General features: G+C 46.3%; 94 protein-coding genes, 11 tRNA genes, 2 rRNA genes and 1 riboswitch (1 of these 108 running past the window's edge). Of the genes, 37 read left to right on the forward strand and 70 right to left on the reverse strand.

Annotated elements, in window-relative coordinates; translation table 11 throughout:
• Positions 1-154: the end of an antibiotic biosynthesis monooxygenase family protein gene (locus K6Y21_RS07660; protein ID WP_233071208.1), read on the forward strand. 173 nt of this gene lie to the left of the window's left edge; only the last 154 of its 327 coding nucleotides appear in the window; its start codon lies off the left edge, out of view; the stop codon is at positions 152-154.
• A 45-nt stretch (positions 155-199) separates the two neighbouring features.
• On the opposite strand, the gene K6Y21_RS07665 is transcribed toward K6Y21_RS07660, so the two are convergent.
• A tRNA-Leu gene (locus tag K6Y21_RS07665) sits at positions 200-284 on the reverse strand.
• A gap of 214 nt (positions 285-498) precedes the next feature.
• Here K6Y21_RS07665 and K6Y21_RS07670 point away from each other — a divergent pair.
• Positions 499-1,050, forward strand: a complete 552-nt coding sequence (locus K6Y21_RS07670; RefSeq protein ID WP_233071209.1) for an RDD family protein — start codon at positions 499-501, stop codon at positions 1,048-1,050.
• A 36-nt stretch (positions 1,051-1,086) separates the two neighbouring features.
• Here the strand turns inward: K6Y21_RS07670 and lptG are convergent, their stop codons facing one another.
• Positions 1,087-2,151: an LPS export ABC transporter permease LptG gene (lptG, locus tag K6Y21_RS07675; protein ID WP_233071211.1), complete on the reverse strand. Its 1,065-nt coding sequence runs from the start codon at positions 2,149-2,151 to the stop codon at positions 1,087-1,089.
• Complete coding sequence (gene lptF / locus K6Y21_RS07680) at positions 2,151-3,260, reverse strand: LPS export ABC transporter permease LptF (protein WP_233071213.1); 1,110 nt, start codon at positions 3,258-3,260, stop codon at positions 2,151-2,153. The genes lptG and lptF overlap by 1 nt, the downstream gene beginning before the upstream one ends.
• Positions 3,261-3,559: 299 nt before the next feature.
• Between lptF and pepA the strand changes: the two genes are divergently transcribed.
• From pepA to K6Y21_RS07700, 4 genes are all read left to right on the forward strand, one after another.
• Positions 3,560-5,068, forward strand: a complete 1,509-nt coding sequence (gene pepA, locus K6Y21_RS07685; protein WP_233071215.1) for a leucyl aminopeptidase — start codon at positions 3,560-3,562, stop codon at positions 5,066-5,068.
• An 11-nt stretch (positions 5,069-5,079) separates the two neighbouring features.
• Positions 5,080-5,508 (forward strand): DNA polymerase III subunit chi, encoded by a 429-nt coding sequence (locus tag K6Y21_RS07690; protein ID WP_349629479.1) that lies wholly within the window; start codon positions 5,080-5,082, stop codon positions 5,506-5,508.
• Between the two features lie 138 nt (positions 5,509-5,646).
• Positions 5,647-8,493 carry a valine--tRNA ligase gene (locus K6Y21_RS07695; RefSeq protein ID WP_233071219.1) on the forward strand — a complete coding sequence of 949 codons (2,847 nt, stop codon included), beginning with the start codon at positions 5,647-5,649 and terminating at the stop codon, positions 8,491-8,493.
• 81 nt (positions 8,494-8,574) lie between these two features.
• Positions 8,575-8,982 carry a hypothetical protein gene (locus K6Y21_RS07700; protein ID WP_233071220.1) on the forward strand — a complete coding sequence of 136 codons (408 nt, stop codon included), beginning with the start codon at positions 8,575-8,577 and terminating at the stop codon, positions 8,980-8,982.
• Positions 8,983-9,215: 233 nt separating this feature from the next.
• On the opposite strand, the gene K6Y21_RS07705 is transcribed toward K6Y21_RS07700, so the two are convergent.
• Positions 9,216-9,848, reverse strand: coding sequence for a hypothetical protein (locus K6Y21_RS07705; RefSeq protein ID WP_233071221.1), 633 nt, complete (start codon positions 9,846-9,848; stop codon positions 9,216-9,218).
• 237 nt (positions 9,849-10,085) lie between these two features.
• On the opposite strand from K6Y21_RS07705, the gene K6Y21_RS07710 reads away from it, so the two are divergent.
• The 9 genes from K6Y21_RS07710 (at position 10,086) to K6Y21_RS07755 (ending at position 20,172) form a co-directional block, all read left to right on the forward strand.
• Positions 10,086-10,604, forward strand: a complete 519-nt coding sequence (locus K6Y21_RS07710) for a 2TM domain-containing protein (RefSeq protein ID WP_233071222.1) — start codon at positions 10,086-10,088, stop codon at positions 10,602-10,604.
• Positions 10,605-11,243: 639 nt separating this feature from the next.
• Positions 11,244-12,947, forward strand: a complete 1,704-nt coding sequence (locus K6Y21_RS07720) for an ABC transporter substrate-binding protein (protein ID WP_233071224.1) — start codon at positions 11,244-11,246, stop codon at positions 12,945-12,947.
• 12 nt (positions 12,948-12,959) lie between these two features.
• Positions 12,960-13,754 carry a vWA domain-containing protein gene (locus K6Y21_RS07725; RefSeq protein WP_233071226.1) on the forward strand — a complete coding sequence of 265 codons (795 nt, stop codon included), beginning with the start codon at positions 12,960-12,962 and terminating at the stop codon, positions 13,752-13,754.
• Positions 13,755-13,781: 27 nt separating this feature from the next.
• Positions 13,782-15,308, forward strand: a complete 1,527-nt coding sequence (locus K6Y21_RS07730; RefSeq protein ID WP_233071227.1) for a phosphate ABC transporter substrate-binding/OmpA family protein — start codon at positions 13,782-13,784, stop codon at positions 15,306-15,308.
• 4 nt (positions 15,309-15,312) lie between these two features.
• Positions 15,313-16,107 carry a hypothetical protein gene (locus K6Y21_RS07735; RefSeq protein WP_233071229.1) on the forward strand — a complete coding sequence of 265 codons (795 nt, stop codon included), beginning with the start codon at positions 15,313-15,315 and terminating at the stop codon, positions 16,105-16,107.
• Between the two features lie 11 nt (positions 16,108-16,118).
• Positions 16,119-17,309, forward strand: coding sequence for a toxic anion resistance protein (locus tag K6Y21_RS07740; RefSeq protein WP_233071230.1), 1,191 nt, complete (start codon positions 16,119-16,121; stop codon positions 17,307-17,309).
• An 80-nt stretch (positions 17,310-17,389) separates the two neighbouring features.
• Complete coding sequence (locus tag K6Y21_RS07745; protein WP_233071231.1) at positions 17,390-18,418, forward strand: putative urea ABC transporter substrate-binding protein; 1,029 nt, start codon at positions 17,390-17,392, stop codon at positions 18,416-18,418.
• Between the two features lie 46 nt (positions 18,419-18,464).
• Positions 18,465-19,295, forward strand: a complete 831-nt coding sequence (locus K6Y21_RS07750; RefSeq protein ID WP_233071232.1) for an ABC transporter permease — start codon at positions 18,465-18,467, stop codon at positions 19,293-19,295.
• Between the two features lies 1 nt (position 19,296).
• Complete coding sequence (locus tag K6Y21_RS07755; RefSeq protein WP_233071233.1) at positions 19,297-20,172, forward strand: ABC transporter ATP-binding protein; 876 nt, start codon at positions 19,297-19,299, stop codon at positions 20,170-20,172.
• 27 nt (positions 20,173-20,199) lie between these two features.
• Here K6Y21_RS07755 and yaaA read toward each other — a convergent pair whose 3' ends face one another.
• The 3 genes from yaaA to K6Y21_RS07770 all read right to left on the reverse strand — a co-directional run bounded on the left by yaaA (position 20,200) and on the right by K6Y21_RS07770 (position 23,290).
• Complete coding sequence (yaaA, locus tag K6Y21_RS07760) at positions 20,200-20,976, reverse strand: peroxide stress protein YaaA (RefSeq protein ID WP_233071234.1); 777 nt, start codon at positions 20,974-20,976, stop codon at positions 20,200-20,202.
• A 101-nt stretch (positions 20,977-21,077) separates the two neighbouring features.
• Entirely contained in the window at positions 21,078-22,187 is a 1,110-nt protein-coding gene (locus K6Y21_RS07765; RefSeq protein WP_233071236.1) for a PilT/PilU family type 4a pilus ATPase, read from the reverse strand.
• A 68-nt stretch (positions 22,188-22,255) separates the two neighbouring features.
• A complete protein-coding gene (locus K6Y21_RS07770; RefSeq protein ID WP_233071238.1) occupies positions 22,256-23,290 on the reverse strand; it encodes a type IV pilus twitching motility protein PilT in 1,035 nt (344 codons plus the stop codon).
• A gap of 27 nt (positions 23,291-23,317) precedes the next feature.
• On the opposite strand from K6Y21_RS07770, the gene K6Y21_RS07775 reads away from it, so the two are divergent.
• Genes K6Y21_RS07775 through hemW form a run of 7 tightly spaced genes read left to right on the forward strand, consistent with a single transcriptional unit; the run spans position 23,318 to position 28,045 of the window.
• On the forward strand, positions 23,318-24,025 hold the full coding sequence (locus K6Y21_RS07775; RefSeq protein WP_233071239.1) for a YggS family pyridoxal phosphate-dependent enzyme: 708 nt from the start codon (positions 23,318-23,320) through the stop codon (positions 24,023-24,025).
• A gap of 28 nt (positions 24,026-24,053) precedes the next feature.
• A complete protein-coding gene (gene proC / locus K6Y21_RS07780) occupies positions 24,054-24,875 on the forward strand; it encodes a pyrroline-5-carboxylate reductase (protein ID WP_233071249.1) in 822 nt (273 codons plus the stop codon).
• 8 nt (positions 24,876-24,883) lie between these two features.
• Positions 24,884-25,450: a YggT family protein gene (locus K6Y21_RS07785; RefSeq protein ID WP_233071251.1), complete on the forward strand. Its 567-nt coding sequence runs from the start codon at positions 24,884-24,886 to the stop codon at positions 25,448-25,450.
• 7 nt (positions 25,451-25,457) lie between these two features.
• Positions 25,458-25,805: a DUF167 family protein YggU gene (yggU, locus tag K6Y21_RS07790; RefSeq protein ID WP_233071254.1), complete on the forward strand. Its 348-nt coding sequence runs from the start codon at positions 25,458-25,460 to the stop codon at positions 25,803-25,805.
• Positions 25,806-25,840: 35 nt separating this feature from the next.
• Positions 25,841-26,290, forward strand: a complete 450-nt coding sequence (locus K6Y21_RS07795; protein ID WP_233071256.1) for a DUF4426 domain-containing protein — start codon at positions 25,841-25,843, stop codon at positions 26,288-26,290.
• Position 26,291: 1 nt separating this feature from the next.
• Entirely contained in the window at positions 26,292-26,897 is a 606-nt protein-coding gene (locus K6Y21_RS07800) for an XTP/dITP diphosphatase (RefSeq protein WP_233071258.1), read from the forward strand.
• Positions 26,897-28,045 carry a radical SAM family heme chaperone HemW gene (gene hemW / locus K6Y21_RS07805; protein ID WP_233071259.1) on the forward strand — a complete coding sequence of 383 codons (1,149 nt, stop codon included), beginning with the start codon at positions 26,897-26,899 and terminating at the stop codon, positions 28,043-28,045. The genes K6Y21_RS07800 and hemW overlap by 1 nt, the downstream gene beginning before the upstream one ends.
• 126 nt (positions 28,046-28,171) lie before the next feature.
• Here the strand turns inward: hemW and K6Y21_RS07810 are convergent, their stop codons facing one another.
• A complete protein-coding gene (locus K6Y21_RS07810; protein ID WP_233071261.1) occupies positions 28,172-29,968 on the reverse strand; it encodes a TonB-dependent receptor domain-containing protein in 1,797 nt (598 codons plus the stop codon).
• A 35-nt stretch (positions 29,969-30,003) separates the two neighbouring features.
• Positions 30,004-30,203, reverse strand: a riboswitch (cobalamin riboswitch).
• Positions 30,204-30,752: 549 nt separating this feature from the next.
• Between K6Y21_RS07810 and K6Y21_RS07815 the strand changes: the two genes are divergently transcribed.
• From K6Y21_RS07815 to K6Y21_RS07840, 5 genes are all read left to right on the forward strand, one after another.
• Complete coding sequence (locus tag K6Y21_RS07815; RefSeq protein WP_233071262.1) at positions 30,753-31,079, forward strand: DUF3302 domain-containing protein; 327 nt, start codon at positions 30,753-30,755, stop codon at positions 31,077-31,079.
• Complete coding sequence (locus tag K6Y21_RS07820) at positions 31,079-32,041, forward strand: HlyD family secretion protein (RefSeq protein WP_233071264.1); 963 nt, start codon at positions 31,079-31,081, stop codon at positions 32,039-32,041. The genes K6Y21_RS07815 and K6Y21_RS07820 overlap by 1 nt, the downstream gene beginning before the upstream one ends.
• Before the next feature lie 59 nt (positions 32,042-32,100).
• Positions 32,101-32,694: a DNA-J related domain-containing protein gene (locus K6Y21_RS07825; protein WP_233071265.1), complete on the forward strand. Its 594-nt coding sequence runs from the start codon at positions 32,101-32,103 to the stop codon at positions 32,692-32,694.
• A 151-nt stretch (positions 32,695-32,845) separates the two neighbouring features.
• A complete protein-coding gene (locus K6Y21_RS21400; RefSeq protein WP_233071266.1) occupies positions 32,846-34,483 on the forward strand; it encodes a methyl-accepting chemotaxis protein in 1,638 nt (545 codons plus the stop codon).
• 405 nt (positions 34,484-34,888) lie between these two features.
• Complete coding sequence (locus tag K6Y21_RS07840; protein ID WP_233071267.1) at positions 34,889-36,526, forward strand: methyl-accepting chemotaxis protein; 1,638 nt, start codon at positions 34,889-34,891, stop codon at positions 36,524-36,526.
• A 105-nt stretch (positions 36,527-36,631) separates the two neighbouring features.
• Here K6Y21_RS07840 and K6Y21_RS07845 read toward each other — a convergent pair.
• The 8 genes from K6Y21_RS07845 to mutY form a co-directional block, all read right to left on the reverse strand.
• Positions 36,632-36,707, reverse strand: a tRNA-Phe gene (locus tag K6Y21_RS07845).
• Positions 36,708-36,715: 8 nt separating this feature from the next.
• A tRNA-Thr gene (locus tag K6Y21_RS07850) sits at positions 36,716-36,791 on the reverse strand.
• 36 nt (positions 36,792-36,827) lie between these two features.
• Positions 36,828-36,903: transfer RNA gene (locus tag K6Y21_RS07855), tRNA-Phe, on the reverse strand.
• Positions 36,904-36,911: 8 nt separating this feature from the next.
• Positions 36,912-36,987: transfer RNA gene (locus tag K6Y21_RS07860), tRNA-Thr, on the reverse strand.
• A 35-nt stretch (positions 36,988-37,022) separates the two neighbouring features.
• Positions 37,023-37,098, reverse strand: a tRNA-Phe gene (locus K6Y21_RS07865).
• A 135-nt stretch (positions 37,099-37,233) separates the two neighbouring features.
• On the reverse strand, positions 37,234-38,388 hold the full coding sequence (gene mltC, locus K6Y21_RS07870) for a membrane-bound lytic murein transglycosylase MltC (RefSeq protein WP_233071269.1): 1,155 nt from the start codon (positions 38,386-38,388) through the stop codon (positions 37,234-37,236).
• Between the two features lie 5 nt (positions 38,389-38,393).
• Positions 38,394-38,666 carry an oxidative damage protection protein gene (locus K6Y21_RS07875; RefSeq protein WP_233071271.1) on the reverse strand — a complete coding sequence of 91 codons (273 nt, stop codon included), beginning with the start codon at positions 38,664-38,666 and terminating at the stop codon, positions 38,394-38,396.
• On the reverse strand, positions 38,659-39,738 hold the full coding sequence (gene mutY, locus K6Y21_RS07880; RefSeq protein ID WP_233071273.1) for an A/G-specific adenine glycosylase: 1,080 nt from the start codon (positions 39,736-39,738) through the stop codon (positions 38,659-38,661). Before mutY ends, K6Y21_RS07875 begins: the two co-directional genes overlap by 8 nt.
• A 299-nt stretch (positions 39,739-40,037) precedes the next feature.
• On the opposite strand from mutY, the gene trmB reads away from it, so the two are divergent.
• Entirely contained in the window at positions 40,038-40,754 is a 717-nt protein-coding gene (gene trmB, locus K6Y21_RS07885; protein ID WP_233071274.1) for a tRNA (guanosine(46)-N7)-methyltransferase TrmB, read from the forward strand.
• A gap of 89 nt (positions 40,755-40,843) precedes the next feature.
• Here the strand turns inward: trmB and K6Y21_RS07890 are convergent, their stop codons facing one another.
• Complete coding sequence (locus tag K6Y21_RS07890; RefSeq protein WP_233071276.1) at positions 40,844-41,290, reverse strand: hypothetical protein; 447 nt, start codon at positions 41,288-41,290, stop codon at positions 40,844-40,846.
• A 123-nt stretch (positions 41,291-41,413) separates the two neighbouring features.
• Positions 41,414-43,057: a methyl-accepting chemotaxis protein gene (locus tag K6Y21_RS07895; RefSeq protein ID WP_233071278.1), complete on the reverse strand. Its 1,644-nt coding sequence runs from the start codon at positions 43,055-43,057 to the stop codon at positions 41,414-41,416.
• A 405-nt stretch (positions 43,058-43,462) separates the two neighbouring features.
• Between K6Y21_RS07895 and K6Y21_RS07900 the strand changes: the two genes are divergently transcribed.
• The gene (locus K6Y21_RS07900; RefSeq protein WP_233071279.1) at positions 43,463-44,314 is read left to right on the forward strand and encodes a thymidylate synthase; all 852 of its coding nucleotides are present in this window, start codon (positions 43,463-43,465) and stop codon (positions 44,312-44,314) included.
• 66 nt (positions 44,315-44,380) lie between these two features.
• Here the strand turns inward: K6Y21_RS07900 and lgt are convergent, their stop codons facing one another.
• The 3 genes from lgt to rppH all read right to left on the reverse strand — a co-directional run bounded on the left by lgt (position 44,381) and on the right by rppH (position 48,109).
• Positions 44,381-45,187: a prolipoprotein diacylglyceryl transferase gene (gene lgt, locus K6Y21_RS07905; protein WP_233071281.1), complete on the reverse strand. Its 807-nt coding sequence runs from the start codon at positions 45,185-45,187 to the stop codon at positions 44,381-44,383.
• 81 nt (positions 45,188-45,268) lie between these two features.
• Positions 45,269-47,536: a phosphoenolpyruvate--protein phosphotransferase gene (gene ptsP, locus K6Y21_RS07910; RefSeq protein ID WP_233071283.1), complete on the reverse strand. Its 2,268-nt coding sequence runs from the start codon at positions 47,534-47,536 to the stop codon at positions 45,269-45,271.
• 18 nt (positions 47,537-47,554) lie between these two features.
• The gene (rppH, locus tag K6Y21_RS07915; RefSeq protein ID WP_233071285.1) at positions 47,555-48,109 is read right to left on the reverse strand and encodes an RNA pyrophosphohydrolase; all 555 of its coding nucleotides are present in this window, start codon (positions 48,107-48,109) and stop codon (positions 47,555-47,557) included.
• An 880-nt stretch (positions 48,110-48,989) separates the two neighbouring features.
• Here rppH and mutH point away from each other — a divergent pair.
• Complete coding sequence (gene mutH / locus K6Y21_RS07920; protein ID WP_233071287.1) at positions 48,990-49,658, forward strand: DNA mismatch repair endonuclease MutH; 669 nt, start codon at positions 48,990-48,992, stop codon at positions 49,656-49,658.
• Between the two features lie 88 nt (positions 49,659-49,746).
• Positions 49,747-50,073 (forward strand): isoamylase early set domain-containing protein, encoded by a 327-nt coding sequence (locus K6Y21_RS07925; protein WP_233071289.1) that lies wholly within the window; start codon positions 49,747-49,749, stop codon positions 50,071-50,073.
• Positions 50,074-50,140: 67 nt separating this feature from the next.
• Here the strand turns inward: K6Y21_RS07925 and rplS are convergent, their stop codons facing one another.
• The 5 genes from rplS to ffh form a co-directional block, all read right to left on the reverse strand.
• On the reverse strand, positions 50,141-50,494 hold the full coding sequence (gene rplS, locus K6Y21_RS07930) for a 50S ribosomal protein L19 (RefSeq protein ID WP_233071291.1): 354 nt from the start codon (positions 50,492-50,494) through the stop codon (positions 50,141-50,143).
• A 39-nt stretch (positions 50,495-50,533) separates the two neighbouring features.
• A complete protein-coding gene (gene trmD / locus K6Y21_RS07935) occupies positions 50,534-51,280 on the reverse strand; it encodes a tRNA (guanosine(37)-N1)-methyltransferase TrmD (RefSeq protein ID WP_233071292.1) in 747 nt (248 codons plus the stop codon).
• A gap of 21 nt (positions 51,281-51,301) precedes the next feature.
• Positions 51,302-51,829: a ribosome maturation factor RimM gene (gene rimM, locus K6Y21_RS07940; RefSeq protein WP_233071294.1), complete on the reverse strand. Its 528-nt coding sequence runs from the start codon at positions 51,827-51,829 to the stop codon at positions 51,302-51,304.
• Between the two features lie 23 nt (positions 51,830-51,852).
• Complete coding sequence (rpsP, locus tag K6Y21_RS07945; protein ID WP_233071296.1) at positions 51,853-52,101, reverse strand: 30S ribosomal protein S16; 249 nt, start codon at positions 52,099-52,101, stop codon at positions 51,853-51,855.
• A 219-nt stretch (positions 52,102-52,320) separates the two neighbouring features.
• Positions 52,321-53,697 (reverse strand): signal recognition particle protein, encoded by a 1,377-nt coding sequence (gene ffh / locus K6Y21_RS07950; RefSeq protein WP_233071298.1) that lies wholly within the window; start codon positions 53,695-53,697, stop codon positions 52,321-52,323.
• A 227-nt stretch (positions 53,698-53,924) separates the two neighbouring features.
• Here ffh and K6Y21_RS07955 point away from each other — a divergent pair, with 227 nt between their 5' ends.
• Positions 53,925-54,707, forward strand: coding sequence for a cytochrome C assembly family protein (locus tag K6Y21_RS07955; protein WP_233071300.1), 783 nt, complete (start codon positions 53,925-53,927; stop codon positions 54,705-54,707).
• A 42-nt stretch (positions 54,708-54,749) separates the two neighbouring features.
• Complete coding sequence (locus tag K6Y21_RS07960) at positions 54,750-56,024, forward strand: HlyC/CorC family transporter (protein WP_233071302.1); 1,275 nt, start codon at positions 54,750-54,752, stop codon at positions 56,022-56,024.
• Between the two features lie 334 nt (positions 56,025-56,358).
• Here K6Y21_RS07960 and luxS read toward each other — a convergent pair whose 3' ends face one another.
• From luxS to recA, 17 genes are all read right to left on the reverse strand, one after another.
• Positions 56,359-56,868 carry an S-ribosylhomocysteine lyase gene (gene luxS / locus K6Y21_RS07970; protein WP_233071305.1) on the reverse strand — a complete coding sequence of 170 codons (510 nt, stop codon included), beginning with the start codon at positions 56,866-56,868 and terminating at the stop codon, positions 56,359-56,361.
• 95 nt (positions 56,869-56,963) lie between these two features.
• Positions 56,964-57,587 carry a transglycosylase SLT domain-containing protein gene (locus K6Y21_RS07975; protein WP_233071307.1) on the reverse strand — a complete coding sequence of 208 codons (624 nt, stop codon included), beginning with the start codon at positions 57,585-57,587 and terminating at the stop codon, positions 56,964-56,966.
• An 88-nt stretch (positions 57,588-57,675) separates the two neighbouring features.
• A complete protein-coding gene (gene gshA / locus K6Y21_RS07980) occupies positions 57,676-59,247 on the reverse strand; it encodes a glutamate--cysteine ligase (protein WP_233071313.1) in 1,572 nt (523 codons plus the stop codon).
• A gap of 240 nt (positions 59,248-59,487) precedes the next feature.
• The gene (locus K6Y21_RS07985; RefSeq protein ID WP_233071314.1) at positions 59,488-59,880 is read right to left on the reverse strand and encodes a YqaA family protein; all 393 of its coding nucleotides are present in this window, start codon (positions 59,878-59,880) and stop codon (positions 59,488-59,490) included.
• Positions 59,881-60,375: 495 nt separating this feature from the next.
• The gene (locus K6Y21_RS07990) at positions 60,376-61,506 is read right to left on the reverse strand and encodes a sodium ion-translocating decarboxylase subunit beta (protein ID WP_233071315.1); all 1,131 of its coding nucleotides are present in this window, start codon (positions 61,504-61,506) and stop codon (positions 60,376-60,378) included.
• Between the two features lie 9 nt (positions 61,507-61,515).
• Entirely contained in the window at positions 61,516-63,306 is a 1,791-nt protein-coding gene (gene oadA, locus K6Y21_RS07995) for a sodium-extruding oxaloacetate decarboxylase subunit alpha (protein WP_233071316.1), read from the reverse strand.
• A gap of 38 nt (positions 63,307-63,344) precedes the next feature.
• The gene (locus K6Y21_RS08000) at positions 63,345-63,581 is read right to left on the reverse strand and encodes an oxaloacetate decarboxylase subunit gamma (protein WP_233071317.1); all 237 of its coding nucleotides are present in this window, start codon (positions 63,579-63,581) and stop codon (positions 63,345-63,347) included.
• A 643-nt stretch (positions 63,582-64,224) separates the two neighbouring features.
• Positions 64,225-64,301 (reverse strand) — tRNA-Arg (locus K6Y21_RS08005).
• Between the two features lie 58 nt (positions 64,302-64,359).
• Positions 64,360-64,436 (reverse strand) — tRNA-Arg (locus tag K6Y21_RS08010).
• A 58-nt stretch (positions 64,437-64,494) separates the two neighbouring features.
• Positions 64,495-64,571: transfer RNA gene (locus K6Y21_RS08015), tRNA-Arg, on the reverse strand.
• A gap of 59 nt (positions 64,572-64,630) precedes the next feature.
• Positions 64,631-64,707 (reverse strand) — tRNA-Arg (locus K6Y21_RS08020).
• 18 nt (positions 64,708-64,725) lie between these two features.
• A tRNA-Ser gene (locus K6Y21_RS08025) sits at positions 64,726-64,818 on the reverse strand.
• Between the two features lie 180 nt (positions 64,819-64,998).
• The gene (gene csrA / locus K6Y21_RS08030; protein WP_233071318.1) at positions 64,999-65,181 is read right to left on the reverse strand and encodes a carbon storage regulator CsrA; all 183 of its coding nucleotides are present in this window, start codon (positions 65,179-65,181) and stop codon (positions 64,999-65,001) included.
• Positions 65,182-65,283: 102 nt separating this feature from the next.
• Positions 65,284-66,516: an aspartate kinase gene (locus K6Y21_RS08035; protein ID WP_233071319.1), complete on the reverse strand. Its 1,233-nt coding sequence runs from the start codon at positions 66,514-66,516 to the stop codon at positions 65,284-65,286.
• 13 nt (positions 66,517-66,529) lie between these two features.
• Positions 66,530-69,130, reverse strand: a complete 2,601-nt coding sequence (gene alaS, locus K6Y21_RS08040) for an alanine--tRNA ligase (RefSeq protein WP_233071320.1) — start codon at positions 69,128-69,130, stop codon at positions 66,530-66,532.
• Between the two features lie 319 nt (positions 69,131-69,449).
• Positions 69,450-69,923: a regulatory protein RecX gene (locus K6Y21_RS08045; protein WP_233071321.1), complete on the reverse strand. Its 474-nt coding sequence runs from the start codon at positions 69,921-69,923 to the stop codon at positions 69,450-69,452.
• Positions 69,904-70,962 carry a recombinase RecA gene (gene recA / locus K6Y21_RS08050; protein ID WP_233071322.1) on the reverse strand — a complete coding sequence of 353 codons (1,059 nt, stop codon included), beginning with the start codon at positions 70,960-70,962 and terminating at the stop codon, positions 69,904-69,906. Before recA ends, K6Y21_RS08045 begins: the two co-directional genes overlap by 20 nt.
• 194 nt (positions 70,963-71,156) lie before the next feature.
• On the opposite strand from recA, the gene mutS reads away from it, so the two are divergent.
• Positions 71,157-73,733, forward strand: coding sequence for a DNA mismatch repair protein MutS (gene mutS / locus K6Y21_RS08055; RefSeq protein WP_233071323.1), 2,577 nt, complete (start codon positions 71,157-71,159; stop codon positions 73,731-73,733).
• Between the two features lie 93 nt (positions 73,734-73,826).
• On the opposite strand, the gene rpoS is transcribed toward mutS, so the two are convergent.
• The 13 genes from rpoS to rlmD all read right to left on the reverse strand — a co-directional run bounded on the left by rpoS (position 73,827) and on the right by rlmD (position 87,424).
• On the reverse strand, positions 73,827-74,789 hold the full coding sequence (gene rpoS, locus K6Y21_RS08060) for an RNA polymerase sigma factor RpoS (protein WP_233071324.1): 963 nt from the start codon (positions 74,787-74,789) through the stop codon (positions 73,827-73,829).
• 44 nt (positions 74,790-74,833) lie between these two features.
• On the reverse strand, positions 74,834-75,691 hold the full coding sequence (locus K6Y21_RS08065; RefSeq protein WP_233071325.1) for a peptidoglycan DD-metalloendopeptidase family protein: 858 nt from the start codon (positions 75,689-75,691) through the stop codon (positions 74,834-74,836).
• A gap of 4 nt (positions 75,692-75,695) precedes the next feature.
• On the reverse strand, positions 75,696-76,328 hold the full coding sequence (locus K6Y21_RS08070; RefSeq protein WP_233071326.1) for a protein-L-isoaspartate(D-aspartate) O-methyltransferase: 633 nt from the start codon (positions 76,326-76,328) through the stop codon (positions 75,696-75,698).
• On the reverse strand, positions 76,328-77,068 hold the full coding sequence (surE, locus tag K6Y21_RS08075) for a 5'/3'-nucleotidase SurE (protein ID WP_233071327.1): 741 nt from the start codon (positions 77,066-77,068) through the stop codon (positions 76,328-76,330). The genes K6Y21_RS08070 and surE overlap by 1 nt, the downstream gene beginning before the upstream one ends.
• A complete protein-coding gene (gene truD / locus K6Y21_RS08080) occupies positions 77,049-78,086 on the reverse strand; it encodes a tRNA pseudouridine(13) synthase TruD (protein ID WP_233071328.1) in 1,038 nt (345 codons plus the stop codon). The genes surE and truD overlap by 20 nt, the downstream gene beginning before the upstream one ends.
• Positions 78,083-78,562 (reverse strand): 2-C-methyl-D-erythritol 2,4-cyclodiphosphate synthase, encoded by a 480-nt coding sequence (ispF, locus tag K6Y21_RS08085; protein WP_233071329.1) that lies wholly within the window; start codon positions 78,560-78,562, stop codon positions 78,083-78,085. The genes truD and ispF overlap by 4 nt, the downstream gene beginning before the upstream one ends.
• Positions 78,559-79,260: a 2-C-methyl-D-erythritol 4-phosphate cytidylyltransferase gene (gene ispD, locus K6Y21_RS08090; protein ID WP_233071330.1), complete on the reverse strand. Its 702-nt coding sequence runs from the start codon at positions 79,258-79,260 to the stop codon at positions 78,559-78,561. The genes ispF and ispD overlap by 4 nt, the downstream gene beginning before the upstream one ends.
• Entirely contained in the window at positions 79,253-79,543 is a 291-nt protein-coding gene (gene ftsB, locus K6Y21_RS08095) for a cell division protein FtsB (protein WP_233071331.1), read from the reverse strand. The genes ispD and ftsB overlap by 8 nt, the downstream gene beginning before the upstream one ends.
• A gap of 260 nt (positions 79,544-79,803) precedes the next feature.
• Positions 79,804-81,102: a phosphopyruvate hydratase gene (gene eno / locus K6Y21_RS08100; protein WP_233071332.1), complete on the reverse strand. Its 1,299-nt coding sequence runs from the start codon at positions 81,100-81,102 to the stop codon at positions 79,804-79,806.
• Positions 81,103-81,188: 86 nt separating this feature from the next.
• Positions 81,189-82,826: a CTP synthase gene (gene pyrG / locus K6Y21_RS08105; RefSeq protein ID WP_233071333.1), complete on the reverse strand. Its 1,638-nt coding sequence runs from the start codon at positions 82,824-82,826 to the stop codon at positions 81,189-81,191.
• A 133-nt stretch (positions 82,827-82,959) separates the two neighbouring features.
• Complete coding sequence (gene mazG / locus K6Y21_RS08110) at positions 82,960-83,790, reverse strand: nucleoside triphosphate pyrophosphohydrolase (RefSeq protein ID WP_233071334.1); 831 nt, start codon at positions 83,788-83,790, stop codon at positions 82,960-82,962.
• 3 nt (positions 83,791-83,793) lie between these two features.
• Positions 83,794-86,004: a GTP diphosphokinase gene (gene relA, locus K6Y21_RS08115; RefSeq protein ID WP_233071335.1), complete on the reverse strand. Its 2,211-nt coding sequence runs from the start codon at positions 86,002-86,004 to the stop codon at positions 83,794-83,796.
• Between the two features lie 55 nt (positions 86,005-86,059).
• Complete coding sequence (rlmD, locus tag K6Y21_RS08120; RefSeq protein WP_233071336.1) at positions 86,060-87,424, reverse strand: 23S rRNA (uracil(1939)-C(5))-methyltransferase RlmD; 1,365 nt, start codon at positions 87,422-87,424, stop codon at positions 86,060-86,062.
• 165 nt (positions 87,425-87,589) lie between these two features.
• Between rlmD and barA the strand changes: the two genes are divergently transcribed.
• Positions 87,590-90,337 (forward strand): two-component sensor histidine kinase BarA, encoded by a 2,748-nt coding sequence (barA, locus tag K6Y21_RS08125; protein ID WP_233071337.1) that lies wholly within the window; start codon positions 87,590-87,592, stop codon positions 90,335-90,337.
• A 13-nt stretch (positions 90,338-90,350) separates the two neighbouring features.
• Here the strand turns inward: barA and acpS are convergent, their stop codons facing one another.
• The 10 genes from acpS to rpoE form a co-directional block, all read right to left on the reverse strand.
• Positions 90,351-90,731 (reverse strand): holo-ACP synthase, encoded by a 381-nt coding sequence (acpS, locus tag K6Y21_RS08130; protein WP_233071338.1) that lies wholly within the window; start codon positions 90,729-90,731, stop codon positions 90,351-90,353.
• 7 nt (positions 90,732-90,738) lie between these two features.
• Positions 90,739-91,434, reverse strand: a complete 696-nt coding sequence (gene recO, locus K6Y21_RS08135) for a DNA repair protein RecO (protein WP_233071339.1) — start codon at positions 91,432-91,434, stop codon at positions 90,739-90,741.
• 23 nt (positions 91,435-91,457) lie between these two features.
• Entirely contained in the window at positions 91,458-92,369 is a 912-nt protein-coding gene (era, locus tag K6Y21_RS08140) for a GTPase Era (RefSeq protein ID WP_233071340.1), read from the reverse strand.
• Entirely contained in the window at positions 92,366-93,037 is a 672-nt protein-coding gene (gene rnc / locus K6Y21_RS08145; protein ID WP_233071341.1) for a ribonuclease III, read from the reverse strand. The genes era and rnc overlap by 4 nt, the downstream gene beginning before the upstream one ends.
• Positions 93,034-93,948 carry a signal peptidase I gene (gene lepB, locus K6Y21_RS08150; protein WP_233071342.1) on the reverse strand — a complete coding sequence of 305 codons (915 nt, stop codon included), beginning with the start codon at positions 93,946-93,948 and terminating at the stop codon, positions 93,034-93,036. Before lepB ends, rnc begins: the two co-directional genes overlap by 4 nt.
• Entirely contained in the window at positions 93,948-95,744 is a 1,797-nt protein-coding gene (gene lepA / locus K6Y21_RS08155; RefSeq protein ID WP_233071343.1) for a translation elongation factor 4, read from the reverse strand. Before lepA ends, lepB begins: the two co-directional genes overlap by 1 nt.
• A 148-nt stretch (positions 95,745-95,892) precedes the next feature.
• The gene (locus tag K6Y21_RS08160; RefSeq protein ID WP_233071344.1) at positions 95,893-96,348 is read right to left on the reverse strand and encodes a SoxR reducing system RseC family protein; all 456 of its coding nucleotides are present in this window, start codon (positions 96,346-96,348) and stop codon (positions 95,893-95,895) included.
• Complete coding sequence (locus K6Y21_RS08165; RefSeq protein WP_233071345.1) at positions 96,341-97,411, reverse strand: MucB/RseB C-terminal domain-containing protein; 1,071 nt, start codon at positions 97,409-97,411, stop codon at positions 96,341-96,343. The genes K6Y21_RS08160 and K6Y21_RS08165 overlap by 8 nt, the downstream gene beginning before the upstream one ends.
• Positions 97,359-97,907 (reverse strand): sigma-E factor negative regulatory protein, encoded by a 549-nt coding sequence (locus tag K6Y21_RS08170; protein ID WP_233071346.1) that lies wholly within the window; start codon positions 97,905-97,907, stop codon positions 97,359-97,361. Before K6Y21_RS08170 ends, K6Y21_RS08165 begins: the two co-directional genes overlap by 53 nt.
• 12 nt (positions 97,908-97,919) lie before the next feature.
• Positions 97,920-98,498 carry an RNA polymerase sigma factor RpoE gene (gene rpoE, locus K6Y21_RS08175; protein WP_233071347.1) on the reverse strand — a complete coding sequence of 193 codons (579 nt, stop codon included), beginning with the start codon at positions 98,496-98,498 and terminating at the stop codon, positions 97,920-97,922.
• A 194-nt stretch (positions 98,499-98,692) separates the two neighbouring features.
• Here rpoE and nadB point away from each other — a divergent pair, with 194 nt between their 5' ends.
• Positions 98,693-100,306, forward strand: coding sequence for an L-aspartate oxidase (gene nadB / locus K6Y21_RS08180; RefSeq protein WP_233071348.1), 1,614 nt, complete (start codon positions 98,693-98,695; stop codon positions 100,304-100,306).
• Between the two features lie 39 nt (positions 100,307-100,345).
• Here nadB and K6Y21_RS08185 read toward each other — a convergent pair whose 3' ends face one another.
• Complete coding sequence (locus K6Y21_RS08185; protein WP_233071349.1) at positions 100,346-100,750, reverse strand: protein YgfX; 405 nt, start codon at positions 100,748-100,750, stop codon at positions 100,346-100,348.
• Positions 100,737-100,988, reverse strand: coding sequence for an FAD assembly factor SdhE (locus K6Y21_RS08190; protein WP_233071350.1), 252 nt, complete (start codon positions 100,986-100,988; stop codon positions 100,737-100,739). The genes K6Y21_RS08185 and K6Y21_RS08190 overlap by 14 nt, the downstream gene beginning before the upstream one ends.
• Before the next feature lie 143 nt (positions 100,989-101,131).
• On the opposite strand from K6Y21_RS08190, the gene ygfZ reads away from it, so the two are divergent.
• Complete coding sequence (ygfZ, locus tag K6Y21_RS08195; RefSeq protein WP_233071351.1) at positions 101,132-102,109, forward strand: tRNA-modifying protein YgfZ; 978 nt, start codon at positions 101,132-101,134, stop codon at positions 102,107-102,109.
• Between the two features lie 87 nt (positions 102,110-102,196).
• On the opposite strand, the gene rrf (K6Y21_RS08200) is transcribed toward ygfZ, so the two are convergent.
• Both rrf (K6Y21_RS08200) and rrf (K6Y21_RS08205) read right to left on the reverse strand, forming a co-directional pair.
• Positions 102,197-102,312, reverse strand: a 5S ribosomal RNA gene (rrf, locus tag K6Y21_RS08200).
• A gap of 66 nt (positions 102,313-102,378) precedes the next feature.
• Positions 102,379-102,494 (reverse strand): 5S ribosomal RNA (gene rrf / locus K6Y21_RS08205).
• Between the last annotated feature and the right edge of the window lie 5 nt (positions 102,495-102,499).

Raw genomic sequence — 102,499 nt, forward strand, 5'->3', positions numbered from 1 at the left:
CTGTTGGGAAAGGGCTTTTAATATGGATGACTCGCATCAAGAAGCACGTAAAAAAATGCTGTCAGCCATTTTGCGAACCGAGCCACCTATCGCCATGATCCCCGTACTTGATCACCTTGTTAGCGATGAAATGTTAACCCAACCCTACCCGTGAGCCAGCCAAAAAAAAGCCCCAACCTAGGTTGGGGCTTTTCAGAATTGGTGCCCGAGGGCGGACTTGAACCGCCACTTCCGAAGAAACCTGATTTTGAATCAGGCGTGTCTACCAATTTCACCACTCGGGCTAAATTTTCATTACAGCGTCAGCTGAAGAACTGTTGCCGATTATACTTAAGGCATGCACCTTGGCAAGGGGTTTTATTAAGATATCCGCTCAATCTAAACCAAGTGCTCACTAATTCATCAATTTCATAAATTTATGCGCTATTGCACTGCGAATAATGCCATTTTTGGTACAATCCGAGCATCCCTTAACCTGTTACACCCAGAATAATAAAGATGAAGAAAAATAAGAAACGTAAAACGACTGCAGCCGAACCGACGCCAGCCAACCCTTTTGTCCATTTGCCCGCTGCGGGCTTAGCAAGACGTTTAGGTGCCCTCATCTATGACAGCTTAGTGGTAGCCGCAGTGATGATGTTTACCGCTGGTATCGGCGCGGGCGTTGCTTTGGTGTTAGAGGCAATGGGCTTTCTATCCACTCAAGGTTATGTCGATATGGCTGATTATTTGAGTAAAAACCTGGTTTACCAACTTTGGATTTGGTTTATTTTTGTTGGTTTCTATGTGTTCTTTTGGACACGAGGCGGTCAAACCATCGGCATGCGCGCTTGGCGGCTACGCATTCAAAATGAGGACGGCACGGCCATTAACAAGACCCAAGCTGTTATTCGCCTTGCCACTGCTTGTTGCGGTTTAGGCAACCTATTTGTTCCCTTTAACAAACCAAAACATCGCAGTTTTCAAGACCACTGGGCCGATTGTGAAATGGTTGTACTCACCAAAGAGCTCAACAACCGAGTCACTTTAAAAGGGGTCAAGTGGTATTAAGGTAGGTTGTAACAGGGCGAATGCCCTGTTACTTACTTAGCTTTGCCGTTTCAGTAAGAATGCAGACAACCCTACAAAGCATAAACTGGGTGTCACGGCCCCGACTAAAGGAGGAAAGTTAAATACCAGACTCACCGGGCCAAACATTTCATTGGAAACATAAAAAGTAAACCCGACCACTATCCCCATCATTAGCCTTGCGCCCATGGTCACCGTCCGCAAAGGGCCAAAGATAAATGAAATGGCCAGTAACATGGTGACCAAAACGGTAAAGGGCACCATGACCGCGCGCCAAAAAGCCAGCTGATAACGCGCCGCATCTTGCTTATTCGCTTGCAGGTAATCAATATAATCCCACAAATTTCGCATCGACATATCTTCAGGCTTGATGGTCACCACACTAAGTTTGTCCGGAGTCAGGCCAGATTCAAAGGCTTGCTGTGGGAACTGTTCCGTGCTCACCTGCTTGTGACTAAAAGTGGTTTTCGTAATATCATAGGCTTGCCACACCTTATCAGTATATTCAGCACGCTCAGCATGAAGGGCTTGGGTTAATTCCAACTCATCATTAAATATAAACACGCTGACATCATACAACTGAGTTTTGTTACGTACTTCCCCTATGCTGACAAAATTTTCGCCATCTTTCGCCCATACGCCATATTGAGAGCTAATCACATCGCCGCCTTTGGTGGCACCGCGCCTTAACTCTTTTGCCGCCTGTTCCGAAATGGGCGACACAAACTCTCCCATCACCATCACCAACACCATAATCGGGATGGCGGTTTTCAAAACCGCAAAGGCAATGCGCAACTTAGAGATGCCCGCGGCTTGCATAACCACAAGCTCACTGCTGCTAGCCAGTGAGCCGAGGCCGATAAGGGAACCAATGAGCGCCGCCATCGGAAAGAATAACTCGATTTCTTTGGGCATTTTTAACAGCACATACAGTGCCGCCATCATCAGGTCGTATTCACCTTGGCCCACTTTTCCAAGTTGCTCTACAAACTTAATGATGGCACTTAAGCCCACTAGCGTAAGCAGACAAAGCAAGGTTGCTGCAATAATGGTACGGCCAATATAACGATCTAGAATTCCCATTACTCACTACCCTTTGCATTATTTGTGACAGCAGAACGCTTAAATACTCGTGAAAAATCAATCCGCTCATGCAGGTTTAAATATATCCCTACCAACAAGAAAGTGATTTGCACCAACCACATACTCATTAGCGGTAACGAGCCTTCTTCTATGCCACTGCGACTGGCACTCAAAAGCAAAAAGTAAGATAAGTAAATCAGTAATGCCGGTAATAGTTTTGCGTAACGTCCCTGACGTGGATTAACCGCCGCCATCGGCACCACAATAAAGGTTAAAATCAAGATAGAAATGGGCAATGCAATGCGCCACTGCAGCTCGACTTGATGGGCCAATTCAGTAGAGCCTAGTAATTCAGCCGTTGGAATAGTATCTACCTTACGCCGCTTATCCTTAACCTCTTGACTCTCCAATACCATGGAAAAACTGTCAAAATGCGTTATTTGGTAATCGTTAGCGCCTTGCGTGCCCTCGAAACGCTGCCCATCATATAAGGTTAAAATTTCAGCGCCATCTTGTTCTGTTACTTTGCCCGATTTTGCCGTGATCACCGAAGGACGAACACCTTCTTCTTTGGGCCAATGAGCCGCAAAAATTTTGTTCAGCTGAAACCCTTTCTCGTAATTTTCGACATACACGACCCCTGCATCACCGGGCACCGAGTGAAAGCGCCCCTCGATTAGCGTGGCCAGGCCTGCATCAGCCTGTGCAGACTCTATCACTTCCCGCTCCCTCTCATTGGCACTGGGCGCAAGATAGAAGGTAATCAAGGCCGCGGCGGAAGCCGTGAAAATGGCCAAAATCATCGTCGATTTTAAAACGTTGCGCGGGCTATAACCACACGCCGTCATCACCACCATTTCACTTTCAGCGTACAGGCGGCCATGGGCTAATAACACGGCGATGAACAAGCTGATGGGGATCATCAAAGAGCCCAGCGAGGGTAAATTCAACCATAAGATAGTCATGACGAGATCAGCTGGAATATTACCATTAACCGCATCCGCCAATACCCGAACGAACTTTTGGCTAATAAAAATCAGCAGTAAGATAAATAACACCGCAAACTGTGTTTTAACGGTTTCTTTTAACAAATATCGAAACAGGATCACTGTCGTTTCCTAACGTTCATGAGCGCTTTATTGGTTTCACTCACAGTAAAAACATCATCGCGTAACTGGCTAAGGCAACTCAATCGGCCTAATTCACGCGGCTTGGGAGTCTCAGCCCCCGCATTTTGAACTCGCTTGGGTATGGTAAACTTGTGTTTTTGCTGGCGTGAGCCAGTATTTTAGGTAAACTTATTATTTTTAGCACTTACCAAATTAAGCACAAAGCTAACACACGCATTATCAACCACATCCAGTATGCGAAAAATAGCAGCTTTTGACCTTATTATGAAGGAGAGTCCATGGAGTTTAGTGTAAAAAGTGGCAGCCCAGAAAAACAACGCAGCGCCTGTATTGTGGTGGGTGTGTTTGAGCCTCGGCGCTTAACTCCGGTGGCCGAGCAACTTGATAAGGTGAGCGACGGTTACTTAAGCGCATTATTGCGCCGCGGCGACTTAGAAGGCAAAGCCGGTCAAATGCTGCTGTTGCATCATGTGCCTAACATGCTGAGCGAGCGTGTACTACTGGTCGGTTGCGGTAAAGAGCGAGAGCTAGACGAGCGCCAATACAAGCAAATTATCCGTAAAACCATCAGCACCTTAAACGAAACCGGCTCCATGGAAGCGGTTTGTTTTTTAACTGAATTACACGTTAAGGGCCGCGATACTTACTGGAAAGTGCGCCAAGCCGTTGAAGCAGCAGACGATAGCCTTTACACCTTTAACCAGCTAAAAAGCAATCCGGGCGAAACCCGCCGTCCACTGCGCAAACTCGTATTTAATGTACCAACTCGAAAAGAGCTCAGCCTAAGTGAAGCCGCCATTAACCATGGTTTAGCTGTCGCTAAAGGGGTGAAGCAGTGTAAAGACTTGGGCAACTTACCGCCCAATATCTGTAACCCTAACTACCTTGCCGAACAAGCGCTGCAACTGGCCGAAAAATACGACACCATCACCACCACCGTCATTGGTGAAAAAGAAATGGCTGAGTTGGGCATGAACTCCTACCTTGCGGTGGGTCGCGGTTCACACAATGAATCTAAGATGTCCATCATTGAATATAAGCAAGGTGATAGCCAGGCTAAGCCTATAGTGCTGGTTGGCAAAGGCCTCACCTTTGATGCAGGCGGTATTTCATTAAAGCCCGGCGCAGGCATGGACGAAATGAAATACGACATGGGCGGCGCGGCCAGTGTATTTGGCACCATGGTTGCCCTCGCTAAATTAAATATACCCTTGCATGTGATTGGCGTACTTGCCGCGGCCGAAAACATGCCCGATGCCAACGCCTATCGCCCCGGTGATATCTTAACTACCATGTCAGGACAAACCGTCGAGGTACTTAATACCGATGCCGAAGGCCGCTTGGTTCTTTGCGATGCCCTGACCTATGTTGAGCGTTTTGAGCCTGAGCTCGTGGTAGACGTGGCCACCCTGACTGGCGCTTGTATTGTCGCATTAGGCCATCATATTTCAGGTTTGATGAGTAATCACAATCCCCTTGCCCATGAGCTTATTAATGCTTCTGAGCAAGCCGGCGATCGCGCTTGGCGCTTACCTATGGGCGATGAATATCAAGAGCAGCTAGAAAGCCCGTTTGCCGATATGGCCAACATAGGCGGTAAATCTGCTGGCACCATTACCGCGGCTTGCTTTTTATCGCGCTTTACCAAGAAGTACAATTGGGCGCATCTCGATATCGCCGGCACAGCTTGGCGCAGCGGCGGTAAAGATAAGGGCTCAACGGGACGACCCGTGCCCATGTTGACGCAATTTTTAATTAACAAGAGCGGCGTCAACGTCGAAGAATAATGACTCAAGGGATGTTCTACCTAATGAGTCAAGCCAATGAGCCGCAAGTTAACCTTCCGGCTCATTTTGCTTTTGCTTGCCAGTTGGCGGCACATCATTATCAACAAGGGCAAAAGGTGTTTATCGCCACCGATAATCAAGCCGATGCCTTTTTGGTGGATGAATACCTGTGGCAATTTAGCGACGATAGTTTTGTTCCCCATCAACTCACGGGTGAACCGCCCTTTTATGGCGCGCCGGTAGAAATTGGTTGGCAAAGAGCAAAACAAAGACGACAAGTGCTGATTAACTTGCGTACAATAGCACCAGAGTTTGCAACCGAGTTTGCACAAGTGGTAGATTTCGTTCCCATAGACGAACTGCTAAAGCAGCAAGCGCGAAAACGCTATGCCACCTACAAACAATGGGGCATTACGCTTGCGACGACACAACTGGAATAGCCGCTGGGTACCATTAGGTAACCACAGAGCCACCAGTAACCAACACCGCTGACAGAGGCCAACCTCTGACTGAGATTTAACCCGCAATTTTAGCCGTTGACTTAAATTGCACTAATTTGACAGAAGCTGACACTGAATATGGAAAAAACCTATAATCCTCAATCAATTGAGCAAAAACATTACCAAAACTGGGAAGAGCAAGGCTACTTCAAACCCCATGGTGATACCACCCAAGACAGCTACTGTATTATGATCCCGCCGCCAAACGTCACCGGCAGCTTACACATGGGTCACGCCTTCCAAGACACCATTATGGATACCCTAGTTCGCTACCAGCGCATGAAAGGTAAAAACACCCTATGGCAAGTGGGCACAGACCACGCCGGTATTGCAACGCAAATGGTGGTTGAGCGTAAAATTGCCGCCGAAGAAGGCAAAACCAAAAATGATTATGGCCGTGAAGCCTTTATCGACAAGATCTGGGACTGGAAGGCTGAATCGGGTGGCACCATTACCAAGCAGCTACGTCGCCTTGGCGCCTCGGTAGACTGGGATCGTGAGCGCTTTACCATGGATCCCGGCATGTCAAAAGCGGTGCAAGAAGTATTCGTTAAGTTGTTCCAAGAGGATTTGATCTATCGCGGTAAGCGTCTAGTAAACTGGGATCCTAAACTGCACACGGCTATCTCTGATTTAGAAGTAGAAAACAAAGACGTAAAAGGCAATATGTGGCATTTTCGCTACCCATTAGCCGATGGCGTTAAAACACCTGATGGTAAAGATTACATCGTTGTTGCAACAACTCGCCCTGAAACCATGTTAGGCGATACCGGTGTGGCGGTTAACCCAGAAGACCCACGCTACCAAAACCTAATTGGTAAATTTATTGAATTACCGCTAGTAGGCCGCCGCATCCCTATTGTTGGTGATGAGCATGCCGATATGGAAAAAGGCACGGGCTGTGTAAAAATCACCCCAGCACACGACTTTAACGACTACGAAGTGGGTAAACGTCATCAACTGCCGATGATCAACATCCTTACCTTCAACGCAGACATTCGTGATAGCGCCGAAGTCTTTAACAGCAACGGTGAACAATCCGATGCCTACAGCACTGAGCTGCCAGCGCAATTCCAAGGCTTAGAGCGCTTTGCTGCGCGTAAAGCCATCGTTGCCGCATTTGAAGAGCTTGGCCTACTTGAAGAAATCAAAGATCACGATTTGACCGTGCCTTACGGTGACCGTGGCGGCGTGGTTATCGAGCCTATGCTAACGGACCAATGGTACGTGCGCGTGGCACCGCTAGCAAAAACTGCGACCGAAGCGGTAGAAAATGGCGACATTCAATTTGTGCCGAAACAATACGAAAACATGTACTTCTCTTGGATGCGTGACGTGCAAGACTGGTGTATTTCTCGCCAGCTTTGGTGGGGTCATCGCATCCCGGCTTGGTACGACGACCAAGGCAATGTTTATGTGGGTCATGATGAAGCGCAAGTACGTAGCGACAACAATATCGCCGCCGATGTTGCGCTACGTCAAGACGATGACGTACTCGATACCTGGTTCTCATCTGCCCTTTGGACTTTCTCAACCTTAGGTTGGCCGGACGACACCGAAGCCCTTAAAACCTTCCACCCGACCGACGTGCTGGTGACGGGTTTTGACATTATTTTCTTCTGGGTAGCGCGCATGATCATGATGACCATGCACTTTATCAAAGACGAAGACGGCAAACCGCAAGTGCCCTTTAAAACCGTTTACGTGACCGGTCTTATTCGCGATGAAAATGGCGACAAGATGTCTAAGTCTAAAGGTAACGTACTTGACCCATTAGACATGATTGACGGCATTGACCTTGAAGCGCTAGTTGATAAGCGTTGTGGCAACATGATGCAGCCGCAACTTGCCGCTAAGATAGAAAAGAACACCCGCAAGGCCTTCCCAGAAGGCATTGAAGCCCACGGCACCGACGCCCTGCGTTTCACCCTAGCCGCCCTCGCATCAACGGGTCGCGACATTAACTGGGACATGAAGCGTCTGGAAGGTTACCGTAACTTCTGTAACAAGCTTTGGAACGCCAGCAACTATGTGTTTATGCACACCGAAGACAAAGACTTAACCGGCGCAGCCGAGTTCAGTCTGGCGGATCGCTGGATCCAAGGCCAGTTGCAGCAAACCATCAAAACCTACCGCGATCACCTAGACGCTTACCGTTTTGACCTAGCGGCCAACACCTTATACGACTTTACTTGGAACGAGTTCTGTTCATGGTACCTAGAGCTCACTAAACCTGTACTGTTTAAAGGCACGCCGGAACAGCAACGCGGCACGCGCCAAACCTTGGTTGACGTACTTGAAACACTACTACGTTTAGCACACCCTATGCTGCCTTACATCACCGAAGAAATTTGGCAACGCGTTAAACCCCTAGCAGGTAAAACCGGCGACACCATCATGCTAGAAGCCTTCCCTGAAGTGGATGAAAGTAAGCTAGACAACGCCGCGATTGCTGACCTTGAGTGGGTTAAACAAGTGATCTTAGCGGTGCGTAACATTCGCGGTGAAATGGATATCAGTCCAAATCTCCCCCTTAATGCCCTGCTTAAAAATGCGTCGGCAGAAGATCAACGTCGCTTTAACGAAAACCAAAGCTTCTTGAACTCGCTAGCGAAACTTGAAACCGTCACCGTACTTAAAGAAGGCGATACCGCACCTGCTTCGGTCACAAACCTAGTAGGTAAAATGGAGCTGCTTATCCCGATGGCAGGCCTAGTGGATAAAGAAGCCGAATTGGCGCGTTTAGCCAAACAAGAAGAGAAAGTAGCGAAAGATCTCGACAAGGTAACCGCTAAGCTAGGCAATGAAAAATTTGTCGGCAAAGCGCCCGAAGCCGTTATCGCCAAAGAGCGGGCCAAACAGCAAGAGCTGCAAGAAGCCCTAGATAAAATTAAAGCGCAGCAAGCAACGATTGCCGCGTTATAATTTCCCCCCTCCTTATTTAGGCTACCTTAGGGTAGCCTTGTTTTTTTAACGTTAATAAAGTATTAAAGTAAAAGGATTTTTATGCGATTATCGCTAAAGATAGCCGTAATGGGTGCTATCGCGTTACTTCAGGGCTGCCAAACAACCCCATACGATAAAGATTACCAATACGTTCCAACAACACTGCCTAGCGAGCTTGTAAAGGAACTTTCTAACACACCCTTTCTAAATAGTAACGGCATTAAAGATGACATCGAATATCGCTTTGTACCAGACCAATCTTATGTCGAAATCATTCATATAGCAGGGCCAGACCATATTTATAGGCAGATAAGCGAAGGCCGCCTTCTCAAATGGTTCTGTGAAGGCGACAACCCTGGACTGAAAAACCTACGAGACAATGGAGTCGGTGTAAAACTGGTTTTTCAGAACATAGGCTCACGATTAACAGCTGGACCTTGGAATAAGGATGCCTGTCCTTCTACTTAGGTTCGATTTGAGTGAGGGCGAGTGAGTGAATAGTAATGTAAGCAACCTAACAGCCACATTGCTATTCACTATGCGAAACAAGGTTAAACCGCCCTTAAAAAACTGATTCATGATTTAATCGCAACACCCTTGCCAGCTCTTCACCGAAGAAAAACCCGCTTATCCCCATTAGAAATCATCTGTTATCCTTATTATTCTCTTCAAATACAGTAACATAGCTAAATTTGAATAAATCAATTAGAGCAAGCTCGCTCTTTAGCCATATAGGATGCAAGTAAAGCTGGTTTCTCTGGCTCGGGTAAACGCGCATTTTTAGCTTTAGCCGCTTGTGGTATCCATTGTGCTGATAATGCCCCGATCTGTGTAAGAGTTGAGTCAGATAGCCCATCAAGATACTCTCGCATACAAGAGCAATAATTATTACTGTTCTTCTTGGTTGTAGCAAAGCGGAGCTCACAAGCTTCGTTATAACTATACTTTGCCTGCGTAGCTGCGCATTTATCCACTAGATGAGTTTTATGCTTAGCCAAAAACTCTGCTGGCGCTAATACCGTATTTAACTCTTGTTGATTAAGGCCCGAGCTAATGCGCTCAATTTCATTGGGTAAACACTCACAAAGATTAACTATAGCGCCTTGTATTGCAAGCACTTCAGCCTCACTTCTAAGCTTCTCGGGAGAAAGCATTGCTTGTAAACGAGCACATTGGGAGGAGCTCGACTGCTTAAGCGTAATCAAAATTGATTCAACTGATGCTTTATCGTTAGCATTCACTCCAAAAGTCAAAACCAACAAAATAAACAGAGCCACCTTGGCGAACATAGCACATCCTTTTTCAAAATAATGATTGGCACTCACTGCTGTCAATCATTCCACCATAATCTAAAAAAGCCAATTGAAAACATGTGAAAAAGTGTGACTGATTCCAACCCACATCTCAAAATGAATGTTTGACTCAATATTTCACCTAGCTAACACCGACAGTCTTATCAACAAACCGCATATAACTATTTGATATTTAACAACTGTCACCTAAGTGGCGGTTGCATGTCGTGGTCAAAAGGGTATGCTTTGGTAATCTTAGTGGCATGAAAGGAACACAGGATGTCGAAGCCCAATATGATTAAAAGTTACCGCTTAGAAAAAGCATGGTCGCAAGAGCAGTTATCGCAATTTAGTGGCGTGAGTGTACGCACCATACAGCGATTAGAAAAAGGTGGCCAAGGTGCATTAGAAACCCTAAAGGCCATTGCGGCTACCTTGGAAGTCGACGTTCAAAAGATACAGCCATCTGCCACTCAAGAGGACGATCCAATGACAAGTAATACAGCCCATGACCAACACACTACGCCACTTGACCCCGAAGCGGAAAAGTTAGCCGAAGTACAAAAGGAAGTAAAAGAGCTAAGAGGCTTTTATTCCCACCTTACCAGTTATGTGCTGGTCATGGTGTTATTAACCATCATTAACATCATCTTCAGCCCAGATTATTTTTGGGTTATTTGGCCCATGTTGGGCTGGGGAATCGGCATCGTCAATCATGCTCTAAGCGTGTTTAATATCTTGCCCAGATTTGGCAAAGATTGGGAGCAAAAGCAAATTGAAAAACGAATGAAAAAATAACATATACCTAGGGCCTGTTGACCTTTGGAGCTTGTTTTTGCAGCGATTTGTTGGGTATTTATACAAAACAATCGTTGTGGGCAGCATCTTTGTGGCATAGTCACCTACGCGAAAAGGCGCTAACGCAGTAGAAATGACCAACAAACGCTGTCCTTTGGATTCGGCTAAAAGCGTTTTGCGCGTCGTTGAGCGGTATTTACTTAGAATGCTAAGCTACACACCGCTCGCCTTGCTCAAAACGCTTTTAGACAGGGTGTCTCCCACTCCAACAAAAATTAACCACGAAAGATCAACAGGCCCTAGGCCTTTACTGTGTCCCAGCAGTAAAGGCGGCTGTTCGGCAGAACCTTGTTTTATCACTCAATAAAAATCAATTTATCTCTCTTTGTCACAATTCACACTTTAAACAGCCTTTGTTGAACAAGAGTGTTACCTTCTGATTATTGATAAAACAAACATATAAAATACCCAAATTAGCAAGGCCTTTAGAAAATCCCTCTACCAGTAACAAAAAAGCCAACAAAACAACATAAATACAAACACTTAACAAAAACACCTCAAATAAAACAGATGATTGATGATGTTTTTTTGATCTGATAACCTCTGCCGAAATAACTTTTTAATCGAAATGGAATAAAGATGAAGTTACTAATGGCATTAAGCAGTTGCCTATTACTGATGCAAATGAGCACAGCAATGGCAGCCCCGCAGTATATCCAACCTAAAGCGCTGGAACAGATTGTTAAGACATCAGCCAAGCCGGTGCAAGATCAAAACTTATCGCTTCCTATCATTACTTGGGGTGGAGATATCACGACCATTTATGCCAACGGCAGTGATAAACAAACTCAAACGGGCTCTTTATTTCATTCTTACGGACTTGATTTTCAACTGACGCGCAATGACGACTTTACTAAGCAGCTCGAGTTATACCTAAGCGGTAAAACACCTTACCTAAGGGGCACCTTAGGTATGATCAATGCCGCTACCGACCTGTTAAACAAACAGCCCAATACCGCGCCAGTCATTATCCACCAGCTGACTTGGTCGTCAGGTGGTGACGCGTTAGTGGTTAAACAAGGCATCAATACGGTCGCTGACTTAAAAGGCAAAACCATCGCACTCCAAGCCTATGGCCCCCATGTTGATTACATGATGACCCTACTAAGTGATGCGAAACTCAAACCAAGCGATGTAAAAATTAAGTGGCTACCTGATTTAACGGGTACAGATAACAGCCCGATGGCCGCCTTATATGAAAGCGATATTGATGCCGCTTTTGTGATCATTCCCGATGCGTTGGCCCTCACTTCGGGCGGCAATGTCGGCACAGGTGCCGAAGACTCAATAAAAAATGCCCGTATCTTGATGTCGACCAAAACCGCAAACCGCGTGATCACCGATGTTTATGCTGTGCGTAGCGATTACTATCAACAACATCGCAATAAAGTTGAGTCCTTCGTTAAGGCTTTATATAGCGCTTCTAGTGAGGTGAAAAAACTATTTAACCACCCCGGCTCCGACCAAGCCCGTTATAACCAACTACTGCGCACCTCGGCACAGCTTTTATTAGATTCTGCCGATGCCGTTGCCGATACCCAAGGCTTATATCTTGATGCAGAGCACCTCGACATCAACAGTAATATGCAGTTTTTTACCGATCAGGCTTACCCGCGAAATGCCAATAAAATGAATCATCAAATCCAGCCCATGCTCAAGCATCTCGCTTTAAGCAAAGGCAGCAAGATGCCAACGCTTGCCGATTGGGATTTTGTGGCCTTAGGTGGCGATGTTTCATTTTCACAAAAGTCACGCTTCAACAGCGCTAAAGTGGCTAACGTCGTGGCGAAAAAACAACAACAAAGTGCCTTATCTGATGGTGAGCTATTCTCATTTGAAGTGGCCTTTACGCCCAACCAAAACGCCTTCGACGGCGCTTTGTATGCCGCAGAGTTTAACCGAGTCATTGAATTAGCGTCCACTTATGGCGGCGCCGTCATTACCGTTGAAGGGCACAGTGATCCCCTGAAATACTTGCGTTCTAAAAAACAAGGGGAGTCAGGCGCCGTCCTCGCCCGCCTTAAACAATCCAATAAAAATATCAGTCTTTCGAGAGCGCAAAGTGTACAAGAAGGGTTAATTGAGTTTGCGCAGCAGCAAGGCATCACTTTAGACAGTAATCAGTTTGCGCTCGTAGGTCATGGCTTTAGCCAACCGCAAACGGGCATGTGTGGTAGCGATCCTTGTGCTCCTAAAACCGAAGCTGAATGGCGCTCAAATATGCGAGTCGTGTTTCGCATTATTCAGCTAGAAGCTGAAGCCGACGTCTTCCAGCCGCTGTAATGGAGCATTAACATGAAGCCTATATTAAGTGTTTTATTCATTGCTTTGGCATGCCTTTTTATCTGGCAAGCCAATTCATTACCCCCCTCAGAAACACTGCCAACATCGAAATCTGTAAAGGATAACATCAGCGATTTTCTGTCTTCGTCTGGTGAAGGTTATGGCCTGCAAGCCACCAAAAATGATTGGCCCACTCTCCCTCAGGAGCAAGGCGTTGCCTCAAGTTTATTGGCGCAAAACTACTTTATCGTGTTTGATGGCAGCGGCTCCATGGCCGAGATCCAATGTAATGGTGATCAAACGAAATTAGTCGCCGCGAAACGTGCGGTAAAGCAGTTTATCAATGAAGTTCCTGCCAATGCCAATGTTGGCCTATTGGTTTTCGATTACTTTGGCACGCAAGTAAAAGCTGAGCTCGCTTCCGCTAATCGAGATGCCATTAAGCAAGCCATAGATGACGTACAGTCGGGCGGTGGCACCCCGTTAAAAACCTCATTGGCCAAGGGCTTTCATGAGATAGAAAAACAAGCTCAGCAGCAGCTGGGCTATGGTGAATACAATATCGTGGTGGTCACCGATGGCGATGCCAGCGTGAGAGAAGATCCTAGCGGTGTGGTGGATCTTATCTATCAATCCTCACCGGTCAGTATTCATACCATAGGTTTTTGCTTGGGGAGTGATCATGCTCTTAACCAGCAAGGCATTACCTTCTATAAATCAGCCGGTGACTCACAAAGCTTAAAGGAAGGGCTGTCCAGCGTACTCGCCGAATCTGACAACTTCACCGATATCGCCCAATTTAATTAAGTCTAGCGAGGATGTAGGAACATAAACATGCAAGGACATACCAAAATCGCCCTTGGCCTTTTAGTGCTTGGTGTTTCCGCTGTGGCCGGATACAAATTACTGCAACCCATGTTGACTGAGCAGCGTTCTATTGCTCAATCCGATGCTCGTAGCACTAAAGGTAAGATCACGATCGGGGTGGATAATTGGGTTGGCTATTACCCCCTTTGTTCAAAAGAGATGAAGCGATCACTGCGACAGCAAGGCTATTTGCTTGAGTGCGTTGATGATCAAGCTAACTATCAGCAGCGTTTAAAAGCCATGAGTCACGGCGAACTTGATTTAGCCGTGGCCTCGGTCGACGCTTGGTTAACCAGCGGTAAGGCTTTTAATTACCCAGGTGCTATCGTTGCCGTGATTGATGAGTCCAAAGGGGGCGATGCGATCATTGCCAACATAGATAGCGTGAACTCCCTTGATGACCTAAAGACCCCAAAACAGCTCACGATTGGCTTCACCCCCGCCTCACCAAGTGAGCACTTACTGCGTGCAGTCGCCTCCCACTTTGATATTAAAACCATTAAGGAAAAACAATTTAACCTAATCGAAACCCAAGGCTCCCATGATGCATTAACTCAGCTCCAAAGTGGTCAGCTTGATGTTGCTGTCTTATGGGAGCCGGACGTCTCTTTGGCACTGGAAAGTAAACAGTTTAAACGCATCCTAGGCACAGAAAATACCCAGTCCTTGATCGTCGATGTGCTGCTGGCTAATCATGATTTCGCTAGAGACCAAAGTGATACCTTAGAGCTGGTTCTCACTAGCTATTTTAAGGTGCTAAAATTCTATCGCGACCACCCGCAAGAGTTGATCAAAGAGCTCAGTGATACCACAGAGTTAAATCAAGCTCAGGTGCAACAACTGCTCAACGGCGTACAATGGGCCAGCTTAAATCACAATACCCAGAAATGGTTTAAGCAACACGGGGCATTAGTGCAAACCATAGAAAGCAGCCTAAATATTTTTGCTGACTTTGCCGACATTCCTTCTGATCTCATTCCAAATGGCGATCCCTATCGGCTCATTAACTCTGCGCCGATTACGGCTGTGCAACAACGTCTACAAACGAGTGCTATCGACCAACCAAGCGAGCCCCCCACCATTCATGTGTTTGATGAGTTAACCGAGCAACAATGGGCCAACATGGTCGAAGTCGGCACCTTGAAAACACGCGCTATTGTCTTTAGCAGTGGCAGTAATGAATTAACCGAGCCAGGCGCACAACAACTGGCCCAAATCGCCGAAAACTTAAACCACTACCCTAATTTTCGTATTCGTATTCAGGGCCACACCAATAACAAAGGTGATGCCAGTGAAAACCTCAAGCTATCAAAAGCAAGAGCGGAGGCGATCAAAGAGTGGCTAATCGCTCAAGGTGGGTTTGACCGCTATCGAATTCAAGCCCAAGGTCTAGGCGGGACGGAGCCGTTACCAAGACAAGCCAATGAAAGCCGGCGCAGTTACCAAAGCCGCCTTAAACGAGTCGAAGTTCGTTTACTCACAGCGGCATACTGATGTTATGAAGTTAAGTAATCTAAATCCCAGTCAAATTAAGCAAACCGTACTTGCGCATACATTACAAAGTCCGCTCGTTCTTTATCCAACCACCTTAGGGTTGGTTGGCATGGCCTACGCTGGACTTATCGAGTCAAGTTTACTGGCATGGTCGTTAAGTGGCGTCGGGCTGACCCTAGGTGGCATCAGCTGGTTAGTAAGCTACTTTATTAAGGGCGATCAATTTGCCAAAAATGCCATTGATCGTTACCACCAACAATTAGTCGCTCAGCGCCAGCAGGCCATGGGGCAATTGCAACAGCAGCTCAAACAGTTCAAGCAGAAAGAAGGGCTATACCAAGTTGAGCAGCTCAACAACAAATTCAGCGCCTTTCAAACCGTGCTCAACAATAAACTCGATCAAAGTGAAATCACTTATGTGCGCTATCTCAGTATGGCCGAACAAGTCTTTCTTTCGGCATTAGATAACCTAAGCGATGCGGTTTCTAGCCTTCAAGGCATTGCCGCCATCGATAGCCAACACATTAAACGCCAGCTTAGCCAATTGGATGACAGCGAACTAGGCCAAGCCAAGAGCAAAGCATTACAAGAGCGCTTAGATTTATTTCATGATACCCATGCACGGGTGGCTAAATTATTTACCGAAAATGAGCAAGCCATGACCGAATTAGATCGAGTATCAAGCCAACTTGCGCAAATTTCTACTCAGTCAGGCCATGCCGAACTGGATATAGAACAAGCCATGACCGAGCTTAGGCTAATGGCCGAGCGCGTCAATCGTTACAGCCAAATCCAATAAGGACGACCTCAATGAATGCAAGTACCTCTACGCTCACATTAGCCACCTCTGACACGGTGAAAGGCGAGTTAAACCTCAATACAACGGAAATGTTATTTCAGCAACAACCCAGTCGCACCATGCTCGACAAAGTGGAGCAAACCGTTGGCCAATTAATGGCGATTGGTGAGCGAGATTTAACCGCACAAAGAGACATGGCGCAAAGTATCACCAGCTTAGCCGAACGCCCTTGTAAAGAATTGGCCCAGCGCAGTCAAATGCTGAAAACGCCACTTCATACCTTAGTCAATGACGCAGAAAGTGGTGGTCAAACGGCCAACACCCTATTAGCACTGCAAGAGCAGGTCAGCGCAGTCAATCCAAACCGAATGGACTTTACCATGAGCACGGTTCGTCGATTATTGAGCTTTCTGCCCTTTGTCGGAACCCCCATCGCCAAATGGTTTGCTCGCTATCAAACCGCAGAAGGCGTGATCAACGATATCGTCAACACCTTGCGTGATGGTGAAGCCCAGTTAAAACGTGATAATCTGACGCTGGAAGAGGATCAGATCCGCTATCGTGAATTAACCTTCACCCTCGAAGACTATATCAAATTCGGCCATTTACTGGATCAGCGTGTTGAGCAAGCCATTGCGGATCAAGACACCCAAGCAGCCAAACAAAAATACCTGCAAGAGCATATTCTGTTCCCACTGCGCCAGCGCATTATGGACTTACAGCAAACCTTAGCCGTCAACCAACAAGCGGTGATCACCGCCGAAGTCATCATTCAAAACAATAAAGAGTTAATCCGCGGGGTGAATCGGGCCATCAATGTCACCGTCACCGCATTAGAAACTGCTTCAGTGATGTCCATTGCATTACAGCACCAGAAAAAACTATTAGATGCCACCCAAGCCGTCAATAACACCACCAATGAATTAATCGTGCAAACCAGCGAACAGTTAAAAACCCAAGGGGTAGCAATTCAAAAGCAAGCTTCTGAATCTCAATTGGATATTCAGAAACTAAAGCAAGCCTTTAATAACATTGAATCGGCGCTGCAAGACATCAGCCAGTATCGCCAAAAGGCGTTGCCGCAAATGGCCCACTCGATTTTAGAAATGGACCAACTGACGAGCAAAATGGAACAAAGCATCCAAGACATGGAGCAAGGTAAATCGGCTCAAGCCAACTTTGCAAACACTATCGAACTGTAACAACCAAAACCTAAGACCTAGCTTGGTCCTCACCAAGCTATTCGAATCAATTTAGTGATAACACCTTAAAAGGATAAACCATGTTAAAGCAAACCCTTGCGGCCCTAACCTTATCTCTGGCCAGCTTATCGGCCCACGCCGCAGATGAATTCAAAGTGTGCTGGAGTCATTACACCGGGTGGGAGCCTTGGAGCTATGCCCAAGACAGTGGCATCCTAGATAAATGGGCAAAAAAATACGATATCACGATCCAACTAGACCTTATCAATGACTATATCGAATCCATCAATTTATATACCTCAGGTCTTTACGATGCCTGCACCATGACCCAAATGGATGCGCTGACCATACCTGCCGTGGGCGGCGTTGATAGCACCGCACTGATTTTAGGTGATTACAGTAACGGTAACGACGGTATCGTGATTAAGCAAGGCAGCTCGGTTGCAGATTTAAAAGGCAGAGAAGTGATGCTGGTTGAGCTCTCTGTGTCTCATTACTTGCTTGCCCGCGCCTTAGATAAAAACGGCTTAAGCGAGCAAGACGTTAAGGTTGTGAACACCTCTGATGCCGATATAGCTTCACTGTTTCAAGCGGCGCCCGATGCCAATGTCGTGACATGGAATCCACCTTTACAGCAAGTCACCAATACCCCAAATGCTAAATTAGTGTTTGATTCATCGATGATACCGGGCGAGATCCTAGACTTAATGGTCGTGAAAACCCAAGCCGATGAACGTTTGAAAAAAGCCCTAACCGGCGCTTGGTATGAAGTTATGCAACAAATGGCCAAGGGTGATGACAAAGCTCTCAACGCAATGGCCAGCAGCGCGGGTGGCAGCTTGGCTGAGTTTAACGCCCAACTTACAACCACGAATATGTTTTACCAAGCCGAGCAAGCGGTTGCTCAAATGCAAGATAAGCAATTGATCAAGACCATGGAGTATGTACGCAGCTTCAGCTTTGATCACGGTTTATATGGCAATGGCGCGCCGTCAAAAGACTTGGTTGGCATCAGCTTTCCAGATGGCTCTGTGCTAGGCGATAACAACAACATTAAACTGAGATTTGACGCCAGCTACATGCAGTTAGCTGCCGAAAATAAGCTTTAATATCAATAAATCAATGGGGCCAACGGCCCCATTTGGAGCCCGCTCAATGCACGCCCCCAAACTTTTAGGCCTTCATGCCAGTCCCAATCGAGGATTACGCATTATGCTAGGCTTACTCCCTTTTATCTTAGTGATTGGCTTATATCTCTGGGCATCGGATTTACGCCTTGCTGATAACCCCAAGGATAAATTACTGCCCAGCCCGAGCCAAATGGTCGACAATATTCAACGCCTTGCTACCGAGCCGGATAAGCGCAGCGGGAAAATCCTATTATGGTCTGACACCTTAGCCAGCCTTTCTCGGATTGCCATGGGTGCGGGTGCAGCCGCCATTATCGGTATTCTACTGGGGCTGAACATGGGCATGTTTAAAGGCTTTTCAGTCTTATTCTCCCCTGTCATCAACTTTATTTCGATGATCCCGCCACTGGCCATCTTGCCCATCTTATTTATTAGTTTTGGCATCGGTGAGTTAGGCAAGGTCATGTTGATTTTTATTGGCTGCTGTCCGTTTATTATTCGTGACATGTATTTGGCGACCTTAGCGATTCCACGCCAGCAAGTGGTGAAGGCGTTAACCTTAGGCGCCAGCCCATTAGCCATAGTGTATCGTGTCGTGCTACCGCAATTAATGCCCCGCGCTATCGACTCATTAAGGCTTACCTTGGGGGCCGCTTGGCTATTTTTAATTGCCGCCGAGGCTATCGCATCAACCGAAGGCCTAGGCTATCGCATTTTCTTGGTACGTCGTTATATGGATATGGCCACCATTTTACCTTATGTGGCGTGGGTAACCTTACTTGGTTTTAGCATAGATTGGCTGCTACGCACCCTGAGACTAAAACTTTATCCATGGTATCAATCAGGAGATCACTAACATGACTCATACCCCCAAATTGCAGTTAAGTCAGGTGATCAAAAGCTATGGCGACAAACGCATTCTGGATGAAATAAACCTCACGGTCGCACCCGGTGAATTCTGTACCTTAGTTGGACCTAGTGGGTGTGGTAAATCTACCTTGTTAAGAATGATACTCGGCCAAGAATTTCCAGACTCAGGCAGCTTACAGCTCGATGGCCAGCCAGCTCATTTTCCCGACCCCAGTCGAGGTATCGTCTTTCAACGCTACTCCTTGTTTCCCCATTTAACCGTGCTGGATAACTTACTATTAGGCCACCGCCTTAGCCATCAAAACTGGTGGTTGCCTTGGCGAGCGAACAGCGCTGCCACAGATAAAGCAATGGATTTTTTACGCCGAGTGCGTATGGATAATGCTGCTCTAAAGTACCCTCATGAATTATCAGGGGGCATGCAACAGCGTGCCGCTATCGCGCAATCTTTGCTAATGAAGCCGCCAGTATTATTGATGGATGAGCCCTTTGGTGCCTTAGATCCCGATACTCGGGAAGAACTGCAAATCTTTATTTTGGAATTATGGCAACAAGAACAACTCACTATCTTCTTTGTCACCCATGATCTGGAAGAATCCCTTTATTTAGGATCAAGGTTATTGGTGCTCTCTCAATATTACCGGGATGACAGGATCAACACAGAACTCAATCAAAAAGGGGCCAAAATTGTGGCCGATCACGCCATTGATTTTGGCTCTTTGTCTACGTCAGTGAAAGATTCGCGCGAATTTAAAGACTTGATCCATTCGGTTCGCCAAGAGGGGTTTAACCCGCGGGTTATGCAACATGTTAATGAATTCAATTTGCTGCATCCCGACGCGTTTCATTACCCAGCGGCTTAGCAAACATCCACAAGACTAAGTCATGACTTAGTCTTGGCTGTCGCGCTTAAACACCAACTCATAGGGCTTAGAGTCTATTGCTGAAAAGAAATAGCCCTCTAAGTCAAACTGCTTGAGTTGCTCAATATCCGTTAATTGATTTTGAATAATGTAACGCGCCATTAGGCCGCGTGCTTTTTTGGCGTAAAAGCTAATGATCTTGTATTGACCATTTTTGTTGTCTTTAAACACGGGGGTCACGAGCTTGCCGTTTAGCTTTTTGCGGTTCACCGCTTTAAAATATTCATTGGAAGCCAGGTTCACCACCAGCTCATCATTTTGCTCGGCTAAGGTTTGATTGATTTTATCTGTGATCAAATCGCCCCAAAACTCATACAAATTTTTGCCGCGTGCGTTGTCTAGCTTAGTGCCCATCTCAAGACGATAAGGCTGCATTAAATCCAGCGGCTTAAGTAACCCATACAAGCCAGACAGCATACGTAAATGGGTTTGGGCAAAGTCAAAATCTTGCTCGCTAAAGCTCGCTGCATCTAACCCCGTATACACATCGCCCTTAAAGGCCAAAATAGCTTGGCGGGCATTATCAAAACTAAATTCAGGCTGCCAATCAGCAAAACGCGCCGCATTTAGCCCAGCTAGCTTGTCGCTGATTTTCATTAATTGCGAGATTTGCAATGGCGTTAGCTCACGACAACGCTGGATCAACTGCGCACTGTGCTCAATAAACTCAGGCTGAGTGTGACGCTCGGTCGCCAAAGGCGATTCATAATCTAATGTTTTAGCTGGAGAAACGAGTACTAACATAACAATTCTCTTGATGTTAAAAGCAAAAAGCTCAGCCTTTATGTGCTGAGCTTTACATCTTACCTATGGTAAATGATTTGTCTATGTCGACAAGCTGACCACTACATATCTATGGTCACATCATCCATCAAACCTGAGCCTAAGCTGTCGCTGCCCTTAAGCTTGATCATTAAGCGTAGATCGTTTGGTGAATCGGCATGCGCCAAGGCTTCCGCGTAACCAATCAAGCCTTGCTGATACAAGTTAAATAGCGCTTGGTCAAAGGTATTCATGCCTAGCTCATTGGATTTCGCCATGATGTCTTTCAATTCATGCAATTCACCTTTACGGATAATATCCGATACTAAAGGCGTGTTGAGCAGAATTTCAAAGGCGCCGCGACGAGAGTTACCATCTTGGGTTTTGATCAATTGCTGGGCCACGATACAACGCAAGTTAACCGACAGGTCAAACAAGAACTGACGCTGCATGTCTTCGGGGACTAAGTGCAAAATACGATCGAGCGCTTGGTTAGCGTTGTTGGCGTGCAAGGTCGCCATACAAAGGTGACCGGTTTCAGCAAACGAAATCGCAAACTCCATGGTTTCACGGGTTCGGATCTCACCAAGCAAGATCACATCTGGGGCCTGACGCAGTGAGTTTTTCAGGGCCATTTCAAATGAGTCGGTATCGAGCCCCACTTCACGCTGAGTGATAATCGACTTGCCATGCTGATGCACAAATTCAATCGGATCTTCCACCGTAATAATATGACCACTGGCGTGCATATTACGATAACCTATCATCGCCGCTTGCGAGGTTGATTTACCCGAGCCCGTCGCACCAACAAATAAGATCAAGCCACGTTTGGCCATACATACTTCTTTAAGGACTTGCGGTAAATGCAACTCCTCAAATGTAGGAATGCGCATTTCAATGCGGCGAATCACCATGCCGGGCATGTCTTTTTGAAAGAAAGCGCTGATCCTAAAACGCCCAACCTTGTCGACATTAAAGGCAAAGTTAGATTCGCGACTTTGCTTAAACTCCGCCATCTGCGCTTCGCTCATGGCGTGACTGGCTAAAGCGTACACATCCGCTTCCGTCATGGCCTCTTTACCGGCAGATTGTAATTGACCATTGACCTTAATAGCAGGTGGCATGCCTACCGATATATATACGTCGGAGCCCTTTAGCTTATGCATTGCCGTTAATAACTGGTCCAGTGTCATCCTTGTATCCTTAACTCCTAAGAGGATAAATGCGCCCTAAACCTTGGTTTTAGCACGCGTTATGTAAATTAAAAGGTGTTAGCATCGGCCGCTTTCGCTGCCGCATCGGCTTGTGCCACTTGTCCAGTATTAACCAATTGACGTAAACACTGGTCAAGGGTTTGCATGCCGTGGGTCATACCGGTTTGGATCACCGAGTACATTTGCGCAATCTTGTCTTCGCGGATCAGGTTACGAATAGCCGGAATACCTATCATGATTTCATGGGCAGCAACACGCCCACCGCCATTTTTCTTCAACAGGGTTTGCGAAATAACCGCGCGCAGTGATTCCGACAACATAGAACGCACCATGTCTTTCTCTGCCCCAGGGAATACGTCGACGATACGGTCAATGGTTTTAGCCGCAGAGGTGGTATGCAAGGTACCAAATACTAAGTGACCCGTTTCCGCTGCGGTGAGAGCCAGACGTATGGTTTCAAGGTCACGCATCTCACCCACGAGAATAACATCGGGGTCTTCACGTAAGGCACTGCGTAGCGCCGCATCAAAACCATGGGTATCTTTGTGTACTTCACGTTGGTTGACCAAACACTTTTTGTTTTGGTGCACAAATTCGATCGGGTCTTCAATGGTTAAGATGTGTTTATAGTCATTATCATTGATGTAGTCGATCATTGCCGCCAAGGTGGTTGATTTACCCGAGCCCGTCGGACCCGTTACCAATACAAGGCCACGCGGTGTTTTCGAAATTTTCTTGAAAATCTCTGGTGCGTTAAGATCATCTAAGGTTAACACTTCGCTGGGGATGGTACGAAATACCGCACCCGCACCGCGGTTTTGGTTAAATGCGTTCACACGAAAACGCGCGAGTTCAGGCACTTCAAATGAAAAGTCGGTTTCTAACTTTTCTTCAAAGTCTTTACGCTGCTTATCGTTCATGATGTCATAAATCAAGCTATGCACTTGTTTATGATCTAATGCCGGTAAGTTGATTTTTCGAACTTCACCGTCAACCCGTATCATTGGCGGAACACCAGCAGAAAGGTGTAGATCCGACGCTTTATGTTTTACACTAAACGCCAATAATTCTGTAATATCCATAACCTAAAGATTCCTGTAGTCACGATTATGAGCACTTTAACTAAGCAACTCACTAAGGTGTTATCTCAGATTGAGCAAGCTGCTGCGGCGGCTAATCGAGATAAGCATGAAATAAACCTGCTGGCAGTCAGTAAAACCAAGCCCGCAGAGCAAATTAAGTTGGCGTATGCTGCCGGCCAACGTCGGTTTGGCGAGAACTATGTGCAAGAAGGCATCGAAAAAATCCAAGCCCTGCGCCAAGATGCAGATATCACCCAGCCCATTGAATGGCATTTTATTGGCCCACTGCAATCTAACAAAAGCAAGTTAGTGGCAGAGCACTTTGATTGGGTACAAAGCATCGACCGTTTAAAAATAGCACAACGCTTAAGCAATCAGCGTCCTGCTGAGCTGGGGCCACTCAATATCTGCTTACAGGTCAATATTAGCGGAGAAGCCAGTAAGTCGGGAACCACTTTATCTCAAGTTATTGAACTTGCATCACAAGTAAGTGAATTACCCCAATTGAAATTACGTGGGATCATGGCTATTCCTGCACCAACAGATGACGTTAACGCGTTAAACAACAGCTTTGCACAACTACATAGGTTATATTTGCAATTACAGCAAAACTACCCCGACATAGACACCCTATCTATGGGCATGAGCGGTGACATGAGTGTGGCGATTGCCAATGGCAGCACCATGGTTAGGGTTGGCACCGCCATTTTTGGCGCGCGCAACTATCAAAATTAAGCGACTTAATCATTACAAAGAGATGCAAATGGAACAGAAAAAAATCACCTTTATCGGCGCAGGCAACATGGCCAGCAGTTTAATCGGCGGCCTAGTACAAGATGGTTATGATAAAAGCCTGCTTTCGGCCAGTGATCCCAGCGCCGAAAATCGCACCAAGATGGAACAACAATTTGCTGTCACCACCTTCACCGATAACGCTCAAGCGGTTGCTAATGCCGATGTAGTGGTCCTCGCTGTTAAGCCACAAATCATGGCCGATGTCTGTCAACACTTAGTTGATCAAGGCGTAGACCTCGCTAACAAGCTGTTTATTTCGATTGCCGCCGGCATTTCCGTTGCCCGATTACAAGGTATTTTTGGCCAAGTGCCTGTGGTGCGCACCATGCCAAATACCCCTGCGTTACTACAACAAGGCATGACAGGGTTATTTGCTTCAGAGCAAGTAAGCGACAGTGATAAAGCTTTTGCTGGCGATCTGATGACCGCTGTAGGCAAAATTGTTTGGGTGGAAAGCGAAGCGCAAATTAACGGCATCATTGCCGCCTCTGGCAGCGCGCCGGCTTACTTTTTCCTGTTTATGGAAGCCATGCAGCAAACTGCGATTGACATGGGTTTTAGCCCAGAGCAGGCGCGTTTACTGGTACAGCAGTCTGCCTTAGGCAGTGCCCAAATGGTCATCGAAAACCCTGAGCTTGATTTAGCCACCCTGCGCACCAATGTTACTTCTAAGGGCGGCACCACGGCCGAAGCCATTCGCACCTTTAACGAACAAGGTCTGGCAGAGACGGTGAAACAAGCCATGCAGGCTGCAGCAGCGCGTGGCGCTGAAATGGAACAACTCTTTTAGGAGGCAAGATGGGCACCAACCCGTTTGATTTTTTAATTAACACCCTGTTTGATTTATATATTTCAGTGGTGATATTACGCTTGTGGCTGCAATTGGTGCGGGCAGATTTTTATAATCCGTTTTGCCAATTTGTGGTCAAAGCCACCAATCCATTGCTCAAACCCTTGCGCCGCGTGATCCCAGGGTTTGGCGGTTTTGATGTCGCCAGCGTGGTATTGCTGTTATTAGTGGTACTGGCTAAGTTGTTGCTTTTGCAATACCTGAACTTTCTGCCTTATGCCATGAATAGTGTTGGCGGGTTATTACTCGTTACCGCTCTCGTCGCGTTAAAGAAAATCGGCTACTTGTTATTCTGGGTGTTAATCATTCGGGCAATTTTAAGCTGGGTTAGCCAAGGCCGCAGCCCCATCGAGTATGTGATGTATCAGCTTACTGAGCCCTTAATGGCACCTGTGCGTAGAATATTGCCAGCAATGGGCGGGCTCGATTTGTCCATTTTGGTGATTTTCATTGCGCTGCAATTTATCAACTACGGCTTCTACAGCGTACTTGGTCAGTTGTGGGCAGTGATCTAACATCAAAATGTCATCTCAAACCAATGTCTTTCAAGGTGGTCAAGCTTGCCTTGCCACCTTGGATAAAAATACACATGCTCCTAGCTCACTTTTGTTACATATTTACCTGCAGCCCAAAGCCGCAAAAGATGCCATTGTCGGCCTGCACGATGGCGAGCTTAAAATCACTATCACGGCGCCGCCTGTTGATGGTCAAGCCAATCGCCATCTTGTTAAATTTTTGAGCAAGCAATGCAAAACGGCTAAAAGCCAGATAAGCATAGAAAAAGGCGAGCTTAGCCGTCATAAACAAGTCAGAATTGACCAACCTAAAGTGATCCCTGAGGTGATTTTGTCGCTAATGGATCATAATTAACCTCACTTAAGCATCCTAAGAGTAAGGAGTACCGTATGCTTAACTTTAAAGCGCTGGCCTTGAGCCTATTCGCCACCCTTATGTTGCTCATAAGCACGCCAAGCTGGGCCGAGCAAAAACAAACCTTTGCCAATTTAGACGTGCATTATATTGCGTTTAACTCCACCTTTTTGACGCCCAAAATAGCCCGCGCCTATAAGATAAAACGCAGCGGTTACAATGCATTACTTAACATCAGCGTGCTTGATACGCAGCAGCTAGGCAATCCGAGTGTGCCCGCCACTTTAACTGGCACGGCAAAAAACTTACTCGGCAACGTCACCGAGCTTAACTTTCGTGAGGTAAAAGAAGGTGATGCCATCTATTACCTGGCCGAACTGCCGTTTCGCCATGAAGAAACCTTTACTTTTGATATTAAGGTAACCAGCCAAGGCAAAAATAACCGTTTAAAGTTCGTGCAAAAATTTTACGTTGAAGAAGACTAATATGACCAAGCAACTTGTACTTGCCACAGGTAATCTAGGCAAGGTAAAAGAGCTAGCCGATATGCTAGCGCCTTATGATCTCGAAGTGCTGCCTCAAAGCCACTTTAAGGTTTCCGAGGTGGAAGAAACCGGCACAACTTTTGTCGAAAACGCCATTATTAAGGCGCGCCACGCCGCCTACGTCACCGGCTTGCCCGCCATTGCCGATGATTCCGGCCTCGAGGTGGACTTTCTTAAAGGTGCGCCAGGCATCTATTCCGCCCGCTTTGCTGGCCCTCATGCCAATGATCAAGCCAATATCGACAAGCTGCTACACGAGCTAGACGGCGTACCTGAATCACAGCGCACGGCGCGTTTTCATTGTGTGCTGGTACTCATGGCACACGCTGATGATCCAACACCCGTGATTTGTCACGGTACTTGGGAAGGCTTTATTACCACCAAACCCCATGGCGAAAACGGCTTTGGCTATGATCCGGTATTCTTTGTCCCAAGCGAAGGCAAAGTCAGCGCCGAGCTTAGCAAGGAGCGCAAAAACCAGCTCAGCCATCGCGGCAAAGCCTTGCAGCTGCTCAGTACCAAAATCAACAAAAAGCTAGGACAATAATGCTCACTCTGCCCCCTCTTAGCTTATACATACACATACCTTGGTGCGTGCAAAAGTGCCCCTATTGCGATTTTAATTCCCACGGTTTAAAAGGCGAAATTCCTGAAACCGAATATATCACCGCCTTGTTGGATGACCTTAAGCTGGAAGCCCATTACGTGCAAGGTCGTCCATTAACCAGTATTTTTATTGGTGGCGGCACACCTAGCTTGCTAAGTGCAGAGGCGATGGCCCGTTTGCTGGCGGGGGTAGAACAACAAATCCCCTTTGCCAAGAACATCGAAATCACCATGGAGGCCAATCCCGGCACGGTAGAAACGGCGCGCTTTGCAGGGTTTATCGATGCTGGTGTGAACCGAATTTCTATCGGCGTGCAAAGCTTTCAGCAGCCTAAGCTGAATTTACTTGGCCGGATCCACGGCCAAGATGAAGCCGTTAATGCAGCCAAACTTGCTAAGGCCAGTGCTTTAAACAGCTTTAATTTAGATTTAATGCACGGCTTGCCAGATCAAAACCTCAGCGATGCCTTGTTTGATCTTTCCACCGCCATCGAGCTCGCACCGCCCCATTTGTCTTGGTATCAGCTGACCATAGAGCCCAATACACAATTTGCCTCCAAGCCACCAACCCTGCCCGATGACGATATTTTGTGGGATATTTATGAGCAAGGCCACCAGCGGCTCACCGAGGCAGGCTATGTGCAATACGAAATCTCTGGCTATGCTAAGCCCGGTAAACAATGCCAGCATAATTTAAATTATTGGCGCTTTGGTGATTATCTTGGGATAGGCTGCGGTGCCCATGGCAAAATTACCTTAGCCGATGAAAATAAGATTATTCGCACCACTAAGGTCAAACACCCCAGTGGCTATCTGGATCCCAATAGGGCTTATTTAGATCAACTCGTCACCGTCGCACCACAAGAGTTGCCATTTGAGTACATGATGAATCGTTTGCGTTTATTTGAAGCCTTTGACAAGAATGAGTTTAGCGAGCGCACCGGCCAGCCATTGAGCTTAATGCAAGGCACGATAGATGACGCTATCGCCAAAGGTTTACTGCTTGATCTGGGTCAGCAGTGGCAGGTTAGCCCGCAAGGCCACCGCTACCTTAACGAACTGCTGGCTTTATTTATGGATGACGAATAGAAAAAGGGCCCTAAACAGTTAGGGCCCTTTTTAATTGTTAACTATTTTAGCTAAGTTAATCGCTGCATGACTGCAGCTCCCACAAAACTGCAGCTCCCAGAGTTAACCAGAACTGAAGTTATTTAACTAAAAGCGGTAAGTCGCGGTGGCATACACACTGCGCTCAGCCGTGTTGTAATTTTGCTTCACTTCATATTTCTTATCAAAAATGTTGGCAACCCGACCACGTAAGATCAAGCCGTTATTGAAGTAATAACTGGCCGCAATATCCGCCAAATAATAGCCCTTCACCTTATTCGTATTGGCGCTATCGTCATAGGAATCGCCGTGGTATAGGTTGTCTAAATCCAACTGTAAACCTTGGAAGCGGTAGTTGATATTCCATTTAACCATGTGCATCGCACGGCGCGGCAAGTACTTATTGGTCGCCTTATCTCTGGCATCGACATAGTCATAAGACAAGAAATGATTCACCTCACCGGTTGCGAAATCCGCTTGGAACTCCACCCCTTTAATGGATGCGGTGTCCACGTTCTCTGGTGTGTAGTAAGTGGGGGCTGGCCAGATAATTAAATCATCAATGCGAGATTCGTACGTGCCCAAGCGTAGATCGGCATACTCATAAGCCCATTCTATCGCAAGATCATAACCCACCGACTCCTCGGGCTTAAGATCAGGGTTGCCCTTGTTCCATGCCGTTTCAGGGTAATATAAGTCATTAAAGCTTGGCGCTTTAAATGCGGTACCGACAGAGCCGACTAAACGCACCTGGGGGTGCACTTGGATCCCTGTCGCCATTTGCCATGTGGTATGGCTGCCATAGCTTTGGTTGTCATCAACACGGGCACTGCCTTCAAAGCTTACCGGCGCCAACTGGTAATGCACATTGACATAAGCGGCCTTATTATCGCGCTCTGTCTTCGCATAAGGCGAGCCCGACGTCGCCACCTTATCCTGAACCCACTCTAAACCGCCCGTTAGGGTCGCCTGTGGCGCAATCGGCGCACTCACTAACCAGTTAGCCAATTGCCGCTGAGTTTTAAACTCATTGTTAGATGTGGCTGATTTGTTCTCACTTTTGTCTTGGTTCGCCGCTAAGGTTAGCTCAGAGAACAGCTGCTTTCCTTGATAGCTTAACTTACCCGCCACATTGTAATTATCGGTTTCACTGTATGGATTTTGATACCAGCTACTGTCGTATTCAGCTTTACCTTGTTGCAAGTAACCTTGCAAGCTGGCTTGCCATTGTTCATTGATATGCGCACCTAGCTCAGCCACAACACTGGTGTTACGAAAGCCATCGTCATCTTGATCTTGGGGTAACTTCTGAGAAGAAAAGCCATCACTGTTGTCGTGTTTGGCGGCTAACTTTGCCCAAAAGGTGTCGGTGAGCGCATGTGAAATAGACGTTTCAATGCTGGCGTACTCATAAGAGCCCACGCTACCACTTAATGCCACTTCGTCTTTACCTTGGTAGCTGGTGATCACATTGATCACGCCACCGATGGCATCTGAGCCATAAATAGTGGCTCTTGGCCCGCGGATAAACTCAATTCGTTCGATCCCCGTTAATGGAATTTGGCCAAAATCAGCCGCCCCGGTTGTCGCGCTGCCAATACGAACGCCATTAATCAGCAATAGCACATGTTTACTCGAAGCACCGCGCACAAAAATATCCGTTTGCTGGCCCATGCCACCTTCATTAACCTGGATCCCCGGCAAACGGCGCAACACTTGCGCAAAGGATTTAGCTTGAGAAGCTTCTATTTCTTCTTTTTCAACCACCACCACAGGCGCAAGAGCACTGGTTAACGGTTGATTGGTGCGGTTGGCGGTGATGATCATGGTGTCATCGGCAGATTCTGCAAGTGCAAAAGGCATGCACAGCGGCGTCAATGCCACTGCGAGAAGTGTTTTTTTCATTGTCTATAAACCTTAGTCGCGTTAAAACCTAAGCGTCCATCGCTTAGTTGCTGGTCGGTATTCGGACTTAAGAGTTGCCCGCTAAGGGCGCGCATGACGACTTCCCAAAGGATGACCTTCAGTGTCTGAGTTTTACTCTGTCATGATGCTTGCTCTATTACCGCTGCGCGTCAGTCAGGGATTTTCACCCTGTTCCCACCCCAAATGGGCTTAAACCAGCGTCGGCGCGCATGCTAAGGACAGCAGGGCCAAAAGTCCAGCATTGTTTTGTCCAATATTCTACTTATGGCAATATTAAGTTCGGCTATGGCCGCTCAATTTGGCGATAACGTATCACTTGTTAACAAAATCCAGCCATTTCCCTAAGAAAACGGTAAATCATTAGGGCCTGTTGACCTTTTGAGCTTGTTTTTGCAGCGATTTGTTGGATATTTATACAAAACAATCGTTGTGGGCAGCACCTTTGTAGCATAGCCATCTATGCAAAAAGGCGCTAACGTAGTAGAAATGACCAACAAACGCTGTCCTACGGATTCGGCTAAAGCCCTTCGGGCGTAAGCATTCTGTGCGTCGTTGAGCAGTATTTACTTAGAAGGCTAAGCTACACACTGCTCGCCTTGCTCAAAACGCTTTTAGACAGGGTGTCCCCTCTCGAACAAAAATTAACCGCGAAAGGTCAACAAGCCCTAACATACCTCTATTTCTCCTCCACAAAAACTTAACTTCTGTCACGCATTGGGCATATACTAGCTTTCTCAATTAAACACAAAAAAAGGATCAAACCGTGCTTGATTACTTTGCCTTAGGCTTGTTGGTGTTTGTCGCCATCACCTTTTTCTACGGCATTATCGCCATCCATGATATTCCTTACGAAATATCCAAACATCGCAATCATCCTCATCAGGATGCGATTCATGTCGCAGGTTGGGTGAGCTTGTTTACCCTGCATGTGTTGTGGCCGTTTCTGTGGATTTGGGCCACCTTGTATCGTGAAGATAGAGGTTGGGGATTTGGCACTAGCGGTCGTGATACCAAAATGGAAGAGCTTTACCTCAAAATTGACGAGTTAGAAAGCCGTCTTAACCAGCTTGAAAGTCAAGGAGACAAATAATGGATTTACTGCTCATACTGACTTACACCGCCATTTGTGTCGCCGTCTTTAAGATCTTCAAAATCCCTCTTAATAAGTGGACGGTGCCCACCGCCGTGCTAGGGGGCATCGTATTAATCGGCACCTTGATCTTTTTAATGAACTACAACCACCCTTACTCGGAAATGACCCGTGAATACTATGTCACCACCCCTGTTGTGCCCGCGGTGACAGGGCAAGTAACCGAAGTATTGGTCAAACCTAATACCCCAGTGGCGAAAGGCGATACCTTATTCAAGCTAGATGCAACGCCATTTCAAAGTAAAGTGGACTCCCTCAAAGCGAGGCTAAAAAGTGCTAAAGATGATTTAAGCCGGGCCCTAGAGCTAAAAAAGCGTGGCGTGGGTAAACAGCGTGACATAGATGTCGCACGCGCCAATGTGGATGATATTAAAGCGCAACTGGTACACGCCGAATTTGAATTATCACAAACCGAAGTCAAAGCCATGAACGATGGCTATGTGGTGCAGCAAGCCCTTTATCCGGGCATGTTAGCGGTCGCGATGCCGCTGCGACCTGTCATGATTTTCGTTAACCGCGAAGGACAAAACCAATACACGGCGTGGTTTAGACAAAACAGCTTATTACGTTTAAAACCCGGTTATGACGCCGAAATTGCGTTCGATGGCATCCCGGGGCGCGTCTTTAAAGCCAAGGTCGAGCGGGTATCACCGGCTATGGTGGAAGGCCAAGTCCAACCTTCGGGCACCATTATCTCACCTGCTACGGCACCGATGCCGGGCCGGGTTGCCGTGGTCTTAACCATTACCGACCCTGACTTTGATGAGTTTAGTGCGGACATTCCGGGCGGTGCCTTTGGCCAAGCAGCGGTCTATTCCGACCACTTCCATCACGTCGCTGTGATGCGTAAAATTTTACTGCGCATGTCGTCTTGGATGAGTTACTTCTTCCCTTTCCATTAATCATTACAGGGCCGCGCGAATGCGGCCCTGAAATCCCCCCCATTAGCGAAAGGCGAGCCATGGACAATCCATTAATCGACCCCCTATTTGAGCTATTAATTAGTGAGCCAGGCCCCTTCAAAATCCATCAACTCGCACAGCTCATCAAACCACTACGGCAAACTCAGCTCGACGCTGATGCTAACTTGCATTTGTACAAGCTAAACTTCTTGATCATGAATGCCCTGTTTCAGCTAAAACAAGAATTAGCCGATGACTATGAGCTACTGATTAGCAGCTTGCATATCGAGCTAGTGGCGAGATCACCGAAGCAACTTCTTGCCCAACAAGGGGAGCCAAGCTTGCAAACAGGCTTACAAGCTTTTTATCTAGACTGGCAGAACTACCAGGCAACAAAAGCCGAAGTGGATGCGTTACTTAACCAATTTTGGCAAGCGTTACAAGCCCCACGAGCAACGGCTGAATGCTCTCGCCAACAAGCGCTCGCTATTTTCGAATTACCCCCAAACGCATCGGCTTTGCAAATAAAGCGCCGCTGGCGCCAACTTGCCCTGCGTCATCACCCCGATCGTAGCCAAGAGCCCGCAGCCAACTTCCAACGCTATTTGGCAGCTTGGCAAGTATTAAAATGCAATCACGATTGTATTTCGTGATAGAACTAGATGTTTTTGGCTAAAAGCCAATGATTTAATCAAGATTCTCGTTATCATTCCGATAATGTTTATAAACTCAACTTTTTATATCCGTGGATAAAAGTTGTTTATCTCTGTGTGTTTACACACCTAACCATCGAAGAGGTGCGCCGTGTTAAATAATCTTAATTTTAGAGTGAAGCTTGCCATTCCCGTGGTGCTAGTGACATTCATTTTCGCTGTCATATTTATCTACACCATCATGGCCTTTAATCAACAAGTTGAGTTCAATACCCAGTACACCCAAGAAGTGCAACCGGTGATGATGGATCTTGATGATGGTTACCGCGATGTGTATCAAGCCACTGCAGCGCTACAAGGGCTGGTTATTGCCAATGGCAACCAGACCTTGATTGAAAAACAAGTGTTTGAATACAACGACAACGCCCCAAAAGCGCGAAAGCGTTTATTAGCGGCGCAGCGGTTGATCGAAATCGGCTTTATTGACCGTTCTCATCAAAGTCATTTAGACGAGCTGGCAAAAAACTTTGATGCGTGGCTTGCCATGACGAAACCATACATCAACAAGCCAGAGCAAGCCCCCGCGCTGTTTGAACAACAAGGCGTTGAATTAGAACAAGCCTTTGACAAGATGCGTGCTTCCTTAAAGCAAGTGCAGGATGATTTGATTGAGCGCATCAACGTGGTTGAACAAGAGAAACTCAATGCCATCGCAAGTGCCAAAACCATGATGGAAATCGGCGCTATCGGCGGCTTAGTCGCGGCGATATTACTCACTTGGTTTCTCGGTAAAATCCTTATCGCCCCTGTTCTGCGTTTAACCCAAGCGATGAAAAACATCGCCTCGGGTGAAGGCGACCTCACCGCTCGCGTGCCCGTTGAAACCCAAGATGAAGTGGGTCAGTTAGCCGAATCCTTCAATACCTTTGTTGAAAAAATTCAGCAAACCATTACCGAAGTGATCGTGTCATCCAATGCGGTACGCGCGGAAATGACCAATATTCAGTCGATCACTCAAGGTGTGGCCCAAGGCGCAAGTAATCAACAACTTGAAAGCGATGCCGTGGCGACCGCGGTACATGAATTAAGCGCCACCAGCGAAACCGTCAGTCAAAACGCCGAGGACGCAGCCAACGCCAGTCAAGATGCCGATAATGAAGCAACCAGTGCTAAACGCATTATTTCAACCACTGTGGTGTCCATTCAGTCGCTATCTAAAGAGCTAGAGCAGGCGGCCAACGTGATTAATACCTTAGAGCATGATGTCGGCAACATAGCGTCGATTTTAGACGTGATCCGAGGCATTGCCGACCAGACTAACCTGCTGGCATTAAATGCGGCAATAGAAGCGGCCAGAGCCGGCGAACAAGGGCGAGGGTTTGCGGTGGTGGCCGATGAGGTACGCTCACTGGCCAGTAAGACCCAAGCCAGTACGGGTGAAATCCAAAACATGATTGAAAAGCTGCAAAACGGTGCCAAACAAGCGGTGAGCGTGATGACTTCCAGCCAAGACAGCGGCCAACAAACCGCAACGCAAGCAGGTGAAGCAGGTGCATCCTTAGACACCATAGTCAATGCCATCGCCATGATTAATGACATTAACATTCAGATCGCCACCGCCGCTAAAGAGCAAAACCAAGTCAGCGAAGAGGTCAGCAGCAACGTACAGCGCATTGCCGATAACAGCCATCAAGTGGTTGAAATGGTGTCCAGTGCCGAAAATGCCTGTGATTCATTAGCTCAGCAATGTGAAAACCTAGATAAGCTCGTCGCTCAATTTAAGGTGTAGCACCATTTAGGGCCTGTTGACCTTTCGCGGTTAATTTTTGTTCGAGATAAAAGCGTTTTGGGCAAGGCGAGCAGTGTGTAGCTTAGCTTTCTAAGTAAATATTGCTCAACGACGAACAAAACGCTTTTAGCCGAATCCAGAGGACAGCGTTTGTTGGTCATTTCTACTGCGTTAGCGCCTTTTTGCGTAGCTGACTATGCGGCAAAGTCGCTGCCTTGTATAAATACCCAACAAATCGCTGCAAAAACAAGCTTAAAAGGTCAACAGGCCCTAGTTACCTGCCAAAAAAGCGCTTCGGCGCTTTTTTTATTTGTTGCAACCCCTATTGAAAGCCAGGATTTCCATGCAGTGAGAAATGTTCTTTCTATACTTGAAAGAACTCACCGCCAGTCAATGGAAGCCGATATGCTAAATAACCTCAGCTTTAGGGCTAAATTTGCCTTACCTGTTGTGCTCGTCTCGCTTATTTTTATTCTGATCATGGCGTTCGTGATCGCGAATTTTAATCAACAAGCCGCCTCGAGTTTGCGTTACAGCCAAGAGATCCAGCCCGTTGTCGCCGCTCTAGATGATGGTTACCGCGACGCATACCAAGTCACAAGCGCCATTAAAAGCTTGGTTATCGCCAACGGCGACCCTAAATTAATCGCAAAATACATTAGCGAGTATAATGATGATGCCCCGAAATCCAGGGCGAGGATCATGTCATCGCAAAAGTTAGTCGATAACGGCTTTTTAAGCCAAACGCATCAGGCACATCTTGATGAAATGGCAAGCACCTTTGATATCTGGTTTAACCTAACCAAGCCTTATGTTGCCAATCCGCAACAAGCCGCGAGTTTGTTTGCCAGTCAAGGCGATGAACTAGAACAAGCATTTGACACCATGCGAGCCGCTTTAAAGCGTGTACAAAGCGACCTGCTGGCCAATACCGACGCATTTAAGCAGCAACAACTCAGCGCCATTGAACAGACCAAACTGATGATGGCAATTGCGGGAGTCATCGCCCTCATCATCGCAGCCGCATTAACTTGGTGGTTAGCTAACATCATCATGGCACCAGTGAAGCGATTAACCGCAGCGATGGAAAACATCGCCTCGGGTGAAGGTGATCTCACCGCCCGCGTGCCCGTTGAAACCCAAGATGAAGTGGGCTTGCTTGCCGGATCCTTTAATACCTTTGTTGAAAAGATTCAACAAACCATTACCGAAGTCATCATTTCATCCAATGCCGTGCGCGCGGAAATGACCAATATTCAGTCGATCACTCAAGGTGTGGCACAAGGCGCAAGTAATCAACAACTTGAAAGCGATGCCGTGGCCACAGCAGTCCACGAGTTGAGTGCGACTAGCGAGACCGTTAGCCAAAATGCAGAAGATGCAGCCAATGCTAGCCAAGACGCCGATAACGAAGCGACCACTGCGAAGCGCATCATTTCAACCACAGTGGTGTCCATTCAGTCGCTATCTAAAGAGCTAGAGCAGGCGGCCAACGTAATTAATACCTTAGAGCATGATGTCGGCGACATAGCGTCGATTTTAGACGTGATCCGAGGCATTGCCGACCAAACTAACCTGCTGGCATTAAATGCGGCGATAGAGGCGGCTAGAGCCGGCGAACAAGGGCGAGGCTTCGCGGTGGTGGCCGATGAGGTGCGCTCACTGGCCAGCAAAACCCAAGCCAGCACGGGTGAAATCCAAAACATGATTGAAAAGCTGCAAAACGGTGCCAAACAAGCTGTAAGTGTGATGACTTCAAGCCAAGATAGCGGCCAACAAACCGCAACGCAAGCAGGCGAAGCAGGCGCATCCTTAGACACCATAGTCAATGCCATCACCATGATAAATGACATTAACATTCAAATCGCCACCGCCGCTAAAGAACAAAATCAAGTCAGCGAAGAGGTCAGTAGCAACGTACAACGCATTGCCGATAACAGCCATCAAGTGGTTGAAATGGTGTCCAGTGCCGAAAACGCCTGCGAATCCCTCGCCCAGCAGTGTGAAAACTTAGATCTACTGGTGGCGCAGTTTAAGGTGTAAAGACGACGTGACTCTATTGTGCTAGCTAAGCGCTTCGGCGCTGTTTCTGTCAAGACGGAAAATTAAAATGAAAAAAAAGGCCTCGCAGATGCGAGGCCTTTTATATGGTGCCCAGACGCGGAATTGAACCACGGACACGGGGATTTTCAATCCCCTGCTCTACCGACTGAGCTATCTGGGCGAAATAAATGGTGCCGACTACCGGAATCGAACTGGTGACCTACTGATTACAAGTCAGTTGCTCTACCTACTGAGCTAAGTCGGCACGTTAAACTTAACGTTATTAACCTTAAGTTTAATATGGTGCCCAGACGCGGAATTGAACCACGGACACGGGGATTTTCAATCCCCTGCTCTACCGACTGAGCTATCTGGGCGAAACAAATGGTGCCGACTACCGGAATCGAACTGGTGACCTACTGATTACAAGTCAGTTGCTCTACCTACTGAGCTAAGTCGGCACGTACTTAACGTGCAGCACCTTAAGTTTTAAAAATGGTGCCCAGACGCGGAATTGAACCACGGACACGGGGATTTTCAATCCCCTGCTCTACCGACTGAGCTATCTGGGCGACGGAGCGCTATTAAATAGATTTTGGTTGCAACCGTCAACTGTTTTTTTAAAAATTCCTGCTCTCGCTAACTGTTTGCACAAGCTTTCACCAGTTCGCGGTAAAAAGCAGCAGTTTCATGCCAAAAACCCGAAATTAGCCCTGACTGCGGTTTTGGTAAAACAGTTGCTGCGCTTTATTCACCTTATAAAGATAGCGCCGAGATTCTGCCGACGGATGTTGTTGCGTGAGCATTTGATACACCTGTTGGCTAGAATGTTGATTTATTACGTTGGGCGCATGTTTTCGATCACTGTGAAACGTTTTTAATACATTTCCCGCGCCGCCGTTGTATGCCGAAATAATCGCGTAGCGCAACGATTCAGGATCTTGAATATCCTTGAGATAGCGGTTTTTCAAAATATGCAGATAAGCCGTACCAACATCAATATTGTTTTCCGGATCAAACAAGTATTGCCGCGATGGCTCACCGCCGCGTTGTTTGATTTTTTCAAACACATCCCGCCCAGCCGTCGCCGGAACGACCTGCATCAAACCATAGGCGTTGGCATGAGATACTGCGTAAGGGTTAAAGCTACTTTCGGTTTTCATCACCGCATAGATCAGGCTTTCATCGATGTCGTATTTTTGGCTATATTTCCTGACCAAATGCGCATACTTGTATTCGCGTTGGTTTTGATGATCTTTGACCAGATTGAAGCTCACCGACCACACTTCACCGATTTGGCGATATTCACGCACTAACTGCGTTGCTAATAAGTGCTCTGCAAAGCGGTTCGCACGCCAGCCCCATTTTATGGGTTGCCCTTCCTGATCTTCTACTTGCCCAAGTAAGAAGGGGTCACCCGCACTGGGATCGATTTCTTGAGCCGAAAATAAGTCAACTGAACTAGGATCGCTGGGGGTCAACAAGGTGGCCACAATAGCATGGTGTAAATGCTGCTCGGGTTGCTCTGTTGCGATGGTTTCTATGGTAATCACGCCGTTGTCAAAATCAATTTGCGCACGACTTTGGTAATTATCTGTGTACTTAACATAATGCTTACTGCTAGCAAACACACTGTCATTTTGCCCCCAAGTCACATATACCCGATCGGCAAAGTGGTTGATCAAGCTTTCGAAGCCTTCGGTATCCTTGGTGGTATCGTTTGGATTGCTGTCGTAATAGTCTTGGCGCTGCGCCAAAAATTGATCAACCTCATCGGTTGTTGAAATGGGTGCCTCATTACTTGCACACGCCGCTAATAGCAGCGTGGGCACAAGGCATAAGCTTGAATAAGTGAACTTCATAGGCATTAAGCTGAAGGAGGTGTATAGCCCTCGATATCGACCTCTTGCCCTTCAAAAAGGTACTTCACCATTTCTGTTTCAAGCAGTTTACGATCATCGGCGTTCATCAAATTTAATTTTTTTTCGTTGATTAGCATGGTTTGTTTTTTTTGCCAATCCGTCCAGGCTTCCTTGGAAATATTATCAAAAACACGCTTCCCCAATTCCCCTGGAATTAATTGAAAATCAAGGCCAGGTAGTTCTTTTTTCAGGCGGGCACACATTACGGTTCTAGCCATGGTTATCCTCTACTGTTGCAACAAGTTGTAAAGCTGGGCTGTCGAGCAATTTTTGCGTGGCAGCCGCTAAGCCAATCGTTTGTGGTTGGGCTAAGTTATACCAGAGAGCCGCATCCGCTTCCATTACCTGACGCGTATTCCACAACGAAACATCCACCAGCACCGGCTGAATATCAAAATGATAATGGCTAAAGGTGTGGCGAAACGCGTCTAGATGTTGGATGTGATACTGCTCGACGCCAAGGCGCGCTAGGACAGCCTCTTGCTCGCGATCATCCTCAGCTTGAGGAAAACACCATAAACCACCCCAAATGCCTGTGGGAGGCCGCTGCTCTAGCCATACCTTTTGCCCATCACGCACAATAATCAAACGTCCACGCTTCACGGGCTGCGTTTTTTTCGGTTTCGAATGAGGATACGCGGTAGGGGTTTCCTGTGCCAGCGCCATACAATCACTTGCAATGGGGCAAATATCACATTTAGGTTTGCTGCGCGTACAAATGGTGGCCCCCATGTCCATCATCGCTTGGTTAAACTGGGTTACACCTTGGCGCGGGGTACAAAGCTCACTTAATTGCCACAATTGCTGCTCTACGGCTTTTTGCCCCGGCCAGCCTGCAATAGCCTGATGTCTAGCCAACACCCGCTTCACATTGCCATCTAAGATGGGGTGATATTGACCAAGGGAAAGAGACAGCACCGCCCCTGCGGTGGAACGCCCTATGCCCGGCAAAGCCAGTACCTCATCAAAATCTTCAGGAAATCGCCCGTTATAGTTATCGCGGATCATTTGAGCGGCTTTATGTAAATTACGCGCTCGGGCGTAGTAGCCTAATCCACTCCAGTGATGCAAAACTTCGTCTTGATTAGCATTGGCCAAGGCGATCACATCGGGGAAGGATTGCATAAACTGATTGAAATAAGGGATCACGGTAGCAACTTGAGTTTGTTGCAACATGATTTCTGACACCCATACTGAATAGGGGGTTTTAGCTAACTGCCAAGGCAAGGTTTTACGACCATGTTGGTCATACCAAGCTAAAATACGGTTAGCAAATGCGACATTGTCCAAAACGGCTTCTCTTTTCTAATATTTTTAGGGTACTTGCTAAAGCGCTACAGATCCTTAACAGGAAGATGCCATCTTGGCATTTATACCCAATCAACCTAGATATGCTTATTCAAGTTGATTGGGTATAGCGCTTTACTAGGCGACAAGCATAAACAACTGCGACGAGCGACACCAGAGAAACAGACCCGCAACAACCTTGCTTATCGCAGAGAAGTTTGGATAATGCACGCCATTAAACCAAATCCACCCGAGTTTCGTTTTAAGCTTGACGCGAAACACGATCAAAAAAGGTATTTGCCATGAGCGATGACGTTAACAATCCTGAAGCACAACCTAAATCCATGCGCAAAATTCGCAGTTTTGTTAAACGTGAAGGCCGCATGACACAGCGTCAAAGTAACGCTAAGGAACAATATTTTCCAACCATGGGCTTAACCTATGAAAAGAAATTATTAGACCTTGAAGCGGTATTTGGCCGCCAAGCGCCTTTGGTCATTGAAGTCGGCTTTGGCATGGGTAAGTCCTTGGTGGAAATGGCGAAGAACAACCCTGATTATAATTACATCGGCATTGAAGTGCACGGCCCAGGTGTGGGTGCCTGTCTGGCGGACGCTGCCGAAGCGGGGATCACTAACCTGCGCGTATTTGAGCACGATGCGGTGGAAGTATTAGCCGATATGATCCCAGATGGTGCCATGTCGACCTTCCAGCTTTATTTCCCAGATCCATGGCACAAAGCGCGCCACCACAAGCGCCGTATTGTCCAACCTGAGTTTTTGGCTTGTATTCATCAAAAAATGCGTGAAGGCGGTATTATCCACATGGCAACCGACTGGGAAAACTACGCCGAGCACATGCTGGCCGAGTTGACCGAAGCGCCGGGATTTGAAAATACATCACCAACTCAAGATTACGTACCGCGCCCTGATTGGCGCCCGCTAACTAAATTTGAAAGTCGCGGTCACCGCTTAGGTCATGGCGTATGGGATCTTATCTTTAAACGCGTCGCGCTATAAGCCGCCTTTCGCACCATATAATAGAGCTGGACTATAGGGTCCAGCTTATTTAATTTGATTAGCTAACCAATAGACTCCGCCTTGCTTTGTTAACTTTGCCGCCATTGCCAAAACATTTTCCCAAATAAATACATTACCCCTAGAATGCCAAACACGGGCATGACCACAAAGGCACCATTGATACGGTAGTAGTTCGGCTTCACTTCATCGTTGACCACAGAATAACCGGACCAATGGATATAGTCATCAGCGTAATAGGTTAAGTGCCATTGGCCATCACCGCCTTGCTCTAACTCGAAGCCCTCATTATTTTCTAGCCGCCCCCTTAAATCACGCCCGACCACAAGCTGCAATGACGTGTTTGGATCGCGCTGAAACAGCACTTGATAGCCCGTTTCGCTTTGATACAAAACAGGAAAAGCCAGGCTTGGTTGTTGCTCAGAGGGAAGACTTCTCGGACCGACTATATAAGGTGCAATCAAGAAAGAGAGGTAGAACAAAGAGCAAAAAGTCACTAAGCCCAACAACAATCTCAAACATCCACGCAGTAATCTCATTAAATATATAAATCTCAAGAAATAAAAAAGAGGCTAACATCTAGTTAGCCCCTTGCGCCACAGCAAGTTACAGATCAATCAATAAACATTTTACTGAGTCATTTAGGCCACCGAGTGGCTTAGTTCCCGACATTGAAATTGTGCTAACTGTTGATCTAGCTCCTCGGCTTGATGTTTAAGAGAAGAGCTGCCAGCCGCGAGCTCGGTTAGCTCTGAATTGGTTTGCCCTAATTCCATGTGTAAATCATTGACGTTTTGGCTCATGGTTTGCGCCACCGTCGCTTGCTGCTCGGCTGCAGCCGCAATTAAGGTATTGCGATCATTGAGTCTGCCTATCTCTTCGGTGATCGCTTTAAATTCATCGCCCACTTTATTGGCTTCAGTTAAGCCGCGTTGCGCCGTATTCACGCTTAAATCCACCAAAGACACCGCCCCCTGCGCTTGCTGTTTCAGCTTATCTATCATTTCGGCGATTTCCCCAGTGGCGCCTTGAGTACGAAATGCAAGTTGGCGCACCTCATCGGCCACCACAGCAAAACCACGACCATGCTCCCCAGCACGGGCAGACTCAATGGCCGCATTCAACGCAAGCAAATTCGTTTGCTCAGAGATACTGTTTATGGTGTCAACCACAGAATGGATCGCGATCACCCCGTTCGATACATCTTGCACAGCCATAGAGCATTGTTTCAATTTATCGCAGACATCATTAATCGCGGCAATTGAATGGGCTAAACTCGATTCCCCTTGATGGGATTTATCGTCGATGGAATGGGAGTCAGTGGAGGCTTGCATGGCATTTTCTGCCACCTCACTGATGCTGCAAACCATCTCTTCCATGGCACTAGCAAGCTGGTCTAACTTATTCAGCTGACTTTGTATCAGTTGATTGGTGTGGCCCAAATTAGTGTCCATTTGCACCGCCGTGGTGGCCACATTCGCCCCATTTTGGGTTTGCTGCTGCAAAATAGCACTGAGCTTTTGCTGACTGAGGTTAAGGGCCTTAGCCAAAAAGGACATCTCATCTCGCCCCTTCAAATCAACTTGCTCACGTAAATCACCTTGGGAGAGCTTTTGCATGGCGCCAATGAGATAATTAACTCTTACATTTAAGTGCTTAGTAACGATAAACATCATTAAGATAACAAACAGGGTGACTCCCACAAAGGGCACAAAAATTTTGGTATAAATGGCGGCGAGAATACTTTGTGAGCTGTCGAGGTAAATCCCAGCTCCTAGCACATCTCCCCCTTGTTCTAGGGGGTATAAGTAAGTGGCTTTACTGATTTGTTCATTGCCGCCGGGTTTAGTATGCGGGTAATGCACCATCATCGGAATGCCGGTTTGACTGGTTTGCACAATCGCTTGAGCTAAAGTACCGCCTTCATCTAATTGAATTTCTATGAGGGGCTGACCTTCTTTACTCGGGTTAGGTGGGTAGACCACATAAGAGCCATCTTTGCCACTTAATAGAAAAGCATAACCAGAATTGTCGTCTCGCCAGCGGGCTGCGTATAACTGCTGCTTTAGGCTGGCACTATCTTGTGATTGGAGGCGCAACATTTTGGCCAAGGACGTGACATGATGTTGCAAGGTATGATGCTCAAGGTTCACCACCCCTTCCTTAACGCTAGAAGTGGAAGACAATGTACTCATTAGCATGGCTATCACCACAACTAAGGACATCAACATCATTAAGGTAGATAATTTAAATCGGCCGAAAATCTGGGAAGCAATATTTAACATGGTCAGTTACTCCGCACTCAATTCGGTGGAATTCGATTAAATAGTACGCGGTTCAGTCCTACTCACATCACATGAAACGGTTAAATGATCTTTTTCCGCCTAGTAAACAAAATATTTCCGCTTAATTCGACTACCCATAATTAAGTAGCCTTGCTAATTAAGCATAGGTAGTTTGGATGAAAGCGCCACGGACCTGAGTCTTCGGTCGTAGCAAAATTGACCACTTCTGACAAAATAAACAATAAAATCAATAGCGTTATCCACTAAAAAATAATTAATCATTTTCCAATGCCTAAGCTGGAACCGATATCATAAAGTGAATCACCCAAGTTTGAGCACAGAGAGGTTACATCAATAAAGGCAACTGCTAAAATGCCAGACCACTTTAGCTGACTGAATAATGCAATGAGACAATATCTAGATTTATGCCAACGTATCGTTGATGAAGGGGTTTGGGTTGACAACAAACGCACCGGCAAACGCTGTTTAACCGTGATCAACGCAGATTTAACTTATGATGTCGCTAAGGGCGAATTTCCCCTGGTCACCACCCGTAAGAGCTTTTGGAAGTCAGCCATCGCTGAGTTATTGGGCTATATTCGCGGCTATGATAATGCTGGCGACTTTCGCGCCATTGGCACCAAAACTTGGGATGCCAATGCCAATGATAACCCAGATTGGTTAGCTAACCCTTACCGTAAAGGCACCGATGACTGTGGTTTTATTTACGGTAAAGTGGGACGAAACTTTCCTAAGCCTGACGGTGGCAGCATTGATTTATTGCGTCAAATCGTCGATGACCTAACACAAGGCATAGATAACCGAGGTGAAATTTACACCTTTTACCACCCTGGCGTGTTTCACATGGGCTGTTTGCGTCCTTGTATGTACAGCCATCACTTTTCACTGCTCGGTGATACCTTGTACCTAAATAGCACTCAGCGCTCGTGTGACGTGCCCTTAGGCCTAAATTTTAACATGGTGCAGGTTTACTTCTTTTTGGCCATCATGGCGCAAATTACAGGTAAAAAAGCCGGTCAGGCCTACCATAAGATAGTCAACGCCCACATCTATGAAGATCAACTGGAATTAATGCGTGATGTGCAGTTAAAACGTGAGCCCTACCCGGCCCCCAAACTCATCATCAACCCTAAGATCAAGACCTTAGAAGACTTAGAAACATGGGTAACCTTAGATGATTTTGAAGTGGTTGATTATCAACACCACGAAGCGATTAAATACCCCTTCTCCGTATAACCGAGCCAAAAATAAAGGGAGCTAAGCTCCCTTTAACTGACTTGTTCCAAACGTTAAACGTAAATATTAAGCCTTAGCGGATACCGCTGGCTGTTTATATGCCCACACCATGAAGATCAATCCCGCTATCATCATAGGTAGCGACAATAACTGCCCCATACTTAGACCTAAGGTCAGTAAGCCTAAATGAGCATCGGGCTCACGGGCGAACTCGATGGTAAATCTAAACGTGCCATAGCCTAACAGGAATAGGCCTGAAATAGCGCCTAAAGGGCGTGGCTTGTTGGAGTAGAAGTACAACATAATAAAGAGTACAACGCCTTCAAGGGCAAATTCGTAAAGCTGAGAAGGATGACGCGGGTCTGGGCCCGCCCCCGGAAAGACCATACCCCAAGGTCCATCGGTGACACGTCCCCATAACTCACCATTGATAAAATTACCAAAGCGACCAGCACCTAAGCCAACTGGTATTAACGGCGCAATAAAATCAGCGACAGCAAAAAATCGGCGGTTTGTCTTCTTGGCAAACCACAGCATAGCCACTATCACGCCAAGTAACCCACCATGGAAAGACATGCCTCCTTCCCATATTTTTAGCAAATATAACGGGTTATCTAAAAACTGACTGGTTTGATAAAAAATCACGTAACCCATACGGCCACCGATAATCACTCCCAGAAAGCCATAAAACAATACGTCACTGACTTCATCCTTGGTCCAGCCTGAGCCCGGTTTCATGGCGCGACGATTGGCCATCCACATAGCAAATACAAAGCCAACCAGATACATCACCCCGTACCAGCGAACAGCTAGGGGACCTACGCTAAATATGACAGGATCGATTTGGGGAAAAGACCAGAACGTTTCAGACATGTGTGTCAACCTTGCAAAAATAAAGAAGCCATTTTGCAATCAAACCAGCTCAATAACAAGGGCATAGCTTGAGGTAGTTGATTACTTTCCTGCTCGAACCAAGCCGCCTAAGCCTTTTTGTTCGAGATATTGGGCAAACAGCTGGCGCACCGCTTTGCCCGAGTCTAATTCATAGGCCTGAGCTAAAATGGCCTGCAACTCAGCAATCGCAACATGACGGATCACAAACTTAATACGCGCTATATTGTAAGTATTCATACTGAGCTTGGTGTATCCCATTGCCATGAGGATCACAGCTCCTAAGGGATCCCCCGCTAACTCACCACATAAACTGACCGATACCTGATGTTGCTTAGCTTGGGTAATAATGTGCTGCAGCGCTTGTAAAACCGCTGGATGAAAACTGTCGAAGATATCCGCTACTTGAGGGTTATTACGATCAACAGCCAGTAAGTACTGGGTTAAGTCATTGCTGCCTACCGACCAAAAATCAACCCGCTTTGCCAGTTGGGGTAAAATATAAAGTGCAGAAGGGACTTCGAGCATCACCCCTAGCTTAGGCTTGCGCAAGTGCTGGCCTTGCATTCGAGCTTGCTCGTTAATTTCGCTCCATGCTTGATGAATCAGTCTCACCGCATCATCTACCTCAGTAATACCACTGATCATCGGCAGCATGATTTGCAAATTATTAAGGCCGATGCTGGCACGCAACATGGCTTTAATCTGCACCAAGAAAATTTCAGGATGGTCTAAGGTTAAACGAATGCCACGCCAGCCCAAAAAGGGGTTTTCTTCAATAATGGGAAAGTAAGGTAATTGCTTATCTCCGCCCACATCTAAGGTACGCATGGTGACCGGTTTAGCAGCATAAGTTTGCAAAATGCCACGATAACGTTCGCTTTGCTCTAACTCAGTGGGAAAGCTCTCGGTTAACATAAACGGGACTTCCGTTCGATACAAACCGACCCCATCAGCAAATTCATTGATAGCAATTTCGGTATCGGCACTTAAGCCCGCATTTAATAGCATTTCTATCTTTACACCATCTTTGGTGACCGCTGGCGCCTCAAGGCAATCACGCATGATGCTGTCTAATTGTTTCTCTTCTGCTAATAGGCCTTGGTACTCAAGTAACACCGCTTGCTCAGGTGAAACATAGAGTTCACCGCTGTAGCCGTCGAGGATCAATAAACTATGGCTTAGTTTTTCAATCGGTAATGCCATCCCCATCAGGGCCGGGATCCCCAATGCACGAGCTAAGATAGCCGCATGGGAGTTAGCAGAGCCTTTAACTGAAACAATGCCCTTTAGTTTTTCTTTTGGCACATTGGCTAACATGGTTGCAGTCACTTCTTCAGCAACCAAGATAAGTTCATCAGCGAGGAGTGAAGGTGGCTCTAAACCAATCAAATGATTAATGAGTCGCTGGCATACATCCTTAGTGTCAGTCGCACGCTCACGCAAATAGGGATCCGACATGGCCGAAAATTGAGCAACATAACGCTCGGCAACCAGTTTTACCGCCGTGGTCGCTCGATAACCTTGCTTTATCTGCGCCTTGATTTCTCCCGATAAACTGGCTTCGGCCAGCATGTGCAAATAAACATCAAAAATGGCCAAGGCTTCACTAGGCAACTGCCCTTTTAAACGGATAGCTAAGGCTTTGATCTCATCGGTGCTCTTCGCCAATGCAGATTTAAAGCGGCTCAGCTCAGCAGTCACATCTTCGGTATGTTCTGTTTGTATCATCTCCAGTGTCACTTGCGGCGTGATCACTTGAGCCTTTGCAATCGCAATCCCTGAGCTACCAGCGATCCCTTTGATGGAGCGGATATTTTTTTTATTTCGATTGGGAGCGGCAAGAAAGCCTTTAGACTGGGAATGAGCGATGACATTTGCCAACTGGGCTGCAAGGGTGACCAAAAATGATTCTTCATTTTTGTCAAATTCACGAGCACAGCGCTGCTGCACGACTAATACCCCAAGCACTTTGCGTTGATGAATGATCGGCGCACCAAGAAACGCACGATAATCATCTTCTTGAACCTCGGCTAAATATTTAAACCTTGGATGAACTTGGGCATCTGCAAGGTTGATCGGCTCTTCTTTTTGCCCAACTAAGCCCACCACCCCTTCATTAAATTCGATATGAATATTGCCAACCGCCCCCTGGGCCAAGCCATCCGTTGCGGCTAATGTAAAATAGTTCAGTGCATCATGCACTAAATACACCGAGCAACAGTCAACCTGCATCACGTCTCTGATTTGGACGACAAGAACGGCCATTGCTGCCTCTAATGAGTCCGCTTGGTTCACCTTCTCTACGATTTCTCTCAGTTGCGTTAACACGGGCTCCCCTTGGCGGCGTTATTTTACGCTTCGGCGCTGTTTCTTATTAAATCGTTTACGTTTATCTTTTCGTTTTTTGGTCTCATTCTCAGGCCGTTGAAAAGGCAATGCAGCAGGACAAAACTCCTTCATCACTCGACGATATACATCGCGCTTGAATGAAACAACCTGCCTCACGGGATACCAATAGCTCACCCAACGCCAATCATCAAACTCCGGATGCCCACAGGCACTTAAATTGACCTTAGACTCCTTGGTTTGCAATGAGAGTAAAAACCACTTTTGCTTTTGACCAATGCAAACGGGCTTAGAATCCCATCGGACTAACCGTTTCGGCAACTTATATTTGAGCCAAGATCGGCTTACCGCTAAAATTTTAACTTCATGCTTTTGTAACCCTACCTCTTCGTAGAGCTCACGGAACATCGCCTGTTCCGCGCTTTCACCTTCATTGACTCCGCCTTGCGGAAATTGCCAAGAATGCTGTCCATAACGTTTTGCCCACATTACCTGACCTTTCGGGTTACAGATAATGATGCCTACATTTGGACGATAACCATCGGCATCAATCACTTATGCACCTATCGGGCTTAATCTATCATCACATGATTCTTTCACATTACCGCGAACGCAGCAATCACGTTACTCATAATGCACCAGCAAACGGGCAATCGCTCACACTTTATGGATAACTTCAATCAAAAACAAAAGTTATGCACACAGAAAAATTCAGCTACGCGATTGTCATCCTCTTTTCTACACTTTTTCTGTGAATAACTCTGTGAAAATTATGGTATCCAGATCACTGCCCTTCAACGTCCAAGTAGAACAGAAGAAAGGGGTCGCATTAACCACAAAAGAAACACACCTATAAATAATAACTTAAAAACAAAAGACAAGAAAAAACACCATAACATGTATATTTAAACAGGTGTTAACAACACACTGACTTTGTGAATAAAACTGACCGAACACTTTTTAACCAAGGACAAAGTTATTCACAAAAACCTGAGCAAAAGCGCCTAAAATTAGCACTACCTTAGCGTTAGATCTCATTTTACGGCAAAAAACAAGAGGAAATTTGCCCTATCAAAGGCCGTCAAAACAAGTTATCCAACATTTCTGTGGATAAAGTTGTGCACGGTAGCTGACTTTTCCACTGATTACTGGAAAAAAACCTATTCAAGCTATAAGTCAAGCATAAAAAAACAAGATAAACCACTTAAAAACAATAACTTACAAAATAGCGCCAGATTTTTATTACAAGGTTTTTTTTTGTTTGTTTTTTAATCAACAAAGCGTATCCACGTTCGAAACGGAAAACTCAGTTTGCAATCTCGCTTTCATCTGTTCATGTCCAATCAACTTAAAGATCCCTATTTCAAGTACATCCTGGTTGATTGGGTATAAAATAAGCGTAAAGTGTAACCCTAACTCATGTACAAACACTAAGATGATGACGCCACCAACCTCAGTTGAACAACTCATGTCCAAGGCCTACGCCATCGCAGGATTATCCCTCGCCGAACTTGCTGAAATCGCAAATTGGCCTATGCCAAAAGATCTCCGTCGTGACAAAGGCTGGGTAGGCCAACTGATCGAGTACCACCTTGGCGCCGAGGCAGGCTCAAAGCCGGAACAAGATTTTCCACATCTAGGCATAGAGCTCAAAACCATCCCTATCAATGAGCAAGGTAAGCCATTAGAAACAACCTTTGTTTGCGTCGCCCCTTTACTCGATATAGCTGGTTTAAGCTGGCAAAACAGTAACGTGAAAAATAAACTTAGTTGCGTACTCTGGTTACCCGTTGAAGGCAGTCGAGAGATACCGCTACCCGTTCGCCGCGTTGGCTCCCCCTTATTATGGCAACCAAGTCCAGCGGAGGAAGCCTTACTGCAACAGGACTGGGAAGAGTTAATGGAGCGTATTGCCTTAGGTGATATCGAGCATGTCACCGCACGCCATGGTCAAGCACTGCAATTAAGACCAAAAGCGGCCAATGGTAAGGCCCTAACGGACGCCATCGGCCCTGATGGGCAAAGGATCCGCACGCGACCACGTGGCTTTTATTTGAAGAAAGAATTTACCGGTAATATCTTGGAAAGTTATTATTTAGTTTAATAATTACTTCACTAATGATTCCAATCCTCATTATGATAGGATATTGTTATTTTTATTATTAGTGATTGATATGCCTGAGGAGGTATAAATGCCATTAAAGAAACGCTTTCTTAAATCAAAGCCCCAAGTGAAAGTCACATTTGAACTGGAAAAAGACGCCGCAGGCCAAGCCGAAAAGATCTTTCTACTCGGTGAGTTCAATGACTGGTCACCGATCGAGCTGCAAAAGTTCAAAAACGGTAAATTCAAGGCCACTCTCGATTTACCTACCGATGCCCAGTCCGAGTTTGAATTTAAATATAAGCTGATCACCGCTGACGGTAACGAAGCATTTGAGAATGAAGTAGAAGCCGATGGCTATCGGATGAATGAATTTGGCACTGAGAACTCACTACTGAGTGTGCAGCCCTGCTAACAGCAGCAATAGGCATAATGCCATAAGCTGGAAAGAAAAAAGGCTCGCAATGCGAGCCTTTTCTGTCTTACTTTTTACCAAGCTTCTCTTTGATACGAGCTGCTTTACCAGTACGACCACGCATGTAGTAAAGCTTAGCTTGACGTACATCACCACGGCGTTTAACTGTAATGCTATCTACAATTGGGCTATGAGTTTGGAATACACGCTCAACGCCTTCACCGCTAGAAATTTTACGAACAGTGAAAGATGAGTGTAAACCACGGTTACGCTTAGCTAGTACGAAACCTTCGAAAGCCTGAAGACGTTCTTTGTTGCCTTCTTTAACTTTTACTTGAACTACTACTGTGTCACCTGGGGCGAAATCAGGTAGATCTTTTTTTAACTGCTCGTCTTCGAGCTGTTTGATGATGTTGCTCATTTTATAAACCTCTGCCTAGGTAAACTGATGCGATTGCTGTTACTCAGAGTCACTAAGATATTCAGCTAACAAGCGTGCTTGTTCGTCAGTCAGAGCTAGGTTGTTAATTAGTTCTGGTCTACGTTCCCAGGTACGGCCCAACGACTGTTTTAAACGCCATTGTCGGATCTTTTCGTGGTTGCCGCTCAGCAATACTGGCGGAACCGCTAAATCTCCCAGCACTTCAGGACGCGTGTAATGGGGGCAATCCAACAGGCCATCGGAAAACGAGTCCTGTTCGGCTGAAGCTGCGCGACCTAACACACCGGGTACAAAACGCACCACAGCGTCAATCAGTGTCATCGCGGGCAACTCACCACCCGTTAACACATAATCACCAATCGACCACTCTTGGTCTATTTCGGTTTGAATTATGCGTTCATCTATTCCTTCGTAACGTCCTGCCACTAAAATCAATGCTTGATTCTGTGCCAGTTCTTGCACGCCACCTTGGTCTAGTTTGCGTCCTTGAGGCGATAAGTAGATCACTTTAGCCTCTTCACCCGCTTCAATTGCCGCTGCTTTTGCATCATGAATGGCCTGGCGTAAAGGCTCAACCATCATTAGCATGCCAGGGCCGCCACCATAAGGCCTGTCATCAACAGTCTTATGTTTGTCGGTAGCGTAATCCCTTGGATTCCAGCAGTGGAATTCAAGCAGTTGCTGTTTTACAGCCCTACCTGTTACTCCGTGTTCTGTGATGGCCCGAAACATATCCGGGAAGAGGCTAATGACCCCTAACCACATAGAATGACTCCTCGGAGTAACTTAGAATCCTGGATCCCAGTCAACTTCAATAAATTTGTTGGCAATATCCACTTGGATAATTACCTTCTCTTCAAGATACGGAATTAACCGCTCTTTTTTGCCAAAGGCATCTGTTGGGTTGGATTTTACAACAAGGACATCATTTGACCCTGTTTCCATCATGTCAGCCACCACACCGAGGTCATAACCTGCGGTTGTTTTGACCTGACACCCCATCAAATCACGCCAATACACTTGATCGTCAAGCTCAGGAAGTTGATCATCGCTGACCAAAATCTCCAAACCCACTAAGGCTTGGGCGTCTTCTCTGACATCAAACCCCTCTACTTTTGCTATCCAAGTTTTATTGTGACGTCGATACTCAGTGACCAGCACTTCGCGTTGTCGTCCTTGGTAGTCAATCAGCCAAGGTTTGTAATCAAAAACACCTTCGGGATCGTCAGTATAGGAATGGATTTTTAGCCAGCCTTTAATACCGTAAACGGCACCAAACTTTCCAACAACAATCTGGTCTGCTTGTGTACTCACTAAATGCCCCTATACCTAATTGATTAAGCAGCTTTTTGGCTGTCTTTAACCAGCTTAGCAACACGTGCGCTAAGCGTAGCGCCTTGAGACACCCAGTGCTCAATGCGTTCATTGTTTAGACGAACACCTTCTTCGCCACCGCGAGCTGTAGGGTTAAAGAAACCTACTTTCTCGATGTAACGACCAGTTGCTGCATTACGGCTGTCAGCTACTACAACCTGATAAAATGGACGCTTTTTTGCGCCGCCACGAGCTAAACGAATGGTAACCATATCGTCCTCATATTTTGTTAAGAACTATTGAGCCTGAAATAGCTTCAGACTCCCCACTTTGTAGAAAGCCGCAAAATTGTACTCTTATTCTCGCCAAAAGCAACTTATTCGTGAACTTTTCACGCGGCTGTCATTGCAATCTATATATAAAAAAGGGAACTCAGTTGCGTGAACTCAGTTCCCTTTAAAATGAATAATGCTAACTTGGCAAGGTCGTGACTAGAAAGGCCCTTTGCCCTTCATCATCCCTGGTGGCATCATGCCTTGCATACGCCCCATCATTTTACGCATGCCGCCCTTACCACTCATTTTTTTCATCATTTTTTGCATCTGAGTAAACTGCTTAAGCAGCTTATTCACTTCTTGGATGCTGGTACCTGAGCCCGCGGCAATACGACGTTTGCGTGAGCCTTTAATGATTTCTGGACGCGCTCGCTCGCCTGGGGTCATGGAGTTAATGATGGCTTCCATTTGAATCGTCAATTTGTCGTTGACTTGATCTTTCACCGCATCGGGCAATTGGCCCATACCAGGCAGCTTATCCATCATGCTCATCATGCCGCCCATGCTTTTCATTTGCACCAGCTGTTCACGGAAGTCTTCAAGATCAAATCCTTTGCCTTTTTGTACTTTTTTGGCCAGCTTAGCGGCCTTGTCTTTATCGACTTTTTGCTCAATCTCTTCGATTAAAGAAAGCACATCGCCCATGCCTAAAATGCGCGAAGCAATACGATCAGGATAAAACGGCTCTAGGGCATCGGTTTTTTCACCCATCCCCATGAACTTAATCGGCTTACCCGTAATTTGACGAATCGATAACGCTGCACCACCACGAGCATCACCATCAGCCTTGGTTAAGATAACACCGGTCAAAGGCAATGAGTCGTTAAAAGCACGCGCGGTATTAGCCGCATCTTGACCTGTCATGGCATCAACCACAAATAGGGTTTCCACAGGCTTAATCGCTTGGTGCAAGTCGATGATTTCCGTCATCATGTCTTCATCAACATGTAAACGACCCGCGGTATCGACAATCACCACGTCAATAAATTGTTTGCGAGCATGTTCGATGGCTGCATTGGCAATATCAATCGGCTTTTGTGAGATGTCACTCGGGAAGAATTCCACCTTGACTTCATTAGCTAGGGTTTCTAGCTGCTTGATTGCCGCAGGACGGTATACGTCGGCACTGACCACCAGCACAGATTTCTTTTCACGCTCTTTTAGGAACTTGGCCAGTTTACCCACCGAGGTGGTTTTACCCGCACCTTGTAAACCCGCCATTAATAAGATAGCTGGAGGCTGAGCTGCAAGGTCGAGCTTTTCGTTAGCCTCACCCATTGCCGCTTCAAGTTCACTTTGCACAATTTTGATGAATACTTGGCCAGGGCTTAGGCTTTTCGTGACTTCCTGACCAACCGCTCTTTCTTTGACCTTAGCAACAAATTCACGCACCACAGGCAGAGCAACATCCGCCTCAAGTAGCGCCATTCTTACTTCACGTAAGGTTTCTTTTATATTGTCTTCGGTTAATCGGCCACGGCCACTGATGTTTTTCAGCGTTCGTGACAATCTATCGGTCAGATTTTCAAACATGGGTTTCTCAGCAAGCTTACTTGTAAATGAAGGGGATTATACCCATAAGTCGCGCAATGCAACACTCTATATCCAAGCTTAGTGCAATCTTTGCCTAAATTATGGTCACAAAAATTCAGAGAATTTGACCTAACAATGCTGGAATCAGGGTTGTTTTCTTGGCGCCCTTAGTCGTGCAGGTTATACTAGCGTCCTCAACTTAAGGGTAACGTATATTAATGGAACTGATGTCGATTTTGGCTTTAACGCTTTATGCAGTCGCAACTATCGCCTGTTTAAGCCGGTTACTACATCATCAAGGGCCTAACAAAACACTCGTGTTAGGCGCGGCAATGACGGCTGTGGCCTGCCACAGTGCTTGGTTGTATCAAGATATCTTTGTTGCATCTGGACAAAACTTATCCCTGATGAATGTGGCCGCATTAGTCAGCTTAATCATCGCCTTGGTTTTGTCTCTGGCAGCATTCAAATTACGCGTCTGGGTTATTTTACCCGTCGCCTACGGTTTTGCCATGGTGAATCTGGCGGGCGCAACCTTACTGCCAACCCATTACATCACCCATTTGGAAACGCACCCCGAGATTGTCCTTCATATCAGCATTGCGTTACTTTCTTACTCAACACTGATGATTGCTGGTTTATTTGCCACTTTATTAGGGTTTCTCGACTATCAGCTCAAACAAAAACGTAAGCCACTATTTCACCCTGCATTGCCACCGCTTATGACCATTGAGAAACAGCTGTTTCAGCTTATCTTCATCGGCACCCTACTACTGAGCTTATCTTTAGCCAGTGGGTTTCTCTTCCTCAATGACATGTTTGCCCAAGGCAAAGCCCATAAAGCCTTGTTATCTATCATCGCTTGGTTTTTATATGTCACACTTTTGTGGGGGCACTATATCAAAGGCTGGCGCGGTAAACCTGTCATTTACGCTACCGTCATCGGGGCTTTTGTTCTAACCTTAGCCTATTTTGGCAGCCGCTTTGTCAAAGAAATCATTCTGACTTAACTTAAATCGTTAACCATTTTTTAAACCAAAAGAGGATCCACCTTGGATACCATATCTACCGAAGTATTGTTTGCCATTTTAGGTATTCTTATCTGTATGTCGGCTTACTTCTCTAGTTCTGAAACGGGCATGATGGCCATCAACCGTTATCGACTACGCCATCTCGCTAAACAAAAGAATAAAAGCGCCATTCGCGTTGAGAAATTGTTACAGCGCCCCGATAAGCTCATTGGCTTAATTCTCATTGGTAACAACTTAGTCAATATTTTGGCCTCTGCCATTGCCACCATTATTGGTCAGCGTCTGTTTGGCGATGCGGGTATTGCGATTGCCACCGGCGGCTTAACCTTAGCCTTACTGATTTTTGCTGAGGTCACCCCCAAAACCTTAGCGGCCCTCTACCCAGAGCGCATTGCCTTTCCTAGTTCGTTATTACTGAGCCCATTACAAAAACTGTTTACACCTTTAGTCTGGTTTGTGAACTTTCTTTCTAATGGTTTGCTCAAACTATTGCGCATTAACAGCCAAAACTCGGGTGATGAGCACCTTTCTCCCGACGAGCTTCGCACTATTGTGCATGAAGCGGGCGGCATGATCCCTAAACGTCACCAAGAAATGTTACTCAGTATCTTAGATTTAGAGCAAGTCGCTGTTGAAGATATCATGATCCCCCGTAACGAAATCGCCGGTATTGATATCAACGATGAATGGGAAATCATCCTTAAGCAGCTAACCCAATCACCTCATACACGCGTGTTACTTTATCGAGATAACATAGACGATGCGGTCGGGTTTATTCATGCAAGAGATACCTTGCGCATGCTGTTAAAAGAACAGCTAGACAAAACCACGCTGCTTCGCAGTGTAAAAGAGCTCTACTTTATACCCGAAGGGACACCATTAAATACTCAACTGCTTAAGTTTCAGCGCCGCAAAGAGCGTATTGGATTAGTGATAGACGAGTACGGTGACATTCAAGGCTTAGTGACGTTAGAAGATCTATTAGAGGAAATTGTCGGCGACTTTACCACCAGCATGGCCCCAGAAGTGTCTGATGAAATACACAAGCAAGAAGACGGTAGCTTTTTAGTCGAAGGAAGCATCAGCATTCGTGACCTGAATAAAGAAATGAATTGGCATTTTCCTACCGACGGCCCCAAAACCCTAAACGGCTTGATCCTAGAGTACCTCGAGGAGATCCCAGCACCCAACATCAGCGTACGCTTGTTTGGCTACCCTATTGAAGTGGTTGAAGTCGATAATAATATGGTCAAGATTGTACGTATCATTCCCGAGCTTTATCAGCAAAAAGAGTAGGGCCTGTTGACCTTAGGTGGTTAATTTTTGTTCGAGATAAAAGCGTTTTGGGCAAGGCGAGCAGTTTGTAGCTTAGCATTCTAAGTAAATACTGCTCAACGACGAACAAAACGCTTTTAGCCGAATCCAGAGGACAGCGTTTGTTGGTCATTTCTACTGCGTTAGCACCTTTTCGCGTAGGTGACTATGCCACAAAGTTGCTGCCCACAACGATTGTTTTGTATAAATACCCAACAAATCGCTGCAAAAACAAGCACAAAAGATAAACAGGCCCTAAGCCCCCTCAATAAAAAAACGGGCTTAAGTTAGCCCGTTTTTTTATATTGAGAGAAGATTAAAGTGTGTCGAGTATTTCTTTTGGTAGTGCCAATGAATCATTTTGGTTGACACCAATACCACGCTCAATCACGTCCTTCGCAATCCCTTTGGCTTCATCCAACGAATGCATTACGTAGGTGCCACATTGGTATTCATTAAGCTCAGGAATCTCATCTTGGCTTTGCACCGTTAATACGTCTTGCATCGCGGCTAACCAACTATTGGCCACCGTTTGTTCTGATGGCTGGCCAATCAAGCTCATATAAAAACCGGTGCGACAGCCCATGGGTGATACATCAATAATTTCTACTGTATCGCTGTTTAAGTGGTTACGAATAAACCCAGCGAACAAATGCTCAAGGGTGTGGATCCCTTTCTCTGAAAGTAGCTCTTCATTAGGCACACAAAAGCGCAAATCAAATACCGTGATCGTATCTTTGCCCGGTGTTGTCATGGTTTTTGCAACCCTGACCGCTGGAGCGTTCATCTTGGTATGGTCTACGGTAAAACTGTCTAATAATGGCATTGCTCTCTCCTGTTATCCCTTTTCTAGCAAGCTTCTAAGCTAGAAAAGTATGATTAGTCTTCTTAATTCGCACTAGTGTAATTGATTTAATACCCCTAGCCAAAAAAAGTACGCCAAAACCAGCTTGAATCTAAGTCTTCTTGGCATTGTTTTAGCTGTGAGGCATATCGTTTAGAACGACTATCAACCTTTTTGGCAACCTTAACCAACCACGCTTTTTTGTTGTAGCTGCCCTTTTTATATCCACCCCAGCCTTCATGATAGTTAAGGTATTGACGATACGCATCCCATTTAGACACGCCATTGATTTTGTGCGTCTTACTGGTAAACCACCCCATGAAATCGATGGCATCGGCAAAATTTTCACGACTTGCCCAGCTGTTACCGGTTTCACGGGTGTAATCTTGCCAGGTTAAGGTTTTCGCCTGACTATAACCGTACGCACTACTGGCGCGACCTATGGGAATAAATAAGAAGTATTCCATCGGCGGGGCGGCATCATGCTTAAAGCTACTCTCTTGATACATCATGGCCATTGGCACATGAATGGGCGTACCCCACTTTTCTTCCATGTCTTTTGCTGCGGTGTACCAACTGCGCTTTTCTTGAAAAATGTCACAGATATTTTCGGGGTTTCTTGGGGGCGAAGTGCTGCAGCCTGATGTGATGACGGCTAAAGTGAGCAACAAAAAAATTTTTGTGTTTTTCTGCAATTGCATTGAACTCTTTTCCTTTTAAGTTGCCTCACTAGTGCAAGAATTGTTTTTTTCATTGTTTTCAGGAGCCATATGGCTCCTGTTTTTTTTGTTACGCTTCGACTAAGTCAGATGAGAAATATTGCGCTAAAAACGCATCGAAACTCATTGTGTCAGCGGCTTCTATCGCGGCTTGATCTCGTTCTGAAGCTAACTTGGCATCAATAAAATCTTGCTCTGTCCAATACTGATAATCACCCGCCAATAACGTTTGCTGGTATTGCTTGGCCAACTCCATCGCGAAGGCCCCATTATCGATATTTCTTTGTTGCAGCTGTTGTAATAATTGACCAGAAAGAGTGAGGTTAGGATCGGCAAAGCAAGGGGCTAGCTCGTTTAACGCCTGACTAAATGCTTGGCTTTGATTATCTCTATCTAACATAGCCGCGACTTGTTGCCATTCCTCAAGCAGTTTCTCTCCCCACTCGGGGATTGTCATTTCCTCTCGGCTGATTTCCAATTTGAGCCCCGGCTTTCTGCCTTCTAGTACGACCTTGGTAAAGTTACCCTTGTATTCATTGCAACGGCTTGGAACAAATTCAGCAGAAGGCTTAAGTGCACACCAAGTTAAAAACACATCCAAAAATTGCGACTGTAACGGGGTGATGCCCAAGGGTGAAAATGGGTTAACGTCTAACGAGCGTACTTCAATGTACTCAATTCCACGCGCACCCAACGCATGACGTGGCTTCTCGCCGGTTTGTGTCACTCGCTTAGGGCGAATAGGCGCATAAAGTTCATTTTCTATCTGAAGCGTATTGGCATTGAGCTGCTTGTATTCACCGTTTTGTTTCACGCCAATACGAGCAAAACTTTCCGAGTAAGCGTTCACCGCTTGCTCAACCGAAGCCAGGTACTTATCTAGGGAGTTATAGCTGACGCACAAATCGGCTTGACTGCTATTGGTATAACCTAAATCGCTCAGACGCAACGACGTAGCGTAAGGTAAATACACCGTGCCTTGCCCTAACGCCTGAAAATCCAGGCTGCTGTTTTTCCCTTGTAAGAACGAGCTACACAAAGCAGGTGAAGCGCCGAATAAATAGGGAATGACCCAGCCATAACGATAAAAGTTACGCACTAACGCCATATAACCCGCTGAGGCTTTATCCTGCTCTGACAGCGCTGGAGCGGACTTTAATTTCCAAAACTGCGGCGGCAAGGAAAAATTATAATGCACACCAGAAATTATCTGCATCATGCTACCATAACGGTTTTTCAAGCCTTCACGGTACACCGTCTTCATTCTTCCGGTGTTTGAGCGACCATATTGGGCCAACTGAATATCGGCCTCATCGGCACAATAACACGGCATACTCATGGGCCATAATTGTTGCTGCGGTAAGTTTTTGACCGTGTAATGGTGAATATCCCTGAGCTGATCGAATAGCACGGTAGTGGAAGTCGACACTGGGGTAATAAACTCAAGTAAACTTTCAGCGAAATCTGTGGTGATGGTTGGATGCGTAAGGGCTTTACCTAACGCCTCTGGGTGCGCGGTTTGCGCTAACTGACCATCTGATTGCACCCTGAGGCTTTCTCGTTCAACACCGCGTTTTATGCCCGTCAAGGCACCCGGGGTTGTTTTCAATAGTTCAATTTGTTCGTCAAAATTTGAATTCAAGTTAAAACCTTAGTTTATGCTATGTGGTAAGCGCCATGTTCTCGCTTTCACCCATAAACAAACAGAAACGTCACATCGCGACACACCGCGCCTACCATAGTAACCGCTTGACTTATCATTGGTATGACCCAACAAAGGCAAATACACTTTGTTATTACACCAACTTATACGGCGATCATATTGGGGCAAAAAGTCGATATTACAAGTATTTTTTCTAATTGATTGAGCTTACACTCAGCACTAACCCCATACCCCCTGAGCGAGTAATATCACGACCCCGTAGCGCATTAACTTACCTAATAATAGCAAGGTACTCGACCAAAATACGTTCAGCTTTAGCCAGCCCGCCGCAAAACAGAGTAGATCCCCGACGATGGGCAACCAACTAAATAGCAAACAGATGACGCCATACTTGCGCACTCGCTCAATCCCTGCCGTTTGCTTAGGCAGCAAATCTTTCTTAACATTTCGGGCTAAGTGGCCCATCGCAAAGGTGACTAAACCACCAAGGGTGTTGCCAAGTGTGGCCGCCATGATTAATGCAAAGAAAGAATAACGCTGCTCAATTACCATCACACTGAGTAAGGCTTCTGAGCCTGCCGGCAGTAAGGTAGCCGCGACAAAACTTGTCACAAATAATCCCCATAACGAGGTGCCATAATAAAAAATACTCTCGAACATCGTCTGATTATTGTCTCGATATCGCTTTACTTAATACGGTTTCTTCCTAGCAATCGTAAAGCCCATAAGTCCATTTGCGAAAGCAGGCCGTATCATTAGAAATAGTTGGCGCGAGTGTAGCAAATTTGTAAGATAGTCGGCAGTAGTCACTTATACCTATCCAACTTAAAAGGAGATAGTAAATGGCGAGGATGTTCTTAATACCTTTGATATTGTCTTTACTCTGGTGGGTATTTTTGCAAGTGAATGGCCTTACTATTCGTCAAGGGGCCAAGGGGTTTTATTTGATTATAGGCTTATCCACTTTCTTCATCGGATTTTTCAGTCTGATGATTTACCTCACTCGATAGGTCTCATCCACTTAAACCTTTCTCTTCGTTATGCCAAAACGATCAAAAAAGGTGGCCATAGCCACCTTTTTCATACCACTAAAGCAATTAGCCGCGATTAACCAACAAGTGCAAGTAACACACCCGCTGCAACAGCACTGCCTAGTACACCCGCTACGTTCGGCCCCATGGCATGCATTAACAGGAAGTTTTGTGGGTTCGCCTCTAACCCTACCTTGTTAACGACTCGCGCAGCCATAGGTACAGCAGACACACCTGCAGCACCCAGTAATGGATTGATTTTACCACCGGACATGCGGCTCATAATTTTAGCCATGATCACACCAGAACCTGTACCTATGGCAAATGCCACTGCACCTAACACTAAGATACCTAAGGTTTCCAGTGTCAAGAAGTACTCCGCAGACAATTTAGAGCCCACGGCTAGGCCTAGGAAAATGGTAACAGCGTTGATGATCTCGCTTTGCGCTGCATGACTTAAGCGATCAACCACACCGGACTCACGCATTAAGTTACCTAAACAGAACATGCCCACTAATGGTGTTGCGGCTGGCAGCAACATGATACAGGCACCCAATACTAATAATGGGAACAAGATCTTCTCACGTTTACTAACCGGTCGAAGTTGCTCCATTTTAATGGCGCGCTCTTCTTTAGTGGTCAACGCTTTCATAATTGGCGGCTGGATCAACGGCACCAATGCCATATATGAATAAGCGGCAACGGCAATCGCACCTAACAAATGCGGCGCCAGTTTAGAGGCGAGGAAGATGGCTGTTGGCCCATCCGCTCCTCCAATAATGGCAATCGCAGACGCATCTTGTAGGGTAAATTCAAAGCCTGGGATGACATTCAATGCAATGGCACCGAATAAGGTTGCAAAAATACCAAACTGAGCTGCTGCGCCTAAAAACAGCATTTTAGGGTTAGCGATTAAGGCACCAAAGTCGGTCATGGCACCCACACCCATAAAGATCAAGAGTGGGAAAACCCCTGAATCAATACCAATGTGGTAAACATAGTACAGCAAACCACCTTCATCATTTAAGCCCGCATTAGGAATATTGGCCAAGATGGCACCAAAACCGATAGGCAATAATAATAACGGCTCAAATTTACGTACAATCGCAAGATAAAGTAAGACGGCACCCACCGCCATCATCACCAGCTGTTTCCACTCGAAATGATAGATACCTGTGTCATGCCAAAGGGTTAATAAACCTTCCACTGGAACTCCTTATGCCAGCGCAAGCAGGGCATCGCCAACTGCAACTGAATCACCTTCACTAACGTATATTGTTTGAACCACACCTGACTTAGCCGCGCGAACTTCTGTTTCCATTTTCATCGCTTCCATGATCAGTAATACGTCACCTTCATTCACTTGACTGCCTTGCTGTGCCACCAATTTAAAAATGGTGCCCGATAAAGGCGAAGTCACATCCTCAGCAGGGCCTGCTGCCGGTGCTGCAGCTGGAGCTGGAGCACTCGAATTAACATTCACTGGCGCACCGCCCACTGGCGTAATAGTTTCGATGCTTCCCGCGGGACCCACTTCAACATTAAAGACTTGACCGTCCACTTTAACCGCGTAGGTCTCTGGCTCCGTTTTTGCCGCAGCTGCAGGCTTAACGTCATCAGCACTTGGTACAGGCTCAAATGCGTCTGGATTGTCGCGGTTTTCAAGAAATTTAAGGCCCACTTGTGGGAATAGCGCGTAAATCAATGCATCATCGATTTCGTTCTCTGCGACTTTGATACCTTTCTCTTGGGCCTTGGCTTTAAATTCAGCCGTTAGCGCATCCAACTCAGGTTGCAGTAAATCAGCAGGACGACAAGTGATCACGTCAGCACCATCAAGCACTTGCTGTTGTAACTCAGCATTCACAGGGGCAGGTGTCGCACCGTACTCGCCTTTTAATACGCCTGCGGTTTCCTTAGTGATGTTCTTGTAACGCTCACCCATCAGCACGTTAATAACCGCCTGAGTACCAACGATTTGTGAAGTAGGTGTCACTAGCGGAATAAAACCGAGGTCTTCGCGAACGCGCGGGATCTCTTTTAATACATCGTCTAAGCGATCACCCGCGCCTTGTTCTTTAAGCTGGTTTTCCATGTTGGTTAACATGCCACCCGGCACTTGAGCGATAAGAATGCGCGAATCCACGCCTTTTAACGCCCCCTCAAACTTGGCATATTTCTTACGGACTTCACGGAAATAAGAAGCGATGTCTTCCAGTGCACTCAGATCAAGGCCAGTATCACGCTCGGTGCCTTCAACAATGGAAACAATGGTTTCCGTTGGCGAATGGCCATACGTCATACTCATCGAAGAAATGGCGGTATCTAGAATATCAATACCCGCATCAATGGCTTTTTGTTGGGTCGCGATGCTCAGACCTGTTGTTGCATGACAGTGCAGTGCTAAAGGTAGATCAACGCTTTCTTTGATACGCGTCACTAGCTCTTCTGCCACATACGGCTTTAGCAAACCCGCCATATCTTTAATACAGATTGAATGTGCGCCCATATCTTGTAAGCGCTTAGCCATATCAACCCAAGCGTCAACCGTATGGACTGCACTGGTAGTGTAAGAAATCGTACCTTGAGCATGAGCCCCTACGTTGACGGCGGCTTTGACTGCCGTTTGGAAATTACGCACGTCGTTCATGGCATCAAAAATACGGAACACATCGACACCATTGGTGTGAGCGCGTTCTACAAATTTTTCTACCACGTCATCGGCATAGTGACGGTAGCCAAGTAGGTTTTGGCCACGTAATAACATTTGATGCTTAGTATTTGGCATCGCTTGTTTAAGCTTGCGAATACGCTCCCATGGATCTTCACCCAAGTAACGAATACATGAATCAAATGTGGCGCCGCCCCAGGTCTCTAAAGACCAAAAGCCCATTTTGTCGAGTTTCTCTGCGATTGGCAGCATATCTTCAATACGCATGCGGGTCGCAAACAGCGACTGGTGCGCATCGCGCAAGACCACTTCAGTAATAGCGAGAGGCTTAGACATGACGTTGTGCTCCTTTTTTAAAGTCTTTTAGAACCTAGTTACTTATTGTCACGGTATTGTTGTACCGCGCTGGTAATGGCTGCTATCAATTTGGGATTGAGTGTATTGTTCGTAGGCTGTGCAGCCGGCTTTTTCGCCGCAGCAGGAATGTCTGCAGGGCAATATTTCGCCATGGTTTGAACAACAATAACCAATAAGCCAAGAAACAAGAAGACGGAGATCATGCCAACCAGCATTAAGTTCCCTGCTTCTAATAACAATGCAGTAATATCCATAATTTATTACGTCCATCCGAGCTAAAGTAATAATCCGCTAGCATTATTACCTAGGCCTTTAAAAAGTCAAACCCACATTGAATAAATATTCACTGACAGGTCATTTTTATATATTTATTATATTTGAGGGACAAAGCCTCTTCATTCATATAAATGAAATAAAATTCATCACTTCATGTTGGCCCTGATACCTAGGTACGACTGATAGCCGTCAATATCAGGTGTTTTTTTACCCAATGAAGGGAGTGAATTAGTTTATACAAAAGCCCCTTAGTCTACTGATTTTGCTTAATTATAAAACCCCTTCCTGCTCAAATTACGAGTAATACAACATATAACCTCAAACAAACAAGAAAACACAGACATAAAAACCATAAAAACAATAAAATACAGACAACTAATTTGATATGAATCGATATTCAAATTGTTATTTTATTACCGCGTAGCATAGGGGGGAATAAAAGGGGGGACACACGAGAGGCAGGCTTGGCTAAAGTGAATAGTTATTAATTATCACTCATCCAATAACAATGACTAATATTTGATTTAACATGATTTTAAATATAGCTACAGAATAGATATGCAAATAACAAAAAGATAACAAGTGAATAGCTAAGATGAAAATGGGGCATATAAAGAAAGGTGGCGCGCATGGAAGGAGTCGAACCTCCGACCGCCTGGTTCGTAGCCAGGTACTCTATCCAGCTGAGCTACATGCGCGTCGTAAATGTTTTATCTGATTTCGCAGAGCTTGCACTTACTAGGTAAGCAGAAGAAGTGGCGCGCATGGAAGGAGTCGAACCTCCGACCGCCTGGTTCGTAGCCAGGTACTCTATCCAGCTGAGCTACATGCGCGTCGTAAATGTTTTATCTGATTTCGCAGATCTTGCACTTACTAGGTAAGCAGAAGAAGTGGCGCGCATGGAAGGAGTCGAACCTCCGACCGCCTGGTTCGTAGCCAGGTACTCTATCCAGCTGAGCTACATGCGCGTCATAAACGTTTTATCTGATTTCGCAGATCTTGCACTTACTCGTGTAAGTAGAAGAAGTGGCGCGCATGGAAGGAGTCGAACCTCCGACCGCCTGGTTCGTAGCCAGGTACTCTATCCAGCTGAGCTACATGCGCGTCATTCCAGAACATAAATGGCGGTGAAGGAGGGATTTGAACCCTCGATGGGGCTACAAACCCCATACTCCCTTAGCAGGGGAGCGCCTTCGGCCACTCGGCCACCTCACCGTTCTGGTGGCGCACATATTACCTTCAGCCGGAAATATGTCAAACAATTTTTAACAAAAGCGTACCGTTCGAACAGTTCTTAAGCAGGCCCTGTTAAGTATGAGAGTTTTAAGACAATATCTTGATAATGAGCACGCCAATACAAAAAAAGGAGCCATTGGCTCCTTTATCGAATCAGGGTTAGAAGGAATCAGAGCCCTTTTCTGCTTGAATTCGCATGTAGATCTCTTCACGGTGTACAGACACCTCTTTTGGTGCATTCACACCAATTCGAACTTGGTTGCCTTTCACTCCTAGAACAGTCACTGTTACTTCGTCACCGATCATTAACGTTTCACCTACACGACGAGTCAAAATTAGCATATACAGCTCCTTGTTTCCATTTTCTGTTTTGTTAGATTCTATTATCCATATATCAACCAAAAAGGTAATACCTAATATCCGATAGCATATTAGGGTTTTCGCCTACTTACCTGCTTCAGGCTCCGCATCTAAGCCAAATGCAGTGTGCAATGAACGCACCGCAAGCTCAAGGTACTTTTCATCAATTAAAACAGAAACCTTAATTTCAGAGGTAGAAATCTGATGCATATTGATATTTTCATGGCCAAGCACTTCAAACATGGTTTTGGCAACGCCTGGATGATTCCACATACCCACGCCCACAATAGACACTTTAGCTATATGTTCATCACCTTGCACTTTTTGAGCGCCCACTTCGGTTGCCACTTGATTCAACAAATCCGTTGCTCGGCGATAATCATCACGATGTACAGTGAAGGTAAAATCCGCTTTGCCGTCGCCTAAGGTATTTTGCACGATCATATCAATGTCAATACCTGCGTCACCAATCGGAGATAGAACACGTGCTGCCATAGCGGGTTCATCAGGCACACCACAAATAGTTAAACGTGCTTCATCACGGTTAAAAGCAATACCTGATACAACAGGAGATTCCATGTTTACTTCCTCATAACTGATTAACGTGCCTGAGCCTTCTTTAAAACTTGATAGTACACGTAGTGGTACACTGTATTTACCTGCAAATTCTACCGAACGAATTTGTAGAACCTTCGCCCCTAAACTTGCCATTTCTAACATTTCTTCAAACGTGATGGTGTCTAAGCGTCTTGCTTGCGGAACCATCCGCGGGTCAGTGGTGTACACACCATCCACATCGGTATAGATTTGACATTCATCCGCTTTTAACGCCGCAGCTACGGCAACTGCAGAGGTATCCGAGCCACCGCGACCTAAGGTGGTAATGTTGTTAAATTCATCACGTCCTTGGAAACCGGCAACCACAACCACTTTACCTGCAGCCAAATGTTGGTCTAAGTTTTTCGTTTCAACGTCCAGAATGCGCGCTTTACTATGACTCGAATCCGTCTTCATACGCATTTGATCGCCTGTCATGGAAACCGCATCAACACCAATTTTTTGTAGCGCAATAGCGAGCAAAGCTATCGTCACTTGTTCGCCGGTTGAAACCAACACATCCATCTCTCGGCGACTCGCATCTAAGTCTAACTCTTTTGCCATGCCAATAAGACGGTTCGTCTCCCCCGACATCGCCGAGACAACAACAACGACATCATGGCCTTCGGCCTTAGTCCGCTTTACTCGCTCAGCCACAGCTTCAATACGCTCTAACGTACCAACAGAGGTACCACCATATTTTTGAACAATTACACCCACGTGCGTTTCCTTTTTACAGACGTTGCTCTAACCAAGGTTGAACAGATTTCAATGCATCAGGTAAAGCCGCTACATCCGAGCCGCCAGCTTGGGCCATATCCGGACGGCCGCCGCCTTTACCACCAACTTGTTGTGCCACCATATTCACTAATTCACCGGCTTTCACTTTACCAATGAGATCTTTAGTTACACCCGCAATCAAACTTACCTTACCTTCGCCGGATGTGGCTAGCAAAACAATACCCGATTGCATTTTATTCTTAAGCTCGTCCACCGAAGTGCGTAGCGCTTTCGCTTCAATTCCTTCAAGGTGAGCAACAACCACATCCACACCATTAATCTTGGTTGCTTGACCTATCAAGTTAGACCCAGCCTGACTGGCCATTTTCGCTTTGAGTTGCTCTAGTTCTTTTTCTAGGGACTTCGAACGCTCCAACACTTGGCGAACCTTAGCACCAATAGTGAATTGGTCCCCCTTCACTAGCTCAAGGGTTTGTTGAATTTGCTCACCTAAGCTGTGAATAAAATCAATCGCAGCAGGGCCGGATACCGCTTCTATACGGCGAACACCTGCCGCGATACCGCCTTCTGAAATGACTTTAAAAAAGCCAATATCACCGGTGCGCTTAGCGTGGGTACCGCCACAAAGTTCGGTTGAGAAGTCACCCATTTGCACAACTCTCACCATTTCGTCGTACTTCTCACCAAATAGCGCCATGGCGCCAGACGCCTTAGCTTCTTCGATATTCATCACCTTAGTGATAACTTCAAAATTGTTACGAATCGCTTTGTTTACTAGATATTCAACTTGGCGGATTGATTCAATCGTCATTGACTCAAAGTGTGAAAAGTCAAAGCGAAGCTTTTCCGCATCAACCAAGGAGCCTTTTTGTGAAATATGCTCACCTAAAGTATGGCGTAAAGCAGCGTGCAGTAAGTGGGTCACTGAGTGATTTAATGCGATGGCTTGACGCTTTTCTGCATCAACGACGGCAGTCACTTCGGTGTCAAGGGTCAACTCTTTTCCACATAAATAACCATGGTGTAACACGGCATTACCCGACTTCTGGGTGTCGGTAACCACAAACGCGCCATGGGGGAACTGAATTTCACCCGTGTCACCAACCTGACCACCTGATTCAGCATAGAATGGCGTCTCACCTAAAATGATGATGCCTTCCTCATCTTGAGTCAGAGAGGATACCGATTCGCCTTGTTTGAACATCTCAACAATCTTAGCTTTGCTATCGGTCACGTTATAGCCAAGGAAACGTGTTTGATGATCGACCTTAATGGCATCGTTGTAATCGGTCCCGAAACTATTCGCCTTTTGCGCTCTTTCACGCTGCGCTTGCATTGCCGCTTCAAAGCCTTCTTGGTCAATCACCAAATCCCGCTCACGCGCAATATCTGCGGTTAAATCAGCAGGGAAGCCATAGGTATCGTATAGCTTAAATACTAACTCACCCGGAATAGTTGAGCCTTCTAGCTGAGCAAGTTCATCATCTAAAATAGCTAAGCCGCGATCTAAGGTCTTGGCAAATTGTTCTTCTTCCAGCTTAAGCATTTTTTCAACAATAGCTTGTTGCTTCGTGAGTTCAGGGTAAGCCTCACCCATCTGGTTAACTAACTCTTGTACTAGCTTGTAAAAGAAGGTTTCGGTTGCCCCCAGTTTATGACCATGACGCACTGCGCGACGAATAATACGGCGCAATACATAACCCCGGCCTTCATTAGATGGCATGACGCCGTCGGCAATCAAGAAGCTACATGAACGAATATGGTCGGCAACCACACGCAAGGATTTATCTTCTAGGTCTTTCGCCCCAGTTATCTCTGCGGTTTTTTTAATCAAGGCTTGGAAAATGTCGATCTCATAGTTTGAGTGCACGCCTTGCAAGATAGCAGCAATACGCTCAAGCCCCATGCCGGTATCCACCGAAGGTTTAGGCAGTGGCTCCATGGTGCCGTCAGCGTGGCGATTGAATTGCATGAAGACCAAGTTCCAGATCTCGATGTAACGATCGCCATCTTCTTCTGGTGTGCCTGGAGGACCGCCCCAAATATGCTCGCCATGATCGTAGAAAATTTCGGTACACGGACCACATGGGCCGGTATCCCCCATAGACCAAAAGTTATCTTTTGCACCTATACGGGATAAACGATCGGCTGGCACGCCGATTTCTTTTAGCCAAATCTCAGCAGCTTCATCGTCTTCTTCAAAAACCGTCACCCAAAGTTTTTCTTTTGGCAATTTGACGACTTCGGTTAAAAACTCCCACGCAAAGCTGATGGCTTCACGTTTAAAATAATCGCCAAAGCTAAAGTTACCTAGCATTTCAAAGAAGGTATGATGGCGTGCTGTGTAACCCACATTTTCTAAATCGTTATGCTTACCACCGGCTCTCACACAACGTTGACTTGAGGTTGCGCGCGTATAAGGACGTTGCTCCATTCCCAAAAACACGTCTTTAAACTGAACCATGCCAGCATTGGTAAACAGCAAGGTGGGATCATTACCAGGAACAAGTGGACTACTAGCGACACCTTGGTGCCCTTTACTTTCAAAGTATCCAAGAAACGCGTTGCGGATCTCAGCGGTGGATTGGCTCATGAATTACGGTTCCGAGTTAAGCTAAATTAAACCATTAATGCTCAGCCATGCTGGCAGCATTAATCGACAAGATTAAATCGGCACAATATATCACGGGGAAACACGAGGGAAAAGTAAACAGCGTGAATTCAAAACAGTACTGGCTAAGGCTAGCGCTTCACCTTAGCAATATGATGTTAAAACTGGCCAAACCAGCATATTTGCACAGTTAAATCCATAAGCACGTTATGAGACAACAAGCATGACACTCAGTTTGCGATATAGGGCAGCAACGCTATTTGGTTCACCACCCGATTTGGGCTACTTGAAAGAGCAAACACTAGTTAGCTTCTTCGATAGCAAACCTGACTTGCTCGCTATCAAAACCACGAGAAAACAGGTAACGCTGGCGTTTCTGACGTTCTTTAAAATCGCAGATCGCGACACTGGCGTATTTTTTGCGATAACATTGCAAAGCGAGCTGAAACCAATCCAATTCAAGCTCTTCTATGCTTTGTTGGATCCGTTCCGCATCGATCCCTTTTTGCTTTAATTCCATTTTGATCCGCGTTAATCCAAACCCTTTGTTGGATTTAATGCGAATAAAACTACTGCAATAACGGGTGTCGTTAATATAGTCACTCTCACAACAAGATGAGATGGCCTGTTCGACAAGCTGAGGAGGATATGCTTTTTGTAGTAATTTCTGTTTAACTTCAAGACGAGAATGCTCCCGTCTTGAAACCAAGTTTATCACAGCCTGATAAACTTGGTTAAAGCTAGCATCGCTGCGATCAATCTTGTTGTGATTCATCAAGCTCATTGGCTAACTCAGTTTCAGTGTTCACCTTCTCACCTGGTTTGGGCAGCAATGCCTCTCGCAACAAGCCTTCAATTTCTTGTGCGACATGCGGATGTTCCGTTAGGTAGCGACAGGCATTGGCTTTACCTTGACCAATTTTGTCACCCTTGTAAGAAAACCAAGCGCCCGCTTTTTCGACTAACTTTTCTTTTACGCCAAGGTCAATAATCTCAGCCAAACGGTTGATACCACCGCCATAAAGAATTTGGAATTCAGCTTGTTTAAACGGAGGGGATACCTTGTTTTTAACAACCTTAACCCGCGTTTCATTACCGACCACTTCATCGCCTTCTTTGACCGCACCGATTCGACGGATATCAAGGCGTACCGAAGCATAGAACTTCAAGGCATTACCGCCAGTGGTGGTTTCAGGCGAACCAAACATGACGCCGATCTTCATCCGGATTTGGTTGATGAAAATACATAAACAGTTAGTTTGTTTGATATTACCCGTTAACTTACGTAGCGCTTGTGACATCAAGCGAGCCTGTAAGCCCACGTGTGAGTCACCCATGTCACCTTCAATTTCAGCCTTTGGCGTCAACGCAGCGACCGAGTCAATCACGACAAGGTTCACAGCGCCAGAGCGCACAAGCATGTCACAAATCTCTAATGCTTGTTCGCCCGTATCGGGTTGAGAGATCAGTAGCTCATCAACATTCACGCCTAATTTGCGTGCATAAATAGGATCGAGCGCGTGCTCCGCATCGATAAAGGCACAAGTTTTACCTTGTCTTTGCGCTTCTGCAATCGCTTGCAGTGTTAATGTGGTTTTACCAGAACTTTCAGGTCCGTAAATTTCAACAATACGGCCATAAGGCAGACCGCCTATCCCCAGTGCCACATCAAGCCCTAGGGAACCGGTCGAAACAGATTCAATATCTAACATAGCGGCTGCGCCATCGCCTAAACGCATAATCGAACCTTTACCAAACTGCTTTTCAATTTGGCCTAGTGCTGCAGCTAACGCTTTTTCTTTATTGGGATCCATTTACGACTCCAGTAGGGTAAAATAAGTTTTAAGTAATTGGCTTTAGTATACTGTGGTTTCGTACAGTATCAAGTAAAAAGTACACTGTATATAAAATCAGTTCTTTATTGGCTAATTCATTGCAATTACATTCTAACCAAGTTTAATGATAGTCACACTATCCAATCCGAGATTCAAACGGCAGAGATTCCTTGATGAGTAAAAACAATGTTTCGCAACACACCCCTATGATGCAACAGTATTTAGCATTAAAGGCTGAGGCACCTGATATTCTGCTGTTTTACCGCATGGGCGATTTTTATGAGTTATTTTTTGAAGATGCTAAAAAAGCGTCTCGCTTACTCGGCATTTCCTTAACCAAGCGAGGCCAAACCGCAGGTCAACCCATTCCGATGGCCGGTGTGCCCCATCACGCAGTTGAAGGCTATTTAGTCAAACTGGTGCAGCTCGGTGAATCAGCAGCGATTTGTGAACAAGTGGGCGATCCGGCCACCAGCAAAGGTCCTGTGGAACGCAAAATAGTTCGCATCATTACCCCCGGTACCGTCAGTGATGAAGCCTTATTGGACGATAACCGAGACAATTTAATCTCTTGTGTTTACTACCAGCAATCTCATTTTGGTTTAGCTACCTTAGACATTACCAGCGGTCGTTTCGTCATTAACCAATTTCCAGAACAAGAAACCTTGCAAGCAGAGCTGCAACGATTAGATCCAGCGGAATTACTCTACCCTGAAGATTTCCCGTATATCCAATTGTTCGAACAGCGACGCGGGATCCGCCGCCGTCCTGAATGGGAGTTTGAATTAACCACAGCAACGCGGATTCTCACGCAGCAATTCGAAACGCGCGATTTAGTGGGCTTTGGTGTCGCCAACGCAACGGTAGCCCTTTGCGCAGCAGGTTGCCTGTTACAATACATAAAGGATACACAAAGAACAGCCTTGCCCCATATAAACGGCATTAGTTTAGAGCAAAATCAAAGTGTTGTAATTTTAGATGCCGCGACAAGACGCAATTTGGAGCTCACGCAGAACCTGGCGGGCGGTAATGAAAACACCTTAGCAGAGGTCCTTGATAATACCGCTACCGCGATGGGCAGCCGGTTATTGAAACGCTGGCTCCACCAACCAAGTCGAGATCTCGCGTTACTGCAACAGAGACAGACTCAAATCGCCACCCTGATCGATCACAATCTCTACACCGATTGCAGTGAGCAGCTTAAAAATATCGGCGACATCGAGCGAGTCATTGCCCGCTTAGCGTTAAAGAGTGCCAGACCAAGGGACTTAGTAAAACTGAAAAACGCCTTTGCCAGCTTGCCGGATTTACATGAATTATTACTTGAAAGTGATAACCCACTGCTACAACAATTGTGCCAGCGCATTGGCCTATATCCAGATTTAGCGAAGCTGCTAGAAGAAGCCATTATTGACAACCCCCCGGTGCTGATCCGAGATGGTGGCGTTATTGCGCCCGGGTATCATGCTGAACTTGACGAATGGCGCAGCCTATCCAAAGGTGCAACGGATTACCTCGCTGAACTAGAAGAGCGTGAAAAGCATGCCACTGGGATAGCCAGCTTGAAAGTGAGCTATAACAAGGTACACGGTTATTACATTGAAGTGAGCCGTAGCCAAAGTGACCAAGTGCCTGCACATTATGTACGACGCCAAACCTTGAAAAACACCGAGCGCTACTTGATCCCTGAGTTAAAAACCCATGAAGACAAAGTGTTAATGAGTCAGGGCAAAGCTCTTGCCTTAGAGAAAAAGCTCTACGAAGAATTACTGGATACGTTACAGCCCTATCTGAGTCAGCTGCAACAAACCGCCGTCGCCTTATCTGAGTTAGATGTGTTAGCTAACTTTGCTGAGCGTGCAGAAACCTTGCAATACGTTAGACCAACACTTAAAGCTGATTCAGGGATAAAAATCAGCGCAGGTCGTCATCCGGTGGTCGAGCAAGTCAGTCACGACCCCTTTATTGCCAATCCGGTCGCGCTAAACCCCGATCGTCGCATGCTCATTGTGACCGGTCCCAACATGGGTGGTAAATCGACTTATATGCGACAAATTGCGCTTATTGTACTGATGGCGCATACGGGCTGTTATGTCCCCGCAGATGACGCTGTCATAGGGGATGTCGATAGGATCTTCACTCGTATTGGGGCCAGTGATGATCTCGCCAGTGGCCGTTCTACGTTTATGGTTGAAATGACTGAAACCGCTAATATCCTGCATAACGCGACCGCCTCTAGCTTGGTCTTGATGGATGAGATCGGCCGCGGTACCAGTACCTACGATGGCATGTCTCTCGCTTGGGCTTGTGCGGAGCATTTAGCACAATCGACTCAAGCGTTAACCTTGTTTGCAACCCATTATTTTGAGTTAACGCAACTGCCCGAATTGCTCCAAGGCCTTGCTAATGTGCATCTGGATGCCATAGAACATCAAGATAGCATCGCCTTTATGCATTCGGTGCAAGAAGGCGCGGCAAGTAAAAGCTTTGGCCTACAGGTGGCCGCTTTAGCTGGCGTCCCCAAACAGGTCATTCAACAAGCAAAACGTAAATTGCACCAATTAGAAAACCAAGGGCAGCAGCAATTAACCGTGGATCCACAAGCGCAGCAGACCGAGCCCCCTAGTCAGCCGAGTTTGCCTTTTGAACTTCCCCACCCTGTGATTGAGGAATTAGCTCAGATTAATCCCGATGAGCTGACCCCCAAACAAGCACTAGAGCTGTTGTATCAACTAAAACAGAGCCTATAGCCTTACTCCCTAAGGAAAATTTTGCCTTAAGCCTCAGATCAAAAAAGCCGCATTCACTGCGGCTTTTTACATAACAAATCACATTAGCAAAGATTATTCACGAAACAAGGCTTCAATGTTGAGACCCTGCTGGGTTAACACATCACGTAATCGACGTAGGGCTTCTACCTGAATTTGTCTCACTCGCTCACGGGTTAAACCTATCTCACGGCCTACATCTTCTAGCGTCGACGCTTCATATCCTAATAAACCAAAACGTCTTGCCAGCACTTCACGTTGCTTTGGATTAAGCTCTTCTAGCCAATGCACTAAGCTTGAGCTGATATCATCATCTTGAGTTGAGCCTTCTGGACCACCTGACTTCTCATCGGCAATCACATCTAATAATGCTTTATCTGTGTCTCCACCGATGGGGGTGTCAACAGAGCTGATCCGCTCGTTTAGGCGCAGCATCTTATTCACGTCTTCCACAGGGCGGTCCAACTTTTCAGCGATTTCTTCTGCGGTTGGCTCATGATCTAAGGATTGTGCCAGCTCGCGAGCCGTTCGTAGGTAAACATTAAGCTCTTTCACAACATGAATCGGTAAGCGTATGGTGCGGGTTTGGTTCATGATCGCCCGCTCGATGGTTTGGCGGATCCACCAAGTGGCATAAGTTGAGAATCTAAAGCCTCGCTCTGGGTCAAACTTTTCAACAGCGCGGATTAAGCCTAAGTTCCCCTCTTCAATTAGGTCAAGCAGGGCTAAGCCTCGGTTGTTGTATCGGCGTGCAATTTTGACTACCAGGCGCAAGTTACTCTCAATCATGCGTTTACGAGCGACTTCGTCACCACGGAGTGCACGTCTAGCGTAATAAACTTCTTCTTCAGCGGTCAGTAGGGGGGAAAAACCAATCTCCCCGAGGTAGAGCTGAGTTGCGTCTAGATTCTTGACTTCGGAAGCAACCATTAACTCTTCGTCAATGTCGTCTTCGATGCTCGCTAGTTCAATGTCTTGATCATCGATTAAATCTGAGTCTTTAGGCGAAGCTTTGGTGTTTTGTGTAGTGAGATTCATACAGTGTTCTCCCTAACAGTTGCAGTACAAATGTACTGCTACGGTTATTTTTTTGGTAAAAACCGTAATGGATCTACGGATTTACCGCGGTACCTAATTTCGAAATGAAGCCGGACATCGGTTGTGCCTGTACTTCCCATTTCAGCTATGAGCTGGCCCACTTTAACCGTTTGCTGCTCTTTAACGAGCAACTTATCATTATGAGCATAAGCGCTAAGGTAGTCATCATTGTGTTTGATGATGATTAACTTGCCATATCCCCTTAAGGCACTTCCGGCATATACAACTTTGCCATCGGCCGATGCTTTAACAGGCTGATTTCGCTTGCCGGCAATATCTATGCCCTTGTTACCCAATTCTGCGGTGGAAAAGCGAGCAACGATTTTTCCATCGGTTGGCCATCGCCATTGAGTAATCTTATTTGCAGCTACGTCAGTTGTTGCATTTTTGTTGTTGTTTTTTTCAGCGTATTCCTTTCTTTTTGGCTGTTCAAGTTTTTTTTGTTGAATTTTTGAATTTTTATGATCTGCTGTATTTTTTACTTGCTTGGCTTGCTTTTTGCTTTCAACCTGGTTTTTAACACTAGTGGAACCGGTTCCAGAAGCATTATATTTTGCAGGCGGAATTTTTAGTTTTTGTCCGACGAAGATGGTATATGGGGGCTTGATTCGGTTGTATGCGGCGATATCCTTATAATCTCTGCCCGCTCGCCAAGCAATGGCAAACAAGGTATCCCCCTTTTTTACTTGATAAACACTTTGTGACAGTTGGCCGTAGGTTTGCTTTTGATATTTACCCACTGTTTTTACGGGAGCAGGCGTATGGTTAGCACTGCACGCCGACAGAAGTAAAATAAGCAGGATAAACGGAGCACGAGGCCAGCGTAAACTAAGTGTCACCATATACTCAAGCCAATTCCCCGTTAATAAGCGGTACAAAGCGAACCATTTCGATTGTTTGACTCACTAAACGATGCTCCTCTCGTGTGATCACCTTAAGCAGTTGCTCTTGCTCGCCGACTGGGATCACTAATCGCCCACCCACTTTGAGTTGCGTAAGCAGGGCATCAGGAACAGAACTGGCTGCCGCGGTCACTATGATGGCATCAAATGGCCCCTTACTTGGCCACCCTTGCCAGCCATCACCGTGTTTTGTCACGACATTGTGGCAGTCGAGTCGATTAAATTTGCGCCGCGCTTGAAACTTAAGGCTCTTAATTCTCTCTATGGTGCAGACCGATGGAACCAATTGTGATAACACCGTAGTTTGATAACCCGACCCCGTGCCCACTTCTAAAACATGCTGTGGTTCAACCTCAAGTAGCAGCTCAGTCATTCTTGCCACGATATAAGGTTGAGAGATGGTTTGCCCTTGACCAATGGGCAGCGCAGTATTTTCCCACGCTTGGTGAGAAAACGCCTCATCAACAAATAAATGCCTAGGTGTTTGTGCTATCACAGTTAACACCTTTTCATTACCTATGCCCATATCGCGTAGAGTATTGGCAAGGGCCATGCCTGCGGGAGTCGTCATTAGCATTAACTTAACTCCCAGCCTTGGTTCATATTGGCCAGCGCATCTTGATGGGTTAAATCTATGGTTAACGGCGTCACAGAAACATAGCCATTGGCAATAGCGTAAAAGTCCGTATCTGGCCCAGCATCTTGGGTCTTACCCGGCGGCCCAATCCAGAAGATAGACTTCCCTCGGGGATCAATTTGCTTAACAATGGGCTCGGCACGATGGCGGCTTCCTAAACGCGTTAGCTTAATACCTTTTATCTCGTTCAGTGGCAAATCAGGCACATTCACATTCAAGACTTGCGCTCCACTCAGGCCGAATTGTTGTAATTTGCTTAAAACGACTTTAGCGTAATGCGCCGCACTGTCGTAGTGCTTATCACCCACTAACGAAATGGCCATCGCCGGAAGACCAAGAAAGCGTCCCTCCGTTGCCGCAGCCACGGTACCAGAATAAATCACATCATCCCCTAAGTTGGCACCTTCATTGATCCCCGCTATCACGATATCAGGCTCTTGTTCAAACAATTCATTAATCGCTAAATGCACACTATCTGTTGGCGTACCATTCACGCTGTAAAAGCCGTTATCCAACTGGCGTAATCGCAATGGCGACTCTAAGGTTAAGGAATTACTTGCCCCGCTATGGTTTCGTTCCGGGGCTACGGTGACGACATGGGCAATGTCAGCTAACGCGTTGGATAATGCTGCAATCCCAGGAGCAAAAACCCCATCATCATTACTCACTAGTATTTGCATAACTCTCCTGCTCTTCGATAAGTTCTCGAATGACACTGGTTGCATAACAACCCGATGGCAAGTAAAAGCTGATCACCGCATCATTGCCTTCAACCGCCACTTGCAATTGATCGGGTAACATAAACAGGGCTCGGCGCTCTTGGCGCAAGCCATTGTCTTCAAGGCCTTGTTTTAACTCTTGTTCATTCTCAAGTACAGCCTGCTCAAAGGCTTCAGCTTCAAGATTCGCGGCTAATTCCCCCTTACCCCAAAGCGGTCCGGTTAATTGAATATTGTGCTCTGCGAGTCGTTGACTCAAGCTGGGATCGGCTTGCTCGGTCGTGAAGTAGGAACGGCTACCCACTAAACCACAACAATCACCCGGTAACACGGTAAACGCTAAGTTTTGCTCAATACGCGCACTGATGACACGATTAAACAAATAACTACGCGCTGCAGATAAATACATGCTGCGCTTAAATCTATCTTTAATTTTACGCCCTGCAAACATGCTTTTAGCAGCGCTGATGTTGCCACCAGAAAAACCAAAGCGTTGTTGACCAAAATAGTTTGGCACACCTTGTTTTATCTGCTCAACTCTTTGCAATAGCTGAGCCATATCAGACACATCTCTCAGACGAATAGAAAACGCGTTCCCCGCTAAAGCGCCGGTTTTTAATTTTCTATTATGGCGAGTAATATCTAAGATGGTGACATTGTCATTGTTTAAAGCACTAAAGTCGGGGGTGATTAAACCGGGAATATGTACCGAAAAGGTTTGTTCTGTGATCCCTCTGCGGTCTTTTAAGCCTGCATAAGTCACCATCTTGGCAGGTAAGCCTGCAATCTTAGCGATTTCTTTGGCGATATATTGCGTGTTTTCATCGCGTTTTTGCAGCCGAATAAACACATGCTCGCCTTCACCCGTTGGTTGAAAACCCAGGTTTTCAACCACCACAAAATCTTCAACTTCGGATTTAAACTGAGCCGTGATAGTGGGGGCGCCATAAAGATAGGCCCAGTTCATTTCAATGCTCATGAGTTGGCCACCAATAACACCACACTATGACAGGCAATGCCTTCTTTACGCCCGGTAAAGCCAAGTTTCTCCGATGTCGTTGCTTTAACATTAACTTGAGAAATATCCGCGTCTAAATCTGCTGCTAAACAAGCACGCATCGCATCAATATGAGGGGCCATTTTCGGTGCTTGGGCTATGATGGTGACATCTAAGTTACCTAAACGAAATCCCATCTCTTTTGCTTTAGCAAACACATCTCTTAATAAAATTCGACTGTCGATGCCCGCATAGCTGGCATCCGTATCGGGAAAGTGGCGACCAATATCACCTAACGCTAACGCACCTAGGATAGCATCTGTGACGGCATGTAATGCCACATCGCCGTCAGAATGGGCAACTAAACCTTTTTCATAAGGTACGGCAACGCCACCAATAATAACCGGGCCTTCGCCACCAAATTTATGTACATCAAAACCGTGCCCAATTCTAATCATGCTAAGCCTTCATTTTTTAATTGCTTAATAAATAACTCGGCCATCGCCATGTCCTCTGGTCGAGTCACTTTAATATTGTCGCCTCGTCCCGCTATCACCGCACAGGGCTGACCTGCTAATTCCATCGCCGATGCTTCATCGGTAATTAAGCGCCCTTGCGTTATACCTTGTTGTAAACTTTGCATCAGTTCTTTACGGGGAAATCCTTGGGGTGTTAACGCATGCCACAAGTGCTCACGAGCGACCGTCTTAATGATTTGCCCCGATTCATCACAACGCTTCATGGTATCGCGCACCTGAGTTGCAAGAATAGCCCCAGATTGCTGCTCACGGGCATGAGCGATGAGTAAATCAATATCCAGTTTAGTTAAACATGGTCGCGCCGCATCATGCACTAGCACCCAATCGGCTTGCGCAACCGAGTGCAAGCCGCTCAATACCGAGTCGGCTCGCTCTGCCCCGCCTTTAGCCGTGGTCAATTTTGGATGAGAAGCACAGCTTAATACGTTAAACCATTGATCGTTTTCCGCTAATACCACCACCACTTGCTCAATCTCAGGGTGATTAAGCAAAGGGGCTAGGCTTAATTCAATCACCGTTGCTCCCGCCAAGGGCAAATACTGCTTAGGCAACTCAGCTTGCATCCTCGCGCCTATTCCTGCGGCAGGCACAACAGCGGCATACGTTTGCTTATTCATTACGTTTATTTTCTTTGGGTAAAATACGGAAGAAGGTTTCGCCTTGCTTGATTAAACCAAGTTCATTTCTAGCCCGCTCTTCAACAGATTCCGTGCCCTGTTTTAAATCGGCGATATCAGCAAACATGCGCTGGTTTCGCTCACGTAAGACGGCATTATCTTGCTCTTGTTGGTTCACTTCCTCGGCTAGGCGAGTGTAGTCAGCCAAACCATTTTTACCACGCCATAAGTGGTATTGCAGTAATGCCAATATTAGACATAAAAGGAGAGTGAAAAAACGCATAATTGTATTAGCAAGCCATCAGTCAGGTTAGTTAAGCAAAGCGTTATATCTTTAATGCCAGCTAGTTTCCCATATAAAAGCATGCAAATCAGCAACTCAAACGGAAATTGTTAAGGGATTTAGCATAGTTTTCACTATTACTTTTGCAATTAGGGGGCAAAACCACGGTAGTAAAACGCAAAAATCCCCGCCGAGGCAGGGATTTAAATCTATGTATCTAACCATCAATTACCATGGAGGTAACTGAATGGACGGCTAGATTACTGACCTTTAACTTCTTTAAGGCCGTTGTAAGGCGCTTTTTCACCTAGCGCTTCTTCGATACGGATTAGTTGGTTGTACTTAGCAACACGGTCGCTGCGGCTCATAGAACCAGTCTTGATTTGACCTGCAGCTGTACCTACCGCTAGGTCAGCGATAGTTGCATCTTCAGTTTCGCCAGAACGGTGAGAGATTACTGCTGTGTAACCTGCGTCTTTAGCCATCTTGATTGCAGCTAGCGTCTCAGTTAGAGAACCGATTTGGTTGAACTTGATAAGGATAGAGTTAGCTACGCCTTTCTCGATACCTTCAGCAAGGATCTTAGTGTTAGTAACGAATAGATCGTCACCTACTAGTTGAAGCTTGTCACCTAGTAGTTCAGTTTGGTGCTTGAAGCCAGCCCAATCAGACTCGTCTAGACCGTCTTCGATAGAAACGATTGGGAACTTGTTCGCTAGCTCAGCTAGGTAGTGGTTGAACTCTTCAGAAGAGAAAGTCTTACCTTCGCCCTTCATGTTGTAGATGCCCGCTTCTTTGTCGAAGAACTCAGATGCAGCACAGTCCATAGCTAGAGTCACGTCTTTACCTAGTTCGTAACCAGCAGCAGCAACCGCTTCAGCGATAACTTCTAGCGCTTCAGCGTTAGACTTAAGGTTAGGAGCGAAACCACCTTCGTCACCTACAGCAGTGCTGTAGCCTTTAGACTTAAGGACTTTAGCTAGGTTGTGGAATACTTCTGCACCGATACGTAGACCTTCTTTAAGGGTCTTCGCGCCAACTGGCTGGATCATGAACTCTTGGATGTCAACGTTGTTGTCAGCGTGCTCACCACCGTTGATGATGTTCATCATAGGTAGAGGCATAGAGAATTGGCCTGGAGTACCGTTTAGGTCAGCAATGTGCTCGTATAGAGGCTTACCTTTAGACGCAGCAGCAGCTTTAGCGTTAGCTAGAGACACAGCTAGGATAGCGTTAGCACCGAACTGAGATTTGTTCTCAGTGCCGTCTAGGTCGATCATGATTTGGTCGATTTCAGCTTGTGCGCCTGCATCTTTACCTACTAGCGCTTCTGCGATAGGACCATTTACAGCAGCAACCGCTTTAAGAACGCCTTTACCTAGGAAACGCGCTTTGTCGCCGTCACGTAGCTCAAGTGCTTCGCGAGAACCAGTAGATGCACCAGATGGCGCAGCAGCTAGACCAACGAAACCACCTTCTAGGTGTACTTCAGCTTCAACAGTTGGGTTACCACGTGAGTCGATGATTTCACGACCTAGAACTTTAACGATCTTAGACATTAAGATTTCCTCTACATTTATGTAATTTTACAACATTTTAAATTATGAATTTTTTAACAAATCTTCGCTATCGGGTCAATGAGAAACTACTTATCTTCCCGATTTTGGTACTCGCGAGCCGCTTTAATAAAGCCTTCAAACAAAGGATGGCCATCACGCGGCGTCGACGTAAACTCAGGGTGGAACTGCGCAGCCACAAACCATGGGTGCTCAGGGTTTTCGATAATTTCCACCAATTTCTTGTCTGCTGACAAACCCGTTACCTTCAAACCTGCTTTTTCGATTTGCGGTAATAGGTGATTGTTCACTTCATAACGATGACGGTGACGCTCATAAATGGTGTCGCTGCCATACATTTCGTGTACTTTAGAGCCCTTCACTAGGTGACAAAGCTGTGAACCTACGCGCATGGTGCCGCCTAGGTCTGAATCCTCGCTACGGGTTTCTACGTTACCGCTCTCATCGATCCACTCGGTAATAAGGCCAACCACAGGATTAGGTGTGTTTGGGTTAAACTCGGTCGAGTGCGCAGCTTCCATCTCGGCCACATTGCGCGCATATTCGATTAACGCCACTTGCATCCCTAAACAAATACCTAAATAAGGTACCTTGTTTTCACGGGCATATTGCGCCGTCAAAATCTTACCTTCAACCCCACGCTCACCAAAACCGCCAGGCACTAAGATAGCGTCAACGCCTTTAAGAATATCGGTGCCTTTAGCTTCAACGTCTTGAGAATCGATGTATTTAATGCTCACGCTCGCTTGGTTTTTCAAGCCACCGTGTTTCAATGCTTCGTTAACTGACTTATAAGCATCAGGTAGCTCAACGTACTTACCCACCATAGCGATAGTCAGTTCGGTGGTCGTGTTAGCCTCTTCATAGATAACGCGTTCCCACTCGCTTAAATCCGCCTCTGGGCAAGTTAGGCCAAAACGACGCACACAGTATTCATCTAAGTTTTGCGCTTTTAGTAAGGCAGGGATCTTATAAATACTGTCGACATCCTTTAATGAGATAACGGCTTTTTCTTCTACGTTACAGAATAACGAAATCTTAGCGCGCTCATTGGCTGGAATAGTGCGGTCACTACGACAAACCAAAATATCAGGCTGAATACCGATACTGCGTAGCTCTTTCACCGAATGCTGAGTCGGCTTAGTTTTCACTTCACCCGCCGCGCCTAAGAATGGAACTAGGGTTAAATGCATAAAGATAGCATGGTCACGACCTACTTCTGTGCCTAACTGGCGAATCGCTTCTAAGAAAGGTTGTGATTCGATATCACCTACGGTGCCACCGATTTCAACAATCGCGATATCAACGCCTTCACCACCAGCAATCACACGCTCTTTAATACCATTGGTGATGTGCGGAATAACCTGAATGGTTGCACCTAAATAGTCACCACGACGCTCTTTGGCTAACACATCAGAGTAAACACGACCGGTCGTGAAGTTATTACGCTTGGTCATCTTAGTGCGAATAAAACGCTCATAGTGACCTAAATCAAGATCAGTTTCAGCGCCGTCATCGGTAACAAATACCTCACCGTGCTGAATAGGACTCATGGTGCCCGGATCCACGTTGATATAGGGGTCCAGCTTCATGATCGTGACTTTCAAGCCACGAGCTTCAAGGATAGCGGCCAGTGATGCAGCTGCAATGCCTTTACCTAGGGATGAAACTACCCCACCTGTTACGAATATATACTTTGTAGTCATGCTGATCCTGAGAAGTTAGGAGTGTTACGATGGTTTTGAGACGTTCAAGACGGGAAAAAATTATAACAAAACCACCCCTAGCTCACAACGAAAGATAGTGTAACGAGGCAAGAAATTTTCATCTTGTTTTAAATCAACTTTCGTAAGTTTCTTTCACTTTTTGCCAAATTTGTTCCATTTCATCCAGAGAACATTGATCCAGCGCTTTGTTTTGGCTCAAAAAGTGCTTTTCTAACAAGCGAAAACGACGCTCAAACTTGTCATTAGCACGGCGTAATGCTTGCTCAGGATCGTGCTTTAAGTGTCGTACTAGGTTCACCGTAGCGAATAATAAATCCCCCACTTCATCTTCGATTCTGTCTTGGTCAGGAGACACTTGGTGAACCTCATCCAGCACCTCATCAATTTCTTCTTTGATCTTATCTACCACTGGGCCCAAGGTATGCCAATCAAAGCCCACCGTCGCGCATCGTTTTTGGATCTTATTGGCGCGCGTTAACGCCGGCATAGCGCGAGGAATATTGTCTAACACACTTAATTCTTGCGCTTGTTCAGAATCCGCTTTTGCCGCAAGCGTAATAGCCCTTTCTTGGGCTTTTTCTGCCTCCCAGTTAGCCTTGACGGCTTGCTCATCAGCAAAGTCAGCTTGGCCAAACACATGAGGGTGACGCCGTACCAATTTTTCGGAAACAGCTTCAACCACATCATTAAAATCAAATAGTTGCTGCTCTTTGGCTAATTGGGCGTAAAACACCACCTGAAATAATAAGTCGCCTAGCTCGCCTTTTAATTCTTGATAATCTTGCTGTTCAATCGCATCGGCTACCTCATAGGCCTCTTCCAAGGTATGGGGCACAATCGAGCGAAACGTTTGCTTTTGATCCCAAGGACAGCCGTCATCGGGATCCCGTAATTTCGCCATAATTTCAAGTAATTGGTTAATATTGCTCGATTTTTGTTTCATCTATTAAATCCGTTTGGTTTCCGATACGCCTTTTAAGGCATTCACCTTGGCCAACACCTTACCCAAAGAGTCGACGTTATTAATCTCCAACTCCATATCAATAATGGCCGTTTGACTGCGAGTATCAGAGTGGCTTTTCACGCCCAATACATTCACTTTTTCGTTCGCCAACAAGGTGGTGATGTCTTTTAACAAGCCATTGCGGTCCATGGCAGTGACACGCACGGTTAATGAATACCCGGCTGACTCTTCACTGCCCCACTGGGCATCAATGACACGTTCGGGATGGGCTTCTTCTAAATCTTTTAACTGCTCACATTCAAGACGATGCACCGAAATGCCGCGCCCTTGGGTGATATAACCGCAGATTTCATCGCCCGGTACAGGCTGACAACAACGGGCGATGGAAGTCATTAAATTGCCCACACCATCGACCACAACATGATCTTTCTTGCGACGGGTTTTACTGGTTGCAGCAGAGCGCTTTGCCACCTCTTCTAACGCTTGACGATCCGCTTCAGCAGCGGAGGGTTTATTGTGCAAGTTTTGAATAATATTAATGAAATGATTCAAGCGAATGTCATTACTACCAATACCGGCAAATAGCTCTTCCATCGACGACACATTGGCTTTTTTCAGTGCCGGCTCAGCCGCCGTTAACTTCAAGCCGTGTTTTGCCAGTTCCGTTTCCAGCATTTCTTTACCCGCATGTATGTGTTTATCTTTATCAAGCTGGCGAAACCAAGTGGCGATTTTGGCGCGAGCTCGCGATGAATTGACATATCCAGTATGGGCATTGAGCCAATCTCGACTTGGATTGGGCTCTTTTTGGGTAATAATTTCGACCTGATCACCGGTTTGTAAGTGATAGGTAAAGGGAACTATTTTGCCCCCGACCTTAGAGCCGATACAGCGGTGTCCAACTTGGCTGTGAATGTAATAAGCAAAATCTAACGGGGTTGAACCAGACGGTAAGTCGACCACTTCGCCTTTAGGGGTAAACACATACACTCGCTCTTCAAACACCTGGCTGCGAACTTCATCCACTAAACTGCCCGATTCCGTCATGTCATCTTGCCAAGCAATCAGTTTACGCAGCCAGGCAATGCGCTCTTCATAGCCATTGTCTTTGCCAACCGCGCCTTCTTTGTATTTCCAATGAGCCGCCACGCCAAGCTCCGCATTTTCATGCATGGCTTGAGTACGAATTTGGATTTCAACAGGTCGCCCCTGTGGGCCCAGCACCACGGTGTGAATCGACTGGTAACCATTGGGCTTAGGGTTTGCCACATAATCATCAAATTCACTTGGCAAATGGTTGTACAGGGTGTGTACCACCCCTAATGCGGCATAGCAATCTTGCAGACGATCACAAATGATACGCACCGCCCGCACATCAAAGAGCTCATCAAAGGCTAAGGATTTTTTCTGCATCTTTTTCCAGATGCTATAAATGTGTTTGGGTCGGCCATACACTTGTGCTGCAATGTCATGCTCTTTCATGCCTTGGCGCAGGTTATCAACGAAAGCGCCTATATAGGTTTCACGATCAATGCGTTTTTCATCTAATTGCTTAGCAATTTTTTTGTAGGTATCAGGATGTAAATAGCGAAAAGACAGATCTTCTAGTTCCCACTTTAACTGACCAATACCCAAGCGGTTAGCGAGAGGCGCGTAGATATCGGCAATTTCTCTTGCGGCTAATACGCGCGTCTCTTCCGAGGCGTTTTTGATTAACCGTAGGTGACATATCCGCTCGGCCAGTTTGATCACCACCGCTCGCACATCTTCCACCATGGCTAACAGCATGCGACGTAGATTGTCTATTTGCATATCCGAGGGTTTGGCATGGCCTTTGTTTTGCAGGGTGCGAATGGCTTCCATGTCCGTCACGCCTTGAACTAATCGCGCGGCGACCTTGCCAAAGTGCTCGGAAACCCAAGTGACATCTTTAAACTTATGTTCAAAGCTGGGGAATAATAAAGCGGCTTTTAGGGTACTGACATCCATATTCATGGTGATTAATATTTCCACCATTTCGACACCGATTTCCAGCACTTCAGGTCGCTGTTCTTGCTGACTAATTAATTGAACGGCATCATAGACTTGCTCAATTTTTTGTTGCTCTTTGTCATTCAGTCTAAGTGAAGAGGCCCACGCTTTAGGATCACGCTCTTGCTGATTGATAAAGTGGGTATCTCTAACTGAAACCATAATCCTGATTCTCCAAAATAAGCGGTGAATATCGTGTTAGCCTAGGCGTAACGGGTTATTTCTTTGTATCACGCACAAACAGGGCCATGGACTCCATATGTGCCGTTTGCGGGAACATGTCAATCAATCCCAACTTCGCCAACCTGTAACCCCGATCCAACAACGACTTGGCATCTCGAGCCAGGGTGGCTGGATTACATGACACATAGACAATACGCTGGCAATTTAGTTTAACTAAATGTTCGGTCACAAACAGCGCACCATCGCGAGCAGGATCAAGCAGGGCCTTATTGAAGGTTTGCTTGGCCCAAGGTTGCTGGCTAAAATCTTGGCTTAAATCTGCTTGATAAAATGCCGCGTTACTCAGACCTGCTCGCTGTGCATTCCCCTTCGCCTGCTCAACCATACTTGCCACCCCTTCAACCCCCACGACCTGAGCGGCTTGCGTTGCGATAGGCAAACTAAAATTCCCCAAACCACAAAACAAGTCCAAAACCTTGTCGTCTTGTTGTATGTCCAGCCAAGCCAATGCTTGCTCTATCATCTTTAGGTTTACCTTAGCATTCACTTGAATAAAGTTATTAGGAGCAAACTCAATCGCTTGCTGCCAAGGTATGAGGCCATAACGTAAAGTAACAGGGAGGTTCCCTGTTTCAGACGAAGTAAGCAATTGCTGTACCTGATTGTCATTCCCCTGCAAAAAAATGATCGCTTGGTGCGCTATTGATAGCGCTTCAAGAATTTTGTAATCCTTTTTAGTCAAAGGCTTAAGGTGGCGCAATAGGATAGCAGGACCTTGTTCGGCAAGGTAGAAAGACACATGTCCTAACCCTGCAACGATGCTTAGTTGAGTCAAGGCTTGGTACACTGGGCCAATCAACGCTTCAAGTTGCGGCCCCAAAACAGGGCACACTTTTTGCTCAAACAAATCATTACTGCCCTTGCGACGAAAGCTCATTTGCAAATGACGCTGTTTCTTATGGTATTGCAAACCAAATCGCGCGGTGCGCCGATAACCGAATTCATCACAATAAAGCGTTGGCGCCAATTCAATATCGGTAACCTTGGCAAATTTAGCTATCAAGCCTAATAAACTCTCAGCCTTGTAGTCCAGTTGACTCGGATAGCTAAGGTGCTGTAAATCACAGCCACCACATATTTGATAATGTTGACAACTTGGCGTTTGACGCTGAGGCGAAGGCGACAGGATAGAAAGGGCTTGCGCCGTAGCAAACTCCTTTTTTTGTTGCTGTAATTGTGCCACGACTTGCTCGCCTGCAATCGCACCACTCACAAAAACAGGCTTGCCTTGGTGCTGTGCGATGCCGCGACCTTGGTGATCCCAGCGTAAAATATCTAAGGTTAATTTCGCCGTGCTACGTGCATTGGAATGCGCTTTGGGCTTAAAAAATTGGGCCATGGGGTTCTATGTAGGTAAACAACTAAGCTGTCTATTGTCACATATCTGGTTAAAATCGAAAACCTTCACACTAAAAGTCAGCGTTTGCTCATGGTTGTAACCCTATTACCGCGCCTCGCATCATGCTAACATGTGGAAACATGTATTGTTATTTTATCATTTGATATGACCAAGTACGGCCTTCGCGCTCGGGTTATCGCCTTAACAATTATTCCGACCATTGTCATCGGCACTTTGCTTGCGGGCTATTTCACTTTTAATCGCTATCAGCAATTAGAGGACTTGGTCATCGAACAAGCGCGTAATATTGCCGATCCCTTGGCCATTGCCGCTGAAATAGGCATGCGCCAACAAGATCCCAAGTTTTTAAAAGACTTAATTGGCATCACTCATCGTCGCCACAGCCCAGCCATTATTACCATAGGTATCTACAAACCAGACAATACCCTGTATGTGAACAGTAACTATCACCGCAACATAGGTCGATTAAAACTCGATAAAGACAAGCCTATTCCTGAATCGACCGAAGTGGAAGTGTTTGAAGACTATATAATTTTACGTACCCCCATCATAGATGAAAACAACCTCACTAATTACCCCTTGCCACTGCCGTTAGATGAAGAGTCCAATAAATTGGGTTACATCGCCATGTTAGTGAGCACTGACAAAGCGTTACTATTGCAGTTTAGAGATACCACCTCGGCTTTTTTCATTGTATTGCTGGGTATCGTCATCAGTATCATTTTCTCATTTCGCCAGGTAAAACAAGTGACCGAGCCGATTTCGCGTATGGTAAAGGCGGTTGATAAAATACGCGAAGGCCGACTTGATACCCGCGTGATGGGCAATTTCACGGGTGAATTAGGCATGCTTAAAAATGGCATTAACTCGATGGCTAAATCCATGAGTGAATACCATGACGAGATGCAACAAAGCATTGACCAAGCAACTTCAGATTTACGTGAAACCTTAGAGCAAATCGAAATCCAGAACGTTGAATTGGACATGGCGAAAAAACGCGCTCAAGAAGCGGCTCGCGTTAAGTCAGAATTCTTAGCCAATATGTCGCACGAATTACGACCCCCCCTGAATGGCGTAATTGGATTTGCACGCCAATTATTGAAAACGTCTCTCAGCCCAAGCCAAACCGACTACTTACAAACCATTGAAAAGTCAGCTCACAACCTGCTCAATATCATTAATGACATTCTCGACTTCTCTAAACTTGAAGCCGGTAAGCTGGTATTAGAAAGTATCCCCTTTGCGCTGCGAGATACCGTTGATGAAGTGGTCACCCTATTGGCTCCGAGCGCACATGACAAGGGATTAGAGATATCCTTAATGGTCGATCACGACGTGCCATCGGGTGCAGTCGGCGACCCACTGCGCTTCCAACAAGTGCTCACCAACCTCGTGGGCAATGCCATTAAGTTTACCGAAATGGGTAACGTTGAAATTCAAATCAGCATGATGGGTGAACAAGATGGCAAGTTGATCCTCAAAACCATGGTATCTGATACCGGCATAGGTATTTCAGAAAAACAACAGGCCCAACTCTTTGAAGCCTTTGGTCAAGCCGATACCAGCATCACACGCCGCTATGGTGGTACAGGCCTAGGACTGGTTATCACACAAAAATTGGTGCAACAAATGGGCGGCGAAATCGAACTGGTCTCCTCATTAAATCACGGCTCCACCTTTTGGTTTACCATCGCCCTTGACGCTTCCCCCATGTCAATGTCGGAGCCCTTGCCTGTTGCAGGGTTAAAATCACAACCCGTGCTGGTATTTGAAGCCGATGAGTTTTCTGCTCGCTCATTCTCACAACAATTACAGCTATGGCGTATGCAGGTGTTTCTTGCCCAAACCAATGAGCGTTGGCACGAGCTGTTATCTGATAAATACCAAAGCATCGTGATTGGCCACAGTGATAATTTACACATAGGTCCTTTACTTAAGCGGGTCAGTGAAGCAAAAGATTTCTGTGATAACGTGGTGGTTTACATTAATACCGCCAGCCCTGAAATTAAAGAAGAGATCTTGGCCCATGGCGCCAGCCATGTGTTAACCAAACCTGTTAATCACCGTAAATTTGCCGCTGCCCTCACGGATATTCAGGTTGAATTTGACGCAGCGCCAGTGATTAAACTCAAACCTAATCGCAGTCAAACCGCATTAAAGGTGATGGCGGTGGATGACAACCCAGCCAACTTAAAACTGATCTCGGCGATGCTTGATGATCTCGTTGGTGAAGTCGTCACTGCAACGAATGGTAAAGAGGCTGTGAAGCGATCGGAGCAAGCCAGCTACGACCTCATATTTATGGATATTCAGATGCCAATCTTAGATGGTATCAGCGCTTGTCAACAAATTCGCCAAGGCACAACCAATAATGAAACCCCTATCATAGCGGTGACCGCTCATGCTATTGCTGGCGAACGTGAGAACCTAATTGAACAAGGCATGGATGATTATTTATCCAAACCAATCGATGAGAACATGCTGGTGCAAATAATCGATAAGTGGGCGGTAGAGCGCCACCAGCACCCCGTCAACCCAACTCACCTTGATTGGGATTTGGCCTTGCGCCAAAGTGCCGGTAAACCTGATCTCGCCAAAGAAATGCTCACCATGTTAGTGGAAAGTTTTGCCGAGGTGGAAGCCAATATCAACCAGGCCATGACACAAGAACTCAATGAGCAGGAATTGGATGCGGTGATCCACAAATTCCATGGCGGTTGTAGCTACAGCGGTGTTCCTACTTTACAAAAACTTGCAGCATTAATCGAAACGGAGCTAAAAGGTGGCCAAGCAATACAGGAGCTCGAGCCCGAATTGTTTGAGCTGATGGATGAGATGAAAAAAGTAGAAGCCGCAGCCAAAGCTTACCTAACTGACCCAGCCGTTAGCTAAGCCAAAGCGCTGATTAAGATTCAAAAATCACGGTCACCACTGCGTAATGTTTTTCATCAGAAATACTAATGTGGTGATGCCTGATGGTTTGCGCTAAGGCCAACTCGGCGGCCTTACCTTGAAGTGATAACTCAGGCTTGCCCGCGCTGTTATTGGTCACAACAAAATCGGTAAACGTCACCCCCGCGGCAATGCCCGTTCCCAACGCCTTAGCCGCGGCCTCTTTCGCGGCAAAACGTTTAGCCAAAAATCGCGCAGGTTGTTTGTGAGCTAAAAACTGCTGCCATTCGCTCTGCGCCAATAATCGTTTGGCAAAATGATCACCTGTTCTCGTTAATGCCTGTTCAATGCGACGAATATCCACGATGTCCGTGCCCATACCAATAATTGCCATTGAACTCTTATCCCTTGTTACGTTGTTGTATGAACAGCTGTCGACTGATTAAAGGTTGATTACCCAAATTATGTTGGATCAACATACGGCAAAAACGCTTAGCGGCTTGAGCCTGCCCGGGGGTCGTAAAATCTCGTGCTGCCAACGCCCTAATATGCCCGCCCCAAAACGCCTCTTTGTCACCTTGCTCTGCGCGAATAAAGCCTTGTTCCATATCCAGGCGATAATAGGTCTCTGCGACGATGGGCTCGTAGGTATCCGCCGCCAAATCAAAATCAATGGCATAACCTAGGGCGGTCAACAAATCCAATTCAAAACAGCGTAGAATAGGCTCGTAATGTTGGCTTTTCGCTAAGGCGAGTAAGGTTTGCTGGTAGTGTTCAAATAAGTGAGTATAAGGCGTGAGATGCTCAAGGAGGCGATACAAGAGTTCATTTAAATATAACCCCAAGTAAAGCTTATCACCGGGTAAAGGCAATGCATGGGTTTGTGGTTCAACACTGCGAATATATTTAAGTTGGCCTTTGCCGCCCCACGCTAAGCTCAATAATGTAAAAGGTTGCAGCAGCCCTTTGAGGTTGGAGCGCTTACTGCGGCTGCCTTTCACCAGTAAAGAAATCCGACCATCTTGTCGAGTAAAGACTTCTAATAGTTGGCTGGATTCGCGATAAGGGCGAATGTGCAAAACAAACGCATCTTGCATCCTAATCCACCCTTAATTCGCGCTTAATCTTCGGAATAACCTAAGCTGCGTAAGGCGCGTTCATCATCGGCCCAGCCCGACTTAACCTTCACCCACAGCTCAAGAAACACCTTACTGTCAAACAGCTCTTCCATGTCGATACGCGCCTCACGACCGATGACTTTTAGCTTTTCGCCTTTTTTGCCTATTACCATCCGCTTTTGGGTATTTCGTTCGACTAATATCAGGGCGTTGATTTGTAACGTGCCGTTTTCCTGTTGCTTAAATTGCTCGATTTCCACCGTGGTCGAATAAGGCAACTCATCCCCGGTAAAGCGCATCAGCTTTTCGCGCACAATTTCTGATGCCATAAACCGACTAGAGCGATCGGTAATGTAATCATCTGGGAAAAAGTGAACGTTTTCAGGCAGCGACTCGCGTGCAAACTCAGCAATCTGCTCGACATTTTTGTTGAGCTTAGCCGACATAGGCAAAATCGCTTTAAAGTCACGCAAGGTGGACAAGTGCTGTAAATGCGCCATTAGGGCTTCTTTATCTTTAACGTTATCGACTTTGTTCACCGCCAAAACCACAGGCGCCTTTGTCCCTTCAAGCTTAGTGAGTACCATTTCGTCATCGGCGGTCCAGTGGGTACCTTCAACAACAAAGATCACCAACTCCACGTCAGCGAGGGTGCTCGAAGCAGCCTTATTCATTAGACGGTTAATCGCCCGTTTTTCCTCGATGTGAAGACCGGGTGTATCCACATAAACGGTTTGATAAATACCGTGCGTGTCGATGCCGAGAATACGATGGCGCGTGGTTTGCGGCTTACGCGACGTAATACTGACTTTTTGCCCCAGTAGGCTATTTAATATGGTTGATTTACCGACATTAGGTCGACCAACAATAGCGACCAAACCACAACGGGTATCTATTTTTGGCTCATCTATCATGCCAGTAACTCCAATGCTTTTTTCGCCGCCGCTTGCTCTGCTTTACGGCGACTGGTGCCCTTTCCTAGTGCCGGTTCAGGCAATCCAAGAACCACACACTCAACCGTAAACTCTTGATTATGTGCTTCCCCTTTAATATCAATTACCTTGTATTCAGGCAAGTCGCGTTTGTGGGCTTGCAAAAATTCCTGCAAATTGGTTTTTGCATCTTTTTGTCCCGCGCCGGGTTTAATGATATCCAAGCGAGATTTATACCAAGACAAGACCAATCGATTCACGGTTTCAATATCTGAATCCAAATAGATGGCACCAATCAGTGCCTCAATGGTATCAGCTAAAATCGAATCACGACGAAAACCACCACTTTTCAACTCGCCAGGACCTAAAATCAAACAATCCTTGAGTTCAAATTCACGACCAAACTCCGCCAAGGTGTTGCCCTTAACCAGGGTCGCTCGCATTCGGCTCATATCGCCTTCATTGATGTTAGGAAAACGTTTATATAAATCCGTCGATATCACAAAACTCAGCACTGAGTCGCCTAGGAACTCGAGACGTTCGTTATGCTTACCATTTGCACTGCGATGAGTCAGCGCCTGCAGAAACAGCTTAGTGTCTTTAAATTCATAACCAAGGCGTCTGGCCAAGCGTTGCCTATCTAAATTCATTCGATACCACCTATTCGGCTAAATCTGACATCGGTTGGGACCCACTTAGGTAATGCGCTACTGTCATCACGGCCAAACTCAAAACTGATCCAAATGGCCGCCGCTTTACCCACTAAGTTAGCTTCGGGCACAAAGCCCCAAAAACGGCTGTCTAAGCTGTCATCGCGGTTATCGCCCATCGCAAAGTAGTGGCCTTGTGGCACTATCCACTCATCAGGCCTTACGGTTTCCGGCTGATTAAAGTAATTGCCAATGCGCTCAGAGCGACGATTGTTATTTAACACATGATGGGAAAGCGTTGCGGTTAATTGCTCACTTAACTCATCCACTTGAACGTGGCCATCCATAAACGGCCCCACAGGCTTCATCTCAACCTTAGTCAAAGGCCCACAAGGCGCTTCATCACAGGCTTTTTGGATGTATAACTGCTTACCTTGATAGACAATACGATCACCGGGTAAACCAATAATTCGCTTAATATAGTCAATCTGTGGGTTCACTGGGTATTTAAACACCGCCACATCGCCTCGCTCAGGTTTACCAGTGGCAATCAACTCAGTACGAAACACCGGATCTTTAATGCCATAAGCAAACTTTTCCACCAGAATAAAGTCACCCACCAATAAGGTTGGCTTCATCGAGCCCGATGGGATCTGAAACGGTTCATAAATAAATGAACGCAGCACAGTGACAAAGGCGATAACCGGAAACACGGAGACAACTTGCTCAACCCAAACCGGCTGAGGTGCGATACTGGCTAGCACTTCATCATCAAGGGGCACATTCGATTTGGCTTTAACCGCTTCCACCTCTTGTGCTCGTCTAGGTGCCCAAAGAAACTTATCTAAACACCAGAAAATACCGGTCACGATAGTGGCGATAACCAGTATCAACGAGAACGTATTTGCCATTACTTATCCTTACCTATGTGCAATACGGCAAGGAAGGCTTCTTGTGGTACCTCAACGTTACCGACCTGCTTCATCCGTTTCTTACCTTCTTTTTGTTTCTTCAACAGTTTCTTCTTACGACTGACGTCACCGCCGTAACATTTTGCGATAACGTTTTTACGCATTTGCTTCACGGTTGAACGAGCAATGATGTGCGAGCCAATGGCCGCTTGAATCGCAATGTTAAACATTTGCCTTGGGATCAGGTCTTTCATGGCTTCGACCAGTTGGCGACCTCGTGATTCAGAGTGATCCTTGTGGGTAATTAAGGCCAAGGCATCAACGCGATCACCATTAATAAGCACATCAACACGCACCATGTTAGAAGCTTCAAATCGCAGGAAGTTGTAATCTAAAGACGCATAACCACGGCTCGTGGATTTTAGCTTATCAAAAAAGTCCAACACCACTTCAGCCATAGGAATATCATAGACCACGGCCACTTGATTACCATGGTAAGTCATGTCCACTTGCGAGCCACGCTTTTCCACACATAAGGTAATCACATTACCTAAGTAATCCTGCGGCACTAAAATGTTACAGCGCGCGATAGGTTCGCGGATTTCTTTAAGATCATTCACCGCTGGCAGCTTAGCAGGGCTATCAACGTAAATAATCTCATTGCTGCTCAGCACAACTTCATACACCACGGTAGGTGCGGTGGTGATAAGATCCAGGTCGTATTCGCGCTCAAGTCGCTCTTGGATGATTTCCATGTGCAGCATGCCCAAGAAACCACAGCGAAAGCCAAAGCCCAGTGCCGTCGAGTTTTCAGGCTCATAGAATAATGACGCATCATTCAGGCTTAGTTTTCCTAAGGCATCACGAAATGATTCATAATCGTCTGAGCTTACCGGGAACAAGCCGGCGTAAACCTGTGGCTTAACCTTTTTAAATCCCGGTAAGGGTGTCTCAGCACCGTGTTTGGCTGTGGTCAAGGTATCCCCGACTGGCGCCCCTAAAATATCTTTAATACCACACACAACCCAGCCCACTTCGCCAGCACTTAAGCTTTGAGTGTCGACTTGTTTTGGCGTGAAAATACCCAAGCGGTCTACACCCCATTCTTGGCCCGTGCTCATGACCCTAATCTTGTCGTTTTTCTTAAGGACACCATTCTTGATCCGGACTAACGAAACCACCCCTAAGTAGTTATCAAACCAAGAGTCGATAATTAAGGCTTGTAAAGGCGCCTCAGGATCTCCAACAGGCGCAGGAATGTTTTTGACTATGTCTTCGAGTACTAAATCTACGCCAACCCCTGTTTTGGCTGAGCATCGTGTCGCCTCAGTTGCATCTATGCCCACGATATCTTCGATTTCTTCCGCGACACGTTCAGGATCTGCTGCGGGTAAATCAATCTTATTTAAGACAGGGACCACTTCCAGATCCATTTCTATCGCGGTGTAACAGTTTGCAAGGGTTTGCGCTTCCACCCCTTGGCCAGCATCAACCACCAATAGCGCCCCTTCACAGGCAGCCAACGAGCGGGATACTTCGTATGAAAAGTCTACGTGTCCCGGGGTATCGATGAAGTTAAGCTGATAGGTCTCTCCATCTTGTGCTTGATAATCCAAAGTCACACTTTGTGCTTTGATAGTAATACCGCGCTCTTTTTCTAGATCCATCGAGTCTAGAACTTGAGCCTGCATTTCGCGATCGGTCAAACCGCCACATACTTGGATCAAACGATCGGATAAAGTGGATTTACCATGGTCAATGTGGGCTATGATGGAAAAATTTCGAATGTGCTTCATGAATACTCGGCGTTAATACTTAGGGACAAACAAATAAGGAGCGAATTCTAACCAATTTGTAACGTTCTCGCTATCTTTATGCATAAACTGACAGCAAACTATCGTGATCTTTTATGCCGAATAGAGGAAAAGACGAGGGCTTAGGGAGTTAGGGATTAGGATCGGAGTGAGACTCAGGTTTAATACTCACCTGATGATGAGACGAGGCCTGGCTAAAACAAGCATTTGCCAAAAATAGTCCAGTGGCTAACCCCACACCGCCACCAATAACCGAGCTGAGCTCAGCCCACTCAGGTGTCACCAAATAAGGCAACACAGCAGCCCCTAGTATGAGCCCAAGTAGAGGGAGTAGATAAACTTTAATGGCCGCATTCACCAACACTTTATCCGTGACGGTCAGCTCCACCGTTTGCCCAACCTGAAATCCATGCTGGCGCTCAACCTTCACCCCAAGGGACTGGGTGCGAATAGGAAAAGCTTTTGCCAGTACACTGGTGCCACAGCTCCCTTTTGCACTGCAACTTTGACATGCACTTTGAGTTTGGCACTTCACCCAAACGGTATCAGATTCAACGGCCACAATTTGCCCATGCTCGTTAGCCATGGTTGTTACCTTTTCCCTTGGCTTTGTTGTTCCCCGTCGCCATGACCGAACGCGCTATTTTCAAACCCGTCTCTGTTGGAATATCACCTACCACGGTAATTTTATTGCCACGATGCTTAACAGTAATAAGATTAATGGCGCCTTTACGTGCAACGGGGGTTAATGAAGCCATAGGCTGCTCGTCTGGCTCGATGTAAACAGAGACCATGGCCACTCCATCGGATGCCATAAAGTAATCAACGGCATCCCCCGTAATTGGGATACTGTGGCTATCACTTGAAACGACTTGAAACCCTTTAGGTAACCATGATAGTTGCCAGGCAACAGAGTTAGCAGCTGATTTGTTGACCGTCACAACGGCGGGTAAATCAACACTCGATAATTCCGCAATCCATGGTGTCGCCTCGTTATAGAGGCGCAAAGAAATAGCCATCATTTGTTCTACAAGCTGACCTTGTAAATCAAGGGTGTCGATGCGTAACGGCAAGCTAGTGTGACGATCTAGCCATATGAGATAACCGTAGCGGTCTCCGTCTTTAGGCGACATTCTGATCACTTGAGCGGGTCGCCCGGCGACTCGGCTTTTGCCCGCCTGAACAAAATCGTAGCTTAACTGCAGTTGGGCCAAGTCCTGCTTGGCTATTCGAAACAGGCTTCCCTGCTGTAACTCTGTTTCCAAGGTGTAGGGCTCGATATCTGGTTCAAAAAAGCTGACTTGCTTGCCGCGTTGAACATATTCCGTTGGCGGCCCATTCAGGTGACTCAAATAGGATATTTCTAACCCATCTAACACCCCATGACTTAAACGCTTAGGTTCAATAACCCCTTCAAAAACTTGAATATAGGATAGATCGTAATTTAGCTCGGCAAATGAGTTAGCCATTTGCTGCAAAAAGAATTCGGTAGACTGATTTGCTGGCGGGTGGGGCTCGCTTGGGGCTGCCCAACTACGAATACAAAACAAGGCAAGTACACAAGCGAGCAGAATGGCTTGTGTACTTTGAGTAAACTTAGTTTTGTTGCAACATACGCTGCTGTAAGGTGTGATCCTGTAAAAGTGCATTTATTTTTCGACGCTGTTCCAGCTCTTGTTGTTCGGTTAACTTATCAACGTTAGCAGGCTGGGCTTGAAGACTGACCGGCTCAGCAATACCTACAAAAGGCACAGTATCTAATACTGGCGCTGGCGTCAAACTATCTTGTTGTGCGGTATTTAATTGCACCCCGATAACCACTGATGCAGCCACTGATGCCGCGATGGCATACTGCCCTACTTTCTTGAATAAAGGCACGACATTACTAGGTAAAATCGAATCACCTCGCTCCGGTGTCGCTTTTTGAGGTGCCATTACAGTAGGTTCATCATCTAAAGCACTCATCACGGACGATGCGACATCAAGATTGACATCATCGAGTGTATCGCCACGCATCACATCACCGATAAGTTGATAGCGTGAAAATTGATCGACCATCTGCTCATCTTTCAGTAAATCAGACAGAAAGCCTCTGTCGTTTAATTCACTGTCGACAAAAGCAGATAGTTTTTCATGATTAGACATTCTGTTTCCCCATTAACGCTGCAATAGCGGTTGGATCTTTTTATCGATAGCTTCTCGAGCACGGAAGATGCGTGACCTTACGGTCCCCACGGGACACCCCATGACATCAGATATTTCTTCGTAACTCATTCCTTCTAATTCACGTAGCGTTATCGCTGTGCGCAAATCATCGGGCAAATTTTCTATCGTACTAAATACAACATGTTTAATTTCATTACTGAGTGTGACAGCTTCAGGCGAAGAAGATTCCTTTAACGCATCATGATCTTCAAAAACTTCGGCCTCGGTCACATCTAGGTCGGCAGACGGGGGTCTTCTCCCCTGCGCGACCAGATAATTCTTTGCTGTGTTTACCGCTATTCGGTACAGCCAAGTATAAAAAGCGCTTTCGCCTCTAAATGTGGCTAAGGCTTTATATGCTTTTATAAATGCATCTTGTGTTACATCCGGTACATCACCGGGGTGACTCACGTAACGTGATACTAAGCTTGCTACCTTGTTTTGGTATTTAATGACCAACAAGTTATAAGCATTTTTGTCACCTTGCTGAACACGTTCAACAATTTGTTGATCAGTTTCTTGCGCGCCCATTCGAGACGTCGGCCTCCAAAATTCAAACAAAAATCGACTAGCTCGAATGTTATTGCATAATGATAGACTGCTGAAATTAAGAAAAGTTCATAGAACTGCAAAATAATTTCTACTTGCCCTGTCTCGGATAAATGCATATTAACGAAAGAACGAGTAACATACGGTAAGTCTTACTTTATTGGCAATAGTACCCTATGAAACATAATGTTGAATACCTTTCTGATGTTTTGATTATCGGTAGTGGCGCAGCTGGTCTCTCATTAGCACTAAAATTAGCCGAACACGCGGATGTTCGTGTATTAAGTAAAGGGCCGCTCTCTGAAGGCTCGACCATGTATGCTCAAGGGGGCATTGCAGCTGTATTTGACGAATCCGACAGTATTGAATCCCACGTAGCCGATACCTTAGTTGCAGGCGCTGGGATCTGCGATGAAGAAACCGTCCTGTTTACAGCCACCACAGCCAAAGACTGCATGGAATGGCTGATAGGTGAAGGCGTTCCCTTCGATCGGGAAGAAAGCAAAGACAAAGACAGTGATGAAGTCAAATATCACTTAACCCGAGAGGGTGGCCACAGCCATAGACGTATTTTGCATACTGCAGATGCAACCGGCAAAGCCGTACAAACCACGCTAATCGAAGCGGTTGCTCAGCACCCTCGCATCACAGTGATGGAGCGCTTCAACGCCGTCGACTTAATCACCACACGCAAGCTTGGCTTGGCAGGTAACCACATTGTCGGGGCATATGTTTGGAACCGAGACGCTGAGCAAGTAGAAGTCATCAAGGCCAATTTTGTTGCCCTCGCGACTGGCGGGGCAAGCAAGGTTTACCAGTACACCAGTAACCCCGATGTTTCCAGTGGTGATGGCATTGCCATGGCATGGCGAGCTGGCTGCCGCGTTGCCAACATGGAGTTTAATCAATTTCACCCCACTTGTTTATATCATCCCGAAGCCAGAAACTTTTTATTGACCGAAGCTCTTCGCGGCGAAGGGGCGTATTTACGTCGTCCGGACGGCACTCGGTTTATGTTAGAGCGTGACGAGCGCGCCGAGCTAGCCCCGCGTGATATTGTGGCGCGGGCCATCGACCATGAAATGAAACGCTTGGGTGCGGACTGCATGTATCTAGACATCAGCCACAAGCCAAAAGAGTTTATTATGAAGCACTTTCCCACCATTTATGAAAAGTGCTTATCGTTGGGCATTGATATGGCAACCCAGCCAATTCCTATTGTGCCTGCGGCACATTACACCTGCGGAGGTGTGATGACAGACATGCACGGGCAAACTGATTTAGCAGGGCTTTATGCAATCGGTGAAGTGTCCTACACCGGCCTACATGGCGCTAATCGCATGGCCTCAAACTCATTATTAGAATGTATTGTGTTTGCTCATGCTGCAGCTAAAGACATTATTAATAAACTGCCTCACAAGCGTAAAATCCCTCAGGTACCGGCATGGGATGAGAGTAAAGTGTCTAATTCGGATGAGGAAGTGGTGATTCAACATAACTGGCACGAGTTACGCCTATTTATGTGGGACTATGTCGGTATTGTCCGTACCGATAAGCGACTTGAGCGCGCTTTGCGCCGTGTCCAGCTGTTACAACAAGAAATCAATGAATATTACTCTCATTTCCGTGTAAGCAACAATTTACTTGAGTTACGTAACCTTGTTCAAGTTGCCGAGCTCATCATACGCTGTGCCATGGCAAGAAAAGAAAGTCGCGGTTTACACTTTAACTTAGATTACCCCGACTTACTTCCTGAGTCAGGGCCAACCATACTCACGCCTAAACCTTAATTTTTAAGAGGGGATGCGAGTAAACGCTCACATCCCCTTTTAAGGATAAGAAAATCGATTCAAATTAATGACTCTCGCTAGACGTCTATACCCTTGATTAGAAATGCCATCGGCATACACCAATAGCCGAAAAGCCTGCTGTTCATTTTTCAACTTAACAACCAGTAACCACGGCCAAACTTGACAACCCACTTCCATTTGGCCATTAAACACCTGTTCACCTTGCAAAGTGACACCACCCACGTCATCAAATAATATCATTTGATATTTTGGTTTTAGCTGAAGCGCCATGACTAGACCAGCGAATAATAGAACGGCACTCGCTAATAAGGTGATGGGTGATACCTTAAGCCATAGAGCCCCACCAGATAGCAGGGCAAAAGGAAGGAAAAAGACGAGCTGAGCAAGTCTTGAAGGGTGCAGCTTAGCGTTATACCTTAACACGATTTAAAATAAGGCCCACCATGGCTGCAAGCTCAGGATCTTGGCAATCTTGGTGCCCCATAAACCAAGCGAATAAGTCTGGGTCGTCACAGGTTAGCAGGCGTTTAAATATGCGCTGCTGCTCACTCGATAAATCATCGTAAGCTTCTTCAACAAATGGGCGAAACAACACATCTAGCTCTAACATGCCTCGACGACAGGCCCAGAGTAGTCTTGATTTTTCATTTTGTGGATTCATTTTGTGTGTTCCTGCTATTAGAAATGCAAAAGCAATATGTTGATCGCATGTTATAGGGATAAAATCACGATGACAACTACTGACAAAGTGCCTTGTGAACTATAACATGAGGTTAGACACTTTAACGCTTGAAAGGAATAACCATGCGTGATTTAACCAGTCTTGAAAACATCTCATTACTGCCTGAATTAGCTCTATGTAAACTAGATAGCTGGGATCTTATTTCCGTCAAAGGCGAAGATAGAATTAACTTTTTACAAGGCCAGCTAACCTGTGATCTAAATAGCCTAGCCCCCGGCCAACAAACCATGGCCGCGCAATGTGATGCACAGGGTAAAACGATCAGTGTATTTCGCTTGATCGTGCTGGAAGATCGGATCTTACTCACGCAGCCTAAATCAGTGACCCCGATACAGTTGCCTGCATTGAAAAAGTTTGCCGTTTTTTCAAAAGTTGAAATTGATATCGAGACCGAATATCAAATGCTTGGTCTTATTGGCTCTAAATCAGCACATTACATTGCTCAGCATCTTGATACCGCAGCGACCCACGACAAAAGTCGCCTATTACCCAATGGCGCTCTAATTAAGCAACCTTATCCATCACTACGTTACCTCGTGATCCTTAAAAACGAGGTGGCAGAACAAGCTTTAACTGAGCTGAAAGAGCAAGCTGAACTATTCACCGATGGTATCTGGAATGCGCTAAACATCGCCTCTGGCGTGGGTTTTATCGAAGAAAAAACCAGCGGTGAATACATCCCACAAGCACTCAACTTAGATGAGTTAGAAGGCATTAGCTTTACTAAAGGTTGTTACATAGGCCAAGAAACCATCGCCAGAGCGAAGTACCGCGGCGCCAACAAACGAGGGATGTTTATTCTTACTGGGCGCGCACAAAGCAAACCTGAGGTTGGTGATACCGTTGAGCTGAAAATAGGTGATAACTGGAAGCGAGTCGGTCAGGTTATCTCGGGTTGCCAATATGGCGATCAACATATTGAGCTGCTGGCCGTACTACCCAAAGATAGCGATCCGAACAATAGCCAGTTTAGGATCAAGGAACAAGCAGAATCAACGCTCTACATCGCCCCCCTTCCTTACACATCAGTTAATAATTAGTATGTTACTGCACCTCACCTAAGAGTGAGGTGAATGCAAGGCTTATGAAATGCAAAAAGCAGCTCGGAGGCTGCTTTTTTTATAGGGTTTTGGTGATGTCCTACTCTCACATGGGGAAGCCCCACACTACCATCGGCGCTGTTGCGTTTCACTTCTGAGTTCGGCATGGAATCAGGTGGGGCCACAACGCTATTGTCACCAAAAAAACTGGTATCCTCGTTCTGAGACGAGAAAAGCCACCCTAAACAGGATGGCTTTATAAATTTGGAGCTTGGCGGTGTCCTACTCTCACATGGGGAAGCCCCACACTACCATCGGCGCTGCTGCGTTTCACTTCTGAGTTCGGCATGGAATCAGGTGGGTCCACAGCGCTATTGCCGCCAAGCATAA

Source organism: Motilimonas eburnea, from assembly GCF_021295345.1.
Taxonomy (GTDB): domain Bacteria; phylum Pseudomonadota; class Gammaproteobacteria; order Enterobacterales; family CBDFNC01; genus Motilimonas; species Motilimonas eburnea.

What these genes read in the sequence shown, in the direction of transcription:
- K6Y21_RS07670 (WP_233071209.1), top strand. Translation starts at nt 499, where the DNA reads ATGAAGAAAAATAAGAAACGTAAAACGACTGCAGCCGAACCGACGCCA.
- lptG (WP_233071211.1), bottom strand. Translation starts at nt 2,151, where the DNA reads ATGGGAATTCTAGATCGTTATATTGGCCGTACCATTATTGCAGCAACC.
- pepA (WP_233071215.1), top strand. Translation starts at nt 3,560, where the DNA reads ATGGAGTTTAGTGTAAAAAGTGGCAGCCCAGAAAAACAACGCAGCGCC.
- K6Y21_RS07690 (WP_349629479.1), top strand. Translation starts at nt 5,080, where the DNA reads ATGTTCTACCTAATGAGTCAAGCCAATGAGCCGCAAGTTAACCTTCCG.
- K6Y21_RS07695 (WP_233071219.1), top strand. Translation starts at nt 5,647, where the DNA reads ATGGAAAAAACCTATAATCCTCAATCAATTGAGCAAAAACATTACCAA.
- K6Y21_RS07700 (WP_233071220.1), top strand. Translation starts at nt 8,575, where the DNA reads ATGCGATTATCGCTAAAGATAGCCGTAATGGGTGCTATCGCGTTACTT.
- K6Y21_RS07710 (WP_233071222.1), top strand. Translation starts at nt 10,086, where the DNA reads ATGTCGAAGCCCAATATGATTAAAAGTTACCGCTTAGAAAAAGCATGG.
- K6Y21_RS07720 (WP_233071224.1), top strand. Translation starts at nt 11,244, where the DNA reads ATGAAGTTACTAATGGCATTAAGCAGTTGCCTATTACTGATGCAAATG.
- K6Y21_RS07725 (WP_233071226.1), top strand. Translation starts at nt 12,960, where the DNA reads ATGAAGCCTATATTAAGTGTTTTATTCATTGCTTTGGCATGCCTTTTT.
- K6Y21_RS07730 (WP_233071227.1), top strand. Translation starts at nt 13,782, where the DNA reads ATGCAAGGACATACCAAAATCGCCCTTGGCCTTTTAGTGCTTGGTGTT.
- K6Y21_RS07735 (WP_233071229.1), top strand. Translation starts at nt 15,313, where the DNA reads ATGAAGTTAAGTAATCTAAATCCCAGTCAAATTAAGCAAACCGTACTT.
- K6Y21_RS07740 (WP_233071230.1), top strand. Translation starts at nt 16,119, where the DNA reads ATGAATGCAAGTACCTCTACGCTCACATTAGCCACCTCTGACACGGTG.
- K6Y21_RS07745 (WP_233071231.1), top strand. Translation starts at nt 17,390, where the DNA reads ATGTTAAAGCAAACCCTTGCGGCCCTAACCTTATCTCTGGCCAGCTTA.
- K6Y21_RS07750 (WP_233071232.1), top strand. Translation starts at nt 18,465, where the DNA reads ATGCACGCCCCCAAACTTTTAGGCCTTCATGCCAGTCCCAATCGAGGA.
- K6Y21_RS07755 (WP_233071233.1), top strand. Translation starts at nt 19,297, where the DNA reads ATGACTCATACCCCCAAATTGCAGTTAAGTCAGGTGATCAAAAGCTAT.
- yaaA (WP_233071234.1), bottom strand. Translation starts at nt 20,976, where the DNA reads ATGTTAGTACTCGTTTCTCCAGCTAAAACATTAGATTATGAATCGCCT.
- K6Y21_RS07765 (WP_233071236.1), bottom strand. Translation starts at nt 22,187, where the DNA reads ATGACACTGGACCAGTTATTAACGGCAATGCATAAGCTAAAGGGCTCC.
- K6Y21_RS07770 (WP_233071238.1), bottom strand. Translation starts at nt 23,290, where the DNA reads ATGGATATTACAGAATTATTGGCGTTTAGTGTAAAACATAAAGCGTCG.
- K6Y21_RS07775 (WP_233071239.1), top strand. Translation starts at nt 23,318, where the DNA reads ATGAGCACTTTAACTAAGCAACTCACTAAGGTGTTATCTCAGATTGAG.
- proC (WP_233071249.1), top strand. Translation starts at nt 24,054, where the DNA reads ATGGAACAGAAAAAAATCACCTTTATCGGCGCAGGCAACATGGCCAGC.
- K6Y21_RS07785 (WP_233071251.1), top strand. Translation starts at nt 24,884, where the DNA reads ATGGGCACCAACCCGTTTGATTTTTTAATTAACACCCTGTTTGATTTA.
- yggU (WP_233071254.1), top strand. Translation starts at nt 25,458, where the DNA reads ATGTCATCTCAAACCAATGTCTTTCAAGGTGGTCAAGCTTGCCTTGCC.
- K6Y21_RS07795 (WP_233071256.1), top strand. Translation starts at nt 25,841, where the DNA reads ATGCTTAACTTTAAAGCGCTGGCCTTGAGCCTATTCGCCACCCTTATG.
- K6Y21_RS07800 (WP_233071258.1), top strand. Translation starts at nt 26,292, where the DNA reads ATGACCAAGCAACTTGTACTTGCCACAGGTAATCTAGGCAAGGTAAAA.
- hemW (WP_233071259.1), top strand. Translation starts at nt 26,897, where the DNA reads ATGCTCACTCTGCCCCCTCTTAGCTTATACATACACATACCTTGGTGC.
- K6Y21_RS07810 (WP_233071261.1), bottom strand. Translation starts at nt 29,968, where the DNA reads ATGAAAAAAACACTTCTCGCAGTGGCATTGACGCCGCTGTGCATGCCT.
- K6Y21_RS07820 (WP_233071264.1), top strand. Translation starts at nt 31,079, where the DNA reads ATGGATTTACTGCTCATACTGACTTACACCGCCATTTGTGTCGCCGTC.
- K6Y21_RS07825 (WP_233071265.1), top strand. Translation starts at nt 32,101, where the DNA reads ATGGACAATCCATTAATCGACCCCCTATTTGAGCTATTAATTAGTGAG.
- K6Y21_RS07840 (WP_233071267.1), top strand. Translation starts at nt 34,889, where the DNA reads ATGCTAAATAACCTCAGCTTTAGGGCTAAATTTGCCTTACCTGTTGTG.
- mltC (WP_233071269.1), bottom strand. Translation starts at nt 38,388, where the DNA reads ATGAAGTTCACTTATTCAAGCTTATGCCTTGTGCCCACGCTGCTATTA.
- K6Y21_RS07875 (WP_233071271.1), bottom strand. Translation starts at nt 38,666, where the DNA reads ATGGCTAGAACCGTAATGTGTGCCCGCCTGAAAAAAGAACTACCTGGC.
- trmB (WP_233071274.1), top strand. Translation starts at nt 40,038, where the DNA reads ATGAGCGATGACGTTAACAATCCTGAAGCACAACCTAAATCCATGCGC.
- K6Y21_RS07895 (WP_233071278.1), bottom strand. Translation starts at nt 43,057, where the DNA reads ATGTTAAATATTGCTTCCCAGATTTTCGGCCGATTTAAATTATCTACC.
- K6Y21_RS07900 (WP_233071279.1), top strand. Translation starts at nt 43,463, where the DNA reads ATGAGACAATATCTAGATTTATGCCAACGTATCGTTGATGAAGGGGTT.
- lgt (WP_233071281.1), bottom strand. Translation starts at nt 45,187, where the DNA reads ATGTCTGAAACGTTCTGGTCTTTTCCCCAAATCGATCCTGTCATATTT.
- mutH (WP_233071287.1), top strand. Translation starts at nt 48,990, where the DNA reads ATGATGACGCCACCAACCTCAGTTGAACAACTCATGTCCAAGGCCTAC.
- K6Y21_RS07925 (WP_233071289.1), top strand. Translation starts at nt 49,747, where the DNA reads ATGCCATTAAAGAAACGCTTTCTTAAATCAAAGCCCCAAGTGAAAGTC.
- rplS (WP_233071291.1), bottom strand. Translation starts at nt 50,494, where the DNA reads ATGAGCAACATCATCAAACAGCTCGAAGACGAGCAGTTAAAAAAAGAT.
- trmD (WP_233071292.1), bottom strand. Translation starts at nt 51,280, where the DNA reads ATGTGGTTAGGGGTCATTAGCCTCTTCCCGGATATGTTTCGGGCCATC.
- rpsP (WP_233071296.1), bottom strand. Translation starts at nt 52,101, where the DNA reads ATGGTTACCATTCGTTTAGCTCGTGGCGGCGCAAAAAAGCGTCCATTT.
- ffh (WP_233071298.1), bottom strand. Translation starts at nt 53,697, where the DNA reads ATGTTTGAAAATCTGACCGATAGATTGTCACGAACGCTGAAAAACATC.
- K6Y21_RS07955 (WP_233071300.1), top strand. Translation starts at nt 53,925, where the DNA reads ATGTCGATTTTGGCTTTAACGCTTTATGCAGTCGCAACTATCGCCTGT.
- luxS (WP_233071305.1), bottom strand. Translation starts at nt 56,868, where the DNA reads ATGCCATTATTAGACAGTTTTACCGTAGACCATACCAAGATGAACGCT.
- K6Y21_RS07975 (WP_233071307.1), bottom strand. Translation starts at nt 57,587, where the DNA reads ATGCAATTGCAGAAAAACACAAAAATTTTTTTGTTGCTCACTTTAGCC.
- oadA (WP_233071316.1), bottom strand. Translation starts at nt 63,306, where the DNA reads ATGTCTAAGCCTCTCGCTATTACTGAAGTGGTCTTGCGCGATGCGCAC.
- K6Y21_RS08000 (WP_233071317.1), bottom strand. Translation starts at nt 63,581, where the DNA reads ATGGATATTACTGCATTGTTATTAGAAGCAGGGAACTTAATGCTGGTT.
- csrA (WP_233071318.1), bottom strand. Translation starts at nt 65,181, where the DNA reads ATGCTAATTTTGACTCGTCGTGTAGGTGAAACGTTAATGATCGGTGAC.
- alaS (WP_233071320.1), bottom strand. Translation starts at nt 69,130, where the DNA reads ATGAGCCAATCCACCGCTGAGATCCGCAACGCGTTTCTTGGATACTTT.
- K6Y21_RS08045 (WP_233071321.1), bottom strand. Translation starts at nt 69,923, where the DNA reads ATGAATCACAACAAGATTGATCGCAGCGATGCTAGCTTTAACCAAGTT.
- recA (WP_233071322.1), bottom strand. Translation starts at nt 70,962, where the DNA reads ATGGATCCCAATAAAGAAAAAGCGTTAGCTGCAGCACTAGGCCAAATT.
- mutS (WP_233071323.1), top strand. Translation starts at nt 71,157, where the DNA reads ATGAGTAAAAACAATGTTTCGCAACACACCCCTATGATGCAACAGTAT.
- rpoS (WP_233071324.1), bottom strand. Translation starts at nt 74,789, where the DNA reads ATGAATCTCACTACACAAAACACCAAAGCTTCGCCTAAAGACTCAGAT.
- K6Y21_RS08065 (WP_233071325.1), bottom strand. Translation starts at nt 75,691, where the DNA reads ATGGTGACACTTAGTTTACGCTGGCCTCGTGCTCCGTTTATCCTGCTT.
- K6Y21_RS08070 (WP_233071326.1), bottom strand. Translation starts at nt 76,328, where the DNA reads ATGCTAATGACGACTCCCGCAGGCATGGCCCTTGCCAATACTCTACGC.
- surE (WP_233071327.1), bottom strand. Translation starts at nt 77,068, where the DNA reads ATGCAAATACTAGTGAGTAATGATGATGGGGTTTTTGCTCCTGGGATT.
- truD (WP_233071328.1), bottom strand. Translation starts at nt 78,086, where the DNA reads ATGAGCATTGAAATGAACTGGGCCTATCTTTATGGCGCCCCCACTATC.
- ispF (WP_233071329.1), bottom strand. Translation starts at nt 78,562, where the DNA reads ATGATTAGAATTGGGCACGGTTTTGATGTACATAAATTTGGTGGCGAA.
- ispD (WP_233071330.1), bottom strand. Translation starts at nt 79,260, where the DNA reads ATGAATAAGCAAACGTATGCCGCTGTTGTGCCTGCCGCAGGAATAGGC.
- ftsB (WP_233071331.1), bottom strand. Translation starts at nt 79,543, where the DNA reads ATGCGTTTTTTCACTCTCCTTTTATGTCTAATATTGGCATTACTGCAA.
- eno (WP_233071332.1), bottom strand. Translation starts at nt 81,102, where the DNA reads ATGTCTAAGATCGTTAAAGTTCTAGGTCGTGAAATCATCGACTCACGT.
- pyrG (WP_233071333.1), bottom strand. Translation starts at nt 82,826, where the DNA reads ATGACTACAAAGTATATATTCGTAACAGGTGGGGTAGTTTCATCCCTA.
- mazG (WP_233071334.1), bottom strand. Translation starts at nt 83,790, where the DNA reads ATGAAACAAAAATCGAGCAATATTAACCAATTACTTGAAATTATGGCG.
- relA (WP_233071335.1), bottom strand. Translation starts at nt 86,004, where the DNA reads ATGGTTTCAGTTAGAGATACCCACTTTATCAATCAGCAAGAGCGTGAT.
- rlmD (WP_233071336.1), bottom strand. Translation starts at nt 87,424, where the DNA reads ATGGCCCAATTTTTTAAGCCCAAAGCGCATTCCAATGCACGTAGCACG.
- barA (WP_233071337.1), top strand. Translation starts at nt 87,590, where the DNA reads ATGACCAAGTACGGCCTTCGCGCTCGGGTTATCGCCTTAACAATTATT.
- acpS (WP_233071338.1), bottom strand. Translation starts at nt 90,731, where the DNA reads ATGGCAATTATTGGTATGGGCACGGACATCGTGGATATTCGTCGCATT.
- recO (WP_233071339.1), bottom strand. Translation starts at nt 91,434, where the DNA reads ATGCAAGATGCGTTTGTTTTGCACATTCGCCCTTATCGCGAATCCAGC.
- era (WP_233071340.1), bottom strand. Translation starts at nt 92,369, where the DNA reads ATGATAGATGAGCCAAAAATAGATACCCGTTGTGGTTTGGTCGCTATT.
- rnc (WP_233071341.1), bottom strand. Translation starts at nt 93,037, where the DNA reads ATGAATTTAGATAGGCAACGCTTGGCCAGACGCCTTGGTTATGAATTT.
- lepB (WP_233071342.1), bottom strand. Translation starts at nt 93,948, where the DNA reads ATGGCAAATACGTTCTCGTTGATACTGGTTATCGCCACTATCGTGACC.
- lepA (WP_233071343.1), bottom strand. Translation starts at nt 95,744, where the DNA reads ATGAAGCACATTCGAAATTTTTCCATCATAGCCCACATTGACCATGGT.
- K6Y21_RS08160 (WP_233071344.1), bottom strand. Translation starts at nt 96,348, where the DNA reads ATGGCTAACGAGCATGGGCAAATTGTGGCCGTTGAATCTGATACCGTT.
- K6Y21_RS08165 (WP_233071345.1), bottom strand. Translation starts at nt 97,411, where the DNA reads ATGCACTTTTACAGGATCACACCTTACAGCAGCGTATGTTGCAACAAA.
- K6Y21_RS08170 (WP_233071346.1), bottom strand. Translation starts at nt 97,907, where the DNA reads ATGTCTAATCATGAAAAACTATCTGCTTTTGTCGACAGTGAATTAAAC.
- rpoE (WP_233071347.1), bottom strand. Translation starts at nt 98,498, where the DNA reads ATGGGCGCGCAAGAAACTGATCAACAAATTGTTGAACGTGTTCAGCAA.
- nadB (WP_233071348.1), top strand. Translation starts at nt 98,693, where the DNA reads ATGAAACATAATGTTGAATACCTTTCTGATGTTTTGATTATCGGTAGT.
- K6Y21_RS08190 (WP_233071350.1), bottom strand. Translation starts at nt 100,988, where the DNA reads ATGAATCCACAAAATGAAAAATCAAGACTACTCTGGGCCTGTCGTCGA.
- ygfZ (WP_233071351.1), top strand. Translation starts at nt 101,132, where the DNA reads ATGCGTGATTTAACCAGTCTTGAAAACATCTCATTACTGCCTGAATTA.